We start from the raw sequence: 93,414 nt of genomic DNA, 5'->3' as shown, positions 1-93,414 counted from the left end.
GTGCCGGGCACGACCCCCACGCCCACGCCGACCACCAGTGCCGCCTGTTCGCTGCGCGCGCGGCAGGACTGGGCCCTGGCGCAGCTGCGCGAATGGTATCTCTTTCCCGAGACGCTGCCCGCCACGCTCGACCCGACGCCCTATACGTCGGTCGACAGCTATATCGACGCGCTGACCGCGACCGCGCGCAGCCAGCGCAAGGACCGGTTCTTTACCTACGTGACGTCGATCGCCGAGGAGAACGCCTATTACGACGCCGGCGCGACCGCCGGGTTCGGCACCCGCTTCGCGCTCGATTCGACCGGGCGGCGGCTGCTGATAACCGAATCGTTCGAAGGGGCCCCGGCGCTGGCCGCCGGGATCGACCGCGGCACCGAGATCCTGCAGATCGGCACGTCGACCGCCAGCCTGCGCGCGGTATCGGCGATCGTCGATGCCGAGGGCACCAGCGGGCTGAACAATGCGCTGGGCCCCGACACGCCGGGCACGGCGCGCGTGTTCCAGTTCCGCACGATCGACGGCACCACGCGGACCGCGACGGTCACCAAGACCGACTATGCGCTGCTGCCGGTATCGACGCGCTATGGCGCCAAGGTGCTGACCGACGGCGCCAGGAAGGTCGGCTACATCAACCTGCGCACCTTCATCTCGTCGGCCGAGACGCCGCTCCGGAACGCCTTCGCCGATTTCCGGGCGCAGGGGATCACCGAGTTCATCATCGATTTCCGCTACAATGGCGGTGGGCTGATCTCGATCGCCGACCTGATGGGCGACCTGCTCGGCCGCGACAAGTCGGCCGGCCAGGTCTACAGCTACACCAGCTTCCGCCCCGAAAAGGCGGCGGAGAACGAGACGCGCTTCTTCCAGCCGCAGCCGCAGTCGGTGGCGCCGGTCAGGATCGCCTTCATCGGCACCGGCAACACCGCCTCGGCCAGCGAACTCGTCATCAACGCGTTCGTGCCCTATCTGGGCAGCAACATGGCGCTGGTCGGCACCAACACCTATGGCAAGCCGGTCGGGCAGATCGCGCTCGACCGCGCGGCGTGCGACGATCGCCTGCGCGTCGTGGCGCTGGCGGTGCAGAACTCGGCGCGGTCGGCGGCCTATTATGACGGGCTGGCGGCGACCGTGCCCAACACCTGCCAGGCGGGCGACGACATCAGCTATCCGCTGGGCGATGCCCGCGAACAGTCGGTGGCCCGCGCGCTCGACTTCCTCGCCGGGCGGTCGTGCAGCCGGATCAGCGGGTCGGCGGGCACGTCGGCGCAGAACGCCCGCGGCCGGTTCGACGAGCGCACGCTGCTGCAACCCGCCCGCCCGTCGACCGCGCAGCGCGAGGTGCCGGGGTTGTTCTGACCCGAGTGTCTGCCTTGACCATACCGCACGGGAAGAACCGTTCGTGCCGAGCAAGGGCTGAGCTAGTCGAAGACCCATATCGAAGCACCTGGCCGCAAGCGGTCCTTCGATACGCCATTTCGACTTCGCTCAATGGCTACTCAGGACGAACGGGAGAGCCTAGGGCCATTCGGGACAGCGCACTGGGAAGACGGACAACGCCATGAGCGACGACGACTATATCTATGACGAGGCGAGCGGCGAGTGGGTGCCGGCGTCGCAGGTCGCCGCCGCGCCGGTCGGCGACGACGACGTGGTCGTCCGCGATGCGGTGGGCAATGTGCTGGCCGATGGCGATCAGGTGACGCTCGTCAAGGACCTGACCGTCAAGGGCGCGGGGCAGACGCTGAAGCGCGGCACCCTCATCAAGTCGATCCGCCTGACCGGCGACGCACAGGAGATCGACTGCAAGTTCGAAGGGATCAAGGGGCTGGTGCTGCGCGCCGAGTTCGTGCGCAAGCGCGCATGATCCCGCCTGCGATCGACCCCAGCTGGGCGCCGGCGCTGGGCCCGGTGTTCGACAGCCCGGGCATGGCGGCCTTGCGCGACTTCCTGAAGGCCGAGAAGGCGGCGGGCAAGCGCATCCTGCCGCACAGCGCCGACTGGTTCACCGCGCTGGCGCTGACCCCGCTGGACAAGGTGCGGGTCGTGATCCTCGGGCAGGACCCGTATCACGGGCCGGGGCAGGCGCACGGGCTGTCCTTCTCGGTCCGGCCGGGGGTGCCGGTGCCGCCGTCGCTGCGCAACATCTACAAGGAACTGCACAGCGACCTGGGCATCGCGCCGCCGCCCCATGGCTTCCTCGAACACTGGGCGCGGCAGGGGGTGCTGCTGCTGAACGCGGTGCTGACCGTCGAACAGGGCCGCGCCGCCGCCCATGCCGGACGGGGATGGGAGGCGCTGACCGACGCGGTCGTCCATGCCGTGGCGGAACAGGGGCCGCCCAGCGTCTTCCTGCTATGGGGATCGCATGCCCAGAAGAAGGCCGGGTTCGTCCGCGACGTAGCCGCCGGGGGCCGGCACCTCGTGCTGCGCGCGCGCCACCCCTCCCCGCTGTCGGCGCATAGCGGCTGGTTCGGCAGCCGCCCGTTCAGCCAGGCCAATGCGTTCCTCGCGAGGCAGGGACGCGGCGAGATAGACTGGGCGATCCCGGCACTCGATACGCAGACGGAACCATCGGGCGGTTCGGACGATTGAACCCGCTTGTCCGCCACAGGGGCGGAAGGAAGAGGGAATTGCCATGAAGACGATGATGACGGCGACCGGTCTGGCCGCGCTGATGCTGCTGGGCGCATGTGGTGGCAATGCCGACGACAAGGCCGCCGACAATATCGAGGCGATGACCGAGAACCGCGCCGACGCGCTGGAAGACCAGGCCGACCTGACCAGCAACGAGCAGGTCGAGGATGCGCTGGAGCGTCAGGCCGAGAACGTCCGCGACATGGGCGAGGACGCCGCCGACAAGGCCGACGACACCGACAACGCCCAGATCGAACAGGCCGTCGCGAACAAGATGTAATCCGCGCCGGGATACCGTTCGATCCGTCCACGCCGGATCGGACGTCATCCCGGCACCGGCCGGGATCTCCCGGTGACAGCGCGCGGCAGGAGGCGCGGGAGACCCCGGCCTTCGCCGGGGTGACGCTTTCCCGTCGGTGGATCGGAGTTGTGAAGGACGGGGCGTCGCGCGAACCACGCGCGGCGCCCCGTTTCGTGTCCAAAGGTCACGAAAGTCACACTCGCCGCGTTTTGCCGCGCGCGCGGCGGTTCGGCTGTGGCCGGGGGCGCGGCACGACGATGCCGCGCTTGGCGAGTTCCAGTTCGACCTCGAACGCCATGCCCAGCGGCCCCGGCTCGGAGATGTAGATGTCGTCGTGTTCGGCGAGCGCCGCCGCGAGCGGTTCGGGCAGCGGCGGTTCGACCGGCTGCGGCGCGGGTTCCACGCGGCGATCGGGATCGAGCCAGCCGGGCAGCCGGCCATCGGCCAGATCGGCGACCTCGATCGCGACGTCGAGATCGGCCGGGGTCATCAGCTTTTCCGGTTCGGCCGGCGGCGCGGGGGAGAGTGCGTCGAGCGCCTCGGCCACGCTCGGCGTCGGAGTGGGGGCCGGTGCCTCCGCCTCGCCGTGCGCCGGCCGGCGCCGCTGCTGCTTGCCGTAGCGGTCGGGATAATGGGCGGCGAGCAGGAACATCAGCATCCGGTCGCCGGGGCGATGCCGCGACCCTATCCGCTGCCCCTCCGCATCGAGTACCGGTTCGACGGTGCCGTTGATCGCCCGGTCGAACGCGACGTCGACCAGCATCCCCACCGCCTGCGCGACCGCCGCATCCCATGCACGGGCAAAGGCTTCGCCGCCGGGCGAGCGGCGCAGGCGATAGGCGCTGCTGGGCGACATGCCGACGGCGCGCGCCGCCTCGCTGACCGACCCGCCATCGGCGAGCGTTTCGATGAAGTCGCGCTGTTTCGCTTCGGACCAGCCGTCGGCACGCGGTTTGCGGCGGACGGGGACCCATTGGTAATCGGCGGGGTCATAGCCGTTGGCGTCGAGATAGGGTGTCTCGGACGGGACGGTCAGGTTCGAGGGGTCGAGCGCCGGTGCGGGCGCGGGCGAATGCTCCGGGAGCTGGGTGTCGTTGCGCATGGGCGGGAGGGGAACATATTGGGAACTTGTAGGACAGTGGTTTTTGGCGGACCCTTGCGTTCTGTACAATGTTCCGTACATTCGTTTCATGGAATCGATCAGCTTCACAGAGTCGCGCGCCAATCTGAAATCGGTGATGGACCGGGTCGTCGCCGACCGGATGCCGGTGGCGATTACCCGCCAGCGCGGCGAAGGCGTCGTGATGATCTCGGCCAGCGAATGGGCGTCGATCGAGGAGACGCTGTATCTGCTGCGGTCGCCGAGGAATGCGGAGCGGTTGCTGGAGGCGGTGCGCGGGTTCGAGCAGGGTGACGAAGGCGTGCCCTTTCCATGAAGGTCGCGTTCTGGCCGACGGCGTGGGACGATTATCGCTACTGGCAGGCGAACGATGCCAAGATGGTCGACAAGATCAACGGGCTGATCGAGGAATGCCGGCGGCATCCGTTCAAGGGGACGGGCAAGCCGGAGCCGCTGGGCGGCAACCTGTCAGGCTGGTGGTCGCGTCGGATCAGTCATGAACATCGGTTGGTGTATCGCGTGACGGGGTCTGGCTTGGAGCAGGCGGCTCAGGTGGCGCAGTGCCGGTATCATTATTGAAATTTACCGATATAGTTACCGGATGCTTCTGAAACCTGGCGGCATCGATATTTTCTATATCGATGAATCAAATGATCGCTCCCTCTTTGCAGTAACTGCTCTGGCAGTGCCCTTCTTGCGGCCAGTGGATGGGGTTTGGCAGATAACGTGGCCAACTCACTTGGCAGCCGCAAAAGAATGGCGAGCAAGCCTATCAAGAAATCTGAAAATACCCGCAACCAAAGAACTCCACGGCACTAAACTTGCCGGGGGCCGTGGAAACTACATCTACGGCAACAGGCAAATTCCAAGTAAGGATGTCACCAAGTATTACAAAGAGATGCTTTCCGGTATAGACTTTCTTCCGCCCGAAAGCGTCATTACAGTCACTGGTACTCGCGGTCGAGAAATGTATGGACACGCCCGCCTTGAAAGAGTGATGTATGCGCTGTTTCAGAGAATGAGGAGACAATGCGTAGCGCGGAATGTTAATGCACTAGTTTTCTTTGACGAAGGGCATCCCGAGTACCGTACATTATACCGGCGAGCCATGAAGCACCTCCCAACCGGATCAATGTTCGGTGACCAACGCAATCTTCCTTTGGACATGTTTGTCAAAGACGGGAATTTCAAAAATTCCAAACTTTGCCACTTCACGCAGATCGCAGATGTTATTGCTTTTGCAGCCTTTCTAAAAGTCCGGAACGAGTTAGGACTTCTTGACGAACGTCGAACTGAAGCAGGCTTAGGAACACTGTTCGACGCTCTGCCTATAGCCGTCAAAAATATGAAAGCGGCTGCTCGATCCGATGATGGCATCGTAAGGCTCGGATAAGGAGACGGCCCGGAGTCACCTCCGAGCCGCTCGGGCAGCTGCTTCTGCGATCAGACGACCCCACTCACGAGCTGCCCTCTTGACATAGGGCATTTGGCCATTCTTGTCAACGAATCATACGATAGAATCGGTTGGAAATTACGGATCGTCAGCTAACAGTTATTAACCGTTCCGTAGTCGACCGGGTGCCACTTCACTCCGCCGGCAGGTACACCTCGCCACCCTTCTCGCGGAACTTCTCGCTCATTTCCGCCATGCCGGCCTCGGCCGCCGCCACCGATGCGGGACCGTTCGCGAACAGCGCGCGGTCCGCGTCGGCCTTGTCGGCAGCAATGAAAGTGTCGGCCGGGGCGTTCTGCTTGGCGGCGAACTCGCGGACTTCGGCGGTGATCTTCATCGAGCAGAATTTGGGGCCGCACATCGAACAGAAATGGGCGGTCTTGGCGCCTTCGGCGGGCAAGGTCTGGTCGTGATAGCTTTCCGCCGTGTCGGGGTCGAGCGACAGGTTGAACTGGTCGCGCCAGCGGAAGTCGAAGCGGGCGCGGCTCAGCGCATCGTCGCGCATCTGTGCGGCCGGATGGCCCTTGGCGAGGTCGGCGGCATGGGCGGCGAGCTTGTAGGTCACCACGCCGACCTTCACGTCGTCGCGGTCGGGCAGGCCGAGATGCTCCTTGGGCGTGACGTAGCAGAGCATCGCCGTGCCGTACCAGCCGATCATCGCCGCGCCGATGCCGCTGGTGATATGGTCGTAGCCGGGCGCGATGTCGGTGGTGAGGGGTCCCAGCGTATAGAAGGGCGCTTCGCCGCAGACCTGCAGCTGCTTCTCCATATTCTCCTTGATCTTGTGCATCGGCACATGGCCGGGGCCTTCGATCATGACCTGGACGTCCTGTGCCCACGCGCGGTGGGTCAGTTCGCCCAGTGTGAACAGCTCGCTAAACTGCGCTTCGTCATTCGCATCGGCGATCGAACCGGGGCGCAGGCCGTCGCCCAACGAATAGGCGATGTCATACGCCTTCATGATCTCGGTGATCTCGTCGAAATGTTCGTAGAGGAACGATTCGCGGTGATGGGCGAGGCACCATTTCGCCATGATCGACCCGCCGCGCGACACGATGCCGGTCACGCGCTTCGCGGTCATCGGGATGTAGGGCAGGCGGACGCCGGCATGGATGGTGAAATAGTCCACGCCCTGTTCGGCCTGCTCGATCAGCGTGTCGCGGAAGATGTCCCACGTCAGTTCCTCGGCGATGCCGCCGACCTTTTCGAGCGCCTGATAGATCGGCACCGTGCCGATCGGCACCGGCGAGTTGCGCAGGATCCATTCGCGGGTGTCGTGGATGTTGCGGCCGGTGGACAGGTCCATCACCGTGTCGGCGCCCCAGCGGATCGACCAGACCAGCTTGTCGACTTCGGCAGCGACGTTGGAGGCGACCGCCGAATTGCCGATATTGGCGTTGATCTTGACCAGGAAGTTGCGCCCGATCGCCATCGGTTCGGATTCGGGGTGGTTGATGTTGTTGGGGATGATCGCCCGGCCGCGCGCCACTTCGTCGCGGACGAATTCGGGGGTCACGAAATCGGGGATCGCCGCGCCGAAGCTCTCGCCGTCGCGCTTGTAGTCGCGCAGCATCTCGCGGCCGAGATTCTCGCGGGTCGCGACATATTCCATTTCGGGCGTGATGATGCCGCGGCGGGCATAGTGCATCTGGCTGACGTTCGCGCCCGCCTTGGCGCGGAGCGGACGCTTGACGACGTTGGGGAAGGGCTGGACCCCGCCCGACCGGTCGGGGCCGAGCTGGCCGTTATCCTCGGGGCGCAGTTCGCGCGCGTCGTAGCTTTCGACGTCGCCGCGGGCCATGATCCAGTCGCGGCGCAGCTGCGGCAGGCCGGCCATGATGTCGATGCGGGCGTTCGGGTCGGTGTAGGGGCCCGAGGTGTCGTAGACGTTGAGCGGCGGTTCGCCGGACGAGGGATCGAGGTCGATCGCGCGCATCGCGACGTTCAGGGGACCGACGTGAATCTTGCGGCTGCCACGGATCGGGCCGGTGGTAACGCCAATTTCGGTGCGTGCGGGGATGTCTGCCATATTCCACTCCATGCGGAGGGGGCGGGACTCTCGTGGCCGCTCCCTCCCTACGCCGGTGTCAGCCGGATCAGGTTCAGCGGGTCGAAGGCTGCGGCCTTCCTCTCAAGCGTGACGAAACGCTCCCCCGGGGACGTGCGCGGTTGTAGGCGGGTTGCGGGTGGGCGTCAAAGCGTTGGACACTCGACCGGCCATGATCCGCCGTCATTCCGGCGAAAGCCGGAATCCATGGATGGGGAAACGGCCAAGCAAGATCGAGAACACCCGACACAATGGATTCCGGCCTTCGCCGGAATGACGATGGTTGGGGGTGCGCGTTACAACAGGTCGAGCTGGCCGCTGGGCGGGTCGGCCCCGCCGAATCCGGCCATCGTCACCCCGACCAGCCGCAGGCCGGTGCGCAAGGGATAGAGTGTCGCGATCAGGCTGCGGGCGGTGGCGTGCAGCGTGGCGCGGTCGGCGACCGGCGCGGACAGGGTGCGGCTGCGCGTGACGATGCGGAAATCGGCGTATTTCGCCTTTACCGTGACGGTTCGGCCGTGCTGGCCGGTCCTTTCCACCCAGTCCCACACGTCGTCGGCCATCGCCAGCACCCGCTCCTCGATCGCCGCCGGGTCGGTCAGGTCGTGGTGGAAGGTGGTTTCGGAGCCCGACGACTTGCGCACGCGATTGGGGCGGACCGGGCGGTGATCCTCGGCGCGGGCGATGCCGTGATACCAGCCGCCCGCCTTGCCGAAGGTACGTTGCAGCGCGGGCAGGTCCCACGCCGCGAGGTCGGCGCCGGTGCGGATGCCCAGCGCCTCCATCCGCTCGACCGTTTTCGGGCCGATGCCGTGGAACTTGCCGACCGGCAGCGACGCGACGACGCGCGGGCCGGCCCTGACCGGGATCACGCACTGGCCGTCGGGCTTGTTCATGTCGGAGGCGAGCTTGGCGAGGAACTTGTTGTAGCTGATCCCGGCGGACGCGGTCAGGCCGGTCGTCGCGCGGATGCGGTCGCGGATTTCCTGCGCAGTGGCGGTGGCGCTGGGCAGGCCGCGGCGGTTGGCGGTCACGTCGAGATAGGCTTCGTCGAGCGACAGCGGCTCGACCAGATCGGTATAGTCGAGGAAGATGGCGCGAATCTGCTGGCTGACCGCCTTGTAGACCTCGAACCGGGGGCGGACGAAGATCAGGTCGGGACAGCGGCGCAGCGCGGTGACCGAGGGCATGGCGCTGCGCACCCCGAACACGCGCGCTTCGTAAGAGGCGGCGGCGACGACGCCCCGCCCGCTCGACCCGCCGACCGCGACCGGCTTTCCCTTCAGTTCGGGCGCGTCACGCTGTTCGACCGACGCGAAGAAGGCGTCCATGTCGACATGGATGATCTTTCGGACAGGGGAAGGCATATCCTGTTGGCTGCTCAACGACTTGGCTCTTGGTCGATTCCGATCGCGCCCGACCCGGATCGATGTGGTTTCCACCATCGGGGATACCGGGCAATCGCATTCAAGGCCAGAGAAGACCGAGAACAGGCAGCGAACAACCTCCGTCGCGTTGACGTCGTGCCGATGGTCGACGATACCCCCGTGGACGACGAACGCGTCATGCGATCGATAGGTGGGAGCAGCGATGTCGGACCGACAGTCTTCCGGTCGACGGGCCGGTCCAGCAGCCTTCTTCTCCAGCCGGGGCAGAACCGGTGCGATCCGATTTTTCGCGGTGCTCGTCTCCGTCACCGCACTCTTCGCGTTCGTCGCCTGGGGTCTCGCGACGTGCGACGCCGCGACCTTTCCCTTGTTCGGCGGTCTGGGCGGCGCGGTGCTGGCGAAGCTGTTCGCCGAAGCCGGCCGTCGCCGTCACGACAGGGGAGAAGGCGCGGCAACGGGCGCACTGGTACTCGTCGGAACGCTCCTGGCACTGGCAGCGATCGTATCGCGGCTGATCGAAGGCATGGCGGCGATCGCCGTCGGCGTGGTGGCAGTCGCGGTGGTCGCGGTCACGTTCCTCCGTCCCGGGCAGACCATCACCAACCGCCATGGCGAACCGCCCTCCGGCGTGTTGGGCTCCGCCATGCCGGATGTGCACCGTACCGACCGTTCCGGTATCGTCTGGGCGATCGTTTCGATCATGGGTTGCGCCGCCCTGGGGTTGGCGGTGCAGATGACGACCGATAGAATCCGTGCCGATCGCGAACGTCGTGCCGAGGTTTCGCCATCGCCGCGACCGACCGCCCCCGCAATCACGGGAAGGATCGCCCCGTGACCCTGCCGTCCGAACGCATGGCGCAGGCCCGGTCTGTTCTGGACCGCTTCGTCCGGGCGGGACGCCCGGCCGGGGCGAAACCGCCGGCCGTCGCGGCGCTGCAAAAGAGCCCCGTCGGCTGGCCCGTCACGCGCGACGTCCTTGCCGCCCAGATCGATGCCAGGCTGCGCGGCACCCATACGCCGCGACAGCTCGGCACGTCCTATTGCGGGCCGGCGGCATTCCTCTACTGCGTGCTGAGGGATCGGCCGGACGTCTATGTCGCCTATGCCGTCATGCTGTGGCAGACCGGCAGATATTCCTTTGGGACCCGCGCGGGACATGTCGATGTGGAATCGGCGGATCGAACCAAGGCGGCGCTGCGCGAGATCGCCGGCCTTCGGAAGGGCAAGGAGCAGATTTCGGAACTCGACTGGATGACGATGGCCACGCTGAGCGCATCGACGCGCCCCCTTTCCGGCCTGCGCAGGGGGGCCGAACCCGACGACGTGGCGCTCTCCGTTACCTATCCCTGGGTTCTCGAGGGCTGGTTCCAAGCGGCGGGATCACGGCCGCAGGTCAACAACATGGGGGTCGGCGCGGTCAAATCGAGCCTCTTCATGTTCGCCAACCTGATGCGGTTCTGGCGCTCGCACTGGCTGGTGCTGCAGATCGATTCGAGCCTGGCCGAAACCGGCAGCCCCAGCACCTTTACGCAACGCCACTGGGTCGTCGTCGATCCGCACTTCCAGCCCAGGGTTCGTCGCGCGGGAAAGGGGCCATGGGTCGCGATGGGCGACGTCATGCCCGACTTCTGGAAAGTGCCGGACGATCAGGCGGACCGTGCGATGGACGGACGTCACCTCGCCGACTGGCCGATGGAACTGAGCCTCGTCACCTGGGGCAAGGAGAATTACCGCGCAAGGATGCGGCGGCTCGGCGACATCCCCGCGCGCTTTTATGGCGGATATGCCTTCCCTCACATCCGGTAGCGCGGGACGGAGCGCAGGGCATGCGGGTTTGCCCGCGCCGATCGCCCCTGCGGCCCGCCAAGCCGTTCAGTCGTTCGTCAGGTTGAGGAACACGTCCTCCAGATCGGCCTCGCGCGTCACGACGTCGACGATGCCGTAGCCCTGCGCCGCGACCGCCGCCAACACTTCACCCGCGTTCGCCACGTCCTTGCGATAGGTGATCGCGAGCAGCCGGTCGCCCTTGCGCTCGACCTTTTCGAAGACGCCGGCGGCGGGCAGGTCGGTCAGGTCGCGGTCGACGGTCAGTTCGACCGCCTTTTCCTGCGCCATGCCCAGCAGTTCACGGGTCGGCTGATTGGCGACGACGCGGCCGTGGTTGATGATGGCGATGCGGTCGCACAATTGCTCGGCTTCCTCGAGGTAATGCGTGGTCAGCACCACCGTCACCCCGTCGGCGTTGAGTTCGCGGACATAGTCCCACAATTGCTGGCGCAGCTGGATATCGACGCCGGCGGTCGGTTCGTCGAGGACGAGGACGGGCGGCGAATGGACCATCGCCTTCGCCACCATCAGCCGCCGCTTCATGCCGCCCGAGAGCGTGCGGGCATAGGCGTCGGCCTTGTCCGCCAGATGCACCGCGCGCAGCAGGTCCATGGTGCGGCGCTTCGCCCGGGGCACGCCGTACAGGCCGGCCTGGATCTCCAGCGTCTCGGCGGGGGTGAAGAACGGGTCGAACAGGATTTCCTGATTGACGATGCCGATCGACGCCTTGGCGTTACGGGGATGCTCGTCGATGTCGAAGCCCCAGATCGATGCCGATCCGCTTGTCTTGTTGACCAGCCCGGCCAGCGTGTTGATGAGCGTCGACTTGCCCGCGCCGTTGGGGCCGAGCAGGCCGAAGATCTGCCCGCGCGGTACGTCGAACGACACGCCGTCGAGCGCGACCTTGGCCGGGGCCCCGCCCTTCCCCGCAGCATAGGTCTTGCACAGGTCGCGGATCGAAATGGCGGCTTGGGTGTCCATGGCTGCGCCGATACGCCCGCGCCCGCCCCAAGCCAAGCGCCGTCTTGTCGCGGGCGCGGGTGATTGCTATCGGCTGGACCCATGCTGCCCCCGCCCGAACTCCTCCGCGTCACCACCCCCCGCGTCGCCTGCGACGGTGCCGGCGACATCGCCCCCGCGCTGGGCCATCCGCGCGTGTGGTTGCAGATCGACGAGACGGGCTATGTCGATTGCGGATACTGCGACCGGCGCTTCGTGCTGATCGGCGGGCCGGCCGATGGGGCGGATCAGTCGCAGCTCAAGGATCATGGGGACGGCGCGGGCCGGTAAGGCCGAACGCAGTTCGGACAACCAGCAAGGCCCGCGCCCGGCCGGCGGCGGGCAAGCTCGCCCTTGCCCGCCGACCGACGACGCGGCTTCGCCGCGGCGGTGCTGATCGCCTTCCCATCTCCCCCAAACGTCATCCCAGCGAAGGCTGGTATCTCCCGGTAATGACGCGGGACAAGAACCGCAGAGGCCCAGCCTTCGCTGGGCCGACGTCTACTTGGCTGGGACACCTCTTCCACACGTCCGCACTGTGCCGCAATTGAAATGCATTCCAAGCCGTAAGCCTGTTGCCTGCATCCCGTTATCGTAACGCCGCACGCCAGCGTGCCCATGCAGCGGCGAGCCGGCCCTGCCCCCGAAGCAAACGCGCAGCGTTCTTCGGCGTGACGCCCAGCAATCGCGCTACCTCGCCGATCGTGATGTTCGGACGCGCTGCCCGCAAATCTTCGGCTGACCATTGCAGCGAACTGGCATGAGGGTCCAGAAATACACACGGTGTCGCGAAGGCATGGCCTATTTCGAGTACGCGTTCGTACGTCATGAATTCTGCAGGCCAATCGCCTCGCATAATATGTTCAGCAACGTCATCGCCTACACGCCGGAGGAAATGGATATCGAAAATCCGCTCTTCCTGCGCGATCATCCAATGCTGATTACAAGCGCTGCATCGAGCCAGATGCAGCCACCAAAGATCGTCGCCGTGGCGGCGTATCTCCTCGATCGTGGCGAACACACGCTCATCCAGCCCGTCGCCGCCCATTGGAACGGCTGCAAGATCGGAGAGCGAAGCGCAGACACAAGTAGGCGGCGAAGTGTCTCCCATGTCCAACGTCTGGCGGTACGGACGAAGGTCTGCAAGTAGGTACGGGTCGCTACGTCAACTGCCCAAGGACCCATTCCCCCACGCCACCGCGCCCCTATATCTAGCGGATGACCCCGACCGATCCCCGCTCGTACCTCTACACCGGCGACCTCGACCCCGCCGCCGCGCTCCGTGCCACGCAGGCGACGCTTGCGAATGCGGAGGATGGTGAACTCTACCTCCAGTATCGCCGCTCCGAAGCGTTCGGGTTCGACGATGGCCGGTTGAAGACCGCGTCGTACGACACCCATGCCGGGTTCGGGCTGCGCGCGGTGTCGGGGGAGACGACTGCGTTCGCCCATGCCAACGAATTGTCCGAAGCCGCGATCCGGCGGGCGGGTGAGACGATGGCGCTGATCGATCCGGCGAAGGGGGCCAAGGCACCGCCGCCGCGCGGCAACAACCGGCACCTCTATACCGCCACCGATCCGCTCGACCTGATCCCGTTTGGCGACAAGGTGGCGCTGTGCCAGTCGATCGACGCCGCCGCACGAGCGCGCGATCCTCGCGTGGTGCAGGTTTCGGCGAGCCTGATGGGGTCGTGGAGCGTGGTCGAGATCGTCCGCCCCGACGGCTTCATCGCCACCGACGTCCGGCCGCTGGTGCGGCTGAACGTGTCGATCGTGGCCGAGGCGAACGGGCGGCGCGAGACGGGCAGCTTCGGGATCGGCGGGCGCTACCTCTACGATTCGCTGTTCGCAGCCGAAACGTGGAACCGCGCGATCGACGTCGCGCTGGCGCAGGCGCTGGTCAATCTGGAGGCGGTCGACGCGCCGGCGGGCGAGATGACCGTGCTGCTGGGCGCGGGCTGGCCGGGCATCCTGCTGCACGAGGCGATCGGCCACGGGCTGGAGGGCGACTTCAATCGCAAGGGCACCAGCGCCTTTTCGGGCAGGATCGGCGAGCGGGTCGCGGCACCGGGCGTCACCGTCATCGACGACGGGTCGATCGCCGACCGGCGCGGGTCGCTGTCGATCGATGACGAGGGTACGCCGACACAGGAGAATATCCTGATCGAGGACGGCATCCTGAAGGGCTATATCCACGACCGGCTGAATGCGCGGCTGATGGGCGTCGCGCCGACCGGCAACGGCCGGCGTCAGGATTTCTCCCATGCGCCGATGCCGCGCATGACCAACACCTTCATGACCGGCGGCAACGACGATCCGGCCGAGCTGCTGTCGCGGGTGAAGAACGGTATCTTCGCGAAATCGTTTGGCGGCGGGCAGGTCGACATCGTGTCGGGCAAGTTCGTGTTCTCCTGCACCGAGGCGTACCGGGTCGAGAACGGCCGGATCGGCGCGCCGATCAAGGGCGCAACGCTGATCGGCGACGGGCCGGAGGTGCTGAAGCAGGTACGCGGGATCGGCAACGACTTCGCGCTGGACGAAGGGGTCGGCATGTGCGGCAAGGCCGGGCAGTCGGTGCCTGCGGGAGTCGGGCAGCCGACGCTGCTGATCGATGGCCTCACCGTCGGCGGCACCGCCTGATGCCGCTGGCCGAACTGGGGCGTTTCCCGCGGGTCGAGGCGCAGATCATCGTCGGGCGGCTGGAAAGCGAGGATATTCCGGCAGTGGCGTTCGATGGCGAGGCGAGCATCGGCGACGGCAGCTGGCTGCTGATCCCGGTGCGGGTGATGGTCGATGCCGACAATCTGGATGCTGCTCGCCCGATCGTCGACGACGCTGCCTGAAAAACGGGCAACTCCGCCGCACTGCACAAATTAACCGCTCGTTAACCCGGCGGCTGGCCGGCCAGCCCCCGGAAAACCATCGAACGCCCAACTGGCACGGTCGTTGCGATGCTCTCCCTCGCAATCATGCGACGAGGGGGCGACATGAAATTAGTCATCGCCATCATCAAGCCGTTCAAGCTGGATGAGGTACGCGAAGCACTGACCGAGATCGGCGTCGCCGGGATGACGGTGAGCGAGGTCAAGGGATTCGGGCGGCAGAAGGGCCAGACCGAAATCTATCGCGGGGCCGAATACAGCACCAACATGGTGCCCAAGATCAAGATCGAGGTGGTGTGCGACAGCGACATCGCAGGCCGTGTGGTCGAGGCGGTGCAGGCCGCGGCGAACACCGGCGCGATCGGCGACGGCAAGATCTTCGTCCTCGATGTGGGCCAGGCCGTGCGCATCCGCACCGGCGAAACCGATCTGACCGCGCTGTGATGGGGGGCATCATGCAACATCCGAAGAAACTGATGGCCGGCGCCGCGCTCGGCCTGTTCGCCGCGCTGCCGGCCTGGGCACAGGACGCCGCCTTGCAGGCGCCCGCCGCCGCTGCCGCGCCGGTCGCGACCGTCAACAAGGGCGACACCGCATGGATGATGGTGTCGACCGTCCTCGTGCTGATGATGATCGTGCCGGGCCTCGCGCTGTTCTATGGCGGTTTGACCCGGACCAAGAACATGCTGTCGGTGATGACGCAGATCGGCGCGGTCGCGGCACTCGCGATGCTGATCTGGGTGATGTACGGCTATTCGCTCGCCTTTGGCCCCGATGTCGCGAATGCGACGCTGTCGGGCTTCATCGCCAGCCCGGGCAAGGCGTTCCTCGCCGGCGTCACCGCCGCGTCGCAGGCGGCGACCTTCACCGCCGGGGTCGAGATCCCCGAATATGTCTTCATCAGCTTCCAGATGACCTTTGCCGCGATCACCATCGCGCTGGTGCTGGGGTCGGTGGTCGAACGCATCAAGTTCGCCGCGGTGATGGTCTTCGCCATCGTCTGGCTGACGATCACCTATTTCCCGATCGCGCACATGGTGTGGGCGACCAGCGGCTATTTCTTCAAGGCGGGGGCGCTCGACTTCGCCGGCGGTACGGTGGTCCATATCAACGCCGGCGTCTCGTCGCTGATGCTGGCCATCCTGCTGGGCAAGCGGCTGGGCTTCCCGACCGAGCGCATGGCGCCGCATTCGCTGACGCTGACCATGGTCGGCACCGGGCTGCTGTGGGTGGGCTGGTTCGGGTTCAACGCGGGTTCCGCGCTGGAAGCGAACGGCACCGCAGGGCTCGCGATGATCAACACCTTCGTCGCCACCGCATCGGCCGGCCTGTTCTGGATGCTCGCCGAGAAGTTTTCGGGGCACAAGGGTTCGGCGCTGGGCTTCTGTTCGGGCATCATCGCGGGCCTCGTCGCGGTGACGCCGGCGGCGGGCAATTCGGGTCCGTTCGGCGCGATCGTGCTGGGCGCCGTCGCCTCGGTCGTCTGCTTCTTCGCGGTGACCGTGGTGAAGCCCAAGCTCGGCTATGACGACTCGCTCGACGCGTTCGGCATCCACGGCGTCGGCGGTATCATCGGCGCGATCGGCACGGCGGTGGTCTATGCCCCGTCGCTGGGCGGTCCGGGTGCGGCCGACTACGACATGGGTGCCAAGCTGGGCGTACAGGTGTTCGCGGTGCTGGTGACCATCGTCTGGGCCGCGGTCGGCACGACGATCGCCTGGGTCGTGGCCAAGGCGCTGACCGGGGGCCGCGTGTCGAAGGAAGTCGAGCTGGAAGGCCTCGACCTCGGCGAACATGGCGAGCGCGCCTACAATTACTGAGTTTCTCTTCCGGGCGGCGGCCTAGTCCCCTGCCGCCCGGACCCACAGTTTCCTCCTGCGGAAAACCCCTGGGCCGGTGCGGCGACGCATCGGCCCTTTTTTTGTGTAACAGGCCGGTTGGATGTGTATCCGCTACACACCCCGTTCGTGCTGAGTAGGGGCTGAGCGCAGTCGAAGACCCGTATCGAAGCACCCGTGACGGTCCTTCGATACGCCCCTTCGACAAGCTCAGTGGCTACTCAGGACGAACGGTATCTTTGATTTCCAAGGTGTCGCCAGATGACCCCCTATCTCGACCTGATGCAGCGCGCGCTCGACCATGGCGTTCCGACCGATGACCGCACCGGCGTGGGCACGCGGTCGGTGTTCGGGCACCAGATGCGCTTCGACCTTGCCGCCGGCTTTCCGGTGCTGACCACCAAGAAGCTGCACCTGCGGTCGATCATCATCGAGCTGCTGTGGTTCCTGCGTGGCGACACCAATGTGCGGTGGTTGCAGGAGCAGCGGGTCAGCATCTGGGACGAATGGGCCGATGCGAACGGCGACCTCGGCCCGGTGTATGGCAAGCAGTGGCGCGACTGGGAGTCGGCGGACGGGCGGCATATCGACCAGATCGCCGAACTGATCGCGACCATCCGCACCAACCCCGCATCGCGCCGGCAGATCGTGACCGCATGGAACCCGGGCGAGCTGCACGCGATGGCGCTGTCGCCCTGCCACTGCCTGTTCCAGACGCATGTCGCGAACGGGAAACTGTCGCTCCAGCTGTACCAGCGCAGCGCCGACATCTTCCTCGGCGTGCCGTTCAATATCGCGAGCTATGCGCTGCTGACGCACATGCTGGCGCAGCAATGCGACCTGGCGGTCGGCGAGTTCATCTGGACCGGCGGCGATTGCCACCTGTACGAGAACCATCTCAGCCAAGCGCGCGAACAGCTGGGCCGCACGCCGGGGCCGCTGCCGCGGCTGGAGATCGCGCGGCGGCCGGATGCGATCGACGGCTATGTCCTCGAGGATTTCGTGCTGCACGACTATGTCGCGCAGCCGCATATCAAGGCGGCGGTGGCGATATGATCGACGCGATCCTCGCACGGGCCGATAATGGCGTGATCGGGGTCGATGGCCAGTTGCCGTGGCACCTGCCCGCCGACTTGAAGCGGTTCAAGGCGCTGACCATGGGGCGGGCGATGGTGATGGGGCGCAAGACGTTCGAGAGCTTTCCCGCCCCCCTGCCCGGCCGGCGGCATATCGTGCTGACCCGCTCGACCGACTGGCGCGCCGACGGGGCGGAGGTGGCGCATAGCCCCGAAGCGGCGCTGGCGCTGGCCGGGCCCGACGCGGCGGTGATCGGCGGGGCGGAGGTGTTCGCACTGCTCCTGCCGCAGATCGAGCGGGTCGAACTGACCGAGGTCCATGCCAGCCCGCAAGGCGATGCGATCGTCCCGCGCTTCACCGGCTGGGTCGAAGCGTGGCGCGAGGATCACAGTGCCGCGAGAGAACGTCCGGCGTACAGCTTCGTCCGATTGCTCCGCCCGCCCGCCTCCGCGTAAAGGGGCGCATGGCGTCGATCGCGACGCCCAAGGGGCGTGAGGGGCGGATGCGTAGGGCGGTCTGGTGGGGCGTGGCGGCGCTGGCGATACTGGCCGCCGCCTTTTTCGCGCTGGCGCCCGGCATCGTCGAGCGATCGATGAACAAGGTCGAGCCGAGCGCGGCGCTGGCCAGGCGGATGGCGACGGCACCCGCGCCGGTGGTGGCGGGGCCGATCGTCGATCTGCACGCCGATACGCTGCTGTGGTCACGCGACCTGTTGACGCGCGGTGAGCGGGGGCAGGTCGACCTGCCGCGCCTGCAGGACGGCGATGTCGCGTTGCAGGTGTTCTCGTCGGTGACAAAGACACCGCGCGGGCAGAATTACGACAGCAACGGCGACGACAGCGACAACATCACCCCGCTGGTGATCGCGCAGTTGCAGCCGGTCAGGACCTGGGGGTCGCTGCTCAATCGATCGCTGTGGCACGCCACCCGGCTGCGGCGTGCGGCGGCGCAGTCGGACGGGCAGTTGCGATTGATCCGTTCGTCCGCCGATCTCGACTCGCTGCTCGACGCGCGCAGTGCCGGACCGGTGGTGTTCCATGCCCGCCACCCCCGGCCGGTCGGCGCGCTGCTGTCGATCGAGGGGCTGAACGGGCTGGAGGGCGACCTCGCCAATCTCGACCGGCTGTATCGCAGCGGGTTCCGCATGGCGGGCCTCGCGCATTTCTACGACAACGAGGTCGCCGGATCGATGCACGGCCGCGCTAAGGGCGGACTGACCCCGTTCGGGCGGCAGGTCGTCGCGCGGATGGAGGACAAGGGCATGATCGTCGACGTGGCGCATGCCAGCCACGCCGCACTGGCCGATGTGCTGCGCGTCGCACGCCGGCCGGTGGTGTCGAGCCATGGCGGGGTGCAGGCGACGTGCAACGTCAACCGCAACCTGACCGACGACGAGGTGCGCGGCATCGCCCGTACCGGCGGGATCGTCGGCATCGGTTACTGGCCGGGCGCGGTGTGTTCGACCGATCCGGCGGCGATCGCAAAGGCCATCGTCCATGTCCGCGACATCGCCGGGATCGACCATGTCGCGCTGGGGTCCGATTTCGACGGGGCGGTCACGACCGGGTTCGATACGGCGTGGGTCGGGCTGGTCGCCGAGGCGCTGGCGCAGGCGGGCATGGCGCCGGGCGACATCGCCACGGTGATGGGCGGCAACGCGCTGCGCGTGCTGCGTGGCGGAATCCAGCCCCTTTCCCCCCGTTCCCCTGCCCGCTAAGGGGCGGCGATGGAGCGTCTGGACGGCGGCGCGACGGTCCCCGGCCATTTGCGCGGGGGCGTGGTCGCGCTCGGCAATTTCGATGGATTTCATGCCGGGCACCAGGCGGTGGTCGCCCGCGCCGTCGCGCGTGCCCGCGAACGGAGCCGTCCGGCGATCGTAGCGACGTTCGACCCGCATCCCCGCCGCTATTTCCAGCCGCAGCTGCCGCCGTTCCGGCTGACCAGCCTCGACCAGCGCGCGCGGCTGTTCGCCGCCGCCGGGGCCGATGCGATGCTGGTATTCGCGTTCGACGCCGCGCTGGCCGGGCTGTCGGCGGAGGGGTTTGCCCGGCGGCTAGCGGGCGAAATCGGCGCGGGCGGAGTGGTGACCGGCACCGACTTCACCTTCGGCCGGGCACGAAGCGGTGACGTGGGCGTGCTGCGCGCGCTGGGCGAGGCGCATGGCTTCACCGCCGAGACGGTCGCCCCGGTCGAGGGCGGCGCGGCGGTGATCTCGTCATCGCGCATCCGCGATGCCTTGCGCGAAGGACGCCCGCGCGAGGCGGCGGCGCTGATGACCCGGCCGTTCGCGGTCGAGGGCGTGGTGGAACATGGCGCGAAGCTCGGCCGGCAGCTGGGCTATCCCACCGCCAACATCGCCATGGGCAACTATCTGCGGCCAGCTTACGGCATCTATGCGGTGACCGGGCGGCTGGCCGACGGGCGGGTGCTGCGGGGGGCGGCGAATCTGGGCATCCGGCCGACGATCGCGGGCGAGCCGATCGAGCTGCTGGAGCCGTATTTCTTCGATTTCGACGGCGATCTGTACGGGCAGGTGATCGAGGTCGCGCTGATCGAGTATTTGCGGCCCGAGGCGAAGTTCGAATCGCTCGACGCGTTGAAGGTACAGATGGCGGCGGATTGCGACCGCGCGCGGGCGCTGTTGGGGTAGAAGAAGAAGCTGGTTCGCGCGGAGGCGCGGAGGCGCGGAGGAGGTTGCGATGGCGGAAGCGACACCCGCGTCAGCGGCTTTTGCCATCGTGGCCACCGGGTAAAGCGTCTCCCGATCGCGATGCACTGGCAAAGAACGGACCATCTCTGCGCCTCCGCGCCTCCGCGCGAACCAAATTCTTCTTTACTGCATGCCGCCGACTGCCACGGAAAGCGGTTTGCGTGTGCGCGCGCATCGGCTAATCGCGGGCATTCCTATGACCGAAACGCCCGAACCCCAGCCCCCCGAAACGCGCGACTGGCGCGACACCGTCTTCCTGCCGAAGACCGACTTTCCGATGAAGGCCGGCCTTGCCGCCAAGGAACCGGCGATCCTCGATCGCTGGGCGAAGATCGGGCTGTACGATCGGCTGCGCGCCGAGCGGCAGGGCCGGGAACGCTTCCTGCTGCACGACGGCCCGCCCTACGCCAATGGCGACATCCATATGGGCCATGCGATGAACAAGGTGCTGAAGGACATCGTCGTCCGCACCCAGTCGCTGATGGGCAAGGACGCGCCGTACATTCCGGGGTGGGACTGTCACGGGCTGCCGATCGAGTGGAAGATCGAGGAAGCGTATCGCGCCAAGAAGCGCAACAAGGACGAGGTGCCCCCGGCCGAGTTCCGCGCCGAATGCCGCGCCTATGCCGCCAAATGGGTCGAGGTGCAGAAGGGCCAGTTCCAGCGGCTGGGCGTGATGGGCGACTGGGACGATCCGTACCTCACCATGAAGTTCGACGCCGAGGCGACCATCGCCGAGGAATTGTTGAAGTTCGCCATGTCGGGCCAACTCTATCGCGGGGCCAAGCCGGTGATGTGGTCGCCGGTCGAAAAGACCGCGCTGGCCGAGGCCGAGGTCGAATATGAGGACGTCGTGTCGACGCAGATCGACGTGGCGTTCGAGATCGTGGACGCGCCGAATGCGCCGGAACTGGTCGGCGCGCATGCGGTGATCTGGACGACGACGCCGTGGACGATCCCGGTCAATCAGGCTTTGGCCTATGGGCCGGAGGTCGATTACGCGCTGTTCGAGATCAAGACTGGCGCGCTGGATGAGCCTGCGCTGGCTCATCTGGCTGGCAAGAAGCTCCTCGTCGCTGAAGCTCTGATCCCTACGTTCCTGAAGCGGATCGGTTCGGCTTGGGACAATAGCGATGCTGTCCAAGTCTATTACAAGGGCGGCTCGGCGCTCGCCGGTGCGACCGCACGCCACCCGATGCACGCGCGCGGCGGGTTCTTTGCCAAGCCGCGTCCGCTGCTGCCCGGCGACTTCGTCACGACCGATGCCGGTACCGGTCTGGTCCATATGGCCCCTGACCATGGCGAGGACGATTTCGAGCTGTGCAAGGCGCATGGCATCGAACCGGTGTTCGCGGTGCAGGGCGATGGGCGGTATCGCGACGACTGGGCGTGGCTGGGCGGCGAAGGCAGCGTCATCAACCCTAAGTTCGTCGCCGCCGGGCGTGGCGGCAAGCTGGAGGAAGGGCCGATCTGTCGCGACCTGCGCTTGAGCGGCGCGCTGCTGGCGGCGTCGGACGACTTTGCGCACAGCTATCCGCATAGCTGGCGGTCGAAGGCGAAGGTCATTTTCCGCGCGACGCCGCAATGGTTCATTCCGATGGACCGGGCTGCCCAGAACGTCGCCCCGGCGCAGGCTGGGGCATCCTTCGGTGGTGCGGGCGATCCGTTGCTGGCGAGTGTCGGGCTGGAGTCGCTTGAGACCCCAGCCTTCGCTGGGGTGGCGTCTGCCGGCAATGGCGCCACGCTGCGCGAAATCGCGCTCGACGCGATCGAACGCACCCGGTTCGTGCCCGAAAAGGGCCGCAACCGGATCGGGGCGATGGTGTCAGGGCGGCCCGACTGGGTCATCAGCCGCCAGCGGGCGTGGGGCGTGCCGATCGCGCTGTACGTCAACCGCGCGACCGGCGACTACCTGCGCGACGCAGCGGTCAACGACCGCATCCTGACCGCCTTTCGCGAGGGCGGGGCCGATGCGTGGTATGCGGCGGACCATCAGGCGCTGCTGGGGCCGGATTACGACCTCGCCGACTATGAGGTCGTGACCGACATTCTCGACGTGTGGTTCGATTCGGGCTGCACCCATGTCTTCACGATCGAAAAGCGCTTCGGCGCAGGCACGCGCGCGAACCTGTATCTCGAAGGGTCGGACCAGCATCGCGGCTGGTTCCAGTCGTCGCTGCTGGAAAGCTGCGGCACGCGGGGACAGGCGCCGTATGACGCGGTGCTGACGCATGGCTTCGCGCTCGACGGCAATGGGCGCAAGATGTCGAAGTCGCTCGGCAACGTCGTCGATCCGTTGAAGGTGATCGGCGAATCGGGCGCGGACATCCTGCGGCTGTGGGTCGCGCAGACCGATTATTTCGAGGATGTGCGGATCGGCAAGGAAGTGCTGGCCGGCACCGGCGACGCCTATCGCAAGCTGCGCAACAGTTTCCGGTATCTGCTGGGCGCATTGGACGGCTTCACCGATGCCGAGCGGGTGCCGGTGGCGGACATGCCGGGGCTGGAACGCTATGTCCTGCATCTGCTGGGCGAGCTGGACACCGAGCTTCGCAGCGCGGCGGAGGCGTTCGAGTTCAACCGCTATGCCCGCGCGCTGACCGATTTCGCCAACGAGGACCTGTCGGCGTTCTTCTTCGATATCCGCAAGGATTCGCTGTATTGCGACGCGGCAGACGATGTGCGGCGGCGGGCGTATCGCACGGTGCTGGACGTGCTGTTCCATGCGCTGGTCCGCTATGCCGCGCCGATCGTGGCGTTCACGGCGGAAGAAGTGTGGCAGGCGCGGTTCCCGAGCGCGGACGGATCGGTCCACCTGCTCGAATGGCCCGAACTGCCCGCGCTGCCCGCCGACCGGCCGCTCGGCACCGAATGGGCCGATGTGCGGGTGCTGCGCGCCCGCGTGACCGAGGCGATCGAGCCGCTGCGCCGTGACAAGACGGTGCGCTCCAGCCTCGAGGCCGAGGTGACGGTGCCCACGCTGCCGCTGCCGGCCGACGAACTGGCCGAATTGTTCATCGTCGCGAAAGTCACCCAGGCCGATGGACCGATCACGGTGACGCGGACCGGGGCGGCGAAGTGCGGGCGGTGCTGGCGGCATCTGCCCGACGTCGCGGTCGACGGCGACCTGTGCGGCCGCTGTGCGGAGGTGGTGCAATGACCTTGCGGAAACTGGCGGTGGCGATCGCGATCACTGTGCTGATCGTTGACCAGTTCGTCAAATACTGGGTCACCGGTCCGATGGGGATCGATTATCCGGGGGCCGAGCTGCACCTGCTGCCGATCTTCACGCTGCGCTTCGTGCAGAATTTCGGCGTGTCGCTGGGGCTGTTGCAGGCGGGCAGCGAGACGGCGCGCTGGGCGCTGGTCGCGATGACGGCGATCATCGCCACCGGGGTCGCGGTGTGGATCCGGCGCGAGCGGCAGAAGCCCGAGCTGATCGGGCTGGGGCTGGTGCTGGGCGGGGCGCTGGGCAACATCGTCGACCGGGTGCGCTTCGGCTATGTCGTCGACTATGCCGATCTGCATTTTGGTGGTTTCAGCCCGTTTCTGGTATTCAACGTCGCCGACGCGGCGATTTCGATCGGCGTGGTGATCCTGCTCGTACGCGCGCTGTTCACCCGCGAACCGAAGAACGACGTTCCTGTGGAGAAGGCCAATGCGTAAGTTTATCGTTCTCAGCAGCCTCGGCCTGATCCTTGCCGGGTGCCAGGGCAACGCCCTGAACCGCCAGCGTCCCGACGAGTTCGCCGTCGCGCGGCAGGCGCCGCTGGTGATCCCGCCCGATTATTCGCTGGTGCCGCCGCGGCCGGGCGCCGCGCGTCCGCAGGATACCGCGGCATCGACCCAGGCGATGCAGGCGCTGTTCGGCGGCCCGGCGCAGCGCAGCGCGACCGAGCGGCTGACGCTGGAGCAGGCGGGCGGCGCGGGCGCGGCCGATTCGGGCATCCGCTCGGGCGTGGCCGATCCGGACACCAACGTCGTCGACAAGGGCACGACGACCCGCGACATCATCGCCGCGCCGGCGGGCGACGGGCAGACGGCGCGCACGACCACGCCGTAAGGGTCGGGGGTTCTCGACGCGCGAAAAAGGCCGGTTGCCCAATGGGGCGACCGGCCTTTTTCTTGTTCCCGTCCGACTCCCCTATCCTATCCGTTTGCTTCGAGCGGAGGTTCGAGCCTGTCGAGAACCGAAGTCGAGAAGGGGTTGCCACGAACGGCGAGTTCTCGACGGACGCTTCTCGACAAGCTCGAAGCTGCTCGAACCGAACGGGTGGGGAGCAGAAGGATTTCCAGCGAAATCGTTCGTCCTGACGAGTTGCTGAGGGAAGTCGAAGCGACGCGTCGAAGGACGACTTACCAAATGCTTCGATACGGGCCTTCGACAAGCTCAGTCCCTACTCAGCACGAACGGTTCCGATGAAGCTTAACCCACACCTGTCACCCCAGCGCAGGCTGGGATGACGGTTGTGGCGCGAGCGTGGGGCGGGGTGGTTGCCCCCGCCCCTGCCCCCCGTCAGAACGCCGCGGTCAGCGACACGACCACCGTGCTGGCCGCGATCGGGCTGCCGTTGGTGGTCTTGCTGAAGTTCGGCGTGATATAGGCCGCTTCGCGGTTCGAGATGTCGGTGTCGACATAGGCGACGCCCAGCGTCAGGTTCTTGTAGGTGAAGTCGGTGCCGACCGACCAGTCCCAATAGCTGCCGGTCGGCGACAGGCTGGTGCCGTTGGGGCCGAGGCCGGGATTGCCGTCCGAATAGCCGATATGCGCCTTCAGCGTCAGCGGGGTGTTCGGCACGGCGCCGACGGCATCGCCCGACAGATAGATATTGTCCTGCCGGCTGCCGTCGCCCGCGACCGGCGGGGTCAGCGAGCGCGTGAACAGGCCGAGCGAGGTCTGCTTGGGTGCATAGAAGGCGCCCGCGGTCAGCGTGGCGGGACCGGCAGTACCCGACAGCTTGCCGTAGAATTCGACGACGTCGGTTTCGTCGGCACCGCCCGGATAGGTGTACCACGTGACGCCGACATCGACGGTCGCGGTGTCGAACGTGTGCTTGTAGCCGGCGATCAGGTCGAGTTCGAGGTTCGCACCGCCGAACGTGCCCCAGCCGGCGAGGTTGGAACCCCAGGTGCCGATATAGATGCCGCTGTCGTGCGCGATGGTGATGCCACCCTGCACGGCGACGTTCTTGTCGCTCTGCGACACGCCGCGGAAGCGATAGTCGGACGCGACGGTCGCGCTGCCGCTGATCGTGATCGGTTCGGGGGGCGCGGTGTCCTGCGCAAGGGCGGGCATCGCGGTGGTGGCGGCGAGAATCGCGGCCGGGAGGAAGGTCGAGAATCGCATCGTAAACCCCTTTCAGGTTCCGTGGTGATTCTCCTGCGTCGGACGTCGCCGCGTTTGGCTGGACCTGCTGGTCCGTGCGGTCTGGCGTCCTGCGACCGAATATGTCCCAGCGTGCCGCGCTGCACAATGGGAATTGCGTGCGGACGCGATACGACGCCCCCGCTGTTGCGCGGTGGCAACAGCGGAGGCGGTCGGTGGACGATCAGGCGCGGATGGCGAGGATCGCGTCGATCTCGACCACGGCACCCAGCGGCAGGACCGGTACGCCGACCGCGCTGCGGGCATGGCGGCCGGCATCGCCGAACAGTTCGACCATCAGTTCCGAGGCGCCGTTGGCGACCTTGGGCTGGTCGGTGAAGCTGCCCGCCGAATTGACGAACACGCCGAGCTTCACGACGCGCTCGATCCGGTCGAGGCTGCCCAGCGCCTTTTCCGCCTGCGCGAGGATCATCAGCGCGCACTTCTGCGCCGCCGAGGTCGCATAGGCGAGGTCGCGATCCTCGCCGGCGCGGCCGGTCATCAGGTTGCCGTCCTCGAACGGGAGCTGGCCCGACAGGTGCAGCAGGCCACCGGCCTCTACCGCGGGGACATAGGCCGCGACCGGAGCGGCGGCGACGGGGAGCGACAGGCCGCGTTCGGCCAGCTTTGCGGGGATATCATATGCCATGGACGTTCCTCTCTGGTGGTTATCGGACGGGGTCAAGCCCGGGCCGGCTGCCCTTCGGCGAAGCGTGCCTCGATCCATGCCTGCGCCTCCGCCCAGTCGTCGATGCGGGCATGCGCCGCGGGCGCGGGGGCGATGTGGATGGCGAGGTCGGGTTCGGACACCATGTGCAGCCGGTGGACCTGCGGCACGGTGTCGGCGACCGACTGGTGATGGACCGCGAGGTCGTCGACGAACACCGCGACGCCGGGGTCGAACTCGGCGAGCAGCCGCGCGACCGGCGGGCCCTTGCCCCCTTGGTTGCATTCGACGCGGTGGACGATGCCGTGGGCAGCGAGCTGATCGATACGGTGGGTGCGGCAATGGTCCTGCAAATTGGTCAGCACGACGATGTCGGCCTGTTCGGCCAGCGCGGCCAGCGCCTCGCGCGCGTGCGGGACCAGCGTCTGGCGCGCCATCTGACCCGGGAAGAAGCCGTCGAGCATCCCCCACATCTCCTCGCGTTCCAGCACGGTGCCATCGGCGCGCGTCATCGAGTTCGCGAAATCGCCCCCGGCCATGTCGAAAGCGATGGCGTGTTCCTCGCCCAGCCATGTCCCGAAATGGCGGACCATGTGCAGCAGGACTTCGTCGCAATCGGTGATGAGCAGGGGTTTCATGCAGTCTCCAGTTCGGCGCGGGCCGCGACCAGAACGGTCGGCGCGACGTCCAGCGCCTCCGCACAGGCGATAAGGTCGGGTTCGTACGATTCGAGATGGGCGAGCAGCTGCGCGAGGAAGCCGGGATCACCGGCCCGTGCGCGCAGTTCCGCAGGGTCGATGCCGGTCAGCGCGAGGAAGCGGTCGCGGCGGGTGTCGTCGCCGATGACCCACACCAGCGCCTGCAGGCCCAGCGTCGCCGCGTCTTCATTTGTTTCCGGCATGCGCATCGCCTAGACAGCCTTTCGAACTCGATCGGGATGCAAAGCGCGTGGCAAAAAGGGTACTCGTTGTCGAGGACAACGAACTGAACCTGAAGCTGTTCTGCGACCTGCTGCGTGCGCATGGCTATCTGACCGAGCCGGTCCGCGACGGGCGCGAGGCGGTGGGGCGCGCGCGGGCGTTCCTGCCCGACCTCATCATCACCGACATCCAGCTGCCGCACATGACGGGTCTGGAACTGATCCAGATGCTGAAGGCGGATGCGCGGCTGCGGACGATCCCGATCATGGCGGTCACCGCCTATTCGGGCCGCGACGACGAGGACCGGGTGCGCGCCGCCGGGGCCAATGCCTATGTGACGAAGCCGATTTCGGTGGTGCGGTTCGTCGGAGAGGTGCGGGCGTTGCTGCCGGTGGAGGAGGTTCGGGGGGAAGGCGGCGCACTGGATGCCGAGAACCGCGACTGATGCGCGCGTATCGTTCGAGATGACCGTCACTCCCGCGCAGGCGGGAATCCATGGCCGCCGACGTTTCGGCAAGGGGCGCGACGCCAGCGTATATGGACGCCCGCCTGCGCGGGAGTGACGGTCGAGGTTGCGTTGGTCGCCCGCATCGCAGGGCCGACCCGTCAATTCCAGTCGACCCGCGCGACCAACATGGTGAGCGCCGCCGCCAGCGCCGCGGCGACCCATAGCGCCGCAAGCCCGAGCCACGCCCAGCCGATGCCGCCGATCGCCACGCCGGCGACGAAGCCCAGCCATAGCAACAGGTCGCGCTGCGGCGTCGGCGCGCTGCGGTCGCCCATCAGCCGGCGGGCGACACGCTGACCGATGCGGACCAGCGTGCCGGTCATGTAGGTCAGCCCGACGCGCACCTCGCCCTCGGGCGCGACGACGCCGTTCTGCGCGCCCATCGCCGCGGCGAGCAGCAGCATGGCGAGGGTCAGCGGCGCGACGGCGGACAGCGCCGCGCCGAAGGCGAGCAGCAGCGTGACGAAGCCCATCACCGCCTCCGCCCGGCGCTTCGGCCCCAGCCGCTCGACCGCCGCCGCGCCGACGATCGTGCCGAGCATCGCCCCGGCGACGAACGCCAGCACCAGCGCCGCCGCGGTCGCCGCCGCGCCGTTCCAGCCATGGGCAAGGCCGATGCCGAGCCGGGTCGAATTGCCGCTCATGAACGAGGCGAAGAACCCGCCCAGCCCGCTGAACGCCAGCGCGTCGACGATGCCCGCCAGCGCGGCGAGCAGGACGGTGGCGAGGGTGGCGGCACTGGTCAGACGGCGCATGATGTTCCTTTGCCCGATCGGCGGGGGGCGGGGCAATGCCCCCTCGCCGGCCGACCATGGGTACGTAGGGGGCAGACCGGTAAACGACAACGACCGGGACGGCGCCGAAGCTGGCGCACGGGCAGAAGCAGGGAGGGAGCGATGCACAGGCATCATGACCGACGCCGCCGTGCGCCGGCTTCGACCCGCCGCTGCGCGGTCGCCATTGCCGTTTATGCGTCTGCCCCCTAGCGAAGGGCGATGGTTCCCTCTCCGCAGGCGCTGGGGCAGATGCTCGGCGCGCTCGACATGATCGGCATCGCGGTGTTCGCGGCATCGGGCGCGCTGGCGGCGACGCGCGCGGCGCAGACCTTCGTCACCGCCGCGTTCTTCGCGCTCATCACCGGCGTTGGCGGCGGGACGGTGCGCGACCTGCTGATCGGCGCGTCGGTGTTCTGGGTCCACGGATCGCCGGTCGCGGCGATCTGTGTCGCGGTGGCGGGATTGGTCTGGGTGACGCCCGAACACTGGTGGCGCGACAAGGCGCTCGACTGGCTCGATGCCGCCGGGCTGGCGGCCTATGCGGTGTTCGGCGCGGCCAAGGCGCTCAGTTTCGGCGTGCCGCCGTTGCAGGCGGGGATGATGGGGGTGCTGACCGCGTGCGTCGGCGGCATCCTCCGCGACGTGCTGGCGGGCGTGCCGTCGATCCTGATGCGGCCGGAGCTGTACGTGACGGCAGCGGCGCTGGCGGCGGGGCTGCATGTCGTGCTGGTGGCGTGCGGCCTGCCGCCGTTCGTCGCCGCGCTGCCGGCGGCGCTGGCGGGGTTCACGCTGCGCGGGACGGCGATCCGGTACCGGCTGGCGCTGCCGGCGTATCGGGGGAAGCGGTAGGGGGTTTTGCCGCCGGGGTTTCCCGCGGAGACACGGAAGGGGTCCGTCGTGGGCCGCGGAGGCGAGTGGGAGCGGCCATGTTTTACGTTGCCACTCACGTTATTCCAGCGAAGGCTGGAATCTCGCCGTAAGGAAGGACGCGCCTCGCCGCGGAAGACCCCAGCCTGCGCTGGGGTGACGGTTGTTCGGATGTATGCGCTGCTCCCCGCCCCTGCCGCTTTGCTTCGTCCCCCCCGTTTGCTTCGAGCGGAGGTTCGAGCCTGTCGAGAACCGTAGTCGAGAAGGGGTTGCCTCAAACGGCCAGTTCTCGACGGACGCTTCTCGACAGGCTCGAAGCTGCTCGAACCGAACGGATGGGTAGGAACCGGGCGGATCTGGCGAAAGTGTTGGATGGCCGAGGAGTCAGCCCCGCACCACGCCCGTCTCGCTGAACGGTTTCGGCTCGCGCGGTGGTACGGCGCTGTCGTTCAGCTGGCATTGCCAGAAACCGACATCGATCCAGCGGCCCTGCTTGAACCCGATCTCGCGATAGACGCCCGCGCGGCGGAAGCCGACCGCTTCGTGCAGCGTGATCGACGCGTCGTTGGGGAGCGACAGGACGCCGATCGCCTGGGTGAAGCCCTGCGCCCGCAGCGTGTCGACCAGCGCTTCGTACAGCAGCCGCCCGGTCCCCTTCTGCTGCGCGCCGCCCGCCATATAGATCGAGGTTTCGACGACGTAGCGATAGGCCGGGCGGTCACGGAACCTGGTAGCATAGGCATAGCCCAGCACCGCGTCGCCGTCCGCCGCGCCGGTCGTCGCGACCATCCACGGGTAGAAGCCTTCGCTGTGCGCGATCCGGCTGCGGATCGTGCGGGCGTCGGGCGCTTCGGTTTCGAACGAGACCGTCCCGCCCGACACATAGGGGGCGTAGATCGCGGCGATCGCGGCGGCGTCTTCCGGCCGCGCGGGACGGATCGCGATCACAGCCCCAGCCGCGCCACCAGCAGGTCGAACAGCGACGCATCCTGCGCCGACGCCGCGACCGGCCCCAGTCCGCCGCATTCGAGGCAGCGCGCCTGCACCCCGGCCGGGGTGGTCAGCATCCGCCGCGCATCGCCCAGCGCCTGCGCCAGTACCGTGCGCTGCTGCCCGGCGACGTGGCCGAGCAGGTCGGTCGCCGCCTGATCGGGCGCGTCGCTGCGCTCCTTTTCCGAGAAGCTCTTCAATGCCCTTTCGAGCGCCGAGGGTTCCTTTTCGAGATAGACCGCGCGGACCTTAGCCGGATCGAGCTTCGCACGGCGGGCCGCCTCACCGATCGCGTCGGTCAGGTTGCCGAACCGGTCGACCAGTTTCAGCTGACGCGCGGTGCCGCCGTCCCAGACGCGGCCCTGCCCGATTTCGTCGACCCGCGCCGGCGTCAGGCCGCGCGACTGCGCGACGAGGCCGGTGAAGCGGCGATAGATATCCTCGACCCCGCTCTGCATGATCGTGTCGAACGCCGCATTCGTGCCGCGCAGCACGTCGGGCTGGCCGCTGAGCGGCGTGGTGGCGACGCCGTCGGCGGTGACGCCGATCTTGGACAAGGTGTTCTCGAACGTCGGGATGACGCCGAACACGCCGATCGACCCGGTGATGGTGTTCGGTTCGGCGAACACGACGTCACCGGGCGTCGACACCCAATAGCCACCCGATGCGGCGAGGCCGCCCATCGACACGACCACCGGGATCTTCGCGACCTCCTTGGCCTGCAGGATCGCCTGGCGGATGCGTTCGGAGGCGAGCACCGACCCGCCCGGCGAATCGACCCGGACGACCAGTGCCTTGAGGTTCTTGGTCGCAAGGCCGTCGAGCAGCAGCTTGGCGATGGTGTCGCCGCCCGCGGTCCCCGGCTTCGCCTCGCCATCGACGATCGTGCCGGCGACGGTGATGACGCCGATCGCGTCGCCCGCGGTCGACACCGGGTTCGCCGCCAGCCAGTTGGCATATTTGATCGTGCGGAAGCTGCCGGCCGCCTTGCCGGTTTCCGCGCCCGCCAGTTCGGCGACCCGCTTGCCGAAGGCGATGCGGTCGCCCAGCTTGTCGACGATGCCGCCGCGCAGATTGGCCTGCGCCACGTCGCCGCCCGCCGCCGCGATCGTCTCCGCCGGGCGGTTGAGGAACGCGTCGAGCTGCGCCTTGGGCCGCGCCTTTGCCACGGCCGCGCGCCACTGGTCGAAGATCGCGCCGTACAGCGCCTGGTTGGCGGCGCGTGCCGGTTCGGACTGGTCGGCGCGGGTGAAGGGTTCGACCGCCGACTTGAACTGGCCGACGCGGTAGACGTGCGCATTGACACCGAGCTTGTCGATCAGCCCCTTGTAATAGAGCTGCGCCCCGCCGGGGCCGCGAAACATCGTGCCGCCGAACGGGTTCTGCCAGATCTCGCTGGCGTTCGACGCGATGCGATAGCCGCCATCGGTGTAGAGCGTGGCATAGGCCAGCACCGGCTTGCCGCTGGCGCGCACGCGGGCGACGGCGTCGCCGACCTCGGCCAGCGCGGCGGGATAGCCGCCGGCGAACTTGTCGAGGTCGAGCACCACCGTCTTGACCCGCGTATCGCCCTTCGCGGCGTCGAGCGCGCGGACGACGTCGCGCAGCCGCAGCTCCTGCGCGACCGACTGTCCGCTGAGCAGGGCGACCGGATCGGCCTCGGCAGGCTGTTCGACGATCGATCCCGACAGGTCGAGCACCAGCGCACCGTCGGTCACGCGGGTATTGGGCCGCGCCGACAGGGCGGCGAACAGCCCGCCAAAGAACAGCAGCATCAGGATGAGCACGAGCGCATCCTTGATCCCGACCAGCAGCTTCCACGCACCCCGGACCAGTTTCACGGCAATTCCTTCGAACTTATCGTCTAGCGATAAATAACCGGATGGCCGGGGGAGTAAAGTGGCGTCTGCACCGTCACGTCCGTGCCGGGACGGCCGTTGTCCCCAAAGGCGTCATCCCAGCGAAGGCTGGGATTTCCCGGTGACAGGGCGCTCTGCCTGCCGCTTGAGATCCCAGCCTTCGCTGGGATGACGAATGTGGCAGCGAAAACCGTCCGTAAGGGTCACACCCGCATCGGCATCAGCACGTAGAGCGCGGGCGAGGCGTCGTTCTCGCGAATCAGCGTCGGGGCGGCGGCATCCGACAGATGGACTTCGCACAGGTCGCTGTCGATCTGGCCCAGAATGTCGAGCAGATAGCGGCTGTTGAAGCCGATCTCGAACGGCAGCGCGGTATAGTCGCCGGGCACTTCTTCCGCCGCCGCGCCGTTTTCGGGGCTGGTCACCGACAGGGTGATCTTGTCGCGGTCGAGCGCCATCTTCACCGCGCGGGTCTTTTCGGTGGCGATGGTCGACACGCGGTCGACGCCCGCCATGAAGCTCTTCGGATCGAGTTTCAGCAGCTTGTCGTTGGCGGTCGGGATGACGCGCGAATAATCGGGGAAGGTGCCGTCGATCAGCTTGCTGGTCAGGATCGCCTGTCCCAGGTCGAAGCGGATCTTGCTGCCCGACAGCGACACGCCGACCGAACCGTCGACCTCGTCCAGCAGCTTGCGCAGTTCGGCGACGCATTTGCGCGGCACGATGACGTCGGGCATCTTTTCGGCGCCCTCCGGCCGGTCGACGGTCATGCGGGCGAGGCGATGGCCGTCGGTCGCCGCCGCCTTCAGCACCGCGCGGCCATTGTCGTCGGCGACGTGCAGGAAGATGCCGTTGAGATAATAGCGCGTTTCCTCGGTCGAGATCGCGAAGCGGGTCTTGTCGATGATCGCCTTCAGCGTGGTGGCGGGCAGTTCGAACTGGGTCGGCAGCTCGCCTTCCGCGATCACCGGGAAATCGTCGCGCGGCAGCGTGGCGAGGCTGAAGCGCGCGCGCCCGGCGACGACGGTCAGCCGGCCCTCGGCGGCGGACAGCTGCACTTGCGACCCGTCGGGCAGCTTGCGCGCGATGTCGAACAGCGTGTGCGCCGACACGGTGATCGCACCCGGCTGGTCGATCGCCGCCGACACCGTCTCGTCGATCTGCAGGTCGAGGTCGGTTGCCATCAGGCGGATGCTCGATTCGCCCGCCTCGATCAGGACGTTCGACAGGATGGGGATGGTGTTGCGCCGCTCGACCACCGATTGGACGTGGCTGAGGCCCTTCAACAGGGTCGCGCGTTCGATCGTCGCCTTCATGATGTTCCCCCGCGCGGATGCGCATCGCACTGAGGTCCGGCGGACTCGGCCGGGACCTCCTAGAATCCAACGCAGCATGTCTAGCGCAAAGAAAGGCCGGAGCAAGCCGCTCCGGCCTTCCTCGGGTCCAAGTGGTTAGCACATGGTTAACGCACCGGCCGGACCTGGCTCGTCAGAAGCGGATGCCGACGCCCGCCACGACCTGATGCCGGTCGGTGTCGATGTCGAACCGCGACGTCACGTCGCCGTCGCGGAACTGGAAATCGGCGTTCGAGTAGTTCGAATAGCGATATTCAACCTTCGCATAGGCGCGCGAGCCGATCGCCTGTTCGACGCCCGCGCCGATGCGATAGCCGTTGAGTTCGAAATTCTCGCGCGAATCGGTCGTGCCGTCGCTGGCCAGTGCGTTCAGCCGGGCGTTGGTATAGCCGCCCTTGGCATAGACCAGCGTCGACGGACCGGCGAGCAGACCGGCGCGCGCGCCGACATACAGGTCGCGTCCGGTCGACACGCTGCCGAAGCCGAAGAAGTTCGGGTCGGTGCGCGCGGTTTCCACCTTGCCGGTCGAGCCGGTATATTCGCCCTCGACGCCGATCAGGAAGTTGCTGAGCGCAAAGTCGTAGCCGGCATCGACGCCATAGAGCAGGCCGTTGACCGTCTGGTCGTCGCCGTCCAGATCGGTGTCCTGCGTGCTGCCCGGACGGATGCCGTCATAGCCGGCGAGCGCGCCGACGCGGAAACCGGTGAAGGCGGGGTTCACGTCCTGCGCGAAGGCAGGGGTCGCCAGCATCGTGCCGGCAGCGGCAAGGCCAAGAGCGAGGGGGCCAGGGATGAGGGTACGCATACTCGAAACTCCATTGTCACCGCCCATGTTCTGGGCGCGGGAGTTCAATGAACGCTTTGGCCGGGCGTTGCATGAACCTCACCTAAACAGCGAAATCCGTTGCATTTGCGCAACACGGACTTGAAAGCAGGACCATGGAAACCCAATCCCCCGCCCCCCGCATTCCCGTTCCCCGGCGGGGTCGCGACTTCATCGCCCGGCATGGCGAGACGGTCTACAACATCGCGCAGCGGATGCAGGGCGACCACCCGCATACCCCGCTGACCCGCACCGGCTTCGCGCAGGCCGACGCGATGGGCGCGGCATTGCGCGACCTGCTGGGCGCCAGGCCGAAGATCACGCTGTGGGCGTCGAGCGCGGGGCGGGCGTTGCAGACGCTGGCGATCATCGCCGAGCATCTGGAGCTGGACTGGCACGCGGCGCGGCGCGACGACCGGCTGGTGGAGATCGGCATGGGCGACTGGTCGGGACGCTATTACCGCGAGCTGACCGGGGCGGATGCCGACTTCCTCGACGTCGAGGCGCGGCTGTACCGCCGCCCCGCGCCGGGCGGCGAATGGTATGACGCGATCGCCGCGCGGGTGGGCAGCTGGGCGGCGGACACCGCCGACGATCCGGGCGACCGGCTGGTCATCATGCACGGCATGTCCAGCCGGGTGCTGCGTGGGCTTCTGACCGGCAATGCCATCGACCCGCGCTTCGACGCGCCGGTCGCGCCCGACCTGCCGCAGGGGTCGGTGGCGCTGATCGAGGGCGGGCGCGAGACGATCGCCCATCTCGGCAGCGGGCGCGCGTCGCTGGCGGCGCCCGCTTGATCGCGCTGCTGCTGGCGCTGGCGGGGCCGCAGGCGATCGGCATCCACCAGCGCTGGGGCGCGTTCCGGGCCGACGGGCCGACGCGCTGCTACGCGATCAGCCGCCCGGTGCGGGGAAAGGTCGGCGCGCCGTTCGCCAGCGTCGCGACGTGGCCGGGGGCGAGGGCGCGCGGGCAGTTGCACGTGCGCCTGAGCCGCGCCCGCAGCGACCGGGCGCGTGTCGTGCTGGCGATCGGCGAGCGGCGGTTCGACCTGACCGCCGGGCGGATCGACGCATGGAGCCCCGACGCCGCCACCGACCGCGCGATCGTCGCCGCGATGCGGGGCGGCCGGTCGATGAGCATCGAGAGCGTGGCCGCGAACGGCGCGCCGTTCGTCGACGTCTATGCGCTGTCGGGCGCGGCGACCGCGATCGACGCGGCGGCGCTGGCGTGTCTGTAGGGTTGTTTTTTGGCACAGAATAAACTATGTGTTTAGTCATCAGGCCCCCGGTAGCCGTCTTGAGGCGCTCCTAACCGAGCAGACATCAGCTCAAGGCCGCCCCCGGGGGCAACCCATTTCTGGTGCGATCGATGTCGACTGCCGTCGTGATCGACGGTGCGTTTTTCCTGCGCCGTTTCAGCAATGCCTTTCCCAATCTTGATTCGGCCAATGCCGAAGATATCGCGTTGGGCGTCATATCGATGGCGGCGTTCCACGTGTCCACACGGTTGCACGCCACGCCGACCTGGCAGGGCAATATCGATGGCGAACGCTATCGACCCGAAGAAACGCGCGAACTGTATCGCATCTTCTTTTACGACTGTCCGCCATGGACGAAGCGTCTGCATACTCCGGTCAGCAAACGCTCGATCGATTTCAGCCGCACACCGGAAGCACGGTTGCGCATGGCTATTCATGACCGATTGCATCGGACCCGCAAGGTCGCGGTTCGGCTGGGACGGCTGAACGACAAGCTGTCGCCCTGGCGACTGAAGCCTAACGCAGTCGATCGCTGGCGGCGCGACGGTTTCGCACCGACCGACGACGATTTCGAACTGGATGTCATCCAGAAGGGCGTCGACATGCGACTTGGCCTGGACGTCGCATCGATGGCCTATAAGCGTCAGGTCGATCAGATCGTGATGGTCACTGCCGACGCGGATTTCGTCCCGCCGGCCAAACTGGCCCGACGCGAAGGAATTGACGTAGTTCTCGACCCAATGTCGGCGCACGTCGCGCCGGACCTTCTTCAACATGTCGACGGCGTTCGGAATTGCCGGATGCAGATCGGCTCGCCACTAGCGGAAGACCGTCAATGATGCCGCCCATGCCGATTCCCGGCCATGTCGATCCCGTGCCCGTGCCGCGCGGCCTTGCCCCGCGTCCCGATGGGCGGACCGACCTGGTCGGACTGTCGAGGGGCGAGATCCGCGCCGCGCTGGAGGCGGCCGGGTTCGACGCGCGGCAGGCGAAGCTGCGCGCGAAGCAGCTGTGGCACTGGATCTACAATCGCGGCGCGACCGCGTTTTCGGCGATGACCGACATCGCCAAGGCGCAGCATCCGGTGCTGGAGCAGCATTTCGTCGTCGGGCGGCCGGACGTGAAGGAGGCGCACGTGTCGACCGACGGCACGCGCAAATGGCTGCTGACCTCGCCCGACGGGCAGGATTACGAGATGGTGTTCATCCCCGATGCCGACCGGGGGACGCTGTGCGTGTCGAGCCAGGTCGGCTGCACGCTGAACTGCACCTTCTGCCACACCGGCACGATGCGGCTGGTGCGCAACCTGACGCCGGGCGAGATCGTGGGACAGGTGATGCTGGCGCGCGATTCGCTGGGCGAATGGCCGAGCCAGCCCGAGGGGCGGATGCTCACCAACATCGTGATGATGGGCATGGGCGAGCCGCTGTACAATTTCGATGCGGTGCGCGACGCGCTGTCCGTCGTGATGGACGGCGACGGGCTGGCGCTCAGCAAGCGGCGGATCACGCTCAGTACGTCGGGCGTGGTGCCGATGATGGCGCGCGCGGGCGCGGAGATCGGCGTGAACCTCGCGGTGTCGCTGCACGCGGTGACCAAGGAAGTGCGCGACGAGATCGTGCCGCTGAACCGCAAATACGGGATCGAGGAACTGTTGCAGGCATGCGCCGACTATCCGGGCGCCAACAATGCCCGGCGCATCACGTTCGAATATGTGATGCTGAAGGACAAGAACGACAGCGACGACGATGCGCGCGAGCTGGTGCGGCTGCTGCGCAAGTACCAGCTGCCCGCCAAGGTCAACCTGATCCCGTTCAACCCGTGGCCGGGCACCGTGTACGAATGTTCGACGCCCGAACGGATCCGGGCGTTCAGCGACATCGTGTTCGAAGGCGGCATTTCCGCCCCCGTCCGCCGCACGCGCGGGCAGGACATCGGCGCGGCGTGCGGCCAGCTGAAGACCGCGGCGGAGAAGAAGAGCCGGGCGGAACGCGATCGCGAGGCGGCGGTGCCGGTCGACTGACCGGGGGGCGGATACGCCCTCTCGACAGCCACGGCGCGATGGTATCTAGCGCGACGATGCTCGATCCCGCCTCCCTCGCGCTGACCGCCGCTGCCGGCGTCGCCGGCGGCATGATGAACGCGCTGGCCGGGGGCGGGACGTTCGCGACCATGCCGGCGCTGATCGCGCTGGGACTGCCGGCGTCGGTCGCCAATGCGACCTCGAACGTCGCGTTGCAGCCCGGCGCCATCGCCAGCGCATGGGCATTCCGCCGCGGGCTGGGGCCGCTCGGCGGACTGCCGATCCGGTTGCTGGCGTCGATCACCTTCGTCTCGGGCCTCGTCGGCAGCCTGTTGCTGATCTGGACGCCCAGCACGCTGTTCGACGTCATCATACCGTGGCTGCTGCTGGTCGCGTTCCTTGCGATCGCGTTCGGCACGCGGGCGGCAGCGTGGCTGCACGACCGGGTGACGATCGGCCCGGCGACGCTGGTCGTCGCGCAGGTGCTGCTGGGCATCTATGGCGGCTATTTCGGCGGCGGGGTGGGGATGATGGTCACCGCGACCTATGGCCTGCTCGCCGGACAGAGCGTGAAGTCGATGGCCGCGCCACGCACGCTGATGCTCGCCACCGCCAACAGCGCGGCGGCGATCGTGTTCATCGCCGGCGGGATGGTGGCATGGGCGGCGTGCATACCGATGATCCTCGGCGGGATCTTCGGCGGCTGGCTGGGCGCGAAGCTGGGCGTGCGGCTGACGCCCGGACAGGTGCGGGCATGGACGCTGCTGGTGACGTTCGGCGTGACGGTGGTGTTCTTCGTGCGCGCCTATCGCTGACGCTCAACCGGGGCGGCGCATGTCGAAGCGTTCGCCGGGTTCGAAATAGTCCCCGGCCCCGCCACCGCGCAGGATCGGGTGGGCGGCGGCGGTGCGATAGACCCCACCCTCGATCAGTGCCGGGTCGATATGGACCTGCACCACTTCGCCCAGCACCAGCCACGTATCGACGTCCCCGCCGCGCTGGTCGGTCAGGCGGACGATCTGCGTCAGGCGGCATTCGAACTGGACCGGCGATCCGGCGATGCGCGGCGGCGCGACCAGCGTGGAGGGCAGCGTGTCGAGGCCGGCAAGGGCGAATTCGTCGGCGTCGGTCGTCGCCGACGTCGCGTTCATCGCCTCCGCCTGCGCCCGCGTGGCGAGGTTCCAGACGAAGGCGCCGGTCGCCCGGACATTGGCGAGCGTGTCCTTGGCGCCGGTCGACGCGAAGCCGATGATCGGCGGGCGATAGTTGAACGCGTTGAAGAAACTGTACGGCGCGAGATTGCGTTTCCCCTCCGCCGAGACGCTCGCGATCCAGCCGATCGGGCGCGGGGCGATGATGGCGTTGAACGGATCGTGCGCGAGGCGGTGGCCGTCGGCCGGGGCGTAGGAATGGAAATCGGTCATGGCTGTCCCCAACGCACGATCCGGACACGGGGTGCAACGCCCCTTCGCAAGGCCGCCATCGGATCGTAGGGTGCGGCCATGACGACACGATCGATCCACCGCCATGCGCTGGCCACCCGGCTGTGGCACTGGGTCAATGCGGTGGCGGTCGTCATCCTGATCGGCAGCGGGCTGATGATCCTCAATGCGCATCCCCGGCTGTACTGGGGACGCTATGGCGCGAATTTCGACCATGCTTGGGCAACGTTCGACCGGTTTCCGGGGTGGGTGACGATCCCGCAGACCTACAACCTCGCCCTCGCCCGCAACTGGCACCTGTCGTTCGCGCTGGTGCTGGGGTTCGGATTGCTCGCCTATATGATCGCGAGCCTGCTGAACCGGCATTTCCAGCGCGATCTGCGCATCCGCCGGGGCGAGCTGTCGCGGCGGCATCTGGCGGCGGACATCCGGGCGCATCTGGCGTTCCGGTTCCACGATCCGGAGGCACCGGGCGATTACAACGTGCTGCAGAAACTGAGCTATGTGCTGGTGATCTTCGGGCTGCTGCCACTGGTCATCGCGACCGGCATCGCCATGTCGCCGGGGCTGAACGCGGCGTTTCCGTGGCTGCTGGACGTGTTGGGCGGGCGGCAGTCGGCGCGGTCGATCCATTTCCTTGCCGCCAGCGGCATCACGTTGTTCGTGATCGTCCATCTGGTGCTGGTGATCCTTGCCGGCGCGCTGAACGAGGTGCGCTCGATGGTCACCGGGCGCTGGCGGGTGCCGGAATGAGCCGATTGCTGTCGCGGCGTTCGGCGCTGGTGGTCGGGGCCGGCGGGCTGGTCGCGGCGTGCGACCGGGTGGCGCAGCTGCCGGCGGCACAGACGCTGCTGGGCGGGGCGGAGGATGCGCACCGGACGCTGCAACGCACGATCACCGCGCGCGACGCGCTGGCGGTCGAATACCGGCCCGAGCAGCGCTCGCCGGTGTTTCGCGCCAACGGCACCAACAATCCGAACACGCCCGATTACAACGCGCATGTCGCGGACCGCTTCGCCGACTGGCGGGTGGCGATCGACGGCCTGGTCGCGCGGCCGCTGTCGCTGCGGCTCGACCAGATCCGGTCGATGCCGTCGCGCCAGCAGATCACGCGGCACGATTGCGTCGAAGGGTGGAGCGCGATCGGCAAGTGGACCGGGCCGCGGCTGTCGCGGCTGCTCGAACTGGCGGGGTTGCGTGCCGACGCGCGCTATCTGGTTTTCCACTGCGCCGACGCGATCGGCGGGCGGCGCTATTACGAATCGATCGATCTGGTCGATGCGTTCCACCCGCAGACGATATTGGCGTGGGCGCTCAACGACCGGCTGCTGGGGGTGCCGAACGGCGCGCCGCTGCGGCTGCGCGTCGAGCGTCAGCTGGGGTACAAGCACGCCAAATATGTCGAGCGGATCGAGGCGGTGGCGGCGCTGGACGGGATCGCCGGAGGCAAGGGCGGCTTCTGGGAGGATGTCGCCGGCTATGACTGGTATGCCGGGATTTAGGTAGGATTTGGTTCACGCGGAGGCGCGGAGGCGCGGAGGGGTGACGTTCGGGGCGGGAGCACCGCTTGTGGCTCTGGATCCCCGCCTGCGCGGGGATACGGTCCCGCGGAGTCACTCGCACGAAAAAGGGGCCCGCGTCGCCGCGAGCCCCCCTCCCTTGCGCCGAAGCGCGCCGATCAGTTGTCGGTGATGAACGACGGCAGGCCGGCGTTGCCGCCGTCATCCTTCGATTCCTCACGACGCGGACGGTCGCCACGGTCGCGGCGCGGGCCGCGGTCGCCGGCGTCGCGGCGGGGACCACGGTCGCCGCCTTCGCCGCGCGGACCACGATCGCCACCGTCACGGCCGCTACCGTCACGACGGGGACCGCGCGGGCCACGGTCACCGCCTTCGCGCGGTTCGCGTGCCGGACGGCTGTCTTCCAGCTCGGCACCGGTTTCCTGATCGACGACGCGCATCGACAGGCGCACCTTGCCGCGCGGATCGACTTCGAGAACCTTGACCTTCACTTCCTGCCCTTCGGACAGGACGTCGGCGACCTTTTCGACCCGCTCGTTGCGGATTTCCGATACGTGGACGAGGCCGTCCTTGCCGCCCATGAAGTTCACGAACGCGCCGAAATCGACGAGGTTGACGACCTTGCCGTTGTAGATCTTGCCGACCTCGGCCTCTTCGACCAGCCCCTTGATCCAGTTGATCGCGGCTTCGATCTGCGCCGGATCGGACGACGACACCTTGATGACGCCCTCGTCGTCGATGTCGACCTTCGCGCCGGTGGTGGCGACGATCTCGCGGATGACCTTGCCGCCGGTACCGATGACTTCGCGGATCTTCGACTTGTCGATCGTGAAGGTTTCGATGCGCGGGGCGTGCGCCGACAGCTCGCCACGGGTTTCGCCCAGCGCCTTGGCCATCTCACCCAGGATGTGCGCGCGGCCTTCATTGGCCTGTGCCAGCGCGACCTTCATGATCTCCTCGGTGATACCGGCGATCTTGATGTCCATCTGGAGCGAGGTGATGCCCGCGCTGGTCCCGGCGACCTTGAAGTCCATGTCGCCGAGGTGATCCTCGTCGCCCAGAATGTCGCTGATGACCGCGAAATCCTTGCCTTCGAGGATCAGGCCCATGGCGATACCCGACACCGGGCGCTTCAGGGGCACGCCCGCGTCCATCATCGACAGCGAACCGCCGCACACCGTCGCCATCGACGACGAGCCGTTCGACTCGGTGATGTCCGACAGGACGCGGATCGTGTACGGGAACTCGTCCTTGGTCGGCAGCACCGGGTTCAGCGCGCGCCATGCGAGCTTGCCGTGACCGACTTCGCGACGACCCGGCGCGCCGAAACGGCCGACTTCACCGACCGAATAGGGCGGGAAGTTGTAGTGCAGCATGAAGCGTTCGTAGTGCAGGCCGTTCAGCCCGTCGATCATCTGCTCCGCATCCTTGGTGCCGAGCGTCGTGGTGCAGATCGCCTGCGTCTCGCCGCGGGTGAACAGCGCCGAACCGTGCGCACGCGGCAGGAAGTGGACCATCGCCTCGATCGGGCGGACCGTCCTGGTATCGCGGCCGTCGATGCGGCGGCAGTCCTTCAGGATGGCGGTGCGGACGATCTCGGCTTCCAGCTTCTTCACGAGCTTGAGCGTGCCGAGATACTGCGCCGGATCGCTTTCCTTGAGGTCGGCGAAGGCTTCGCGCGCCTTGGTACGGGCATCGTTGATCGCGTTCTGGCGTGCCTGCTTGTCGGTCAGCTTGTAGGCTGCCGTCAGGTCCTTGCCGATCAGCGTCTTGAGCTTCTTCTTCGCGGCCGACTGGTCGGCGACGGGCTGCAGCTCCCACGGGTCCTTGGCCGCCTGTTCGGCCAGGTCGATGATGCAGTTCACGATCTTCCTCGACGCATCGTGCGCGAAGACGACGGCGCCCAGCATGACCTCTTCCGACAGTTCCTTCGCTTCGGATTCGACCATCATCACCGCATCGCCGGTGGCGGCGACGACGAGGTCGAGCTCGCCTTCCTTCACCTGATCCAACGTCGGGTTCAGGACATATTCGCCGTCGATATAGCCGACGCGCGCGGCGCCGATCGGGCCCATGAACGGCACGCCCGAAATGGTCAGCGCGGCCGACGCGGCGATCATCGCGACGATGTCGGGCTCGTTTTCGCCGTCATAGCTCAGCACCTGGGCGATGACGTTGATTTCGTTGTAGAAGCCTTCGGGGAACAGCGGGCGGATCGGGCGATCGATCAGGCGGCTGGTCAGCGTTTCCTTTTCGGTGGCACCGCGTTCGCGCTTGAAGAAACCGCCGGGGATGCGGCCCGCCGCCGAATATTTTTCCTGATAGTGGACGGTCAGCGGAAAGAAGTCCTGCCCTTCCTTGACCGAGCGTGCGGCAGTGACCGCGCACAGCACCACGGTTTCACCCAACGTCGCGATGACCGCGCCGTCGGCTTGCCGTGCGACACGGCCCGTTTCGAGGGTCAGCGTCTTGCCGCCCAGGTCCATGGTGCTTTTCTTGATATCGAACATGTCGTTTCCTTCGCGTCCGGCGGCCCTATGCGCGCCGGGGCAGCTTGGGTGGAGGTCCACCCCTTGAATCAGGCCGTTTCGGCCCGGTGTCCCGCATCGCCGGATTGCGGCGGGACGGCTTGGCCGGATGTCCGGTCGCAAAGCCTATACCCCGTTTTGCGGGGAATATCGTGGGCGGAAATGTGCCGCCTAATATGGAAAAAGGGCGGCCCGTCGGACCGCCCCTTGTCTTCGTTACTTCCGAAGGCCGAGCTTCGCGATCAGCGTCGTGTAACGCTCCGCGTCCTTCTTCTTCAGATAGTCGAGCAGCGAACGCCGCTTGTTGACCAGCATCAGCAGACCGCGACGCGAGTGATTGTCCTTCGCATGCGTCTTGAAGTGCTCGGTCAGGTTCTGGATGCGGGTCGTCAGGATGGCAACCTGGACTTCCGGCGAACCGGTGTCGCCTTCGGCGCGGCCGTGTTCCTGGATCAGTGCCTGGCGGTTTTCGGAAGTGATCGACATCGTCGTCCTTTCTATTCGAGGTTGAAGCCGCGGACGACCCGGGTTTCCCCGTCCAGTGTCTCGACCAGCGCCACCGGGACCTTCCCCAGCATCGCGAAGCCCAGACCATCGTCCGTTGCAAGACCGATCAGTCGAAGCCCCTTGCGGAGCCGCCCTGCCTGATCGGCGTCGAGAGACAGAGCCGGGATGTCGTCCAGCCCCGCCCCCAGCGGCAGGAGCGTTTCTTCAAGCGCGTGGCCCTTACCCAATTCCGCCAGTTTGTCCAGCGAAATGGCCACGTCGAGGGCGAACGGGCCAGCTTTGGTGCGGCGGAGCATGGTGACGTGGCCGACCGTGCCGAGTGCGAGGGCGATGTCGCGCGCGAGGCTGCGGATATAGGTGCCCTTCGAGACGAAGGCGGACAGGGTGATTTCGTCCAGATCCTCCCCGTGCCGGGGAGGGGGGCCATCCGCAGGATGGTGGAGGGGGCCGTCGGCGTCCACGACGATTGCGTCCGGCGGCGATCCCCCTCCACCAGCTTCGCTGGTCCCCAGCATCAGGTCGGATCGTCCCCCGGACGATCCTCGGCCATGCGGGGCATGGCCGACCTGATGCTCCGTATCGGGGAGGATTTGCAGAGAGAACACCGTCACCTTGCGCGTCGCCAGCACCACCTCCTCGCCCTTGCGCGCAAGGTCATAGGCCCGCTCGCCATCGACCTTGAGCGCCGAATAGGCCGGCGGCACCTGCTCGATCGGGCCGGTGAAGCGCGGCAGCGCCGATTCGATGTCGGCCAGCGTCGGACGCACCGGCGACTCGGCGATCACCTTCCCTTCGAGATCGAGCGTATCGGTCTGCGCACCGAAGCGGATGGTGAAGTCGTACCGCTTCGACGCATCCAGCATCCGTCCGGCAAGCTTCGTCGCCTCGCCGATCGCTACCGGCAGCACGCCGGTCGCCAGCGGGTCGAGCGTGCCGCCATGACCGACCTTGTGCTTGCCGTAACCGCCCTCGCGCAGCGCGCGCTTGACCGCCGACACGATCTGGGTCGAGCCCGGCCCGAGCGGCTTGTCGATGATGATCCAGCCGTGCATCAGTGCATCGCCTCGCAGAAATGGCGGCGGCACAGCGCGACATAGCGGTCGTTGCCGCCGATCTCGGTCTGCTGGCCATCGCGAACGGCGCGGCCCTGCGCATCCACCCGCAGGTTCATCGTCGCCTTGCGCCCGCAGGTGCAGACCGATTTCAGCTCGATCAGCGCATCGGCGATCGCCAGCAGCCGTGCCGACCCCGGAAACAGGCTCCCGCGGAAATCGGTGCGCAGGCCGTAAGCGAGCACGGGTACGCCGAGATCGTCGGCGACCTGCGCGAGCTGGTCTACCTGTCCCGGCGACAGGAACTGCGCCTCGTCGACCAGTACGCAGCCCACCGCGTGCTGGCGGTGCTGCGCGGCGACGGTTTCCAGCAGGTCGGTATCGGAATCGAAGGGCGTCGCGGGCGCCGACAGGCCGATGCGCGAACCGATCGTGCCCGCGCCCTCGCGCGTGTCGATCGCGGCGGTGAACAGCATCGTCGTGAGGCCACGCTCACGATAGTTGAAATCGGCCTGCAGCAGCGTCGTCGATTTGCCCGCGTTCATCGACGCGTAGTAGAAATAGAGCTTGGCCACTCAGTCCTCGGCCCCGCCCTCGCCGGATTCAAGATCGCGGGCGACCTTGGGATCGCGCAGCAACTGGTCGATGCGGGTACCCTCGTCGAAGCTCTCGTCGATCAGGAACTTGAGCTTCGCGGCATATTTCAGGTTCACCCGCCGCGCGACCTCCGACTGGAGATAGGCGGTGTTGGTGCGCAGCGCTTTCAGCACCGCGTCCTCGTCTTTGCCCAGCAGCGGCTTCACGAACACCGTCGCATGGCGCAGGTCGGGCGACATGCGGACTTCGGTGACCGAGACGAGGTGTTTTTCGAGCACGTCGTCATGCACGTCGCCGCGCGCGAGGATTTCGGACAGGATGTGGCGGACCTGTTCGCCGACGCGCAGCAGGCGGACGGAGCGGGTTTCGGGCGTGGTGTCTGACATGATCTAACCGAATTGACAGTGGAACCAGTGGCTGTCGAGTCGCTGGCACCAGATGGTCTGGCTGTTGGGAAATATGCGGCGAATGTCGGCAGCGACCGGCCCGCCGTTCCAGCCGCGCGCGGCGGCGATGCGGTCGGTCGGATCGTGGACGATCGCCGCCCAGTCGCCGTCGAAACCGATGATGGTGCGAAAGGCAGTGCGCGATCCGGCACGCACCATTCCGCCGGTGCCCGTCGGCAGCGGACCACCGGTCAACCCCGCGTCGAAAGCGGCGCGGTCGGACCGCAACATCAACCATGATGGTGCGACATGCGACCAGTAGAGCGCATGGTTGGCTGCGAACGCCGCGAACGGCAACGTGACCATCGGCATCAGCACCAGCAGCAACGCCGGGATGCCTGCGGATCGCAAGCGCCATGCCTGCAATGCGCCGTCGAGGACGAGCGCCGGCCACAGGATGGTGAATACAGGCACAACGATCAGCATCGCCGAGCCGGATATTGCGTTGGCGACGAACAATGCCGCCGCCCCGCCGACCACCCAAGCTATGCAGAACCGCAGCCGGGGCCGGAGCGTGGCGGCAAGGGTCGCCCCCTGCCGCCCGTCACTCACAGCGTGCGGTCGCGCAGTTCGACTTCGTAGGTTTCAAGGAAGTCGCCCGCCTTGATGTCGGTGAAGTTCTGCGTGAACGTGACACCGCATTCGAGGCCCGCGCGCACTTCGGGGACATCGTCCTTGAAGCGACGCAGCGACGCGATCTCACCCTGGTAGATGATGACGTCGTTGCGCGTGATGCGCGCCTTGAGCGCCTTGCGGATGACGCCTTCGACCACCAGCAGACCCGCGGCGCGGCCATGCTTGCCCGCCGAGAAGACCTCGCGGATTTCGGCGCGGCCGACGACCGTTTCGAACGCTTCCGGCCCGAGAGTACCGGCCATGCCCGCACGGATTTCGTCGGTCAGCGTGTAGATGACGTCGTAATATTTGAACGCCACCTTGTTCCGCTCGGCGATCTCGCGCGCCTTGGCGTTGGGTCGGGTGTTGAAGCCGATGATCGGCGCGCCCGAGGCGGCCGCCAGCGTCACGTCGCTCTCGGTGATGCCACCCACGCCCGAATGCAGGATGCGCACCCGGATATCGTCGGTCGAGATCTTGTTGAGCGCCCCGACAATGGCTTCGACCGACCCTTGCGTATCGGCCTTGACCACCAGCGGATATTCGATCGCCTGCTTCGACTTGAGCGCCGAGAACATGCTCTCGAGGCTTGCCGGCGCCTGGGTGGTGCGCTTCTGGAGCAGGACGCCCTGACGATATTCGGCGACCTCGCGGGCACGTGCCTCGCTCTCAACGACCTGCAACGGATCGCCCGCCATCGGCACGCCCGACAGGCCCAGCACCTCGACCGGGGTCGACGGGCCGGCTTCCTTCACCTGACGTCCCTTGTCGTCGATCAGCGCGCGGACCTTGCCGCTTTCGGCACCGATCACGAACACGTCGCCGACGCGCAGCGTACCGCGACGAACCAGCACGGTTGCGACCGGACCGCGGCCCTTGTCGAGCTTCGCCTCGATCACGCTGCCTTCGGCGGCACGATCGGGGTTGGCCTGCAACTCGAGCAGTTCGGCCTGGAGCTGGATCTTTTCGATCAGCTGGTCGAGGCCGGTCTTCTTGAGCGCCGACACTTCGACGTCCTGGGTCTCGCCGCCCATTTCCTCGACCTGCACGTCATGTTCGAGCAGGCGTTCGCGGATGCGCTGCGGGTTCGCCTCGTGCTTGTCGACCTTGTTGATCGCCACGATCATCGGCTTGCCGGCGGCACGCGTGTGATGGATCGCCTCGATCGTCTGCGGCATCAGCCCGTCGTCGGCGGCGACCGCGAGGATCACGATGTCGGTCACGTCGGCACCGCGCGCGCGCATTTCGCTGAACGCTTCGTGGCCCGGCGTGTCGAGGAAGGTGATCTGCGACTTGTCCTTCATCGTCACCTGATAGGCGCCGATATGCTGGGTGATGCCGCCGGCCTCGCCGCGCACCACGTCGGTACCGCGCAGCGCGTCGAGCAGCGAGGTCTTGCCGTGATCGACATGGCCCATGATCGTGACGACCGGCGGCCGCGGCCGCAGCGCCTCGACCGCGTCCTCAGTCGTGTCGAGCGCGAGGTCGATGTCCGAATCGCTGACGCGCACGATGTTGTGGCCGAATTCGGTCACCAGCAGCTCGGCGGTGTCCTGATCGATCGTCTGCGTCATCGTGACGGGCGAACCCATCTTGAACAGCGTCTTGACGAGGTCGGCGCCCTTTTCCGCCATGCGGTTGGCGAGTTCCTGCACCGTGATCGCCTCGGGCACCTGCACGTCGCGGACCTGCTTGACCTGCGGTTCGCGCGGGCCGCCGAAGCCACGCTTTTCCTTTTCACGCGCACGCTTCAATGCGGCGAGGCTGCGCGAGCGCGCCCCATCGTCGCCCAGCGCACGGGTCACGGTCAGCTTGCCCGACTGGCGGCGATCGTCGCCCTTGCGGTCGCGCGACGGTGCGGGACGTGCCGGTTCGTTGCGACGCGGCGTCGCCTGGCCGGTGCCCGACGGGGTCGGACGCGCCGCCTGTCCACCGGCGGCGGGACGCGCGGTCGCGGTCGCGGCGGGGGTGGCAGCGGCAGCGGCAGCGGGGGCCGGTTCGGGCTTGGGCTGCGGCTTGGGGATTTCCGGACGCTGCACCGGGGTGAAGCGGCGCGGCGCCGGCCGGCTGGGGTCGGCGGTCAGCACGATCGGCTGCGGTGCCGGAGCGGGCGTCGGCGCAGGACGCGGCGCGGCGCGTGCCGGGGCCGGAGCGGGCTTCGCCTCGACCGGGGCAGGTGCCGGGGTCGGCGCAGGCGCCGGCGTTGCGGCGACCGGTTCCGGGGCGGGCGTCGGTGCCGGGGTCGGTTCCGGGGCAGCCACGGGTTCGGATGCAGGCGTCGGCGCGGCCTCGACCGGCGTCGGTTCGGGCGCAGGCGCCGGTTCCGGAGCCGGCGTCGGCTCGGCGGCGGCGCGAGTCTTTTCCTCGACGCGGACACGCTCGGCCTCGACCGCCTCACGGGCGATGCGCTCGTCGCGGCGCCGATGTTCCTCGGCCGCGTTCATGCGCGCCTCTTCGGCCTCGCGCAGCAGCTTGGCCTGCAACTCCAGCCGCGACAGGCCGGCATTGTCGGCCGCCGGACGCGGGGCGGGAGCCGCCGGCGCAGGTACAGGACGCTGCGGCGCGGGCGCTGCTTCGGGGGCAGCCGCCTCGACGGGCTGCTGTTCCTCGCCGGGACGGCCCAGCACACGGCGGCGCTTCACCTCCACGACCACCGTATTGGAGCGGCCATGGCTGAAGCTCTGCTTCACCTTGCCGGTTTCCACGGTGCGCTTGAGGCCGAGCGGCGCGCGGGTGCCCAGCTTCGGCTTGTCGTTGTCGATGTCGCTCATCCGGTTACTCAGGTTCCTGCTTCAATTGGTCGAGGCCAATGTGCCCGGCATCGTCAGTGCCGGAAAATTGCGCCGTCGATGCGCCCTGCGAAGGTGTTTCGCAAGCCGCTGAGATAGGTTCGGGTCCGATAAAGTGCAGCCAGCGGGACAGCGCGTCATTGGCTCGCTGTGCCGCCCGTGCGTCGGTCAGGCCGACATGTACCACATTTTCGCGCCCAAGCGCTAACGACAATATGGTGCGTGGGACCGGCAATGCCAATCCCCTGCGCCCCGATCCTTCGTCATCGGTGCCGACACGCCATGCCTGCGCCAGTTTGCCGGCACCATCGGGCGCGGCGTCGGACGCATGGTACAGCGCGTACAGCTTGCCGCTGCGTGCCGCCTTTTCGATGGCGGTGCCACCGATCACGACGAAGCCCGACTTCGCCTCCAGCCCCAACCGGTCGAGCGCGTGGCGGCGCAACGCCTCCTCGACCAGCAAGGGCAGGTCGGCGGGAATGGTCAGCGCCGCGCCCTTGAACGCGCGCGCCAGCGCCCCCTTCAACCGCCCCTTGCGGCAAGCGGTTTCCAGTTCGGCGCGATCCACGCCGATCCACGCGCCGCGGCCGGGGGCCTTGGCACGGACATCGGGCAGCACGTCGCCGTCGGGCGAGAGGGCAAGCCGCACCAGCCCGTCGCGCGAGCCATGCTCACGCGACAGGATGCAGCTGCGCTCGGGGCTTTCGGTCAGCCGCGCGGTGTCATTGTTCGGATTCCGCAACTGCGTCCTCCGAAACTTCGGCGCTCACGTCCTCATCGGCGAACCAATGGGCGCGGGCGGCCATGATGATCTCGTTCCCCTGCTCGTCCGACAAGCCATATTCCGACAGGATGCCACCCTTGGGCGCCTCGCGCTTCGGTGCATCGTCACCGCGACGACGCGGCTCGGCCTTCTTCTTCTCGACCAGTTCGTCGGTGGCGAGGTCGGCGAGGTCGTCGAGCGTCTTGATCCCCGCCTTGCCCAGCGTGACCAGCATCGCTTCGGTCAGATACGGCAGCTCGGCCAGCGCATCCTCGACGCCGAGCGCAGTGCGCTCCTCGCGGGCGGCCTGCTCGCGGCGCTCGATCGCTTCCTGCGCACGGCTTTGCAGCTCCTGCGCGAGGTCCTCGTCGAAGCCCTCGATACCGGCCAGTTCCTCGATCTCGACATAGGCGACTTCTTCCAGCTCGCCAAAGCCTTCGGCGACCAGCAGCTGCGCCAGCGTCTCGTCGACGTCGAGTTCCTTCTCGAACATGCCCGAGCGCTCGATGAATTCCTTCTGGCGCTTCTCCGAGGCGTCGGCCTCGGTCAGGATGTCGATCGCCTTGCCGGTCAGCTGGCTGGCGAGGCGGACATTCTGGCCGCGACGACCGATGGCGAGGCTGAGCTGATCGTCGGGCACGACGACCTCGATCCGGTCCTCTTCCTCGTCGAGCACCACGCGGGCGACGTTCGCCGGCTGCAATGCGTTGACGACGAAGGTCGCGGTATCGGGCGACCACGGGATGATGTCGATCTTCTCGCCCTGCATCTCCTGCACGACGGCCTGCACGCGGCTGCCCTTCATGCCGACGCAGGCGCCGACCGGATCGATCGAGCCGTCATGCGAAATGACGCCGATCTTGGCGCGCGAGCCCGGATCGCGGGCCGCCGCCTTGATCTCGATGATGCCGTCGTAGATTTCGGGCACTTCCTGCGCGAACAGCTTCTTCATGAAGTCGGGGTGCGCGCGGCTGAGGAATATCTGCGGTCCGCGATTCTCGCGGCGCACGTTCAGGATCAGCGAGCGGACGCGGTCGCCGACGCGGACCGCTTCGCGCGGGATCTGCTGGTCGCGGCGGATGACGCCTTCGGCGCGGCCGAGGTCGACGACGACGTGACCGAATTCGACGCGCTTGACGACGCCGGTGATGATCTCACCCTGGCGGTCCTTGAACTCCTCGAACTGGCGCTCGCGCTCGGCATCGCGGACCTTTTGCAGGATGACCTGCTTCGACGCCTGCGCCTGGATGCGGCCGAATTCGATCGGGGGCAGCGGGTCGACGATATAGTCGCCGATCGCGGCACCCTTTTGCAGCTTCTGCGCGTCGGGGACGCCGATCTGCTTGAAGTGATCGTCGACCAGTTCGACGACTTCGAGCACGCGCCACAGGCGCAGGTCGCCGGTCGTCGCGTCGAGTTTCGCGCGGATGTCGTTCTCCGACCCGTAGCGCGTCTTGGCGGCGCGCTGGATCGCGTCCTCCATCGCCTCGATCACGATCGCCTTGTCGATCATCTTTTCCGATGCGACCGAATTCGCGATCGCGATCAGTTCCGCCCGGTTGGCGGTGACGGCGGTGGCCATGTCAGTTCTGTCCTTCTGCGTCAGCCGGTTCGTCGTCGGCAGGTTCGTCTTCAAATTCGTCGGCGCCCTCGGCCGACAGCGGCGCGGTCGCCTTGAGCAGGGCATCGGTGATGAGCAGCTTCGCATCGACGATCGCGGCGAAGGGCACGGTCATCGCCCGGTGCTTGCGCACGTCGATGCTGACCTGTTCGCCGTCCGTACCGAGCAGGATGCCGGTCAGCTGCTTGCGACTGTCGACCGGCTCGGCCAGCGTCACGCGCGCCTCGAACCCCTTCCAGTCGTCGTAATCGGCAAGGCGCGTCAGCGGCCGGTCGATGCCGGGCGACGATACCTCCAGCCGATACGCTTCCTCGATCGGATCGTTCTCGTCCATCAGGTCGGAGATACGACGCGACAGTTCGGCGCAGTCGTCGATCGTCAGCTGGCGGGTGTCGGGCCGTTCGGCCATCACCTGCAGCGTCGGGTCGGACTTGCCGCCGATCATCTTCACGCGAACGAGCGCGAAGCCCAGCGCCTGTGCCTCCGGTTCGATCAGTCGCGTCAGTTCGGCGATATCCGCCATGCCGTCTCCATCCATCACGCCGCTTCGTTGCCGGTCCCTCGTCGGGGCCGGCCTCGGCATGTTGGCGATGTCGAGGAAGCACCCTCCCTATATGTAAAATATCATGTCCCGGCAAGGGCCGGCGGATCGACACGCCCGGCCGGGGCGTTGCCGCAGGCAACACGACACCCCCGAGAGGATTTGCCGATGCTGCCGTTCCACGCGCTGATTCCCGCTGCAATGATTCTGGTCGCGTGCAACGGCGGCGGCGACATGCCGGGCACCGTGTCGCCCGCACCGACCGCGACCCCCGCCCCCACCCCGGGCGCGACCACGCCGACCGGCGGCGTGCCGTTCGCGACTCGCGAGGTTGCGACCTTCAACGCGCCGTGGGCGATGACCTTCCTGCCCGACGGGCGGATGCTGGTGACGGAAAAGAGCGGCACGCTGCTGCTGGTCAGCGCCGATGGCAGCCAGAAGACGACGGCCGCGACGATTCCCGTCGATTCGGCCGGGCAAGGCGGGCTGATGGACGTGGTCCTCGCCCCCGACTTCGCCGACAGCCGGCGCGTGTATCTGAGCTATTCGGTCGCGGGCAGCGGCGGCAAGGGCGTGGTGCTGGCGCGCGGCGTGCTGGACGGCAATCGCGTGACCGGGATCAGCGAATTGTTCCGCGCGACTCCGTTCGTCAGCGGAGACGGGCATTATTCGGGCCGTATCGCCTTCGCTCCCGACGGACAGCACCTGTTCTTCACCAATGGCGAGCGGCAGAAATTCGATCCGGCACAGGACCGCAGGGCGACGCTGGGCAAGGTGCTGCGCCTGACGCTCGACGGGCAGCCGGCGGGCGATCCGGGGCTGACCGCAAAGGGCTTCCACCCCGCCGTCTGGTCGTACGGCCACCGCAACCTGCTGGGGATCGCGTTCGACCGGCAGGGCAATCTGTGGGAACAGGAAATGGGGCCGAAGGGCGGCGACGAGGTCAACCTGATCGTCGCCGGGCGCAACTATGGCTATCCGCTGGTATCGGAGGGCGATCATTATGACGGTCGCCCGATCCCGCGCCACAGCACCCGCCCCGATCTCGAAGCACCGAAGGTCGCGTGGAACCCGGTGATCTCGCCGGGCGGGCTGATGGTCTATTCGGGCAAGCTGTTCCCGCAATATGCCGGCGACCTGTTCATCGGCGGGCTGTCGAGCGAGGCGCTGGTCCGGGTCGACGTCAACGGGACCAACGCCGCCAAGGGCGACCAGTGGCCGATGAACGCGCGCATCCGCGAGGTCGAGGAAGGACCCGACGGCGCGATCTGGGTCTTGCAGGACGGGGCGGGTGCGAAGCTGCTGAAGCTCACGCCGCGAAGCTGACCTACAGGCGAACGAGCGTCGCCGGGTCGCGCTCCCCGGCATGGAAGGTGTCGAGGATGGCGGCGAAGACCGGTTCGCCGCCATCCGACGCCGCTTCGAACAGGGTCATCGACGACCGCAGCTTCATCGCGTCGATCGCGCCGAGCATGGCGACGATGTCGCGGTCGGGGTGCGCCAGCAGCGCCCCGGCCGATTCGACCAGCCGCGCCGCCAGCACCGGGTGCGCGAGATAGGCCTGCGCTTGCGCGCGGTCGGCGATGGCGTAGTGACGCGCCATCGCGCTCGACCCCAGTCCGGCGATCTGGGGAAAGACGAACCACATCCAGTGGCTGCGCTTCGCCCCGGCGCGCAGTTCGGCAAGGGCGGTGGAATAGCTGTCACGCTGGGCATCGACGAAGCGGGCAAGGGGATCGGTCATGCCACCGACATGGGGACGGGCGGCCGGTACGCAAATTCCGACAACGCTGACGGTTGCCCTGGCGGCCGGGATACGACTAGCATCGCGTCCTCGAACGACATGCCTTGGGAGGGGTTATGCACAAGGGTTGGATGGTGGCCGCACTGGTCGCCGTAGTCGCCGCGCCGTCGGTCGCGCAGAGCGCCGACGATTTCGCCGCGAAGGTCATCAACGCACCATTGCCCGCCAGCCTGAGCGTGTTCGGCCTACCGACGCCGCCGCCGGTGGTGCGGGTGAAGGGGGTCGATGGCGGCAAGGCGCTGCGCGTCGCGATTCCGGCGGCGGACAAGGACCCGTGGAAGATTTCGCTGTCGTCGCCGACGACCCAGCCGGTGGCGAAGGGTGACCGCCTCGTTCTCGCCTTCCACGCGCGGGCGAGCGGCATGGCGCCGGGAACGAAGGCGAAGATCGCCAACGCGTCGATCCAGCTGGCAAATGCGCCCTATACCGGCATCCTCGGCCAGCCGGTCGAGGTCGGCGACCAGTTCGAGTTCCTGCAGGTCGCGGGCCGCGCGGATCGCGACTATGCGGCGGGCGAGCTGTCGGCCTCGCTGCAACTGGCGACGGGCAAGCAGACGTTCGAGTTCGGCCCGCTGTTCATCATCAACCTCGACAGGAAGTGAGTGTCAGGGGCTGATCCTTGCCTGGCCGAAGCAAACGTCCTCCCGGCCTTCGCCGGGGTGACGTACGGTTCAATTAGGGCAGGTCAGTCCCGCGTCGCCGTCAGGAAATAGTCGAGCGCGATATCGTCCGACAGGGTGAAGCCGCGGGCGGCAGTGAAGGCGAGGCCGCTGGGCGGCGACACCGTCATGCCCGCCGCGCGCAGGTGCGCGGTCAGTTCGTCGGGGGTGAGGAAGCGGTCCCAGTCATGGGTGCCGCGCGGGATCATGCCCAGCCCCTCGCCCAGCGCGATCATCGCGAGCCGCGACAGCGCGGTGCGGTTCGGCGTCGACACGACCAGCAGCCCGCCGGGGGCCACCGCATCGGCCAGTCCGCGCACGAACGCGGCGGGATCGGCGACATGCTCGATCACTTCCAGCGAGGTGACGAGGTCGAACCGGCGCCCGGCGATCGCCTCCACGCCGCCCGCCAGATACTCGATCGCCAGCCCGCCCTGCGCCGCGTGCGCGGCGGCGGCACCGACATTCTCGGGCGCAGCGTCGACGCCGGTCACCTGCCCGCCCAGCCGGGCGAGCGGTTCGGCGAGCAGCCCCGCGCCGCAGCCGACGTCGAGCACCGTCCTGCCGTCCAGCGGCGTGAAGCCCGCCGCATCGCCGCCCCAGTGCGAATCGATCGCCGCGCGCACGAAGCCGAGGCGTACCGGGTTCAGCCGGTGGAGCATCGCCGAGCTGCCATGCGGATTCCACCAGTCGGCGGCGAGTTGGCCGAAATGGGCGGCCTCGCGCGCCACGACGCTTGATTGCGCGGCCACGGCATTTGCCGACATAAAGCTGTCGTTGCTTGCGTTCGTCATGGCGCTCTCCTATCAGCCGCCGCCATTCCCCCCAAGGATGAATGGCAAAACGCATGGCGCGGATCGTGATGAAGTTCGGTGGCACCTCGATGGCGGGGATCGAACGTATTCGCAGCGTCGCCGCCCGGGTGAAGCGCGAAGTCGAGGCCGGCAACCAGGTCGCGGTGGTCGTGTCGGCGATGGCCGGCGACACCGACCGGCTGGTCGGCTTCTGCCGCGAGGCATCGGCGCTGTACGACCCGCGCGAATATGACGCGGTGGTATCGTCGGGCGAGCAGGTGACCAGCGGGCTGCTGGCGATCGCGTTGCAGGCGATCGGCGTGCCCGCGCGCTCGTGGCTGGGCTGGCAGCTGCCGATCCGCACCAGCGACGCCCATGCCACCGCGCGGATCGAATCGATCGACACCAACGCGCTGAACGAGTCGCTGGCGCGCGGCGAAGTGGCGGTGATCCCCGGATTCCAGGGCGTGACCGACGACAACCGCATCACCACGCTGGGCCGCGGCGGGTCGGACACGTCGGCGGTGGCGATGGCGGCGGCGATGCAGGCCGACCGCTGCGATATCTACACCGACGTCGACGGCGTCTACACCACCGACCCGCGCATCGTGCCGCGCGCGCGCAAGCTGGCGCGGGTGACGTACGAGGAAATGCTCGAACTCGCCTCGGTCGGGGCGAAGGTGCTCCAGACCCGCTCGGTCGGGCTGGCAATGAAGGAAAAGGTCCGCGTGCGCGTGCTGTCGTCGTTCGACGACACCCGCGACGAGGACGGTTATCGTGGAACGCTGATCGTCGGCGAAGAGGAAGTGACGGACATGGAACGGCAGCTCATCACCGGAATCGCCCACGACAAGAACGAGGCGAAGATCACGCTGGTCGCTGTGCCCGACCGCCCCGGCGCGGTGGCATCGATCTTCGCGCCGCTGGCCGGCACCGGCATCAACGTCGACATGATCGTGCAGAACATTGCCCATTCGACTGGATCGACCGACGTGACCTTCACGGTGCCCGCCGCCGAACTGGCCCGCGCGCTCGACACGCTGGAGAAGGCGAAGAGCGACATCGGCTTCCAGAAGGTGCTGCACGACACCCGCGTCGCCAAGATATCGGTCGTGGGCGTGGGGATGCGCAGCCATGCCGGCGTCGCCTCCACCATGTTCACCGCGCTGGCCGAGCGCGGCATCAACATCCAGGCGATCACCACGTCGGAGATCAAGGTCAGCGTGCTGATCGAGGAGGATTATACCGAACTGGCGGTGCGCGTGCTGCACACGGCGTACGGGCTGGACGCGGAGGGCTGATAGCTCCTCCCCGGCACGGGGAGGGGGACCGCCGCGTAGCGGTGGTGGAGGGGGCTGGCCGCGCAACGCAACCGTTGTGGACGCCGATACCCCCCTCCACCAGCTTCGCTGGTCCCCCCTCCCCGTGCCGGGGAGGATTATTCGCCGATCAGGTGTACCGCGATCCTGCGGCGGTGGGCGGCGCGGCGGTGTTCGAACAGGTAGATGCCCTGCCACGTGCCCAGCACCGGGCGGTGGCCGACGACGGGGATCGACAGCGACGTGTCCGTCAGCGCCGTGCGCAGATGGGCGGGCATGTCGTCCGCCCCCTCCTCGTCATGCGCATAGCGGTCGCTTTCCGGCGCGATGTGGCGGAAATAGCGTTCGAGGTCGTCGCGCGCCGCCTCGCTGGCGTTTTCCTGCACCAGCAGCGAGGCCGAGGTATGGCGGCAGAACATCGTGAGCAGCCCGCTGGCGATGCCGGTCGCATCGACCCAGTGGCGCACCTGTCCGGTGATGAGGACCAGCCCCTGCCCGTTGGTGGTGACCACCAGTTCGCCATGTTCCTGTCGCATCATCGTCCCTGCTTGCCCGAAGCCGCCCGCCCGCGCTAGGCGGGGCAATGACCAACGCTTCGATCGGCGCCGAGCGCCTTGAGCGCCGCATGGCGCGCGGCCGTGACTTCCTCGGTTCCGAAACCGCGATCCTGTGCGGGGCAATGTCGTGGGTGAGCGAGCGCAACCTCGTCGCCGCCATTTCCAACGCCGGCGGGTTCGGGGTGATCGCCTGCGGCGCGATGACCCCCGAACTGCTCGACCGGGAGATCGCGGGGACGAAAGCCCTGACGGACAAGCCGTTCGGGGTGAACCTCATCACGATGCACCCGGCGCTGTTCGACCTGATCGAGGTGTGCGGGCGCCACGGCGTCACCCATGTCGTGCTGGCCGGCGGCCTGCCGCCCAAGGGGTCGCTGGAGGCGATCAAGGCGACGGGGGCCAGGGTCATCGCCTTCGCCCCGGCGCTGGCATTGGCGAAGAAGCTGATCCGGTCGGGCGCCGACGCGCTGGTGATCGAGGGGATGGAGGCCGGCGGCCATATCGGCCCGGTTTCCACCAGCGTACTGGCGCAGGAGATGCTGCCCGAGGTCGCCGAACAGGTGCCGGTGTTCGTCGCGGGCGGGATCGGCCGGGGCGAGGCGATCGCCGGCTATCTGGATATGGGGGCGGCGGGCGTGCAGCTCGGCACGCGCTTCGTCTGCGCCACCGAATCGATCGCGCATCCGGCATTCAAGAAGGCGTTCCTGCGCGCGTCGGCGCGCGACGCGGTGGCGAGCGTGCAGATCGATGCGCGGTTGCCGGTGATCCCGGTGCGCGCGCTGAAGAATGCCGGCGGCGAGCTGTTCACCGCCAAGCAGCGCGAGGTGGCGCAGCTGCTGGACGAGGGCAGCGTGGCGATGGCCGAGGCGCAGTTGCAGATCGAACATTACTGGGCAGGCGCGCTGCGCCGCGCGGTGATCGACGGCGATATCGAGCATGGCAGCCTGATGGCCGGGCAGTCGGTCGGCATGGTGACGAAGGAAGAACCGGCGGCCGAGATCATCAGGGCGCTGATGGCGGAAGCGGCACAGGCGCTGGAAAAGCGCGCGGCGTAAGGCAAAGGTCACGAAAGTCACACTCGTGCGCAGTTTGTCGCACGGGTGCACCGGGGTCGGGGGCGGTCACGGTGTAAAAGAGCGTGACCGGAGCGTGGCAGCGGACGGGCGTGTAGGAAAGCGGTTCTTTTCGGGAGCGCCCGTCGCCCGTGTCGCTCCTGCAAAAGCAGTATATTCCAGCGGCGGGCGAAGGTGCGGCCATGCAATTCCCGCAACCTGACGGAGGCGGAACCTTTGCGAATTTCGCTCCGGCGTACCCCCGCGCAGGCGGGGGTCCAGGGTCGCAGGCACAAACCGTTGTTCTGCTTGGCTCTGGGCCCCGCCTGCGCGGGGGCCCGGCAAGGGTCGGACTTGCCGGAATACCATGCTGCACCTCTTACGGACGTTTCCTGTCGCAATATACTTCGGCAATGACGGCGCCTCATTGCGTGTGGCAGCGCACATGGATCCTCGCCGGTGCGCGAAGGACGATGGTGCGGACCTCAAGCCGATGCTTCGGCGCCCCCCTCCTCCCGCAACCACGCTAGCGCGTCCTCGCGCGTGTCGAACATCGACAGGTGCGGAATGGCGCGTTTGACCTGCATCGCCAGCAGCGCGCTGTTGCGGACCAGCGCGATCTTGCGCGAGGTCGTGCGCGAGCGGTCGGCGATCTCGCCGATCGCGGCGAGGACGTCCGGGGACTGGACCGCGAAGCCGGTGATGTCGAACAGCGCGACCTGTTCACCTGGCCGGACCCCCAGCGTCGGTAGCCGCGTCACCGCATCGCGCAGCGCCGCGCCGAAGCGGGCGACGGTGCCGAGGTCCCAATGGCCGAACAACGCGAAGTCGATCGTCCAGGGTGACGCGGTGATGGACCCGCGAAAGGCGGGGTCGTCGGCGATCTGCATGCAAGCCCCTGCAACGCGGACACGCGCCAAATGCCGTGCCCGCCGCAATGCTGCACGACGTTGGTTTACAAAGGGTTAGCTACGCCCGACGCCGTCAATAGGCGCGGCGGATCGCGAATTCGACCGCCTCGATCATCGCGTCCTTGGCCGCGCCGCCCGCGAAGCCGCCCAGCGCATCGATCGCGCGCTGGCCGTAATGGCGGGCGCGGGCCAGCGTGTCGTCGACCGCACGGGTCGAGCGGATCAGGGTGATGGCATGGGCGAGGTCGGCATCGCTCGCGCGCTTGCCCGACACCGCATCGCGCCAGAAGGCGCGCGCCGCATCGTCGCCGCGGGCATAGGCGAGGATGACCGGCAGCGTCATCTTGCCTTCGCGGAAGTCGTCGCCCGCGTCCTTGCCCATGGTATCGGCGTCGGAAACGTAATCGATCGCGTCGTCGACCAGCTGGAACGCGATGCCGAGGTTGCGGCCATAGGCGTCCAGTGCGGCCTCGTCGGCGTCCGAGCGGTCGGCGACGATCGCGGCGATGCGGCAGGCGGCGGCGAACAGCGCGGCGGTCTTGGCACCGATGATGTCGAGATAGCGGTCCTCGGCGGTGTCGATGCGGCGGATCGCAGTCAGCTGGTTCACTTCGCCTTCGGCGATCACCGCCGACGCACCCGACAGGACGCGCAGCGCCTTGAGGCTTTCCGCCTCGACCATCAGTTCGAAGCTCTTGGAAAACAGGAAATCGCCGACCAGCACGCTGGCCGGGTTGCCCCAGATGATGTTGGCGGTGCGCTTGCCGCGGCGCAGGTCGGAGCCGTCGACCACGTCGTCGTGTAGCAGCGTCGCGGTGTGGATGAATTCGACCGCCGCCGACAGCAGGTGGTGGCGCGTGCCGCCATAGCCGATCAGCCGCGCGCTGGCGAGCGTCAGCATCGGCCGCATCCGCTTGCCCCCGCCCGCGATCAGGTGACCGGCGAGTTCGGGGATGAGCGGAATCTTCGACTGCATCCGGTCGAGGATCACCGCGTTCACGCGGTTCATGTCGTCGGCGACCAACGCCATCAGCGGATCGAGCGAGGGGTCGGTACGCTTGTCGAGGCGGTGGAGGGTGGCCGTCATGTCGTAAGCGATGTGGCGGTTCACGGGGCCGAACGCAAGGGAAAGGCGGGGTTGCGCCGCGCGTCCGGTCGCGCGAAAGGGACGACGGGACGGCGGGCCGGTCGCCCCCTTTGGTTACAAAAGAGGACGCCATGCCCGACGCGACGCTGCAACGCTTTCGCCAGAGCATCGACAATATCGATGCCGCGCTCGTCTTCCTGCTCGCCGAACGGTTCAAGGTGACGCAGGCGGTCGGCCGCTACAAGGCGGAGGAAGGGCTGCCTCCCGCCGATCCGGGCCGCGAGGAGGCGCAGATCGCGCGGCTGCGCGCGCTGGCCCGCGACGCCGACCTCGACCCCGAATTTTCCGAGAAGTTCCTGCGCTTCATCATCGACGAGGTGATCCGCCATCACCGCTCGATGCAGGACGATGGCGGGCAATGAGCGACGACCGGATCGTCTTCGCCCCCGACGATGTCGACCTGACGCGCTCGCCGCTCAGGCGCGGCATCGCCGAGCCGACCTATGTGCTGGGGGCGTTCAATCCGGCGCTGACGCGGCTGCCCGGCGGCAACCTGCTGTTGCTGGTGCGGATCGCCGAGGCGCTGCGCGAACCGGTGCGGGGCGGCTGCGTCCGCTCGATCCGCTGGACGCCGACCGGATATGTGCTGGATGCGTTTCCGGCGGACGCGGCGGATGTCAGCGACCCGCGCTTCTTTTCGCTGAACGGCGGGGCGTATCCGTTCCTCGGCCTCACCTCGCTGTCGTGGCTGCTGCCGGTCGAGCTGTCGGCCGACGGGCAGCGGGTGGTGGCGGTGCATTACGACCGCGCGGTCGAGCCGTCGGCGGACCATGCCCAATATGGTGTCGAGGACCCGCGCATCGCAGTGATCGACGGCGTCTACTGGATGACGGTGTGCGGGGTGTCGGGCGGGCGGCTGTGCACGGTGATGTACCGGTCGGACGACGGGTATGACTGGCGGTCGCAGGGCATGGTGCTGGATCATGGCAACAAGGACATGGTGCCGTTCGAGGGGCGGGTCGGCGACCGGTTCGTCGCGCTGACCCGGCCGCTGTCGGATGCGTGGTTCGTGGCGGCGCCCGACGCGGCGGAGGGCAGCGGGCCGAGCATCAACGTCGCGACCTCGCCCGACATGCTGCATTGGCGGCCGCTCAGCGAACCGGCGCTGCGCCCGCTCAAAGGGGCGGCGGCGTACAAGCTGGGCGGGGGCACGCAGCCGGTGCGGACGAGGCGCGGGTGGATGCTGCTGTATCACGGCGTCGAGAAGCAGGGCGCGGTCGGGGTGTATCGCACCTATCGCGCGCTGATCGACCATGACGTGTCGCGGGTGCTGGAGCGTGACGAACGCGTGCCGGTGCTGGAGGCGGCACCCGCGCTGATCGCGCCGATCGCGCACCAGGCGTACCTGCCGCAGCCGGTGGTGTTCACGACCGGCATCGTGGCCGACGGCGACGACTGGATCGTGGCGTCGGGGGAGGCGGACCTTGCGTGCCGGTTGACGCGGGTGGCCGGCGCGCAGCTGGACTGATCCCCCCCTCCCCCCACCGTTTGGTTCGAGCAGCTTCGAGCTTGTCGAGAAGCGCCCGTCGAGAACGGCCCGCTTGGGGCAACCCCTTCTCGACTTCGGTTCTCGACAGGCTCGAACCTGCGCTCGAAGCAAACGGAGGTGGGGAAAGGCTACACCCCCAGCCACATCCTGAGCGGATTGGCCGGGTCCGCGACCAGCTTCACCGTCAGCGCCAGCGACACCACGACCAGCAGCGGCCGGATCGCGCGGCCGCCGAAGCGGATGGCGAGCGCCGCGCCGACCTGTCCGCCGGCAACGCTGGCGACCGCCATCGCCAACCCCACCGTCCACCACACATGGCCGCCCGCGATCATGACCGCGAGGCCGGCAAGGTTGCTGGCGAGGTTCAGCAGCTTGGTATGCGCCACCGCCCGCGTCGCGCCCATGCCGGCGGCGGTGACCAGCAGCAGCGTGAAGAACGACCCCGTCCCCGGCCCGAAGAACCCGTCATAGGTGCCGATCGCCGCCACCGCGAGCAGCAGCCCCGCCGGCGCGAGGCGGACATGGGTATCGACGTCGGACAGCCGCGGCCCGAGCAGGAAATACAGCGCCATCGCCACCAGCAGCACCGGCAGCAGCCCGGAGAGGAAGTGCGGATCGATCGTCTGCACCAGCGCCGCGCCGGCCGCCGCCCCGCCGAACGACGCCAGCGCCAGCCGGGCGAAGCGGCGCAGGTCGATATGCCCCTTGCGCCAGAAGGCGAAGGTCGCGCCGGCGGTGCCGAACGCGCTTTGCAGCTTGTTGGTGCCCAGCGCCACGACCGGCGGCATGCCGGCCGCCAGCAATGCCGGAATGGTGATGAGCCCGCCCCCGCCCGCCATCGCATCGATGGTGCCGGCGAGGAACGCGACCAGCATGAGCAGGGCGATGAGCTGGGTATCCATGCGCGGGGGCGTAGCGTGGGTGCGACGGATACGGCAAGGCGGCTGGTGGCGCGGGTTCGCCCGCGCGTCGCATGGCCCCGCCCCGCCAACACCCGTCATTCCAGCGCAGGCTGGAATCTCCCGGTAATAGCGCGGGACAATGACCGCGTTCGTGGCAATCGGGGGTGCGCACATGGCGAGAGACCCCACCCTGCGCCGGGGTGACGTTCGGATCGGCATGGAGAAAGGTGGGGAGCTTCTGTTGCCCGGTGCTCCGCGCGCGCAAGGTCCGGGGGGTTCTGTTGCCCGGCCCCCCCGGCGGCCGCTGGAATCCGATTCTGTTGCCCGGTTCGGTCCAACCGCGCTATCTTGGAGTAACTTCAGGCCGTGAGGCCCTCAGTTACGCCGCAATCGCGAGTGCTTCGTTATCGTTGGCACTTGTGTGTATGGGCCGTTGCGGTGGTCCCATTCCGAACGAAAACAGCGCTTTTCAACACACGTCGATCCTGGTTCGGCCCCGTCAGAAACGGTGTCCAGAACACCACCTTATGGTGGAGCCGCCGGGTACTGCCCCCGGGTCCGCTGCGTCTATTGCACGCCGCAGTTTATCGTCATAGCCGGCTGTAAGCCGACGAAAGGGCATATAGGCGCTCGTCCCGGCTTTGAAAAGAAGCGGACTTCCCTCGGGCGCGTCCAAGTGGCATGGGCGACAGGATCATGCTGACCCAGCGTTCCCGCTATGCGCTTCGCGCGATGCTGTTCCTGGCCGAACAGCCCGCGGGCGAGGCACCGATGCCGATGCACCGCATCGCCGCCGCCGCCAACGTGCCGCGCAAGTTCCTCGAACTGATCCTCGCCGATCTGCGCGAGGCCGGGTTCCTGTCGTCGACGCGGGGCAAGGCGGGCGGATATCACCTCGCGCGGCCGGCGCACCTGATCTCGCTGGGCGAAATCATCCGCGTGATCGAGGGGCCGCTGGCGCTGGTCCCGTGCGTCAGCCGCACCGCATACCGCCCGTGCGGCGACTGCAAGGACGAGGCGAGCTGCGCCATCCGCCACGCGATGGCGCGGGTCCGCGACGAAACCGCGCGCATCCTCGACGGCACCAGCCTGGCCGCCGCCGCGGCGCAGGAGCTGGCGGCGGCCTGACGCACACGGCATTCCAGCGCAGGCTGGAATCTTCCGGTGATGACGCGCAGCAGGAGCCGAGGGAGACCGCAGCCTTCGCCGGGGTGACGTTTAATCCAGCTTCTTCGCCGCGCGCAGTTCGTCGCGGATCTCGCGCAGCAGCGCGACCTCGGGCGGATCGGCGGCAGGGGGCACGTCGCCGTCCTTCTGCTCCTGATGCACCACCGCGATCGCGCGGTTCACGAACTTCACCAGCAGGAACACGATGAAGGCGAGGATCACGAAGTTGATGACGACGCTGAGGAACTGGCCATAGCCGAACAGCGGGACGCCGGCGGCCTTCAGCGCGGTATAGCTGTCGGGGCTGCCCTTGTAAGTCGCCGGAATGGGTCCGAGCTTGACGAAATAGCTGGAGAAATCGAACCCGCCGAACAGCCAGCCGATGACCGGCATTATCATGTCGTCGGTCAGCGATTTGGTGATCGTCCCGAACGCCGCGCCGATGATGACGCCGACCGCGAGGTCGAGCACGTTGCCGCGCGCGACGAACGTGCGGAATTCCTTGAGCATGGACCTCGGCCCTCCCGTCTCTGCTTGAGGGCGTCATATTGCTTCGATACGATGGCCGCAGGCAAGCACCGGGTGAACAAACATGCAGATGCGGCGGGCGATGGTGGTGATGGCGGCGATGCCGCTGGCGGCATGCGGCGTGAACAGCGTGCCGACCGCCGAGGAGAATGTGAACGCCAGATGGGGCGAGGTGCAGAACCAGTATCAGCGCCGCGCCGACCTGATCCCCAACCTCGTCGCGACGGTGAAGGGCTTTGCGGGACAGGAGGAGCGCGTGCTGACCCAGGTCGCGCAGGCGCGTGCCGCCGCGACGTCGATCAACGTCACCACCGACGACCTGTCCGACCCGGCGACGTTCCAGCGGTTTCAGGCGGCGCAGAACCAGCTGACCCAGGCGCTGGGGCAGTTGCGCACGGTGGTCGAGGCGTATCCGCAGCTGACCAGCAACCAGAATTTCCTGAACCTGCAATCGCAGCTGGAAGGGACCGAGAACCGCATCGCCATCGCCCGGCGCGACTATAACGAAGCGGTGCAGGCTTATAACACCCGCATCCGCACCTTTCCCGACGCGATCGGCGCGCGCGTCTTCTATGGCGCGAAACCCAAGCAGAGCTTCCAGGCGCAGGCCGGAGCCGAGGTCGCGCCGCAGGTCGATTTCGGCAACGCGCGCTGAGCGCCGGGATGCACCGCATCCTGCTCTCGCTGTGGCTGGCGCTGCTGATGCTGGGCGGCGCGGTGCCCGCGGGGGCGCAGACATTCCCCAGGTTCAGCGGGCTGGTGGTCGATGACGCCAATGTCCTGCCGGCGGAAACACGCGCCGACCTGACGCAGAAATTGCAGGCATTGCAGCGCGATACCAAACGGCAGTTCGTCGTCGCGACGATCGCCGACGTGCAGGGCTATCCGCTGGAGGAATATGGCTACAAGCTGCTGCGCGCATGGGGCATCGGGCTGGAGGGTGTGGACAACGGTGCGATCCTGTTCATCGCGCCCAACAACCCCGCCGGACAGCGCGGGCCGCGGCTGGAGGTCGGCTACGGCCTCGAACCGGTGCTGACCGATGCGTTGTCGAGCACGATCATCCGCCAGCAGATGATGCCGAAGTTGCAGGCGGGCGACGTACCCGGCGCGATGACCGCCGGAGCCGATGCGGTGATCGCACAGCTGCGCGCCAGCCCCGACGAGGCGCAGGCGCGGACCGATGCGGCGGTGGTGAAGTTCGACCGGGCGCAGCGACCGCGGTCCAGTGGCGCCGGCATGGCGACCGGCACGGTGTTCTTCATCGCGGTCGGCGTCATCCTGTTCTGCATGATCGCCTTTTCCGGGCGGCGGCGACGTGCCGGGCCACGGGGGCAGCGGCATCGCAGCGGCACCGCGGGCGATGTGGCGCAGGTCGTGCTGTGGTCGATCGCCGACGAACTGACACGCAGCGCCGCGCGCGGCGGCGGCGGTGGCTGGAGCGGCGGGTCGTCGGGCGGCTGGAGCGGTGGTTCGGGTGGCGGCAGCGGCTGGACCGGCGGCGGCTTCACCGGCGGGGGCGGCGGATCGGGCGGCGGCGGCGGCGCGTCGGGGAATTGGTGATGGCGATGACCCCCGAGGATCGCACGCGCATCCGCGATGCGGTGGCGACTGCCGAGGCGGCAACCGATGGCGAGATCGTCGTCGTGCTGGCGCGGCGATCGGACGCCTATCACGATGTCGGGCTGCACGTCGCGGTGCTGGCGATGCTGCTGGTGCTGGCCGCGACCGCGCTGTGGCCGGCATGGCTGCTGGCGGTGCATGGGCTGGTCGAGCCGTGGGGCGACGCACCCTCGCCACGCTTCCTGCTGGCGACGACCGGGTGGGCGATGACGGCGACGTTCCTGATCGTGCGCTATGCCTGCGCATGGATGCCGCTGCGCATGGCGCTGACCCCGGCGGCGACCAGGGCGCGGCGGGTCCATGCCCGCGCGCTGCTGCTGTTCCGCGCCGCCGCCGAACGGCGTACCGTCGCGGCGACCGGCGTGCTGCTGTACCTGTCGCTCGACGAACATCGGGCCGAGCTGATCGCCGAGGCTGCGATCCACGACCGCGTCGAGCAGGCGGTGTGGGGCGATGCGCTGGCGGCGTTACTGGTGGCGTTGAAGCAGGATCGCGCCGCCGACGGCATCGTCGCGGCGGTCGGTGCGATCGGCGCGGTGCTGGCCGAGCATTTTCCACGAGGAGCTACCCCGATGAACGAACTGCCCGACCGGTTGATCGAGCTGTGATCGACGCCGATGCCCCCGAAGAAGTGATGTGGGCGGGCCGCTTCATCACCGCGAAGAAACGCGGCCGCTGGGAATATGTCGGCCGCGCCAACGGCATCGGCGCGGCGGTGATCGTCGCGATCGACGACGGCCATGTGCTGCTGGTCGAGCAATATCGCGTGCCGCTGGGCCGCAACTGCATCGAACTGCCCGCGGGGCTGGTCGGGGACGATGCGGAAGGCGAGGCGGCGGCGGTGGCGGCGACGCGCGAACTGGAGGAGGAGACCGGCTATCGCGCGGGGACCATGGTGTCGCTGGGCGAATATCATTCGTCGCCGGGGATGGTGTCGGAAAGCTTCACGCTGTTCCGCGCCGGGGCGCTGGAAAAGGTCGGCGACGGCGGCGGCGTGCCGGGCGAGGATATCGTCGTGCACCGGGTGCCGGTGGACGGCGTCGCCGCCTTTCTGGATGCGCAGCGCGCGGCGGGCAAGGCGGTCGATGTGAAGCTGTTGCTGCTGCTGGCGCCGGTGTTGTTGGGCTGACGGTTTTGGAAACGGGATCACGAACGCCGTTTGCCCCGGGTAGCCGCTGAGCCTGTCGACGCAGCGTATCGAAGGTGGTCACGGATGCTTCGATACGCGCCTTCGACTTCGCTCAGTCGCTACTCAGCACGAACGGTGGTGGGTGTCTGGTGTTGCGAGTGGGCGGCGTTCTGCCCGGTTACCCACTTCCCCGCCTCTCACCCCCGTTTGCTTCGAGCGGAGGATCGAGCTTGTCGAGAGCCGTAGTCGAGAAGGGGTTGCCCCGAATGCCCCGGTTCTCGACGAGGATCGGGTCGGATTGTCCCCCGGACAATCCTGAACCATGCGGGGCATGGTTCACCTGACCCTCTTCTCGACAAGCTCGAAGCTGCTCGAACTGAACGGTGGGTGGCGGGGTGAGGCAGTTCAGCCCTTGTGCGTGCCGGTGGGGGTCGCGCTCGGCGTCGGTGCCGGTACGCGGCACGGCACGATGTCCTTCGGCTCCGGGCGCGGCCCTGCCGGTGTGAACATCGCGATATAGCCGCCGGCCGAGGGCATGCGCTGCAGCTCGACCAGCTTGTAGCCGACCGCTTCGAACTCGCATTTCAGCAGCGCGGGCGGGGTGCCGTGGTTCCGGGTGGCGCGGTCGGCATCGACCACCACCACCCGCCCGCCGGGGCGCAGCGACGGGCGCAGGTTCCACAGGAAGGCGTAGGGCTCGGCGATCTCGTGGTACATATGGACCATCAGCACCCGGTCGAAGCTGTTCGCCGGCAGCTTCGCATCGTCGGGCTCGCCCAGCCGCACGCTGACATTGTCGAGCCGTTCGCGCGCGACGCGTTGCGCCAGCGCGTCGCGGATCTGCGGGATGATGTCCTCGGCCAGCACGCGGCCGTCCGGGCCGACGCGCTGCGCCATGCGGATGGTGTAATAGCCCTCGCCCGCGCCGATATCGGCAACGGTCATGCCGGGCGCGATACCGGCCTTGTCCATCACCAGCTCGGCTTCGTTCAGCCGGTCGCGCGCTTCCTCGGTCGACCAGCGCGCCGACACGATCGTCGCCACCGGCCGGTCGGCCCTGGGGAACACCGGCTTGTCCTCGCCATGCGCGTTGGCGACCGGGCCGGGCTGCGTCGCGTCGCAGCCGGCCAGCATCAGCAGGGCAAGGGACAGGGCGCGGCGCATCTCAGTCGACATCCTCGATATCGACCTTCTCGCCGGTCACGCGCTGCGACAGGGCCGCGGCCATGAACGGGTCGAGCGCGCCGTCCAGCACGTCGCCCGGCGCGGTCGAGACGACGCCGGTGCGCAGGTCCTTCACCATCTGGTACGGTTGCAGCACATAGGAGCGGATCTGGTGGCCCCAGCCGATATCGGTCTTGGTCGCGTTCTCGGCATTGGCCTCCGCCTCGCGGATCGCAAGTTCGCGCTCGTACAACCGGGCGCGCAGCTGGTTATAGGCCTCCGCCTTGTTCTTGTGCTGCGAGCGCTGGTTCTGGCACTGCACCACGATCCCGGTCGGGATGTGCGTGATTCGCACCGCCGAATCGGTCGTGTTGATGTGCTGGCCGCCGGCACCCGACGCGCGATAGGTGTCGATGCGCAGGTCGCTTTCGTTGTAGTCGACCTCGATATTGTCGTCGATCACCGGATAGACCCAGATCGACGCGAACGAGGTGTGGCGCCGCGCCGCGCTGTCATACGGGCTGATGCGGACGAGGCGGTGGACGCCGCCCTCGGTCTTGGCGAAGCCGTACGCATTCTCGCCCTTGATGAGCAGCGTCGCCGACTTGATGCCGGCCTGTTCGCCCGAATGCTGGTCGACCAGCTCGACCTTCATGCCGCGGCGTTCGGCCCAGCGGGTATACATGCGTTGCAGCATGCCGGCCCAGTCCTGGCTCTCGGTCCCGCCGGCACCGGCGTTGATCTCGATATAGGTGTCGTTGCCGTCGGCCTCGCCCGACAGCAGCGCCTGTACCTTATCATGGTCGGCGCGGCTGGCCAGCTCGGCGAGGTTGGCGACGCCTTCCTCCGCCATCTCGGCATCGCCCTCGGCATCGGCCATCTCGATCAGCTCGACGGTGTCGGACAGTTCGCGTTCGATGGTGCGGGTGGCGGTGATCGCCTCGTCCAGCCGGCGGCGTTCGCGCATCACCTCCTGCGCGGCCTTTGGATCGTTCCACAACGCCTGGTCCTCGACGCGCGCGTTCAGCTCGTCGAGCCGGCGCAGCGCGCGGTCCCAGTCGAGGAAGCGGCGCAGCAGCGCGAGGGCATCGTTGATCTTGTCTACATGGGCTTGCGCTTCGGCGCGCATGGGGAAAACTCCGGGAAGGGGACTGAGGGGGATGCCGCCGATATCGGCCGCGCGCTAGTAGATTCCCCCTTCGCGTTGCAAGAAGTCGCTGTCGCGCGGTTGCGCCTGCTGCGGCACGGGCGCGGCGCGGGTCGGGTCGCGGGTGACGGGCGCGCGCGCCTCGCCCAGCCGGCCGGTGGCGCGACGCGCCTCCGTCTCGGGTTTGAACGCTTCCCAGATGATCGCCGCCTTGGGATCGGTGGTCGGCCAGCCGCCATAGACCGGGCGGCCGCTGGCGCGGTCGATGCGGACCATGCGTACGCCCGCAGGCGCGCGGAACGGCAGGACGTCCATGTCCTTGTACGCCCTGAGAGCGAAGCTCTTGTAGATCGGCGCGGCGATCGTACCGCCCTGGGCATAGCCGCCGAGGTTCCGGGGCGTGTCGAAGCCGAGATAGAGGCCGGCGATCATCTGCGGCGTGCCGCCGACGAACCAAACGTCGGTCGGCCCGGTCGAGGTGCCGGTCTTGCCCATGATCGGACGGCCGAGGTCGCGCAGCGTGGTGGCGGTGCCGCGCTGGATCACCCCCTCCATGATGTGCACCATCTGGTAGGCGCTCATCGCGTCCATCACCTGACGCGACCTGATCTGCGGGCGCGGCATGGCCTTGCCGTCCCAGTCGGGCGCGTTGCAGCCGTCGCACGCACGCCAGTTCTGCGGCAGGATCACCTTGCCGCGGCGGTCCTGCACGAAATCGATCACCGTGGGTTTCAGCTCGCGGCCCTGATTGGCGAGGACCGAGTATGCGTTAACCATGCGCATGACCGTCGTTTCGCCCGCACCCAGCGCGTAGGACAGATAGGGCGGAAACTTCGTGTCGCTGACGCCGACGCGCTGGATCAGGTCGTTGACCTTGTCCATGCCGGTCTGCGCTGCGGCGCGCACCGTCATCAGGTTGCGCGACTGTTCGACGCCCCAACGCATCGTGTGCGGGCCGGCACCGCCGCCGCCAAAGTTGCGGAAGCATTTCTGGCCCAGCCGGCCGCCCTGGTTCACGCAGAACGGGCCGTCGACGATGATCGAGGCGGGGGTCATTCCCGCTTCCAGCGCGGCGGCATAGACGATCGGCTTGATGGTCGAGCCGGGCTGGCGCATCGCCTGCGTCGCACGGTTGAACGACTGGATACGGCTGTCGAACCCGCCCTGCATCGCGAGGATGCGGCCGGTACGCGGGTCCTCCACCACCATGCCGCCCGATACGCGCGGGACCGAGCGCAGCGACCAGTCGCCGCCCGCCGGCGCGACCGCGACGATGTCGCCGGGTTCGAGCGCGGCGAAGGCGGTGCCCCCCTGCCCCCGCACCGGCATCACCGCGTTGCCGCGCGGCAACGTGCCGGTGCGGCCATCGGCAAAGCCCAGCTGCGCCTCGCCCCCGGCCTTGGCAATCACGATCGCCGCCTGCCAGTCCTGATAATCGACCGCGATATTGGTGTTGAGCAGCGCCTGCTGCCAGTTGTCGCCGTCGATCGTGGCGCGCGGCTTGTTGAGCGGTCCCGACCAGCCACGCCCCGAATCGAAGCGGATCAGCCCGGCACGCAGCGCATCCTGCGCATCGACCTGGATCTTCGGGTCGAGCGAGGTCCGCACCCACAACCCGCCGGCATAGACGCTGTACGGCCCGTCCTTCGCATTCTCGCCGAATGCCCCGAGCAGCTGGCGGCGCACTTCCTCGATGAAATAGCCGCCCGCCGTTTCCTGTCGCGGGGTCTGGCGCGGGATGGTGCCGAGCGGCTGGGCGGTGGCCGCGGCGCGCTGTGCCGGCGTGATGAAGGCGTTGCGCTCCATCTCGCGCAGCACCCAGTTGCGACGGGTGATCGCGCGGTCATAGCCGCGTTCGGGGGTGTAGTTGGACGGCCCCTTGGGCAGGATCGCCAGATACGCCATCTGCGGCAGGGTCAGTTCGCGCAGGTCCTTACCGAAATAGGCATGGGCCGCCGCCTCGACGCCGAACGCGTTGCGGCCGAGCGCGATCTGGTTGAGATAGAGTTCGAGGATCTGCTGCTTGGTCAGCGCATTCTCGATACGATAGGCGAGCAGCGCCTCCTTCGCCTTGCGGACATAGCTGACTTCGTTGGTCAGCAGCAGGTTCTTCGCGACCTGTTGCGTGATCGTCGACGCGCCGATCGGGCGGCCGTCGCTGCGCAGGTTCGTCAGGATCGCCGCGGCGATGCCGGGATAGTCGACGCCGTGATGGTCGAAGAAGGTCCGGTCCTCCGCCGCGAGGAACGCGCGGACCAGCAGCGGCGGATATTCGGCATAGGACAGCTGCACGCGGCGTTCGCGGGCATAGCTGTGGATCGGATCGCCCTCGATCCCGCGGACATTGGTCGGCAGCGGCGGTTCGTAGGCGCGCAGCGAATCGACCGACGGCAGCGTACGCCACAGCAGCAGCCAGATCAGGAAGACGCCGATCCCGGCCAGCAACAGCGCGACGGCGGGCAGCCGGAACCACCACCGCCGCCGGATACGGGCGAAACGGGACCGCCGGCTCGTCCGGGCAGCGGGATCATGGGTGGCTTCGGTGTCGGATACGCTCATCGCCCGCGCGGTTTAGCAGGTTTGGCCGTGGGGGAAAGCGGGGCGCAACGGCGCCCGGGCAGGATCGTCGGCGTTACGCCAGTCCGTCCGCCGCCAGCGCATCGGCGAGCAGCGCGCGGACGGCGCGCAATTCGGTGATGCGGGCGGCGCGGCGCGGCGCGGGGGCGACCGGCAGCGGCGCCTTCGCCTCCTGCGCCAGCAATTGCTGCACCCCGCGCACGGTATAGCCCTGTTCGCCCAGCAGCGTATGGATGCGGCGCAGCAGCGCGACGTCCTCCGGCCGGTAATGGCGGCGGTCGCCCGCACGGGTCAGCGGGCGAATCTGCGGGAAGCGCCCTTCCCAATAGCGCAGCCGGTGCTGCGGCACCCCAAGGTCGCGCGCGACCTCGCCGATCGTGCGATAGGCGCCCAGCGCCTTGTCGACCGGGGGCGCCAACGGGCCTTCAGTCCGCCGCGACAATGCGGTCGCGCATCATCTGGCTGGCGCGAAAGGTCAGGACGCGGCGCGGCGCGATCGGCACCTCGATCCCGGTCTTGGGGTTGCGGCCGATGCGCTCGCCCTTGTCGCGCAGCACGAAGCTGCCGAAGCCCGAGATCTTGACGTTCTGTCCATCCGACAGCGCTTCGCACATCGCGCCGAGGATCTGTTCGACGACGCGGGCCGAATCGGCGCGCGAGAGGCCGATCTCGCGGTGCATTTCCTCGGCGAGGTCCGCGCGGGTCAGCGTGCCTTCGGATACCATGGTACTTCGTCCCCCTGATGCTACGCTGCCCCGCTAGCACAGCGTATACGGAGATTCAAAAATCCGAAAGGATTACCAACGCACTACGGCGGCGCCCCAGGTGAAGCCACCCCCCATCGCCTCCAGCACGACGAGGTCGCCGCGTTTGATCCGGCCGTCCTTGACCGCGACGTCCAGCGCGAGGGGCACCGAGGCGGCCGACGTGTTCGCATGGCGATCGACGGTGACGACGACCTTTTCGGGCGCGAGGCCCAGCTTGCGCGCGGTCGCATCGAGGATGCGGGCATTGGCCTGATGCGGCACGACCCAGTCGACATCCGCCGGCGTCAGCCCGGCCAGGTCGAGCGATTCACCCATGACGGCGGCGAGGTTCACGACCGCGTGGCGGAACACTTCCTTGCCCTTCATGCGCAGCTTGCCGACGGTGCCGGTGGTCGAGGGGCCGCCATCGACATAGAGCAGGCCGTTGTGGCGGCCATCGGCATGGAGCCGGGTCGACAGGATGCCGCGACCGTCCGCATCCTCGGTCGCCTCCAGCACGATCGCGCCGGCACCGTCGCCGAACAGGACGCAGGTGGCGCGATCCTCCCAGTCGAGGATGCGGCTGAACGTCTCGGCGCCGATCACCAGCGCACGGCGGTGGACACCGGCGCGCAGCATCGAATCGGCGACCTGCACCGCATAGAGGAAGCCCGAACACACCGCCGCGACGTCGAACGCGACGCAGTCGTCGATGCCGAGCGCGGCCTGCACCTTGGTCGCGGTGGCGGGAAAGGTCTGGTCGGGGGTGGCGGTCGCCAGCACGATCAGGTCGATCTGGCCCGCGTCCAGTCCGGCGGCGGCGATCGCCGCGCGCGCGGCATCGGTCGCCAGCGTCGCGGTCGTCTCATGCTCGGCGGCGATGTGGCGGAAACGGATGCCAGTGCGCTCGACGATCCATTCGTCGGAGGTATCGACCCGTTCGGCCAGCTGCGCGTTCGACACGCGATTCGCCGGGAGCGCCGATCCGGTGCCGGTGACGACCGCGCGGATCATGCCGCCTGCGCCTCGATACCTGCAAGATCGCTGGCGATGCTGCGGGTCAGGTCGTCGCGCACCATCTTGGCCGCGACCTGGATCGCGTTCGAGATGCCGGCCGCGTTGGCGCTGCCATGGCTCTTCACCACCAGCCCGTTGAGGCCGAGAAAGACCGCGCCGTTATGGTTGTTGGGGTCAAGATGGTGGCGCAGCAATTCGGTGGCCGGGCGCGAGATCAGGAAACCGATCTTGGAGCGCACCGACGAGCGGAACGCGCGCTTGAGCAGGTCGGCGACGAAGCGCGCCGTCCCCTCCGCGGTCTTGAGCGCGATGTTGCCCGAAAAACCGTCGCAGACGACGACGTCGACCTGTCCGCGCGACAGGCGGTCGCCCTCGATATAGCCCGAAAAGGTCATCGGCAGATGCGGCGAGGCGCGCAGCGTCGCCGCCGCTTCCCGCACGCTGTCGATGCCCTTCAGCTCCTCGGTGCCGATGTTCAGCAGCGCGACGCGGGGGCTTTCGAGGTCAAGCGCGGTGCGGGCATAGGCGGCACCCATCACCGCGAACTGGACGAGGTTGCGCGCATCGCACTCGGCATTGGCGCCGAGGTCGAGCATGACCAGGTCGTTGTCGCCGAGGCTGGGGAGCAACGCCGCCAGCGCCGGGCGATCGATGCCCGGCATGGTGCGCAGCGACAGCTTCGCCATCGCCATCAGCGCGCCGGTATTGCCCGCCGACACCGCGGCGGCGGCGCGCCCCTGTTTTACCAGGTTGATCGCGACGCCCATCGACGTCACCTTCGCCCGGCGGATCGCCTGGCTGGGCTTGTCCGACGAACCGACGACCTCGGGCGCGTGGACGATCTCCGACGCGGCGCTGAGATTGGGATGCGATTCGAGACCGGCGCGAATCGCCGCCTCGTCGCCCACCAGCAGGAAGCGCATCGATTCGTGGCGTCGCCGTGCATGGGCGACGCCCGCCAGCATGGTGGCAAGCCCTTCGTCACCGCCCATCGCGTCGATGGCGATCCAGGACCCGTCAGCCATGCGTGCTTCCCTGTCCGGTGTTAGCGCTTACGCTTCGACCGAGACGACTTCGCGACCGTTATAGTGGCCGCACGCGGTGCACAGGTTGTGCGGCCGCTTCAGTTCGCCGCAGTTCGGGCATTCCTGGAACGACTCGATGCTCAGCGAGTCGTGGCTGCGACGCATACCGCGCTTCGAGGGCGAGGTCTTTCTCTTGGGAACTGCCATTTCGGCACCTTTATCACTTGGGTATCGGGTGGTTTCACCACCAACTGCCGACGCGGCCCAGGCAAGTGCCGGACCGTTTGCGCGACCGACGACCCGCCGGACCGGCAAACAGGCTGGTCGCGAAGCGAACCGCGCCTATAGCGTTTTCGCGTGGGGTTGCAAGCTTTGGGTTGGGATCGGGCCTGCGACACCATCCCCTGCCACGCCGGCCATCCCGGCGAAGGCCGGGATCTCCGACGATAGCACGAAGCAAGAGCCGCGGAAGACCCCAGCCTGCGCCGGGGTGGCGATTATTGTGCTGACCAGGACTATTTGGCCAGCACCGCATCGCCAACGAAAGGATTGGTCGCGCGTTCGTGGCCGAAGGTGCTGCCCGGTCCATGGCCCGGCACGAACGCGACGTCGTCGCCCAGCGGCCATAGCTTGCTCACCACCGATGCGAGCAATGCCTGATGGTCGGACAGCGGAAAATCGGTGCGGCCGACCGATCCCTGGAACAACACGTCGCCGACCAGCGCGAATCGGGCGCCCTCGTGGAAGAAGATGACATGGCCCGGCGTGTGGCCCGGCGTCTCGTACACCGACAGCGTGGCTTCGCCGACGGTCACCGTGTCGCCCTCGACCAGCCAGCGGTCGGGTTCGAACGGTACGCCGCGCAGGCCCCAGCGCTTGCCGTCCTCGTCCAGCCGCGCGATCCAGAAGCGGTCGGCCTCGTGCGGGCCCTCGATCGGCACGCCCAGCTGTTCGGCCAGCGGCTTCGCCTCTCCGCAATGGTCGATATGGCCGTGGGTCAGGAGAATCTTTTCCACCGTCACGCCGTTCTGCTGCGCCGCGGCGAGCAGGCGCGGCAGGTCGCCGCCGGGGTCGACGAACGCGCCGCGCATCGTCTTCGTGCACCACAGGAGCGTGCAATTCTGTTGCAGCGGGGTCACCGGGATGATCGCCGCACGGATCGGGGATGGGGTCATGCCGCCCGCCTTACTGCTTAATGCCCGGTACACAAGGCAGCGTAAGAATGGTTGCCCCGCGCGCGCGCAACCGGCAAGCGTGGGGGATGCTCGATGCGACGCGGCCCTTCGTACTGCTCGACGATGCCCGGCCGGGGGGAGGCGCGCGGCTGTACCGGGCGCCGGTCCGCGTGATCCGCGCCGATCGCGTCGCCGACGTCCCCGCCGCGCTGGCGGACATGACGAAGGCGGTGGTCGGGGGCGCGGCGGTGGCGGGGTATCTCGGCTACGAAGCCGGTGCCGCGCTGGTGCCCGGCGTGCCGGTACGCGATGCGGCGACGCCGTTGCTGTGGTTCGGGGTGTTCGACCGTGCCGAGACGGTCGATGCCGCGGCGTTGCTGCCCGATCCGGCGGGCGCATGGATCGGCGCGGTCATGCCCGATATCGACCGCGACACCTATGCCGCGCAGTGCAACGACATCCTCGAGCTGATCGCGGCGGGCGATATCTATCAGGCGAACCTGACCTTCGGCGCGCGGGTGCCGGTGGCGGGCGATCCACTGGCGCTGTACGCCGCGATCCGGCCGCGGGCGGCGGCGGGGCACGGCGCGGTGGTGTGGACCGGCAGCGACTGGCTGCTGTCCTTTTCGCCCGAGCTGTTCTTCGCGGTCGAGGGCGGACGGATCACCGCGCGACCGATGAAGGGCACGGCGTCCCGCGATCCCGATCCCGCGCGCGACCGGGCGGTGGCCGATGCGCTGGCGAACGATCCTAAGCAGCGCGCCGAGAACCTGATGATCGTCGACCTGATGCGCAACGACCTGTCGCGCGTCGGGAAACCGGGCAGCGTCCGGGTGCCCGAGCGGTTCGTCGTCGAAACCTATCCCAGCATCCACCAGCTGGTATCTTCGGTGACCGCAGAGCTGCTGCCGGGCACGACCGCGGTCGATGCGCTGGCGGCACTGTTTCCGTGCGGATCGATCACCGGCGCGCCCAAGCGGCGGGCGATGGAGGCGATCGACGCGGTCGAGGGGCGCGCGCGCGGCATCTATACCGGGGCGATCGGCGCGATCGACGCCGGTGGCGACGCGACGTTCAACGTCGCGATCCGGACGCTGCATCTGCCCGATGGCGGATCGCACGCCACGATCGGGCTGGGATCGGGGGTGGTCGCCGATTCGGATGCGTCGGCGGAGTGGCGCGAATGCCTTGCCAAGGCGCGGTTCCTCGACACGTCCCCGCGCCGGTTCGACCTGGTCGAGACGATGGCGTTCGATCCGATCGCCGGCATCGCGCTGCTCGAACGGCATCTGGCGCGCATGACCGACAGCGCGCGGGCGCTGGGCTTCGCTTTCGATCGCCACGCGACGCGCAACGAATTGCAGGCGGCGACCTTTCGGCTGCGCGAGGCGTCGCGGGTGCGGCTGCTGCTGTCGGTATCGGGCGCGATCGCGGTCGACGTCACCCCGCTGCCGACTCCGCCCGCCGGACCGGTCGACGTGGGGCTGGCCCCCCTTCCCGTCCCGCCGCGCGACCTGCGGCTGGCGCACAAGACCAGCGACCGCCGCTTCTGGCCCGCGCCGCCGCCGGGCTGTTTCGAGACGATCTTCGTCGGCGACCATGGCGAGGTGACGGAGGGCAGCTTCACCTCGATCTTCGTCGGCGCCGGGGCGCAGCTGCTGACCCCGCCGCTCGACCGCGGCCTGCTGCCCGGCGTATTGCGCGGCGAATTGATCGCGCGGGGCGAAGCGGTGGAGATGCCGCTGAAGATCAGCGATCTCGCGCAAGGATTTTACATCGGCAACGCGGTTCGCGGATTGATTCGTGCGCGCTTGGTTGCAGATGCGAACATAGGGGGCTAAGGGCGCGGGCATCGTTCCCCTCCCAGCATCGGACGTCCCATGAAGCCCTCCGCCGCGCTCGACCGTATCAATCCCTCGCCGACCCTCGCCATCACGTCGAAGGTGCTCGAGCTGAAGCGGCAGGGCGTCGACGTGATCGGGCTGGGCGCGGGCGAACCCGATTTCGACACGCCCGATTTCGTCAAGGACGCCGCGATCGCGGCGATCCGTGCCGGCAAGACCAAGTACACCAACGTCGACGGCACGGCAGAGCTGAAGGACGCGATCGCCGCCAAGTTCAGCCGCGACAACGGCCTGACCTATGCCGCGAACCAGATCAGCGTGAACGTCGGCGGCAAGCACACGCTGTTCAACGCGCTGGTCGCGACGATCGATGCCGGCGACGAGGTGATCGTGCCCGCGCCCTATTGGGTCAGCTACCCCGACGTCGTCCAGTTCGCCGGCGGCACCCCGGTGTTCGTCGCGGCGGGTGCCGACCAGAATTACAAGATCACCCCCGAACAGCTCGACGCCGCGATCACCGAGCGGACCAAGTGGCTCATCATCAATTCGCCGTCGAACCCGACGGGTGCCGGCTATACCCGCGCCGAGCTGCGCGAGCTGGGCAAGGTGCTGGAACGCCACCCGCATGTCTGGATCTTCGCCGACGATATGTACGAGCATATCGTCTATCCGGGGTTCGAGTTCGCGACGATCGCCGAGGTGAACCCCAGCCTCTACGACCGCACGCTGACCGTGAACGGCTGTTCGAAGGCCTATGCGATGACCGGCTGGCGCATCGGCTATGCCGGCGGTGCGGCGTGGCTGGTCAAGGCGATCGCCAAGCTGCAGTCGCAATCGACCAGCAACCCGTGTTCGATCGCGCAGGCCGCCGCCGTCGCCGCGCTGAACGGCGACCAGTCGTTCCTTGCCGGGCGCAATGCCGCGTTCCAGCGTCGCCGCGACATGGTGGTCGCCGAACTCGATGCGATCGATGGCGTCACCTGCCCGACGCCCGACGGCGCCTTCTACGTCTATCCCGACATTTCCGGGGTGATCGGGCGCAGCACGCCCGGTGGCAAGCGGATCGCGACCGACGAGGATTTCGTCGGCTATCTGCTGGAGGATGCGCGCGTCGCGGCGGTGCAGGGCGCGGCGTTCGGCCTGTCGCCGGCGATGCGCATCAGCTATGCCACGTCGGACGATCTGCTGCGCGAGGCGTGCGCGCGCATCCGAACAGCCTGCGACGCGCTCAAGTAATACTTCCGTAGCAACGGACTATTAGGGCATCGGTCCTATCCCGGTTTCGGTCGCGATAGAGAAGACATGCTGCTCGATATTTCCACCCTGTACATCATGGTCGCATTGTGTTCGTTCGTTGCGGGCATCGTGCACCTGACCGCGGCGGTCGGCGGCCGCTTCGGCAGCTGGGCGAACTGGTGGGGCGGCGGGCATATCCTGCTGGGGGCCAGCGCGGTGATCCCGCTGGCCCGCGGACTCGGCATCCCGATGCTGATCCCGGTCGGCAATACCGTCGCGGTGCTGAGCTATGCCGCGATCTATATCGGCATGCGGCGCTTTGCCGACGGGCGGGCGGACATCGGAATCTGGATCGTGGTGGCCGCGATCCTGGCGGTGCCGATGCTGTTGTGGAGCGACCCGGCGGGCATGGGCGGGCGAATCGCCTATCTCAACGTCGTACGATCGATGTTCGACGTGGCGACCGTCGTCGTCGCGATCCGCATCGCCCGGCGCGAATCGCTGCGTACCGGCTGGATCGTCGCGGTCATGTTCGCGCTGACCGTGCCGATGTTCCTCAGCCGCGCGTGGCTGGTGCTGACCGGCCATATCGGCACCAGCCCGACCGGACTGCAGGGCGGGCCGGCGGCATGGCTGGCGGCGGGCGCCGTCGCCTTCATCATGTTCCGCGGCTTTTCGCTGCTGACCATGGATGCCGAACGTGGCGAGCGTCGGCTGGAGATGCTTGCCGAGCGCGATGCGCTGACCGGGGCGGGCAACCGTACCGCATTCGAACGCACGCGCGGCGGCTGGCGCGGCGAAGGTGCGGTAATGATGATCGACCTCGACCGGTTCAAGGCGCTGAACGACAGCCGCGGCCATGCGGTGGGCGACGCCGCGCTGTGCATCGCCACCCGTGCTGCGGTGGCGTCGGTGCCGATGACGGGACGGGTGTTCCGATGGGGTGGCGACGAGTTCGTGTGCGTCCTGCCGGGCACCGGCGCGCAGGAGGCGGCCGTCATCGCCGAGGGTATCGCCAGCCGGTTCGGGGAGGGAACCAGCGCGCTGCTGGGCACCGGGGCGGCAGCGACGCTCAGCATCGGGTGGACGCTGGGGCCGCTGTCCGACGTGGAAGCGCTCATAGCCGACGCCGACGAACGCATGTATGCGGACAAGCGACAGGGCCGCGCGTCCGATACGCAACGCAGCGTTGCCGAATCCGCACCCGCCGCCTACTTGATTTCGCAGTCGCAACATGGTTGAGGCTGTGCGCACGATGAACGGGCGCGCCAGCGCCGGTTCAGCCCCACACACTATATCTTGCATCGACGAACGGGCCGGCCGGTCCGGTTCGGCGCCGCGAACCATCGGGGGGAGCGGCCGGGCAAGAGGACGAGACAGATGACCCAGAATCGCACCGGTTTCCTTCGCCATTTCGTCAGCGGTTTCGCGCTGGGTGCCGTCGCGCTGGTCGCGGTGCAGGTGGCGGATCGCAGCGATGCGAAGTCGGTCCGTTCCGCACCGGCGATGATCGAGCGCATCGGCTGATCTGGCGGCGTTCGCGCCGAACCCCCATCTTGGTTCCGTATCGTTAGGAACCATGTTCATGAAATTCCTGCTCCCCGTCGCCATCGCCGCCATCGGTGTGGCCGCAGTGTCGATCCCCCCGGCCACCGCAGAGCGTGCGGTGCCGATCCCGACCATCGCCAGCGACGTTCCCCCCACCCCCGGCCCTGCCACCGCCGTACTGGCCGGCGGCTGCTTCTGGGGCATGGAGGCGGTGTTCGAACGGGTGAAGGGCGTGAAGTCGGTCGTCAGCGGCTATGCCGGCGGCACCCGCGCCACCGCGACCTACGATCAGGTATCGACCGAACGCACCGGCCATGCCGAGGCGATCCGCATCACCTACGACCCGCGCGTCGTCAGCTATGGCACGCTGCTCCGGCTCTATTTCTCGGTCGCGCACGATCCGACGCAGGTCGACGGGCAATATCCCGATCGCGGGCCCAGCTATCGCTCGGCGATCTTCGCGCAGAACGGCGCGCAGGCGCTGACCGCACGGCGCTATGTCGCGCAGCTGACCCGGGCGAAGGCGTTCCCGAAACCGATCGCGACGAGGATCGAGACCGGTGCCTTCTATCCGGCCGAGGCCTATCACCAGGACTTCGCACGGAGGAACCCGTCGCATCCCTATATCGTGCGGTGGGACAAGCCCAAGGTCGCGGCGGCAAAGGTGGCGTATCCGGGGTTGGTAGCGTAGCCTTTTCCGTCGCCCCGGCGAAGGCCGGGGCCTCGTGCGGCGAGGAGTGCGCTTCCTTACCGGGAGATCCCGGCTTTCGCCGGAATGACGTTTTGGGCGAGCAGGAAGAAGTTTGGGTTTCACGCGGAGACGCGGAGGGGGTGCGGCTTCCCCCCCGTTCCGCGTCGGCGTAACCGTCATCCTCGTGGCGATGCGCCTGAACGGCAGATCGCTACGCGATCGAATAGCCGCGAACGCAACCTCCTCCGCGCCTCCGCGCGAACCACTCCTTTTACAGCAACCCCAGCGCCACCAGCTCGCCGATCAGCCGCGGCGGCAGTTCGTCGGCGCCGGTGCCCTCCCCGCCCAGATCGGCCGGCGCATCCGCCGCCTCCAGATAGCGCCAGCCCTGATGCGCACGCTTGGGCCGCGCCTCGACCAGCACCAGCTTCGGCCCCAGATGGATCGCGACGCGCCCCCCCTCCGCCTCGCCGAAGCCCAGGATCGGCGAACGGGCGACCAGCCGGTGCTTGAGGATCCAGAACAGCGACCCGCCCTCGATCTCCGCCGCACGTTTCGGCAGGTAACGGGTGGTCAGGAATCCGCCCTCGGCATGACGCGTGGCCAACCGCCCGGCCAGTTGCTCGACCGATTCGATGGCGAAGGCGACTTTGGTGAGATGCAGCGGCACGCCCCCCAGATGGGAAGCGCGGCGCGCCGGCTCAAGCGGTCAGCCCGCTGACGGTCGCGAGACCCAGAAAGACGAGGAACCCCATCGAATCGGTGGTCATCGTCACGAAGATCGACGACGCGACCGCCGGGTCGGCATTGTACCGGTCGAGCGTCAGCGGCACGAACACCCCGGCGAACCCGGCGATCACGACGTTGAGCAGCATCGCCGTGCCGATCACCGCGCCCAGTTGCGGATTGCCGAACCACAAGGTCACGCCGGTGCCGATCAGCGCGGCGACGGTCGCGCCGTTCATCAGCGCGATGATCATCTCGCGCCGGATCGCGCGGACCGTGTTCGACTGGGTCAGCTGGTTGGTGGCGAGCGCGCGGACCGTCACCGCCATGGTCTGCGTGCCCGCATTGCCGCCCAGCCCGGCGACGATCGGCATCAGCGCGGCCAGCGTCACCATCCGGTCGATCGTCGCCCCGAACATGCCGATGATCGTGGCGGGCAGCAGCGCGGTAATCAGGTTGGTGATCAGCCAGCGCACCCGCGCCTTGTACGAATCGCGGATCGGTTCGTTGATGTCGCCTTCGCCCGCCCCCGACAGCAGCAGCGCGTCCTCGCCCGCTTCCGCCTGGATGATGTGGACGACGTCGTCGACGGTAATCATGCCGACCAGCCGCCCGCTGCCGTCGACCACGGCGGCCGAGATCAGCGCATACTTCTGGAAGCGCAGCGCGACTTCCTCCTGGTCCATGTCGACCGGGATCAGCGTCTGTTCGCGCGCCATCACGTCGGCGATCGCGACCGAGCGCGGCGTGCGCAGGATCCACGACAGCTGGCAGGTGCCGACCGGCCTGTGCGCCGGATCGACCACGAAGATTTCCCAGAAATCGGTGGTCAGCACCTCGTCGGCGCGCAGATAGTCGAGCGCGTCGCCGACGGTCCAGTGCTCCGGCACCGCGACCAGCTCGCGCTGCATCAGGCGGCCGGCGGATTCCTCGGGGTAGGACAGCGCCTCCTCGATCGCGGCGCGATCGTCGGGGTCCAGCGCGCGCAGCACCGCGCGCTGGTCGGCATCGTCGAGGTCCTCGATGATCGCGACCGCGTCGTCGGTGTCGAGCTGCGCGGCGATGTCGGCGACCTGCGTCGCGGTCAGCGCGTCGATCACGGCCTCGCGCACCCAGTCGTTCATCTCGGCCAGCACGTCGCCGTTCAGCCGCTCGGCGATCGCGGCGGCCAGCGCCGCGCGCTGTTCGCCCGGCACCAGTTCGAACAGGTCGGCAAGGTCGGCGGGGTGGAGCGGTTCGACCAGCTCGCGCGCCGCCTCGTCGTCGCCGCGGTCGACCGCTTCGCACACGGCGCGGACGAATTCGGGCTTCAGCCGGTCGTCCTCGTCCAGTTCGCTCGTCGTGTCGGGCAGGTCGAGTTCGGTCATGGTCGCAACCCTCCTGTCGGCACGATGTCCGCCTGCTGTAGCCATGCTGCACCGCCGTGCCAACGCCCGTGCGGTTGCCCTCGGCCGGTCGAACCCCTAGCTAGCTCCCCAGTTTCAAGGAGCATATAATGGCCGATACCCCCAGCACGCTCGTGATGACGCTCGATACCGGCGAAGTCCGGATCAAGCTGCGCCCCGACCTCGCCCCCAACCATGTCGAACGCATCGTCAAGCTGGCCGATTCGGGCTTCTATGACGGCGTGCCGTTCCACCGCGTGATTGCCGGCTTCATGGCGCAGGGCGGCGACGGCGGTCGCGGTGACGGCACCGGCGGGTCGAAGGAACCGAACCTCAAGCAGGAGTTCAACGCCGAACCGCATGTGCGCGGCGTGTGCTCGATGGCGCGGACCAGCGATCCGAACTCGGCCAACAGCCAGTTCTTCATCTGCCTCGACGATGCGACCTTCCTCGACCGGCAGTACACGGTGTGGGGCGTGGTCGACAGCGGCATGGACGCCGTCGACGCGCTGCCCAAGGGCGAGCCGCCGCGCAACCCGGGCAAGATCGTGACCGCGCGCAGCGAGGCGTAAGGTTCTCTGCCCCCCCATCCGTCATCCCGGCGCAGGCCGGGATCCATGGATGGGGGGACGGATGCGACCTGTCGACAGCACCCGACACGATGGATTCCGGCCTGCGCCGGAATGACGGAGTGGGCGGGGAAACGTCGCGTACCTACTCCGCCGGCGCGTCGAGCGCGGCGACCAGCCAGTCGTGGAACAGCTTCACCGGCCGCTGCTGCAACATGCGCGGGCGGCACACGAACCAGTGGCTGTAGGTCGAATCGACCGCGCGATCGAACAGCGGCACCAGCCGGTCGTCGCGCGCGGTTTCGAAATGCGATTCGAGCATGAAGGCGATGCCGAGCCCCTGTGCCGCCGCCTCCAGCATCAGCGTGCCCGAATCGAACCGGTCGGTCGCGGCGGGCTCTAGGTCGGGCAGTCCGGCGGCGTGGATCCAGTCGGCGAAGGTATCGGGCATGTCGCGGTGGATCAGCGCGGTGTGCTGTGCGATCTGCGCCGGATCGGTGATCGGGTGGCGATCGATCAGCGCGCGCCCGGCAATGGCATAGACCCGGTTGCGGTCGAGCCGCCGCGCATACAGCGCGGGATCGATCGCGTGGCCCAGCACGATCGCGACGTCGATCCCCTCGCCCAGCCGCCCCAGCCCGTGATGCGCGGTGTCGAAATCGAGGTGCAGTTCGGGATGCCGTTCCTTCAGGTCGCCCATCCGAGGCATCAGTCGCTGGATCGCGAACAGCGGCAGCACGCCCAGCCGCAGTCGCAGCACCTCGACCGCGCCCGACATCTGCTCGACCGCGTCGGACAGCGTGTCGAGCGCGCCCGACAGCAGCGACAGCAGCCGTTCGCCATCGGCGTTCAGCTTCAGCGCCTGGTGCCGGCGTTCGAACAGCGGCTTGCCGATGAAGCGTTCCATCGCCTGCACCCGGCGGCTGAGCGCCGGCGAGGACAGCGCCAGTTCGTCGGCGGCGAGCTTGACCGAGCCGAGCCGGGCGACGTGGACGAATGCCTCGATCGCGGTGAGGGGGGGAAGGCGACGCATCCGATACCTTAGACCTTCGTTGCGGTGCGGTACACGCTGCACCGCGATCGTCGCACTTGCAACCATCCACCCGTATGGTGAATGCAATTTATGCAATGCGACTTTAACTGTTCGCACTTGCACAAAATCACGCCGCGCCGCACATATTGCGTGCCTTTCAGGCATCCTCTCCTAAAAACTTTCTGGCCGGTCGTTTTCGATCGGCCTTTTTTTTCGCCTTGTTGCCGGCAACCCGCCCCCTATCTCCCCCGTTCCAATACGTTCCAGCAGGACGGAATTTTGATGGCGGACAGCGAAACAGGCGGACGGCGGTTGCAGGTGGCGAATGCCCGGCCCGAGGACAGCGGACGCGGCATTGCCCACCTCCCCCGATCGGTCATGGCGCTGCTCGGCATCAACGAGGGGGACGTCGTCGAGATCGTCGGCAAGAAGACCACCCCGGCGCGGGCCATCGCCCCCTATCCCGAGGACGAGGGGCTCGACATCGTCCGCATCGACGGGTTGCAGCGCGCCAATGCCGGCGTCGGATCGGGCGATCAGGTCGAGGTGCGCAAGGCCGAGTCGCGCCCGGCCACCCGCGTCGTCTTCGCCCCCGCCCAGCAGAATCTGCGGCTGCAGGGGTCGGCCAACGCGCTCAAGCGCACGTTCTTCGGACGGCCGCTGTGCCAGGGCGACATCGTCGCCACGACCGGGCACCAGCGGGTTGACAGTCTGTCGCCCAATGTCCGCCGCTACGTCAACGCCCCCGCCTTTTCGTTGCAGGAAATCCGCCTCGCGGTCGTGTCGGCCGCGCCCAAGGGCGTGGTGCATATCGACGAATCGACCGAGATCGAGCTGCGGTCGGAATATGAGGAACCGCGCGAATCGCGCCGCGCTGACGTCACCTATGACGATATCGGCGGCATGGGCGCCACGATCGACCAGCTGCGCGAAATGGTCGAACTGCCCTTGCGCTATCCCGAGCTGTTCCAGCGGCTGGGCGTCGATCCGCCCAAGGGAGTGCTGCTGCACGGGCCGCCCGGCACCGGCAAGACGCGGCTCGCGCGTGCGGTAGCAAACGAATCGGACGCCGAGTTCTTCCTCATCAACGGTCCCGAGATCATGGGATCGGCCTATGGCGAATCGGAAAAGCGCCTGCGCGAGGTGTTCGAGGAAGCGACCAAGGCATCGCCGTCGATCGTGTTCATCGACGAGATCGATTCGATCGCCCCCAAGCGGGGGCAGGTATCGGGCGAGGCGGAAAAGCGGCTGGTCGCGCAGCTGCTGACGCTGATGGACGGGCTCGAATCGCGCGCCAACATCGTCGTCATCGCCGCGACCAACCGGCCCGAGGCGATCGACGAGGCGCTGCGCCGGCCCGGCCGGTTCGACCGCGAGATCGTGGTCGGGGTGCCCGACGAGCGCGGACGGCGCGAGATCCTCGGCATCCATACCCGCGGCATGCCGCTGGCCGACGATGTCGAACTCGCCGAACTGTCGCGCACGACCTATGGCTTCGTCGGTGCCGACCTCGCCGCGCTGACCCGCGAGGCCGCGATCGAGGCGGTACGGCGGATCATGCCGCGCATCGACCTGTCCGAAGGGACGATTCCGCAGGACGTGCTCGACAGCCTGTCGGTGACGCGCGACGATTTCCTCGAAGCGTTGAAGCGGGTTCAGCCCAGCGCGATGCGCGAGGTCATGGTGCAGGCGCCGACCGTCCGCTGGGACGATGTCGGCGGACTGGACGATGCGCAGATGCGGTTGAAGGAAGGCGTCGAGCTGCCGCTCAAAAGCCCCGAATCGTTCCGGCGCCTCGGCATCCGCCCGGCCAAGGGGTTCCTGCTCTACGGTCCGCCCGGCACCGGCAAGACGCTGCTGGCCAAGGCGGTCGCCCGCGAGGCGGAGGCGAACTTCATCGCCACCAAGTCGAGCGACCTGCTGTCGAAATGGTATGGCGAGAGCGAACAGCAGATCGCCCGCCTGTTCGCCCGTGCGCGACAGGTGGCGCCGACCGTCATCTTCATCGACGAACTCGATTCGCTGGTTCCCGCGCGTGGCGGTGGCCTCGGCGAGCCGCAGGTGACCGAGCGGGTGGTCAACACCATCCTGGCGGAGATGGACGGGCTGGAGGAGTTGCAGTCGGTGGTGGTGATCGGCGCGACCAACCGGCCCAACATGGTCGACCCGGCATTGCTGCGGCCGGGACGGTTCGACGAGCTGGTCTATGTCGGCGTGCCCGACCGGGCGGGGCGCGCCCGCATCCTTGGCATCCAGACGCAGAAGATGCCGCTGGCCGACGACGTCGACCTCGACGCCGTGGCGGCGCGGACCGAGCGGTTCACCGGTGCCGATCTGGAGGATGTGGTGCGCCGCGCCGGCCTGTTCGCGCTGCGCGCCTCGCTCGACACGCGCGAGGTGACGATGGCGCATTTCGAGGCGGCGCTGGGAGAATCACGCGCGTCGGTGACGGCGGAGATGGAGGAGGAATATCGGGCGATGTCGTCGCGACTGAAGCAGGACGCATTGTCGATCCAGCCGATCGGCTTCATCGCGCCGGGCATGGTCGAGGGGCGCGGGCCGAAGGGGTAGCGTACCGTTCGGCCCGGTGCGACGGACTGCAACTGTTCGGCTTGCAAGTTCGTTGCGCTTTTGCGACGACGCGATGACCATGGCCCTACGCGCCATCCGTTCGAGGATTTGCATGACGACGAGTTCCAACGCCGCGACCCGACGGAAGCCGCGCGGCGTGCCATCGCCTGCCGGCATCTTCCTGCGCGGATTCGTCAAGCATCCGGTGATGGTCGGGTCGGTCATCCCGTCGTCGAACAAGCTGATCCGCAAGATGCTGGCCCCGATCGACTGGGCCAATGCCAAGGTCGTGGTGGAATATGGCCCCGGCGTCGGCACCTTCTGCCGCCCGATCCTCGAACGGCTGGCGCCCGATGCGCAGCTGATCGTGATCGATACGAACCCGGACTTCATCGACTATCTGAACGCGACGATCCTCGATTCGCGTTTCTCCGCGGTTCATGGATCGGCGGCGGACGTCGAACGGATCGTGGCCGATCATGGTCATCCCCATGCCGATTACGTGCTGTCGGGCTTGCCCTTTTCCACGCTGCCGCCGGGCGTCGGCGACAGGATCGCGGTGGCGACTCAGGCGGTGCTGCGGCCGGGCGGCGCGTTCCTGGTCTATCAGTTCAACCCGCGCGTCCGCGATTTCCTCGACCGGCAATTCGCCCGGATCGACCACGACATGGAATGGTGGAACATGCCGCCGGCGCAGCTGTGGTGGGCGTGGAAGGACTAACCCGGTAACCATTCGCGTCGTCCGTGCGTTGACCGCGCGATGACATCCGCCTCCGCACCCGTCGCGTGGTTGAACGCGGTCGCGACGGCGACCCCGACCCACGACATCCATAACGCCTTTGTCGGCTGGGCGCGCAACCGCCTGCCCCCGCGCGAAGCACGGCTGTTCGACCGGATGGTCGAGCGCGCCGGGATCGGCCATCGCTGGTCGGTGCTGCCGATCGGCGGCGACGGCGGCTCGCCGGTAGCACCCGGCGGTTTCTATGCCGAAGCGATGCCGGGCACCGCCGCGCGCATGGGCATCTACAGCGATGCCGCCCCGGCCCTTGCGGTCCGCGCGATCGAATCGCTGGCGGCACAGGCGGCGCTGGGCGAGATCACCCATCTGGTCGTCGCCAGTTGTACCGGTTTCGTCGCGCCGGGCATCGACCAGATCATCGCCGCGCGGCTGAACCTGTCGCCGCGGGTCGAGCGGCTGCTGGTGGGGTTCATGGGCTGCTACGCCGCGGTCGCCGCGTTGCGCAGCGCGCGGCACATCGTCCGCTCCGAACCAGACGCGCGCGTGCTGGTGGTCACGGTGGAGCTGTCGACGCTGCACCTGCAACCTGCCACCACGCTGGAACCGCTGCTGGCGATGCTGCAATTCGGGGATGGTGCCGCCGCCGCGCTGGTCACGGCCGACCCGGCGGGCTTCGCGATCGAGGCGCCGTTCGCGGCGACGCTGCCCGATTCGGCCGAACTGATCCGCTGGGACATCACCGATGCCGGCTTTGCGATGCACCTGTCGGGTGAGGTGCCGGCGCGGATCGCCACGGCGCTGACCGATCCCGATTTCGCGCGTGCGGCGACCGGCGGGCGGTCGCTCGACAGCGTTGATGGCTGGGCGGTCCATGCCGGCGGGCGATCGATCCTCGACGCGGTCGAGCGCAGCCTGTCGCTGCCGCGCGCAGCGCTGGCGGCGTCGCGCGCGGTGCTGGCGGCCAATGGCAATATGTCGTCGGCGACGCTGATGTTCGTGCTGGCGACGATGCTGGATGGTCCACCGGTCGCCGACGGCATCGCGCTGGCATTCGGGCCGGGCCTCGCCGCCGAGGGCTTCGGCTTCCGGAGCGCGGCATGAGCTTCGCCCGGGTCGATGCCGAAGAATTGATGGACGACCCGTCGCTGGCGCCCGAAACCTATGCCGCGGTGCTGCGCGATCTGGCACGGGTGAACACCGTCACGCTGGCGGCGCGACCGACGCTGGCGTTCCTGACGCGTATCGCCTGGCGCGGCGACCGGCTGAAGCTGCTGGACGTCGGCTATGGCGATGGCGACATGCTGCGGCGAATCGCGCGCTGGGCGGCGAGGCGCGGCGTCGAGGCCGAACTGGTGGGCATCGACCTGAACCCGCGCAGCGAGGCGATCGCCCGCGCCGATACGCCCGGCGACCTGCCGATCACCTACCGCACCGGCGACTATGCCGACCTCGCCGGCGAAGGGTGGGACGCGGTCGTCTCCAGCCTCGTCGCGCACCACATGACCCGGGCGCAGCTGGTCGCGTTCGTGGCGTTCATGGAACGTGAGAGTGCGCGCGGGTGGTTCGTCAACGACCTGCACCGCCATCGCTTCGCCCATCGCGGCTATCCGCTGCTGGCGACGCTGGCGCGCTGGCACCCGATCGTCCGCGCCGACGGCACGCTGTCGATCGCCCGATCCTATCGCCCCGACGACTGGCCGCCGATCCTCACCGAGGCCGGGGTCCGCGAGGCGAAGGTGCAACGCCATTTCCCGTTCCGGCTATGCGTCGAACGTCGGCGCTGATCGCGGGCGGCGGCCCCGCGGGCGCCGTCGCCGCGCTGTGCCTCGCGCGGGGCGGCGCGACGCCGCTGTTGCTGGAGCGATCCCGCGGGACGCCCGATGCGCTGTGCGGCGGCTTCCTGTCGTGGCGGACGCTCGATTCGCTGGCGTCGGTCGGGGTCGATCGCACGGCGCTGGGCGGGCATGTCGTGCGGCGCGTGGTGCTGTTTGCCGGGGGACGCCGCGCCACGTCGATGCTGCCCGCCCCGGCGATCGGGCTGTCGCGGCGGCGGCTCGATGCGCTGCTGCTCGACCATGCCATCGCCGCCGGTGCGGGGGTCGAGCGCGGGGTGACGATCCGCTCGGCCGACGGCCGGACGCTGCACACCGGCGATGGCGCGACAGTGACCGGCGACTCACTGTTCCTCGCCACCGGCAAGCATGACCTGCGCGGGGCGATGCGCGATGCACCGATCGGCGGCGACCCGGCGATGGGGGTGCGCGTCCGGCTGGAGCCGCATCCGGCGCTGACCCGGCTGGTCGGTGACGCGATCGAACTGCACGCCTTTGCCGGGGGCTATGCCGGGCTGGTGCTCCAGGAGGATGGCGGCGCCAATCTGTGCATGGCACTGCGCCGCTCGCGCCTGCGCGCGGCGGGCGACCTGCCGGCGTTGCTCGCCGCGCTGGCGGGCGAATCGCCGGCGCTGGCCGAACGGCTCGCGTTCCTTGGGCACGTGCCGGCGATCGATGCGATCGCCAACGTCCCCTATGGCTGGCGCACCGGCCGGACCACGCCCGGCGTCTTCCGGCTGGGCGATCAGGCCGGGGTGATCCCGTCGCTGGCGGGCGAAGGCATGGGTATCGCCATCGCCAGCGCGATCCGTGCCGCCACAAGCTGGCAGCAGGACGGCACGGCGGGGGCCGAGACGTATCAACGCGACCTCGCCCGTGCGCTGCACCGCCCGATCGCGCTGGCCGGCGTGTTGCGGACGCTGGCCGATCATCGCGCGGGCCATGCGCTGCTGCTCGCCGGGGGGCGGATCGCGCCGCTGGTGGCGGCCGCCGCGCGGTGGACGCGGGTCGCGCCCGTCAGCCACCGTTCATTGCGGCCGGCCTAACGCGCGCCATTCCCAATGCGCGGTGCGTCCGGGGCTTGTGCCGCCGGGGGCGGGCGCGGTATCCGGCGCACTCCCATGGCACGCACCCCTCAACGCCCGCAAAAGCAGCCCACCGCTGCCGCCCCGTCCCGCTGGTGGCGCATCTTGCGCTGGGTGCTGGGCATCGGCTTCGGCGTCGCGGCGCTGGCGGCGATCGCGCTGGTGGTCGCGGTCTATAACGCCAAATCGAACCTGCCGAGCTTCAACCAGCTGAAATCCTCGCCCAACGGGCAGATGATCCGGGTGCGCGCGGCCGACGGATCGATCCTTGTGTCGCTGGGGCCGAGCTATGGCGAATGGATCCCCTATGCGCAGATCCCGGCGGAGATGCGCGACGCGATGGTGTCGGTCGAGGATCGCCGCTTCCGCTCGCACTGGGGCGTCGATCCGGTGGCACTGGCGCGCATTACCAAATTCGCGATCGAGACGCGCGGCACCGGGCGACGGTTGCAGGGCGCATCGACGATCACGCAGCAGGTCGCGCGCACCATCTTCCTGTCGAACAGCTACACCGTCGGCCGCAAGTTCCGCGAGATCATCCTCGCGCTGGCGCTGGAGCGGAAGTTCACCAAGAACCAGATCCTCGAGCTGTACCTGAACAAGGTCTATTTCGGCGGCGGCGCGTACGGCATCGACGCGGCATCGCGCCGGTTCTTCAACCATCCCGCGACCGAGCTGTCGCTGTCGGAAGCCGCGGTCGTCGCCGGGCTGGTCAAGGCGCCGTCGCGCTACTCGCCGACCGCCGATGCCGAGGCGGCGGTCGGTCGTGCCGGCGTGGTGCTGAAGCTGATGCAGGAAACCGGGGCGATCACCGCGGCACAGGCGATGGACGCCGATCCGCAGGCGATCAAGCTGGCGCCCGAACCGCAACAGAACAGCGTGCGCTATTTCACCGACTGGGCGCTGCCGCAGCTCGAAACGCTGATCGACGAAACCGAACAGCCGCTGGACGTGTGGACCACACTCGACCCGGCGATGCAGAAGAGCGCCGATACCGCGATCCGCGCCAATGCCCCGGCGGGCGTACAGGGCGCGCTGGTCGCGCTCGACCGCGACGGGGCGGTGCGGGCGATGGTCGGCGGCAAGGATTACGTGTCGTCGATCTACAACCGCGCGACCCAGGCGACGCGCCAGCCGGGATCGGCGTGGAAGCTGTTCGTGTATCTCGCGGCGCTGGAGGCGGGGATGAACCCCGACAGCCAGGTCAACGACGCGCCGGTGACCATCGACGGATGGAGCCCGCGCAACAGCTCCCGCCGGTTCAGCGGGCAGGTGTCGCTGCGTACCGCCTTTGCCTATTCGCTCAACACCGTGTCGGCGCGACTGGGGCAGGAGGTCGGCTTCGGCACCGTCGCCGACATGGCGAAGCGCTTCGGCATCTCGACCCCGATCAATACGCAGCCGGCAATGGTGCTCGGCACGTCCGACGTGCGGCTGATCGACCTGACCCGCGCCTATGCCTCGGTCGCCAGCGGCGGGACGGCGGTCGTCCCCTATGGCATTACCCGGGTCACCGCCGGCGGATCGGTGATCTACCAGCATCAGGTCGACAGCTCGCGCGTGCTGGTCGCCCCCTATGTCGCGCAGCAGATGACCGACCTGCTCCAGACCGCGGTCAACACCGGCACCGGCCGCGCGGCGCAGATCGGGCGTCCGGTCGCGGGCAAGACCGGCACGACCAGTTCGTACAAGGACGGCTGGTTCATGGGCTTTTCGTCGGGCATCACCACCGGCGTGTGGATGGGCCGCGACGATGCGAAGCCGGTCGGCGGCCTGCAAGGCGGCACCGCCCCGGCGCGCGCCTTCGCCGCGTTCATGCGGCAGGCGGTCGCCAGCCGCCCGGTCGAGGAGTTCAATACCAAGGTCACCCTGCCCGAATGGCAGGAGGAACCCGACGCCGAGAGCTATTACGGCGCGCCCGACGACCGGGTCTATGTCGATCCCGACGGCAATCCGGTCGACGGACCGCCGGTTACGACCCAGCCCGAGGCGCCGGTCGAGGATGGCGATGCGCCGCCCGTCCAGCCGCAGCAGCGCCTGCCCGACGAACAGCTCGATCAGGACTGGATCGACCGCGCGCTGGGCCGCAACCCGCGCGGCGAACAGTCCGCACCC

Annotated in this window: 97 protein-coding genes, 1 other RNA gene and 1 riboswitch; of the genes, 53 read left to right on the top strand and 45 right to left on the bottom strand. The window is 68.0% G+C overall.

The window, feature by feature from the left end; translation table 11 throughout:
- The 4 genes from QLH51_RS08950 to QLH51_RS08935 all read left to right on the top strand — a co-directional run bounded on the left by QLH51_RS08950 (position 1) and on the right by QLH51_RS08935 (position 2,914).
- The gene (locus tag QLH51_RS08950) at positions 1-1,356 is read left to right on the top strand and encodes a S41 family peptidase (protein WP_125657816.1); all 1,356 of its coding nucleotides are present in this window, start codon (positions 1-3) and stop codon (positions 1,354-1,356) included.
- A gap of 202 nt (positions 1,357-1,558) precedes the next feature.
- Positions 1,559-1,864 carry an alkylphosphonate utilization protein gene (locus QLH51_RS08945; RefSeq protein WP_125657813.1) on the top strand — a complete coding sequence of 102 codons (306 nt, stop codon included), beginning with the start codon at positions 1,559-1,561 and terminating at the stop codon, positions 1,862-1,864.
- Entirely contained in the window at positions 1,861-2,592 is a 732-nt protein-coding gene (gene ung / locus QLH51_RS08940; protein WP_125657810.1) for a uracil-DNA glycosylase, read from the top strand. The genes QLH51_RS08945 and ung overlap by 4 nt, the downstream gene beginning before the upstream one ends.
- A gap of 43 nt (positions 2,593-2,635) precedes the next feature.
- Positions 2,636-2,914: a hypothetical protein gene (locus QLH51_RS08935; RefSeq protein WP_125657808.1), complete on the top strand. Its 279-nt coding sequence runs from the start codon at positions 2,636-2,638 to the stop codon at positions 2,912-2,914.
- A 214-nt stretch (positions 2,915-3,128) separates the two neighbouring features.
- Here QLH51_RS08935 and QLH51_RS08930 read toward each other — a convergent pair whose 3' ends face one another.
- Positions 3,129-4,037, bottom strand: coding sequence for a hypothetical protein (locus QLH51_RS08930; protein WP_125657805.1), 909 nt, complete (start codon positions 4,035-4,037; stop codon positions 3,129-3,131).
- Between the two features lie 88 nt (positions 4,038-4,125).
- Between QLH51_RS08930 and QLH51_RS08925 the strand changes: the two genes are divergently transcribed.
- The 3 genes from QLH51_RS08925 to QLH51_RS08915 are packed head-to-tail and all read left to right on the top strand — an operon-like array spanning position 4,126 to position 5,448.
- Positions 4,126-4,371: a type II toxin-antitoxin system Phd/YefM family antitoxin gene (locus QLH51_RS08925; protein ID WP_125657802.1), complete on the top strand. Its 246-nt coding sequence runs from the start codon at positions 4,126-4,128 to the stop codon at positions 4,369-4,371.
- The gene (locus tag QLH51_RS08920) at positions 4,368-4,634 is read left to right on the top strand and encodes a Txe/YoeB family addiction module toxin (RefSeq protein WP_125657799.1); all 267 of its coding nucleotides are present in this window, start codon (positions 4,368-4,370) and stop codon (positions 4,632-4,634) included. The genes QLH51_RS08925 and QLH51_RS08920 overlap by 4 nt, the downstream gene beginning before the upstream one ends.
- A 22-nt stretch (positions 4,635-4,656) precedes the next feature.
- Entirely contained in the window at positions 4,657-5,448 is a 792-nt protein-coding gene (locus QLH51_RS08915) for a DUF3800 domain-containing protein (RefSeq protein ID WP_125657796.1), read from the top strand.
- A gap of 193 nt (positions 5,449-5,641) precedes the next feature.
- Here QLH51_RS08915 and thiC read toward each other — a convergent pair whose 3' ends face one another.
- Together thiC and dinB are read right to left on the bottom strand one after the other, a co-directional pair.
- Entirely contained in the window at positions 5,642-7,537 is a 1,896-nt protein-coding gene (gene thiC, locus QLH51_RS08910) for a phosphomethylpyrimidine synthase ThiC (protein WP_125657793.1), read from the bottom strand.
- A 40-nt stretch (positions 7,538-7,577) separates the two neighbouring features.
- Positions 7,578-7,668, bottom strand: a riboswitch (TPP riboswitch).
- 183 nt (positions 7,669-7,851) lie between these two features.
- Positions 7,852-8,922 carry a DNA polymerase IV gene (gene dinB / locus QLH51_RS08905; RefSeq protein WP_125657790.1) on the bottom strand — a complete coding sequence of 357 codons (1,071 nt, stop codon included), beginning with the start codon at positions 8,920-8,922 and terminating at the stop codon, positions 7,852-7,854.
- Positions 8,923-9,235: 313 nt separating this feature from the next.
- Between dinB and QLH51_RS08900 the strand changes: the two genes are divergently transcribed.
- Together QLH51_RS08900 and QLH51_RS08895 are read left to right on the top strand one after the other, a co-directional pair.
- On the top strand, positions 9,236-9,778 hold the full coding sequence (locus tag QLH51_RS08900; protein ID WP_164516144.1) for a hypothetical protein: 543 nt from the start codon (positions 9,236-9,238) through the stop codon (positions 9,776-9,778).
- Positions 9,775-10,749, top strand: coding sequence for a hypothetical protein (locus QLH51_RS08895; protein WP_125657784.1), 975 nt, complete (start codon positions 9,775-9,777; stop codon positions 10,747-10,749). The genes QLH51_RS08900 and QLH51_RS08895 overlap by 4 nt, the downstream gene beginning before the upstream one ends.
- Before the next feature lie 66 nt (positions 10,750-10,815).
- On the opposite strand, the gene QLH51_RS08890 is transcribed toward QLH51_RS08895, so the two are convergent.
- The gene (locus QLH51_RS08890; protein WP_125657781.1) at positions 10,816-11,751 is read right to left on the bottom strand and encodes an ABC transporter ATP-binding protein; all 936 of its coding nucleotides are present in this window, start codon (positions 11,749-11,751) and stop codon (positions 10,816-10,818) included.
- Positions 11,752-11,832: 81 nt separating this feature from the next.
- On the opposite strand from QLH51_RS08890, the gene QLH51_RS08885 reads away from it, so the two are divergent.
- The gene (locus QLH51_RS08885; protein ID WP_125657778.1) at positions 11,833-12,060 is read left to right on the top strand and encodes a zinc-finger domain-containing protein; all 228 of its coding nucleotides are present in this window, start codon (positions 11,833-11,835) and stop codon (positions 12,058-12,060) included.
- Between the two features lie 298 nt (positions 12,061-12,358).
- Here the strand turns inward: QLH51_RS08885 and QLH51_RS08880 are convergent, their stop codons facing one another.
- The gene (locus QLH51_RS08880; protein ID WP_125657775.1) at positions 12,359-12,880 is read right to left on the bottom strand and encodes a hypothetical protein; all 522 of its coding nucleotides are present in this window, start codon (positions 12,878-12,880) and stop codon (positions 12,359-12,361) included.
- Positions 12,881-12,987: 107 nt separating this feature from the next.
- On the opposite strand from QLH51_RS08880, the gene tldD reads away from it, so the two are divergent.
- The 11 genes from tldD (at position 12,988) to QLH51_RS08825 (ending at position 24,339) form a co-directional block, all read left to right on the top strand.
- Positions 12,988-14,409 carry a metalloprotease TldD gene (tldD, locus tag QLH51_RS08875; protein ID WP_125657772.1) on the top strand — a complete coding sequence of 474 codons (1,422 nt, stop codon included), beginning with the start codon at positions 12,988-12,990 and terminating at the stop codon, positions 14,407-14,409.
- Entirely contained in the window at positions 14,409-14,612 is a 204-nt protein-coding gene (locus tag QLH51_RS08870) for a putative signal transducing protein (RefSeq protein ID WP_125657769.1), read from the top strand. The genes tldD and QLH51_RS08870 overlap by 1 nt, the downstream gene beginning before the upstream one ends.
- Before the next feature lie 144 nt (positions 14,613-14,756).
- On the top strand, positions 14,757-15,095 hold the full coding sequence (locus tag QLH51_RS08865; protein ID WP_055787719.1) for a P-II family nitrogen regulator: 339 nt from the start codon (positions 14,757-14,759) through the stop codon (positions 15,093-15,095).
- Positions 15,096-15,106: 11 nt separating this feature from the next.
- On the top strand, positions 15,107-16,471 hold the full coding sequence (locus QLH51_RS08860; protein WP_125657766.1) for an ammonium transporter: 1,365 nt from the start codon (positions 15,107-15,109) through the stop codon (positions 16,469-16,471).
- 279 nt (positions 16,472-16,750) lie between these two features.
- Entirely contained in the window at positions 16,751-17,545 is a 795-nt protein-coding gene (locus QLH51_RS08855; protein WP_125657763.1) for a thymidylate synthase, read from the top strand.
- Entirely contained in the window at positions 17,542-18,021 is a 480-nt protein-coding gene (locus QLH51_RS08850) for a dihydrofolate reductase (RefSeq protein ID WP_125657760.1), read from the top strand. The genes QLH51_RS08855 and QLH51_RS08850 overlap by 4 nt, the downstream gene beginning before the upstream one ends.
- A gap of 47 nt (positions 18,022-18,068) precedes the next feature.
- Positions 18,069-19,283: a dipeptidase gene (locus tag QLH51_RS08845; RefSeq protein WP_125657854.1), complete on the top strand. Its 1,215-nt coding sequence runs from the start codon at positions 18,069-18,071 to the stop codon at positions 19,281-19,283.
- Between the two features lie 9 nt (positions 19,284-19,292).
- The gene (locus QLH51_RS08840) at positions 19,293-20,216 is read left to right on the top strand and encodes a bifunctional riboflavin kinase/FAD synthetase (protein WP_125657758.1); all 924 of its coding nucleotides are present in this window, start codon (positions 19,293-19,295) and stop codon (positions 20,214-20,216) included.
- A 256-nt stretch (positions 20,217-20,472) separates the two neighbouring features.
- Entirely contained in the window at positions 20,473-23,436 is a 2,964-nt protein-coding gene (gene ileS / locus QLH51_RS08835) for an isoleucine--tRNA ligase (protein WP_125657755.1), read from the top strand.
- Positions 23,433-23,942, top strand: coding sequence for a signal peptidase II (lspA, locus tag QLH51_RS08830; protein WP_206429023.1), 510 nt, complete (start codon positions 23,433-23,435; stop codon positions 23,940-23,942). Before ileS ends, lspA begins: the two co-directional genes overlap by 4 nt.
- Positions 23,935-24,339 carry a DUF3035 domain-containing protein gene (locus QLH51_RS08825; RefSeq protein ID WP_125657752.1) on the top strand — a complete coding sequence of 135 codons (405 nt, stop codon included), beginning with the start codon at positions 23,935-23,937 and terminating at the stop codon, positions 24,337-24,339. Before lspA ends, QLH51_RS08825 begins: the two co-directional genes overlap by 8 nt.
- A gap of 453 nt (positions 24,340-24,792) precedes the next feature.
- Here QLH51_RS08825 and QLH51_RS08820 read toward each other — a convergent pair whose 3' ends face one another.
- From QLH51_RS08820 to QLH51_RS08805, 4 genes are all read right to left on the bottom strand, one after another.
- Positions 24,793-25,623 (bottom strand): TorF family putative porin, encoded by an 831-nt coding sequence (locus QLH51_RS08820; RefSeq protein ID WP_125657749.1) that lies wholly within the window; start codon positions 25,621-25,623, stop codon positions 24,793-24,795.
- A gap of 202 nt (positions 25,624-25,825) precedes the next feature.
- A complete protein-coding gene (locus tag QLH51_RS08815; protein ID WP_055757447.1) occupies positions 25,826-26,290 on the bottom strand; it encodes a RidA family protein in 465 nt (154 codons plus the stop codon).
- Between the two features lie 32 nt (positions 26,291-26,322).
- Complete coding sequence (locus QLH51_RS08810) at positions 26,323-26,946, bottom strand: HAD family hydrolase (protein ID WP_125657746.1); 624 nt, start codon at positions 26,944-26,946, stop codon at positions 26,323-26,325.
- Positions 26,943-27,209 (bottom strand): DUF3572 family protein, encoded by a 267-nt coding sequence (locus tag QLH51_RS08805; RefSeq protein WP_206429022.1) that lies wholly within the window; start codon positions 27,207-27,209, stop codon positions 26,943-26,945. Before QLH51_RS08805 ends, QLH51_RS08810 begins: the two co-directional genes overlap by 4 nt.
- 47 nt (positions 27,210-27,256) lie before the next feature.
- Here QLH51_RS08805 and QLH51_RS08800 point away from each other — a divergent pair, with 47 nt between their 5' ends.
- Positions 27,257-27,673: a response regulator gene (locus tag QLH51_RS08800; RefSeq protein ID WP_125657740.1), complete on the top strand. Its 417-nt coding sequence runs from the start codon at positions 27,257-27,259 to the stop codon at positions 27,671-27,673.
- Positions 27,674-27,834: 161 nt separating this feature from the next.
- On the opposite strand, the gene QLH51_RS08795 is transcribed toward QLH51_RS08800, so the two are convergent.
- Entirely contained in the window at positions 27,835-28,491 is a 657-nt protein-coding gene (locus QLH51_RS08795) for a YoaK family protein (protein ID WP_125657737.1), read from the bottom strand.
- 240 nt (positions 28,492-28,731) lie between these two features.
- Here QLH51_RS08795 and QLH51_RS08790 point away from each other — a divergent pair, with 240 nt between their 5' ends.
- On the top strand, positions 28,732-29,361 hold the full coding sequence (locus QLH51_RS08790) for a trimeric intracellular cation channel family protein (RefSeq protein WP_125657734.1): 630 nt from the start codon (positions 28,732-28,734) through the stop codon (positions 29,359-29,361).
- 402 nt (positions 29,362-29,763) lie between these two features.
- Here QLH51_RS08790 and QLH51_RS08785 read toward each other — a convergent pair whose 3' ends face one another.
- The 4 genes from QLH51_RS08785 to QLH51_RS08770 form a co-directional block, all read right to left on the bottom strand.
- Complete coding sequence (locus QLH51_RS08785) at positions 29,764-30,327, bottom strand: GNAT family N-acetyltransferase (protein ID WP_125657731.1); 564 nt, start codon at positions 30,325-30,327, stop codon at positions 29,764-29,766.
- Positions 30,324-32,210: a signal peptide peptidase SppA gene (gene sppA, locus QLH51_RS08780; RefSeq protein WP_125657728.1), complete on the bottom strand. Its 1,887-nt coding sequence runs from the start codon at positions 32,208-32,210 to the stop codon at positions 30,324-30,326. Before sppA ends, QLH51_RS08785 begins: the two co-directional genes overlap by 4 nt.
- 221 nt (positions 32,211-32,431) lie before the next feature.
- Positions 32,432-33,544 carry a DNA polymerase III subunit beta gene (gene dnaN, locus QLH51_RS08775; RefSeq protein ID WP_125657725.1) on the bottom strand — a complete coding sequence of 371 codons (1,113 nt, stop codon included), beginning with the start codon at positions 33,542-33,544 and terminating at the stop codon, positions 32,432-32,434.
- A gap of 172 nt (positions 33,545-33,716) precedes the next feature.
- Entirely contained in the window at positions 33,717-34,388 is a 672-nt protein-coding gene (locus tag QLH51_RS08770; RefSeq protein WP_125657722.1) for an outer membrane protein, read from the bottom strand.
- A 134-nt stretch (positions 34,389-34,522) separates the two neighbouring features.
- Between QLH51_RS08770 and QLH51_RS08765 the strand changes: the two genes are divergently transcribed.
- The 5 genes from QLH51_RS08765 (at position 34,523) to QLH51_RS08745 (ending at position 38,502) form a co-directional block, all read left to right on the top strand.
- Positions 34,523-35,203 carry a histidine phosphatase family protein gene (locus QLH51_RS08765; RefSeq protein WP_125657719.1) on the top strand — a complete coding sequence of 227 codons (681 nt, stop codon included), beginning with the start codon at positions 34,523-34,525 and terminating at the stop codon, positions 35,201-35,203.
- The gene (locus QLH51_RS08760; protein WP_125657716.1) at positions 35,200-35,643 is read left to right on the top strand and encodes a hypothetical protein; all 444 of its coding nucleotides are present in this window, start codon (positions 35,200-35,202) and stop codon (positions 35,641-35,643) included. The genes QLH51_RS08765 and QLH51_RS08760 overlap by 4 nt, the downstream gene beginning before the upstream one ends.
- Before the next feature lie 131 nt (positions 35,644-35,774).
- Complete coding sequence (locus QLH51_RS08755) at positions 35,775-36,503, top strand: NYN domain-containing protein (protein WP_125657713.1); 729 nt, start codon at positions 35,775-35,777, stop codon at positions 36,501-36,503.
- A complete protein-coding gene (gene rlmN, locus QLH51_RS08750; protein ID WP_206429021.1) occupies positions 36,500-37,687 on the top strand; it encodes a 23S rRNA (adenine(2503)-C(2))-methyltransferase RlmN in 1,188 nt (395 codons plus the stop codon). Before QLH51_RS08755 ends, rlmN begins: the two co-directional genes overlap by 4 nt.
- Before the next feature lie 56 nt (positions 37,688-37,743).
- The gene (locus QLH51_RS08745) at positions 37,744-38,502 is read left to right on the top strand and encodes a sulfite exporter TauE/SafE family protein (RefSeq protein ID WP_125657707.1); all 759 of its coding nucleotides are present in this window, start codon (positions 37,744-37,746) and stop codon (positions 38,500-38,502) included.
- Between the two features lie 3 nt (positions 38,503-38,505).
- On the opposite strand, the gene QLH51_RS08740 is transcribed toward QLH51_RS08745, so the two are convergent.
- On the bottom strand, positions 38,506-39,111 hold the full coding sequence (locus QLH51_RS08740; RefSeq protein ID WP_125657704.1) for a flavin reductase family protein: 606 nt from the start codon (positions 39,109-39,111) through the stop codon (positions 38,506-38,508).
- Between the two features lie 78 nt (positions 39,112-39,189).
- Here QLH51_RS08740 and QLH51_RS08735 point away from each other — a divergent pair, with 78 nt between their 5' ends.
- Positions 39,190-39,882, top strand: a complete 693-nt coding sequence (locus tag QLH51_RS08735) for a cytochrome b/b6 domain-containing protein (RefSeq protein ID WP_125657701.1) — start codon at positions 39,190-39,192, stop codon at positions 39,880-39,882.
- Positions 39,879-40,631, top strand: coding sequence for a molybdopterin-dependent oxidoreductase (locus QLH51_RS08730; protein WP_125657698.1), 753 nt, complete (start codon positions 39,879-39,881; stop codon positions 40,629-40,631). The genes QLH51_RS08735 and QLH51_RS08730 overlap by 4 nt, the downstream gene beginning before the upstream one ends.
- A gap of 176 nt (positions 40,632-40,807) precedes the next feature.
- Here the strand turns inward: QLH51_RS08730 and pnp are convergent, their stop codons facing one another.
- From pnp to rimP, 10 genes are all read right to left on the bottom strand, one after another.
- The gene (pnp, locus tag QLH51_RS08725) at positions 40,808-43,159 is read right to left on the bottom strand and encodes a polyribonucleotide nucleotidyltransferase (protein ID WP_125657695.1); all 2,352 of its coding nucleotides are present in this window, start codon (positions 43,157-43,159) and stop codon (positions 40,808-40,810) included.
- Between the two features lie 234 nt (positions 43,160-43,393).
- On the bottom strand, positions 43,394-43,663 hold the full coding sequence (gene rpsO / locus QLH51_RS08720) for a 30S ribosomal protein S15 (RefSeq protein ID WP_125657692.1): 270 nt from the start codon (positions 43,661-43,663) through the stop codon (positions 43,394-43,396).
- 11 nt (positions 43,664-43,674) lie between these two features.
- Positions 43,675-44,736: a tRNA pseudouridine(55) synthase TruB gene (truB, locus tag QLH51_RS08715; RefSeq protein ID WP_125657689.1), complete on the bottom strand. Its 1,062-nt coding sequence runs from the start codon at positions 44,734-44,736 to the stop codon at positions 43,675-43,677.
- Positions 44,736-45,311 carry a thymidine kinase gene (locus QLH51_RS08710; protein ID WP_125657686.1) on the bottom strand — a complete coding sequence of 192 codons (576 nt, stop codon included), beginning with the start codon at positions 45,309-45,311 and terminating at the stop codon, positions 44,736-44,738. The genes truB and QLH51_RS08710 overlap by 1 nt, the downstream gene beginning before the upstream one ends.
- Positions 45,312-45,719, bottom strand: coding sequence for a 30S ribosome-binding factor RbfA (gene rbfA / locus QLH51_RS08705; RefSeq protein ID WP_125657683.1), 408 nt, complete (start codon positions 45,717-45,719; stop codon positions 45,312-45,314).
- Positions 45,720-45,722: 3 nt separating this feature from the next.
- Positions 45,723-46,205, bottom strand: a complete 483-nt coding sequence (locus tag QLH51_RS08700; protein ID WP_283514538.1) for a hypothetical protein — start codon at positions 46,203-46,205, stop codon at positions 45,723-45,725.
- 122 nt (positions 46,206-46,327) lie between these two features.
- On the bottom strand, positions 46,328-49,165 hold the full coding sequence (gene infB / locus QLH51_RS08695; RefSeq protein ID WP_125657677.1) for a translation initiation factor IF-2: 2,838 nt from the start codon (positions 49,163-49,165) through the stop codon (positions 46,328-46,330).
- Between the two features lie 4 nt (positions 49,166-49,169).
- Entirely contained in the window at positions 49,170-49,925 is a 756-nt protein-coding gene (locus QLH51_RS08690) for a DUF448 domain-containing protein (RefSeq protein WP_206429020.1), read from the bottom strand.
- Complete coding sequence (nusA, locus tag QLH51_RS08685) at positions 49,906-51,528, bottom strand: transcription termination factor NusA (protein WP_125657674.1); 1,623 nt, start codon at positions 51,526-51,528, stop codon at positions 49,906-49,908. Before nusA ends, QLH51_RS08690 begins: the two co-directional genes overlap by 20 nt.
- Before the next feature lies 1 nt (position 51,529).
- Positions 51,530-52,090, bottom strand: coding sequence for a ribosome maturation protein RimP (gene rimP, locus QLH51_RS08680; RefSeq protein ID WP_125657671.1), 561 nt, complete (start codon positions 52,088-52,090; stop codon positions 51,530-51,532).
- Positions 52,091-52,276: 186 nt separating this feature from the next.
- On the opposite strand from rimP, the gene QLH51_RS08675 reads away from it, so the two are divergent.
- Positions 52,277-53,434, top strand: coding sequence for a PQQ-dependent sugar dehydrogenase (locus tag QLH51_RS08675; RefSeq protein ID WP_206429019.1), 1,158 nt, complete (start codon positions 52,277-52,279; stop codon positions 53,432-53,434).
- A 1-nt stretch (position 53,435) separates the two neighbouring features.
- Here the strand turns inward: QLH51_RS08675 and QLH51_RS08670 are convergent, their stop codons facing one another.
- Positions 53,436-53,852 (bottom strand): DUF1810 domain-containing protein, encoded by a 417-nt coding sequence (locus QLH51_RS08670; protein ID WP_125657668.1) that lies wholly within the window; start codon positions 53,850-53,852, stop codon positions 53,436-53,438.
- A 116-nt stretch (positions 53,853-53,968) separates the two neighbouring features.
- Between QLH51_RS08670 and QLH51_RS08665 the strand changes: the two genes are divergently transcribed.
- Positions 53,969-54,514 (top strand): hypothetical protein, encoded by a 546-nt coding sequence (locus QLH51_RS08665; protein WP_125657665.1) that lies wholly within the window; start codon positions 53,969-53,971, stop codon positions 54,512-54,514.
- 83 nt (positions 54,515-54,597) lie between these two features.
- Here QLH51_RS08665 and ubiG read toward each other — a convergent pair whose 3' ends face one another.
- On the bottom strand, positions 54,598-55,365 hold the full coding sequence (ubiG, locus tag QLH51_RS08660; RefSeq protein ID WP_206429018.1) for a bifunctional 2-polyprenyl-6-hydroxyphenol methylase/3-demethylubiquinol 3-O-methyltransferase UbiG: 768 nt from the start codon (positions 55,363-55,365) through the stop codon (positions 54,598-54,600).
- Positions 55,366-55,418: 53 nt separating this feature from the next.
- Here ubiG and QLH51_RS08655 point away from each other — a divergent pair, with 53 nt between their 5' ends.
- Positions 55,419-56,666: an aspartate kinase gene (locus tag QLH51_RS08655; RefSeq protein WP_125657839.1), complete on the top strand. Its 1,248-nt coding sequence runs from the start codon at positions 55,419-55,421 to the stop codon at positions 56,664-56,666.
- A gap of 137 nt (positions 56,667-56,803) precedes the next feature.
- Here QLH51_RS08655 and QLH51_RS08650 read toward each other — a convergent pair whose 3' ends face one another.
- Positions 56,804-57,220: a secondary thiamine-phosphate synthase enzyme YjbQ gene (locus QLH51_RS08650; protein ID WP_125657836.1), complete on the bottom strand. Its 417-nt coding sequence runs from the start codon at positions 57,218-57,220 to the stop codon at positions 56,804-56,806.
- An 89-nt stretch (positions 57,221-57,309) separates the two neighbouring features.
- Between QLH51_RS08650 and QLH51_RS08645 the strand changes: the two genes are divergently transcribed.
- On the top strand, positions 57,310-58,296 hold the full coding sequence (locus tag QLH51_RS08645) for an NAD(P)H-dependent flavin oxidoreductase (protein WP_125657833.1): 987 nt from the start codon (positions 57,310-57,312) through the stop codon (positions 58,294-58,296).
- A gap of 482 nt (positions 58,297-58,778) precedes the next feature.
- On the opposite strand, the gene QLH51_RS08640 is transcribed toward QLH51_RS08645, so the two are convergent.
- Complete coding sequence (locus tag QLH51_RS08640) at positions 58,779-59,183, bottom strand: hypothetical protein (RefSeq protein WP_125657662.1); 405 nt, start codon at positions 59,181-59,183, stop codon at positions 58,779-58,781.
- A 94-nt stretch (positions 59,184-59,277) separates the two neighbouring features.
- On the bottom strand, positions 59,278-60,291 hold the full coding sequence (locus QLH51_RS08635; protein ID WP_125657659.1) for a polyprenyl synthetase family protein: 1,014 nt from the start codon (positions 60,289-60,291) through the stop codon (positions 59,278-59,280).
- A 131-nt stretch (positions 60,292-60,422) separates the two neighbouring features.
- Here QLH51_RS08635 and QLH51_RS08630 point away from each other — a divergent pair, with 131 nt between their 5' ends.
- Both QLH51_RS08630 and QLH51_RS08625 read left to right on the top strand, forming a co-directional pair.
- The gene (locus tag QLH51_RS08630) at positions 60,423-60,713 is read left to right on the top strand and encodes a chorismate mutase (protein WP_125657656.1); all 291 of its coding nucleotides are present in this window, start codon (positions 60,423-60,425) and stop codon (positions 60,711-60,713) included.
- Complete coding sequence (locus QLH51_RS08625; RefSeq protein WP_125657652.1) at positions 60,710-61,819, top strand: glycosidase; 1,110 nt, start codon at positions 60,710-60,712, stop codon at positions 61,817-61,819. Before QLH51_RS08630 ends, QLH51_RS08625 begins: the two co-directional genes overlap by 4 nt.
- Before the next feature lie 149 nt (positions 61,820-61,968).
- Here the strand turns inward: QLH51_RS08625 and QLH51_RS08620 are convergent, their stop codons facing one another.
- Both QLH51_RS08620 and ssrA read right to left on the bottom strand, forming a co-directional pair.
- Entirely contained in the window at positions 61,969-62,742 is a 774-nt protein-coding gene (locus QLH51_RS08620) for a TSUP family transporter (RefSeq protein ID WP_206429015.1), read from the bottom strand.
- 306 nt (positions 62,743-63,048) lie between these two features.
- Positions 63,049-63,394, bottom strand: a transfer-messenger RNA (tmRNA) gene (gene ssrA, locus QLH51_RS08615).
- 44 nt (positions 63,395-63,438) lie between these two features.
- On the opposite strand from ssrA, the gene QLH51_RS08610 reads away from it, so the two are divergent.
- Positions 63,439-63,870, top strand: coding sequence for an RrF2 family transcriptional regulator (locus QLH51_RS08610; protein ID WP_125657827.1), 432 nt, complete (start codon positions 63,439-63,441; stop codon positions 63,868-63,870).
- Between the two features lie 90 nt (positions 63,871-63,960).
- Here the strand turns inward: QLH51_RS08610 and mscL are convergent, their stop codons facing one another.
- On the bottom strand, positions 63,961-64,419 hold the full coding sequence (mscL, locus tag QLH51_RS08605) for a large conductance mechanosensitive channel protein MscL (protein ID WP_125657649.1): 459 nt from the start codon (positions 64,417-64,419) through the stop codon (positions 63,961-63,963).
- Positions 64,420-64,501: 82 nt separating this feature from the next.
- Here mscL and QLH51_RS08600 point away from each other — a divergent pair, with 82 nt between their 5' ends.
- From QLH51_RS08600 to QLH51_RS08585, 4 genes are read left to right on the top strand one after another with little or no spacing between them, the layout of a single operon-like run.
- Positions 64,502-65,092, top strand: a complete 591-nt coding sequence (locus QLH51_RS08600; RefSeq protein WP_125657646.1) for a LemA family protein — start codon at positions 64,502-64,504, stop codon at positions 65,090-65,092.
- Between the two features lie 8 nt (positions 65,093-65,100).
- Positions 65,101-66,000: a TPM domain-containing protein gene (locus QLH51_RS08595; RefSeq protein ID WP_125657643.1), complete on the top strand. Its 900-nt coding sequence runs from the start codon at positions 65,101-65,103 to the stop codon at positions 65,998-66,000.
- Complete coding sequence (locus tag QLH51_RS08590) at positions 66,000-66,668, top strand: TPM domain-containing protein (protein WP_125657640.1); 669 nt, start codon at positions 66,000-66,002, stop codon at positions 66,666-66,668. Before QLH51_RS08595 ends, QLH51_RS08590 begins: the two co-directional genes overlap by 1 nt.
- Before the next feature lie 26 nt (positions 66,669-66,694).
- Positions 66,695-67,189, top strand: coding sequence for an NUDIX hydrolase (locus QLH51_RS08585; protein ID WP_125657824.1), 495 nt, complete (start codon positions 66,695-66,697; stop codon positions 67,187-67,189).
- Between the two features lie 405 nt (positions 67,190-67,594).
- On the opposite strand, the gene QLH51_RS08580 is transcribed toward QLH51_RS08585, so the two are convergent.
- The 9 genes from QLH51_RS08580 to QLH51_RS08540 form a co-directional block, all read right to left on the bottom strand.
- Positions 67,595-68,365 (bottom strand): class I SAM-dependent methyltransferase, encoded by a 771-nt coding sequence (locus QLH51_RS08580; protein WP_206429012.1) that lies wholly within the window; start codon positions 68,363-68,365, stop codon positions 67,595-67,597.
- On the bottom strand, positions 68,355-69,482 hold the full coding sequence (prfB, locus tag QLH51_RS08575; RefSeq protein ID WP_125657637.1) for a peptide chain release factor 2: 1,128 nt from the start codon (positions 69,480-69,482) through the stop codon (positions 68,355-68,357). Before prfB ends, QLH51_RS08580 begins: the two co-directional genes overlap by 11 nt.
- Before the next feature lie 54 nt (positions 69,483-69,536).
- Positions 69,537-72,059: a penicillin-binding protein 1A gene (locus tag QLH51_RS08570; protein WP_125657634.1), complete on the bottom strand. Its 2,523-nt coding sequence runs from the start codon at positions 72,057-72,059 to the stop codon at positions 69,537-69,539.
- A gap of 73 nt (positions 72,060-72,132) precedes the next feature.
- Positions 72,133-72,495: a MerR family transcriptional regulator gene (locus QLH51_RS08565; RefSeq protein WP_125657631.1), complete on the bottom strand. Its 363-nt coding sequence runs from the start codon at positions 72,493-72,495 to the stop codon at positions 72,133-72,135.
- 7 nt (positions 72,496-72,502) lie between these two features.
- Positions 72,503-72,802 carry an integration host factor subunit alpha gene (locus tag QLH51_RS08560; RefSeq protein WP_125657628.1) on the bottom strand — a complete coding sequence of 100 codons (300 nt, stop codon included), beginning with the start codon at positions 72,800-72,802 and terminating at the stop codon, positions 72,503-72,505.
- A 72-nt stretch (positions 72,803-72,874) separates the two neighbouring features.
- Positions 72,875-73,837, bottom strand: a complete 963-nt coding sequence (locus tag QLH51_RS08555) for a beta-ketoacyl-ACP synthase III (RefSeq protein WP_125657625.1) — start codon at positions 73,835-73,837, stop codon at positions 72,875-72,877.
- Entirely contained in the window at positions 73,834-74,865 is a 1,032-nt protein-coding gene (plsX, locus tag QLH51_RS08550; protein ID WP_125657622.1) for a phosphate acyltransferase PlsX, read from the bottom strand. Before plsX ends, QLH51_RS08555 begins: the two co-directional genes overlap by 4 nt.
- Before the next feature lie 27 nt (positions 74,866-74,892).
- Positions 74,893-75,072: a 50S ribosomal protein L32 gene (gene rpmF, locus QLH51_RS08545; protein WP_055757350.1), complete on the bottom strand. Its 180-nt coding sequence runs from the start codon at positions 75,070-75,072 to the stop codon at positions 74,893-74,895.
- 308 nt (positions 75,073-75,380) lie between these two features.
- Positions 75,381-76,040 carry an MBL fold metallo-hydrolase gene (locus tag QLH51_RS08540; protein WP_125657619.1) on the bottom strand — a complete coding sequence of 220 codons (660 nt, stop codon included), beginning with the start codon at positions 76,038-76,040 and terminating at the stop codon, positions 75,381-75,383.
- A gap of 47 nt (positions 76,041-76,087) precedes the next feature.
- Here QLH51_RS08540 and pabB point away from each other — a divergent pair, with 47 nt between their 5' ends.
- From pabB to msrA, 5 genes are all read left to right on the top strand, one after another.
- Positions 76,088-77,881 carry an aminodeoxychorismate synthase component I gene (pabB, locus tag QLH51_RS08535; protein WP_206429011.1) on the top strand — a complete coding sequence of 598 codons (1,794 nt, stop codon included), beginning with the start codon at positions 76,088-76,090 and terminating at the stop codon, positions 77,879-77,881.
- 39 nt (positions 77,882-77,920) lie between these two features.
- On the top strand, positions 77,921-79,120 hold the full coding sequence (locus tag QLH51_RS08530) for a pyridoxal phosphate-dependent aminotransferase (RefSeq protein ID WP_125657616.1): 1,200 nt from the start codon (positions 77,921-77,923) through the stop codon (positions 79,118-79,120).
- A 66-nt stretch (positions 79,121-79,186) separates the two neighbouring features.
- Positions 79,187-80,362, top strand: coding sequence for a GGDEF domain-containing protein (locus QLH51_RS08525; RefSeq protein WP_125657613.1), 1,176 nt, complete (start codon positions 79,187-79,189; stop codon positions 80,360-80,362).
- Positions 80,363-80,500: 138 nt separating this feature from the next.
- A complete protein-coding gene (locus QLH51_RS08520; protein WP_164516142.1) occupies positions 80,501-80,647 on the top strand; it encodes a hypothetical protein in 147 nt (48 codons plus the stop codon).
- A 52-nt stretch (positions 80,648-80,699) separates the two neighbouring features.
- Positions 80,700-81,359, top strand: coding sequence for a peptide-methionine (S)-S-oxide reductase MsrA (msrA, locus tag QLH51_RS08515; protein WP_125657610.1), 660 nt, complete (start codon positions 80,700-80,702; stop codon positions 81,357-81,359).
- A 271-nt stretch (positions 81,360-81,630) separates the two neighbouring features.
- Here the strand turns inward: msrA and QLH51_RS08510 are convergent, their stop codons facing one another.
- Together QLH51_RS08510 and mgtE are read right to left on the bottom strand one after the other, a co-directional pair.
- Positions 81,631-82,029: a DUF1489 family protein gene (locus QLH51_RS08510; RefSeq protein ID WP_125657607.1), complete on the bottom strand. Its 399-nt coding sequence runs from the start codon at positions 82,027-82,029 to the stop codon at positions 81,631-81,633.
- A 31-nt stretch (positions 82,030-82,060) separates the two neighbouring features.
- Positions 82,061-83,452, bottom strand: a complete 1,392-nt coding sequence (gene mgtE / locus QLH51_RS08505) for a magnesium transporter (protein ID WP_125657604.1) — start codon at positions 83,450-83,452, stop codon at positions 82,061-82,063.
- Positions 83,453-83,580: 128 nt separating this feature from the next.
- Between mgtE and QLH51_RS08500 the strand changes: the two genes are divergently transcribed.
- On the top strand, positions 83,581-84,042 hold the full coding sequence (locus QLH51_RS08500) for a peptidylprolyl isomerase (protein WP_125657601.1): 462 nt from the start codon (positions 83,581-83,583) through the stop codon (positions 84,040-84,042).
- Between the two features lie 142 nt (positions 84,043-84,184).
- On the opposite strand, the gene QLH51_RS08495 is transcribed toward QLH51_RS08500, so the two are convergent.
- Complete coding sequence (locus QLH51_RS08495; protein ID WP_125657598.1) at positions 84,185-85,072, bottom strand: LysR substrate-binding domain-containing protein; 888 nt, start codon at positions 85,070-85,072, stop codon at positions 84,185-84,187.
- A gap of 282 nt (positions 85,073-85,354) precedes the next feature.
- Between QLH51_RS08495 and QLH51_RS08490 the strand changes: the two genes are divergently transcribed.
- From QLH51_RS08490 to QLH51_RS08465, 6 genes are all read left to right on the top strand, one after another.
- Positions 85,355-87,643 (top strand): CDC48 family AAA ATPase, encoded by a 2,289-nt coding sequence (locus QLH51_RS08490; RefSeq protein WP_125657595.1) that lies wholly within the window; start codon positions 85,355-85,357, stop codon positions 87,641-87,643.
- 112 nt (positions 87,644-87,755) lie between these two features.
- A complete protein-coding gene (locus QLH51_RS08485) occupies positions 87,756-88,364 on the top strand; it encodes a class I SAM-dependent methyltransferase (protein ID WP_125657592.1) in 609 nt (202 codons plus the stop codon).
- A 39-nt stretch (positions 88,365-88,403) separates the two neighbouring features.
- Positions 88,404-89,483, top strand: coding sequence for a type III polyketide synthase (locus QLH51_RS08480; RefSeq protein WP_125657590.1), 1,080 nt, complete (start codon positions 88,404-88,406; stop codon positions 89,481-89,483).
- Positions 89,480-90,166 carry a methyltransferase domain-containing protein gene (locus QLH51_RS08475; protein ID WP_125657587.1) on the top strand — a complete coding sequence of 229 codons (687 nt, stop codon included), beginning with the start codon at positions 89,480-89,482 and terminating at the stop codon, positions 90,164-90,166. The genes QLH51_RS08480 and QLH51_RS08475 overlap by 4 nt, the downstream gene beginning before the upstream one ends.
- Positions 90,145-91,260 (top strand): NAD(P)/FAD-dependent oxidoreductase, encoded by a 1,116-nt coding sequence (locus QLH51_RS08470; RefSeq protein WP_125657585.1) that lies wholly within the window; start codon positions 90,145-90,147, stop codon positions 91,258-91,260. Before QLH51_RS08475 ends, QLH51_RS08470 begins: the two co-directional genes overlap by 22 nt.
- 75 nt (positions 91,261-91,335) lie before the next feature.
- Positions 91,336-93,414, top strand: a 2,079-nt coding sequence (locus QLH51_RS08465; protein WP_283514537.1) for a transglycosylase domain-containing protein, incomplete at its 3' end; no start/stop codon positions are given.

This window comes from Sphingomonas sp. 2R-10 (genome assembly GCF_030062225.1).
GTDB lineage: Bacteria > Pseudomonadota > Alphaproteobacteria > Sphingomonadales > Sphingomonadaceae > Sphingomonas.
The sequence above is the reverse complement of the archived record's forward strand: the minus strand, read 5'-3'. Positions and strand labels throughout refer to the sequence as shown.

Coding starts and splice junctions, on each gene's coding strand:
- QLH51_RS08735 (WP_125657701.1), top strand. CDS start 39,190: ATGACGACACGATCGATCCACCGCCATGCGCTGGCCACCCGGCTGTGG.
- QLH51_RS08645 (WP_125657833.1), top strand. CDS start 57,310: ATGGCGCGCGGCCGTGACTTCCTCGGTTCCGAAACCGCGATCCTGTGC.
- rpsO (WP_125657692.1), bottom strand. CDS start 43,663: ATGTCGATCACTTCCGAAAACCGCCAGGCACTGATCCAGGAACACGGC.
- QLH51_RS08665 (WP_125657665.1), top strand. CDS start 53,969: ATGCACAAGGGTTGGATGGTGGCCGCACTGGTCGCCGTAGTCGCCGCG.
- QLH51_RS08500 (WP_125657601.1), top strand. CDS start 83,581: ATGGCCGATACCCCCAGCACGCTCGTGATGACGCTCGATACCGGCGAA.
- QLH51_RS08790 (WP_125657734.1), top strand. CDS start 28,732: ATGGTTCCCTCTCCGCAGGCGCTGGGGCAGATGCTCGGCGCGCTCGAC.
- QLH51_RS08590 (WP_125657640.1), top strand. CDS start 66,000: ATGGCGATGACCCCCGAGGATCGCACGCGCATCCGCGATGCGGTGGCG.
- QLH51_RS08845 (WP_125657854.1), top strand. CDS start 18,069: ATGCGTAGGGCGGTCTGGTGGGGCGTGGCGGCGCTGGCGATACTGGCC.
- QLH51_RS08925 (WP_125657802.1), top strand. CDS start 4,126: ATGGAATCGATCAGCTTCACAGAGTCGCGCGCCAATCTGAAATCGGTG.
- QLH51_RS08810 (WP_125657746.1), bottom strand. CDS start 26,946: ATGAAACCCCTGCTCATCACCGATTGCGACGAAGTCCTGCTGCACATG.
- QLH51_RS08555 (WP_125657625.1), bottom strand. CDS start 73,837: ATGATCCGCGCGGTCGTCACCGGCACCGGATCGGCGCTCCCGGCGAAT.
- QLH51_RS08855 (WP_125657763.1), top strand. CDS start 16,751: ATGACCCCCTATCTCGACCTGATGCAGCGCGCGCTCGACCATGGCGTT.
- QLH51_RS08850 (WP_125657760.1), top strand. CDS start 17,542: ATGATCGACGCGATCCTCGCACGGGCCGATAATGGCGTGATCGGGGTC.
- QLH51_RS08825 (WP_125657752.1), top strand. CDS start 23,935: ATGCGTAAGTTTATCGTTCTCAGCAGCCTCGGCCTGATCCTTGCCGGG.
- QLH51_RS08655 (WP_125657839.1), top strand. CDS start 55,419: ATGGCGCGGATCGTGATGAAGTTCGGTGGCACCTCGATGGCGGGGATC.
- QLH51_RS08475 (WP_125657587.1), top strand. CDS start 89,480: ATGAGCTTCGCCCGGGTCGATGCCGAAGAATTGATGGACGACCCGTCG.
- QLH51_RS08585 (WP_125657824.1), top strand. CDS start 66,695: ATGTGGGCGGGCCGCTTCATCACCGCGAAGAAACGCGGCCGCTGGGAA.
- QLH51_RS08490 (WP_125657595.1), top strand. CDS start 85,355: ATGGCGGACAGCGAAACAGGCGGACGGCGGTTGCAGGTGGCGAATGCC.
- rlmN (WP_206429021.1), top strand. CDS start 36,500: ATGATGCCGCCCATGCCGATTCCCGGCCATGTCGATCCCGTGCCCGTG.
- QLH51_RS08930 (WP_125657805.1), bottom strand. CDS start 4,037: ATGCGCAACGACACCCAGCTCCCGGAGCATTCGCCCGCGCCCGCACCG.
- QLH51_RS08630 (WP_125657656.1), top strand. CDS start 60,423: ATGCCCGACGCGACGCTGCAACGCTTTCGCCAGAGCATCGACAATATC.
- QLH51_RS08795 (WP_125657737.1), bottom strand. CDS start 28,491: ATGCGCCGTCTGACCAGTGCCGCCACCCTCGCCACCGTCCTGCTCGCC.
- QLH51_RS08935 (WP_125657808.1), top strand. CDS start 2,636: ATGAAGACGATGATGACGGCGACCGGTCTGGCCGCGCTGATGCTGCTG.
- QLH51_RS08580 (WP_206429012.1), bottom strand. CDS start 68,365: ATGTCGACTGAGATGCGCCGCGCCCTGTCCCTTGCCCTGCTGATGCTG.
- nusA (WP_125657674.1), bottom strand. CDS start 51,528: ATGGCCACCGCCGTCACCGCCAACCGGGCGGAACTGATCGCGATCGCG.
- QLH51_RS08670 (WP_125657668.1), bottom strand. CDS start 53,852: ATGACCGATCCCCTTGCCCGCTTCGTCGATGCCCAGCGTGACAGCTAT.
- QLH51_RS08770 (WP_125657722.1), bottom strand. CDS start 34,388: ATGCGTACCCTCATCCCTGGCCCCCTCGCTCTTGGCCTTGCCGCTGCC.
- QLH51_RS08495 (WP_125657598.1), bottom strand. CDS start 85,072: ATGCGTCGCCTTCCCCCCCTCACCGCGATCGAGGCATTCGTCCACGTC.
- tldD (WP_125657772.1), top strand. CDS start 12,988: ATGACCCCGACCGATCCCCGCTCGTACCTCTACACCGGCGACCTCGAC.
- QLH51_RS08820 (WP_125657749.1), bottom strand. CDS start 25,623: ATGCGATTCTCGACCTTCCTCCCGGCCGCGATTCTCGCCGCCACCACC.
- QLH51_RS08525 (WP_125657613.1), top strand. CDS start 79,187: ATGCTGCTCGATATTTCCACCCTGTACATCATGGTCGCATTGTGTTCG.
- QLH51_RS08540 (WP_125657619.1), bottom strand. CDS start 76,040: ATGACCCCATCCCCGATCCGTGCGGCGATCATCCCGGTGACCCCGCTG.
- QLH51_RS08885 (WP_125657778.1), top strand. CDS start 11,833: ATGCTGCCCCCGCCCGAACTCCTCCGCGTCACCACCCCCCGCGTCGCC.
- infB (WP_125657677.1), bottom strand. CDS start 49,165: ATGAGCGACATCGACAACGACAAGCCGAAGCTGGGCACCCGCGCGCCG.
- QLH51_RS08920 (WP_125657799.1), top strand. CDS start 4,368: ATGAAGGTCGCGTTCTGGCCGACGGCGTGGGACGATTATCGCTACTGG.
- QLH51_RS08860 (WP_125657766.1), top strand. CDS start 15,107: ATGCAACATCCGAAGAAACTGATGGCCGGCGCCGCGCTCGGCCTGTTC.
- dnaN (WP_125657725.1), bottom strand. CDS start 33,544: ATGAAGGCGACGATCGAACGCGCGACCCTGTTGAAGGGCCTCAGCCAC.
- QLH51_RS08740 (WP_125657704.1), bottom strand. CDS start 39,111: ATGACCGATTTCCATTCCTACGCCCCGGCCGACGGCCACCGCCTCGCG.
- QLH51_RS08485 (WP_125657592.1), top strand. CDS start 87,756: ATGACGACGAGTTCCAACGCCGCGACCCGACGGAAGCCGCGCGGCGTG.
- mgtE (WP_125657604.1), bottom strand. CDS start 83,452: ATGACCGAACTCGACCTGCCCGACACGACGAGCGAACTGGACGAGGAC.
- QLH51_RS08805 (WP_206429022.1), bottom strand. CDS start 27,209: ATGCCGGAAACAAATGAAGACGCGGCGACGCTGGGCCTGCAGGCGCTG.
- rbfA (WP_125657683.1), bottom strand. CDS start 45,719: ATGTCAGACACCACGCCCGAAACCCGCTCCGTCCGCCTGCTGCGCGTC.
- msrA (WP_125657610.1), top strand. CDS start 80,700: ATGTTCATGAAATTCCTGCTCCCCGTCGCCATCGCCGCCATCGGTGTG.
- QLH51_RS08530 (WP_125657616.1), top strand. CDS start 77,921: ATGAAGCCCTCCGCCGCGCTCGACCGTATCAATCCCTCGCCGACCCTC.
- QLH51_RS08880 (WP_125657775.1), bottom strand. CDS start 12,880: ATGGGAGACACTTCGCCGCCTACTTGTGTCTGCGCTTCGCTCTCCGAT.
- mscL (WP_125657649.1), bottom strand. CDS start 64,419: ATGCTCAAGGAATTCCGCACGTTCGTCGCGCGCGGCAACGTGCTCGAC.
- ung (WP_125657810.1), top strand. CDS start 1,861: ATGATCCCGCCTGCGATCGACCCCAGCTGGGCGCCGGCGCTGGGCCCG.
- QLH51_RS08470 (WP_125657585.1), top strand. CDS start 90,145: ATGCGTCGAACGTCGGCGCTGATCGCGGGCGGCGGCCCCGCGGGCGCC.
- QLH51_RS08520 (WP_164516142.1), top strand. CDS start 80,501: ATGACCCAGAATCGCACCGGTTTCCTTCGCCATTTCGTCAGCGGTTTC.
- QLH51_RS08635 (WP_125657659.1), bottom strand. CDS start 60,291: ATGACGGCCACCCTCCACCGCCTCGACAAGCGTACCGACCCCTCGCTC.
- QLH51_RS08890 (WP_125657781.1), bottom strand. CDS start 11,751: ATGGACACCCAAGCCGCCATTTCGATCCGCGACCTGTGCAAGACCTAT.
- QLH51_RS08595 (WP_125657643.1), top strand. CDS start 65,101: ATGCACCGCATCCTGCTCTCGCTGTGGCTGGCGCTGCTGATGCTGGGC.
- QLH51_RS08610 (WP_125657827.1), top strand. CDS start 63,439: ATGCTGACCCAGCGTTCCCGCTATGCGCTTCGCGCGATGCTGTTCCTG.
- rimP (WP_125657671.1), bottom strand. CDS start 52,090: ATGGCGGATATCGCCGAACTGACGCGACTGATCGAACCGGAGGCACAG.
- ileS (WP_125657755.1), top strand. CDS start 20,473: ATGACCGAAACGCCCGAACCCCAGCCCCCCGAAACGCGCGACTGGCGC.
- rpmF (WP_055757350.1), bottom strand. CDS start 75,072: ATGGCAGTTCCCAAGAGAAAGACCTCGCCCTCGAAGCGCGGTATGCGT.
- QLH51_RS08915 (WP_125657796.1), top strand. CDS start 4,657: ATGCTTCTGAAACCTGGCGGCATCGATATTTTCTATATCGATGAATCA.
- pnp (WP_125657695.1), bottom strand. CDS start 43,159: ATGTTCGATATCAAGAAAAGCACCATGGACCTGGGCGGCAAGACGCTG.
- ubiG (WP_206429018.1), bottom strand. CDS start 55,365: ATGACGAACGCAAGCAACGACAGCTTTATGTCGGCAAATGCCGTGGCC.
- QLH51_RS08815 (WP_055757447.1), bottom strand. CDS start 26,290: ATGGCATATGATATCCCCGCAAAGCTGGCCGAACGCGGCCTGTCGCTC.
- QLH51_RS08675 (WP_206429019.1), top strand. CDS start 52,277: ATGCTGCCGTTCCACGCGCTGATTCCCGCTGCAATGATTCTGGTCGCG.
- QLH51_RS08560 (WP_125657628.1), bottom strand. CDS start 72,802: ATGGTATCCGAAGGCACGCTGACCCGCGCGGACCTCGCCGAGGAAATG.
- QLH51_RS08625 (WP_125657652.1), top strand. CDS start 60,710: ATGAGCGACGACCGGATCGTCTTCGCCCCCGACGATGTCGACCTGACG.
- QLH51_RS08865 (WP_055787719.1), top strand. CDS start 14,757: ATGAAATTAGTCATCGCCATCATCAAGCCGTTCAAGCTGGATGAGGTA.
- QLH51_RS08480 (WP_125657590.1), top strand. CDS start 88,404: ATGACATCCGCCTCCGCACCCGTCGCGTGGTTGAACGCGGTCGCGACG.
- lspA (WP_206429023.1), top strand. CDS start 23,433: ATGACCTTGCGGAAACTGGCGGTGGCGATCGCGATCACTGTGCTGATC.
- thiC (WP_125657793.1), bottom strand. CDS start 7,537: ATGGCAGACATCCCCGCACGCACCGAAATTGGCGTTACCACCGGCCCG.
- QLH51_RS08640 (WP_125657662.1), bottom strand. CDS start 59,183: ATGCAGATCGCCGACGACCCCGCCTTTCGCGGGTCCATCACCGCGTCA.
- QLH51_RS08570 (WP_125657634.1), bottom strand. CDS start 72,059: ATGAGCGTATCCGACACCGAAGCCACCCATGATCCCGCTGCCCGGACG.
- QLH51_RS08870 (WP_125657769.1), top strand. CDS start 14,409: ATGCCGCTGGCCGAACTGGGGCGTTTCCCGCGGGTCGAGGCGCAGATC.
- prfB (WP_125657637.1), bottom strand. CDS start 69,482: ATGCGCGCCGAAGCGCAAGCCCATGTAGACAAGATCAACGATGCCCTC.
- plsX (WP_125657622.1), bottom strand. CDS start 74,865: ATGGCTGACGGGTCCTGGATCGCCATCGACGCGATGGGCGGTGACGAA.
- pabB (WP_206429011.1), top strand. CDS start 76,088: ATGGTTGCCCCGCGCGCGCGCAACCGGCAAGCGTGGGGGATGCTCGAT.
- truB (WP_125657689.1), bottom strand. CDS start 44,736: ATGCACGGCTGGATCATCATCGACAAGCCGCTCGGGCCGGGCTCGACC.
- QLH51_RS08620 (WP_206429015.1), bottom strand. CDS start 62,742: ATGGATACCCAGCTCATCGCCCTGCTCATGCTGGTCGCGTTCCTCGCC.
- dinB (WP_125657790.1), bottom strand. CDS start 8,922: ATGCCTTCCCCTGTCCGAAAGATCATCCATGTCGACATGGACGCCTTC.
- QLH51_RS08765 (WP_125657719.1), top strand. CDS start 34,523: ATGGAAACCCAATCCCCCGCCCCCCGCATTCCCGTTCCCCGGCGGGGT.
- QLH51_RS08600 (WP_125657646.1), top strand. CDS start 64,502: ATGCAGATGCGGCGGGCGATGGTGGTGATGGCGGCGATGCCGCTGGCG.
- QLH51_RS08730 (WP_125657698.1), top strand. CDS start 39,879: ATGAGCCGATTGCTGTCGCGGCGTTCGGCGCTGGTGGTCGGGGCCGGC.
- QLH51_RS08700 (WP_283514538.1), bottom strand. CDS start 46,205: ATGCTGATCGTTGTGCCTGTATTCACCATCCTGTGGCCGGCGCTCGTC.
- QLH51_RS08840 (WP_125657758.1), top strand. CDS start 19,293: ATGGAGCGTCTGGACGGCGGCGCGACGGTCCCCGGCCATTTGCGCGGG.
- QLH51_RS08745 (WP_125657707.1), top strand. CDS start 37,744: ATGCTCGATCCCGCCTCCCTCGCGCTGACCGCCGCTGCCGGCGTCGCC.
- QLH51_RS08945 (WP_125657813.1), top strand. CDS start 1,559: ATGAGCGACGACGACTATATCTATGACGAGGCGAGCGGCGAGTGGGTG.
- QLH51_RS08755 (WP_125657713.1), top strand. CDS start 35,775: ATGTCGACTGCCGTCGTGATCGACGGTGCGTTTTTCCTGCGCCGTTTC.
- QLH51_RS08650 (WP_125657836.1), bottom strand. CDS start 57,220: ATGCGACAGGAACATGGCGAACTGGTGGTCACCACCAACGGGCAGGGG.